Below are 115,343 nucleotides of genomic sequence, written 5' to 3' on the forward strand. Positions count from 1 at the left end.
AAAACAGCTTATTACCATTGCAAGGGCCATGGTTAAAAAAGCACCGTTGCTTATTTTAGATGAAGCTACTAGTTCCGTTGACACACGTACTGAAGCACTTATCCAAGAAGCGATGGATAAATTGATGGTGGGAAGAACATCATTTGTCATTGCCCATCGACTTTCAACAATTAAAAACGCCGACTTGATTTTAGTGATGAAAGACGGAGATATTATCGAAAGTGGCAATCATGAAGAACTGATTGCAGAAAAAGGATTTTATGCAGATCTATATAATAGTCAGTTTGAAGATGCATCTTAAATGCGCTCGTGGTTACAGTGTGTAGCTTAATAAAAAATGTTTGATGATAATCACCTCGATTCTTAGAGGTGATTTTTTAATTTTGACCTCTTGAAGCGATAAAGTTTAAAAGTTAGGCGATAAATAAACAGAGTTGAGATAAATTAAAGTTAGGCGATAACTTTAAAAATTGTTCCGATAAATCAAAAAAATGTTCCGATAAATTGATTTTGAGCTTTTTGTAAAAACGATTCAGTTTAGTGCGGTAAGTATTTATTTGGAACACCTTTCTCTGATGATTCTGGTTGTATCATTAGAGCAATCGCTTTTTCGCTAACAGAGCAGGATAGTTAAAGTACATTTAGGGTACGTTACTTTTAAAAAGGAGTAACCTAAATGAAAAAGCCATTTTTAATTTGTTTGTCTATGTTTATATGTTCGTTCAGTCTGTCCATGTTATTTGCAAATCCTGTTTATTCACAAACTACAGCTTCAAAAAAAAATGAATATTTACATCCTGCAAACAAGGAAAAAGTTTTTGATGAAACTGTCGATGAATTTTACCAGGCATTAAGAGACCTGAAGTATCCTGTACATCAGGAGGTTTATCTAAGATTTAAGCTGAGGTCAAAGGAACAGCAAAGACATTTGGATACTGCTCTTTTTAAAGAAATGCCTGATGCATCTGTAAATATTAGAAAAAAGTTATTGTTTAGTGAGGTAGAAAAATTAAATTATATAACTTTTGATGGAAATATTCTTCGTCCCTACCCTGATATAGATATTAACTACCATCAGACCGTTAGCCCTGATAGGCAAGTTTATTTCTTTTATTCCTTTAAAGACACAGAAAAAGAATTTAGTGGTAGATATGCAATATATGATGTTGAAACAAAAGAAACGGTAGCGGGCGGATATACTTATATGCCAAAGCTCAATCTTATAAAGAATACTTACGATAAAGAAGGATAAATTTAGAGCCAAGAAAATAGCAAAAAGGTTTCCCTGTTCAACAAACGGGGTGATTGGTTTCATGGGCAGCTCTTTTTTCTTTATTGAACTGTCGGAGCAATTTAGTAGAAAAAATACTTAAAAAAAGAGGCAGTTCTCAAAAGCACTGCCTCTTTTGTCTTAATACAAATACTTGGTACTTATTATTGTTTTGCTTTATAGATCCAGCCACCCACTGTAAAGGGAGGTAATACAGATTTCGACTCGTTATTTTTCTGGTTTAATATAAGGTACCATTTGTGCAGTGGCGCCTACTGAAGCTCCACGAACAAAACTTTGATTTTCTAAAGCTTTAAAATTTTGCGCTTGGCCCGTTAGCATTACCCCTAAGATTTCCACTTCATCCCATTTTTTATTTTTATTCGAATTTAAAAACTCTTGAATAGGTTCATTCCCACCTTTACCATCATATTTTTTGAGCGAATCTATAAATTCATTGTAAGCATCTTTTGGTGAAGAAGATGGATCAAATCCATAAATCGACACCCCTGAAGGTCCTTTACTTTCATCTGCAATTTGCGAGGCCATATACAACCATACAATGTTTAAATTATCGGGAATTTTTGCTTGTATTTCTTGTAATGTATACGGTTGATCAAAAGAAATAGCAACTTCCGCCACGTAGTTTTTCATTTGTGAAACTTCACTGAGTTCATTTTGTACACCATCAAAATATTTTTGAATAGAAGGATGATAAAATGTCGCCACTTTATTTTTTGTTTGTTTATCATACTCATAAAAATCTGTGTCAGACCAATAAAAGCCTGGTACTAATTCATTGGTGTCAATATGTGAGCGAAGCCAACCATATGAACTCGTAAGTGTGCTCCAAGGGACTACATAGCCATTAATATTTTTTGAACGATTCGAAATAATATTACCACCAAACATGGATGAATTAGCTGTTACTTGAGAATCGATTTGAATATTCGGCTCGGCAATTGCATTATGTAAGAAAAGCGAATCGTGAAGTCGGGTAGAACCTTTGGCTGCAAAATAGTTGCCTATTTTATAGAAGATTGGTATTAGAATTAGTACGACAATAATTGAAGAAATGATGATTTTTAGTAGTTGTTTTCGTTTAGCTTTTTTTAAAGCAGTTTTGATCGAAATATCCATTAACGTTTTCCTCCTATTTTTGAGTGAATAGATTTACGTGCACGATATAATTTTTGCTTTACGCTGTCTACTTGAATGTCCAAAATAGTTGCAATTTCTTCATAAGAAAATTCATAGTAATACTTTAAAAAGAAAATTTCCTTATATTCTGTTTTGACGTCTTTTAATAAATAGAAAATCTCATCATTATTTAAAATCGTATTTATTTCGCAGTCCATATGTTGAAGTTTTGAATAGATATCCTCGCTTAAGTAAATGTTCTGTTGCTCTTTTTTCCTTTTCAAATCAATATATTCATTAAGTGATACTCTAAAAAACCACGGACGTAAATTCCGTTCTGTTAAGTCGTCCAACAATAGATAAACTTTATAAAAGGTATTTTGTATGATATCTTCCGCATCCTCTTTCTTGGCTCCTTTCGCTAGTAATAGGCGGAACACTTCCTCTCCTAAATTAATAAGATAGGAGGCTAGTACGTCTTCTTTTTTCATGTTTCTCCTCCTTCTACTTATACAACGAATGAGCGTTTCTAAATGTATACACTTAAATTAATATTATATGAAAATACATTTATAAATTGGTTTAAAGGGACAATTCTCAAATATTCCTGACTTTAAAGTAAGCGTATCAGAACTTTGAAATTCTCTAGAAGAGCAATCGCTTTTTCACTAACGGAGAAGGCTAGCTTAACACTGGTTGTCTTTATAAACGTTGAGATATATTTCCATGGAATTGATTGACATGAAATGTGTATTAAGCATATAATACATTACGAAAGGTGTATTGCGAGCTTAATACACTTTTACATTTTTTTGAGGGTGGTGTATTAAGCTGTTAATACATCAAGATCGATTAGCGGGGTAATGGCTATATAATATTTTGGGTAGTTCTTTAAAAGTACTTAGCCCACCATTATGCTCAATCTGTATTAAGTGCTTAATACACGAAAATATAATTTTCTAGGAGTTGAGTTAATTGACTGTAAAGTTTAATAATCGGGATCCAGTGTACGTCCAGGTTATCCGGCATTTTAAAGAGCAAATCGCCAAAGGGTATTTTGAACCTGGCCAGGAGATTCCATCAAGAAGAGAGCTAGCCAACCAGCTGAAGATTAACCCAAATACTGCACAACGAGCTTATAAGGAAATGGGGGAACAAGGATTGATTTTTACTGAGGGGAATATGCCGAGCTGTATTACTAAAGATGAAGCGGTCCTTAAAAGTGTCCGTGAGGAATTGATTATCGAAGCGGTTGACTTATTTTTAGGTTCTATTAAATCCATTGATGTGCCGTTATCCGAAGTATTGGAGCTAGTTAAGAAAAAGCATGATGCTGAAAGCGGAGAAGCGGAGGAATCGAAATGATCGAAGTAAAAAATGTCGAGAAAAAATACGGCAGGAAACGGGTATTAAAAGGTCTTTCTTTTACTGCTGAAAAAGGTGAAATTACTTGTTTAATCGGTATTAACGGAGTAGGGAAGACGACGATCATGAAAGCTATTATGGCGCTCACTCCGATTAATAGCGGTGAAATTTTGATCGATGGGGAAAAAATCCGAAAAGAAAGCTTTGAAAAAGTTACCTTTATTCCAGATACGATTACGATGTTGCCGCAAATGAAGATTTGTGATGCCTTTGCGTTCATGGCCGATTTTTATAAAAACTGGGATCCAAAAAGGGCAGAAGAGTTGCTGCAATTTTTTAAGCTAGATCCTACTGAACGGATTGCCAATTTATCAAAGGGGAATATGGCTAAAGTCAATATGATATTAGGTTTAGCACTGAATGTGGATTACTTACTGATGGATGAACCATTCTCTGGTATTGATATTTTTTCTAGGGAGCAGATTGCCGAAGTGTTTACAAGCCATTTAATTGAAGATCGTGGTGTGATTATTACAACCCATGAAATTAGTGATATAGAACACTTGATTGATAGAGCAGTGCTTATTGATAACGGTGAAGTATTAAAGGAATTTAGCGTAGAGGAAGTGCGTGAAAAGGAAGGGAAATCAGTCGTTGATGTCATGAGAGAGGTGTATCGTGGATGAAAAACTATTTAAAACTTCTTAATTTCGAAGTAAATCGATTTTTCAAACTATACCTAACTTTAATAGGATTGATCATAGTAAGTCAATTCATTGGGGCTGTTGTCGTGTCAAAAGGATATATGAATGACGTGGATCAAGTGATGTATAAAAATCAATTATCAATGAGCCAATATACTGAAGAATACGGGTTATTTTCTTTTAATCAGTTCGTTGGTTCTGAATGGTTTCTGCTACCAATCTTTTTTAGCATAGCCATATTGATGATTTATGTTTTCTTTATTTGGTATCGGGACTGGTTTGGAAAAAATACATTTATTTATAGATTATTAATGTTGCCAACTGAAAGAATTACTATTTATTTCTCAAAATTAACGACAATTATGCTTTTAGTACTTGGTTTAGTTGCCTTGCAAATAGTATTAATCTCAATCGAAATGCAAATTGTTAATAGTATTATACCAACAGATTTACAATCGCATTTTTCATTTAATGATGGATATAGTTTAGAAAGGCTTTATCCGAATACCTTAACGGAATTTATCCTGATTTATGGAGTCGGGCTAATGTTTGTAGCAGTTCTCTTCACGGCCATTTTAATTGAACGAAGCTACGGTTTAAAAGGCATTTTTATCGCAATCGTTTATGGAATGCTATCGTTCGGAGTATTTATTGCGCCACTATTAGTAAATAGGTTATTAAATGGCTATTTTTACTCACTAGAAGTCTTCTTAATGGAACTGGTAATGGGCATTATCGTATTAGTCAGTGCCATTTGGATCGCAAATCATTTGCTAAAATGTAAAATCAGGGTTTAAGGGGGGATGACAATGAAAAAATATTGGAAAACGATATTGATTAGTTTAATCATAGTGACGACAATCGGTTCTTACTATATTCAACAGGTAATGGAAAATAATGTTTCTCTAAAAATTGAAACTACTAACGGAAATAAGGGAGAAATAGATAATCTTATCATTCATGCAATTTATCAAAGTCGTGATATTTATAGTAGGTTGGATATATCAAAGGATGGTACGAGTAATCAGAGTGGGTCTTTTATTGGAGAGTTGAAGGGACGATATTACCCTGGGATGTTTCAAAAATATATTCAAGAACACCGTAAGTTTATGCGTGGAAAAGAAGCAAATCCTGGTCAGTATTTTGAAGATGAAGACCGTTTAATTTACACGATTTTTTCAAATAAAGAGGGTCGAGATTCTTTCACTCTGCAAATCGATATACTTGATAAACATAAAAATGAAAGTTCTTCATTTGAAATCAATATGCCAGACCAAATAAGATATGACTGGATTAATGAGAGTGATGTCTATGTAGAAAATGGAAAAATAAAAATATTAGCAACAAGCAATCTCAATAATGAGGAAGAGCTGCACTTATATACAGTTGATGAAAACAAAAAGGAATTAGAACAAGACTCAATTATTGCAAAAATGGAGTCAGAAGAGAAAAGCAGGGCCAGCATCTATATATTTAATGAATATAATAAAGTACAAAATGAAAATTATATCTTATATATGGTTGAAAAATACAAATATTTAGAAGATGGTGAGCGTAAAACTATCTCTAGCCCAATGTATCTGTATAACTATCTGAATAATAAAGAGAAGGAGTGGACAATTCCGGCCGAATTAAAACCATATAAGCACTCGATCATTCTACAAGGAACATATATATTTATTCCTGTTCGTTCAACCAATGGGTTAGTACTGAACCGTTATAATATAGAGAAGAATCAGTGGGAAGAACCTTTCAGCTTTAAATATCCTAGCATTGCTAATGCTAAAGAAAAACCTTCTATACAGATTACAGATGGTAAGCTATATTTACTCGATCGTGTTTCGGATGGTCATTTGTTCCTTATCGGCGATTTACGTACAGGTGAATCATTATATGAAGGTAAAATTATTATTGAAAATAAAGAAAAACTAGATGCAGATTACTCACTTTATATCGAGCAAATAGCAAATATATAACAACATTCATTTTAATAAATAAGAGTAAGCAGCTTTGGCAGGTATGAATTCTATGATTCATATCTGCCGTTTTGTGTTCCTTCGGTGGATATTTGTGAAATACTAATGACAGTATACCGATAATGAAATTAGTCACAAGGGAAAGTTAAAAGCAACTTTTCTTATTAAGCTAACGGAGTAAGTTAGTTAAGGAATTAAAAACTTATGTCTTCAAAGGGAACATCTTTGACGCAAAAATTAAAGGTAAATTCATAGAAGGTTACAAAAAATTTCAAAATTTTGAACGAAATGAAACATCTCTCCGTCTAATGGAGGAAGGAGGCGAAAAGGATGGAATGTGAAATCGTGTAGCGTGCTATTCGTGGGGATCATCAAGCGATACTTTCACTTATTGAAATGGATGAAGAAATTTTATATCGCCTGGCTTTTACATATCTGAAAAATGAGCAAGACGCTTTAGACGTGATGCAGGACCTAGTTTATAAGGCACTGAGAAAAATGCATACCGTTAAACAGCACGAATATGCCAGAACATGGCTCGTGCGCGTCTTAATCAATTGTTGTAAAGACCATTTGCGAAAACGCCAACCAACCGTTTCAATTAAGGAGCATCACCAAGTTGAATGGGTTATCTACTCTGATATGGAGCGGTTATTGGAACATTTATCTTTGTCGGAGCAGCAACTCGTCTATATGAAATATTTTCAGCAACTAAAAAACAAAGAAATTGCTGAGCTCAATCAAATTCCGGAGGGGACTGTAAAGTCTAAGCTTCATTACATACTAAAGAAGCTTAGAAACTTCGCTGGAGAAAAGGAGGACTGGCTATGAGTAAACTACCGATTGACGTTCCAAAGGAGAAACTTCAACAAGTACGGATGGATATGTTTCGTAAAGTTCAACGAGAAAAAAGAACAAAGAAGCGCATTTCTTCGGTTGCAATAGCCTTTTTGCTGTGCCTAAGCCTTTTATTTTCAATTCGTGTTTCTCCAACGATTGCTAGCCATGTTGCAAAAATACCTGGCTTTCAAGTAATTGTATCTGCGGTTGTTAGAGATAAAGGGATAAAAGATATTGTGGACAATGACTATTATGAAGAAATCAATGAGACGCAGTCTAAAAATGGTCTATCGCTTACATTGCAAGGTGTGATTGCAGATAATACGGGATTAGTACTTTACTATGACGCCGATGCCTCATTTGATATGTCGGAATTACACTTGGAGGGAGTTCAATTGTACCAAGGGGATGAAGAAATTAAAGGCGGAGGTTCATTTACAAGCCATCAATCACATCAAACACGCATTTCTTCTTCGGTAGATTATAGTTTTTCAGAGCCTTTCGCTTATGCTTCAAAGGATTTTAAAGCGGTTTTTCATTTTTATGAAAAAGATAAGGGGAACATAGAAATATCGGTACCGTTTTCGCTACAAAATGAAATCGCTAAAGAGAAAACTATTACCGCAAATCGTACAGTAAATGTCAATGGTCAGAAATTTACGATTACAGAAATTCGCAGTTCACCATTAAGAATGGCACTCGATATTGAATTAGATGAAGCGAATACGATGCAAATTTTATCGCTTGAGAATATTGTGGTCGAGACGGAAGATGGGGAGCGAAGAGAAGAAAAAGTTAAAAATGGCTTGTCATTAGGCGGAAATAGTCCCGACGGCAAATTCACGCTAAATTTACAAAGTAATTATTTCCATGATTCAGATTCACTCAAACTATTAATTGGAGCTGTTCATGCCGTTCCAAAGGGCAAGGATTTTATCGAAGTTGATTTTGGCACAAAAGAAGTACTCACGAAGCCCGATTATTTGGATTGGGATATTTCTGTAACGCAAGAAGGTGTATCATTTGCCGCAAAGATATGGGATGATAGAAGGGCACATTCGTTTGTAAATAGTGCTGTAAAAGGAGATGGCACGACGTTAGAATATAAAGGTAGCACGTTCTCAGATGATGATGAGTACCTTTATGGGACGGAGAAATTTGAAGATTATGATGGCAAAGCCAAAATGTATATAAACTATTTCTTCAATCCTATTGGAAATAATATTGAAGTGAATATTCCATTGAAGTAAAGTAAAGATGTTCAAAAAGGCTCTCCTTTTTGAACATCTTTTTAATATTTCCATATTTGTGGTAATACCTCTTGAAACGTAAAGTCAAACAAAGACGTCTAATTGGTTAAATTTAACTACGTGGAGGGAATATGAGATTAATACTATTGATAATAATGATGTCTATATCACTAACTACAATTATTCCAATTCAAAGCCATGCTTTGAGTTGTGTTGAATTAGAAGGACCAGCTATTAACCATTTTGATACTGCAATCGTTGGGACGGTTTTAGATGTGAAAAATGATAGTGTACGAGAAGGATTCACAGGACTAATAGAGACAAAAAAGTATGTCTCGATCGATATTGAGAAAAGTTGGAAAACAGAAGTGAATTCCCAATTAATTTTTGAAGCTGATTTTACATGGGCTTATAACTTTGAAAAGGGGAAAAACTACATTATTTATTTGAACGAAGAAAAAGGGAACTACTTTAATAGTCCTTGTAGTCCAGTTGTTTTAGTAGAATCAAATAATGATTATGAACATTTACTTGGGGAAGGTCTAAAACCGAAAAAAGAGGTTAATTTAGGCTATAAAATGTTGTTCAAGCATGATAAGGATTTAGATTTTGAACTTGTGATTTTAATAATAGCCATTTCGTTAATCTTATTTTGGAGATGGAACTCAAAGAGAGTCAAATCATCTAAGAAAGTAGATTAAACTTTGGGAAGGAAGATGGCTAATGATTAATAAATATTTATATACAGTGGTTGTATTTGGAACAATGCTATGATCAGCTTGTAGTATGGAAAAGTATATCTAATTCGTTATTACACTATCAAGTGCGATTGTTCAATTAGAGCAATCGCTTTTTTCACTAACAGTGTAGAATAGTGGAAGAACATAAAAAAGAGGTGAAAATTCTTGGATCAACTGCTTCAATATTTACAAAGAGTTGGCGTACATAATCTAAAAAGTGATACTGTAATTATTTTAGAAATTTTAGAGAATAGACTTCATCTTGCTTCTGAAATAGATGTGCTAATAAATGAACTTTTAGATAAAATACAAAGTAGTAGTTTGAAACAAGTTAAGTTAGAGTGTCCTAAAATTCTTTTAGATAACTTACATTGTACTAGGTCAAGAATGGAGATTGTTGGTGAAAGGGTTGTGTATAAGAGATCTTTAATGACACCATTAAATGTTTCATTACCAGAATTTGAAGTATGGTCATATTCTGACAATAACTCTATCGCTTTTTTATCTGAAGTGATGGGTACAAGTATTGTTGATGCAGAAAAGTTTTTAACTGGAATGAGCACCGAACTCCCATCGCAAGTAAAGGAAATATTTACAGTGTATAAAGTTAACAATGAACCTGTTGGTGTAGTTTTTCCTCATTAGAACCAAATACAGATAATGAAGGACGTATTTTTTGGATAGGTATACATCCAGAATTTCTCGGGTCAGGATTGGGAAGGGACTTACATTCCATAGGATTATGCAGATTGAAGAATGAATTTAAAGCAACGTCTTATTTAGGCATGACTCAAGTTGATAACATTCCAATGAGAAATATTATGGTTTCAAACGGATGCATTCAAAATAAAAATACAGTAATTTCTTTACAATATTCTGTTTAGGAATGAGTTATTTCGTTTAGTCATTCTCTCATGAAAGAGGGTAACTTGTCTGTTGTGTAGCGCTTGTTTTGCGCTATATGGTTGGCTAACGGGTATTTCTAGCATTGACTGGAACACATATTCATATAAAAGGAGGAAACGGCAAGTTGAAACTAATTTGTAAAGTATGTAATTTAGAAATTTCTGAGCCATTAACGGAATTAAAAGACCTGAATTTGATTAATGAAAACGATGGCCAAGATTATATTCCTAGAGGCTTCTATTTAATTCAAGAGGAAACAGCTTATGAAATATTAAAAGGATCTATCATTATAAACATCAAAGATTTAATCAATTCAAACCACCATTCAGACAGCAGTAGATTAAATCGTTGTTGTGGTCTTGACGGCTGTGATGGAATGAACAGGGTTTGCTTGCATGATCATGAAATTGGTACGGAATACTCTGATTGTTGGATGTTTCATAAAGTTGTATTAAATCAAGAGCTAGTTCAACTTATTTAAGATGTACACTAATACCTTTTGCAGGCCTAAGTACAAGCCGATATCGGATACAGTTATGTGGCGGCATAATAAAGCGAGAAAACCTAAAGATTGTGTAGTTATCTTCTTCATGCCAATGAGCATATACTTTAATTACGAAGATCGTTTTTTCTTCTTCAATTTAATGGCAGGTTCTTTATGCAGCTCTATGTACTGGGTGCACTACAATGTCCCTGGTGCTCCATTTTTATTAGACTAAAATATGGAGGCGGAAAATTGAATGATGATAATGAAGTTTTTGTAGATAAAGAAAAACGAAATGATTTAAAAATAAAAGAAGAACGGAAAGAGGGAGAACCGACTCAGGCCTTCAAAGGGGCTTCGTGGGCAGCGCTATTAGTAGGCGTTGCGTCTTATCTAATAGGTTTGTTTAACGCAACTATGCAATTGAACGAAAAAGGATTTTACTTTGCAGTATTAGTATTCGGACTTTATTCTGCGATATCTTTACAAAAAGCAGTTAGAGATAAAGATGAGGGAATACCAGTTACTACTATTTATTATGGTCTTAGCTGGTTCGCCCTGATTGTATCTATTTCATTAATGGCCATCGGTTTATACAATGCAGGAAGTGTTGTTTTAAGCGAAAAAGGATTTTTTGGGATGGCATTTGTTCTTAGTTTATTTGCAGCTATAACAGTTCAAAAGAATATAAGAGATACGCAGCGGGCAAGAGAAAAAGCTTGAGTTATATGGAAAGGAATGGAGGAAGTATTTTCCTTAGCATTTACCGTGACAAAAGCTTGTGAATATGTGGGGGAAATTAAAAAAATGAAAGAAAAGCCAACGTTTTGAAGGTACATTATTCAAAATGTTGGCTTTTTATATCTAATGAAATTACAAGCAATGGTGACGGTCTGAAATAATTTGTAATTTAATACCTTGTTAAAATTTGGTTTCGATGCTATCATATGAATATATTTTATGAATATTCATAAATAATATTCACGAAAGAAGGAGATCATCTATGGCAAGGGGGAAAAAAGTTTTTTCAGAGGAAGATAAAAGTCTGATTAAAAGTAAATTGAAAGATGAGTGCATGGCATTTTGGATTTCTCCGGGTTATAAAGAAACAAGCATTGGCGCTTTGTGTAAGAAAGCAGAAATATCAACAGGTACTTTTTATAATTTATATTCAAGTAAGGAAGAACTTTTTTTTGAAGTTATGTATGACATTCAAGATACTATTTATGAAAATTTCATTGAGCGAATTGAACAATGCCCCGAAAAGTCCGGCTTTGAAACTGCCATAATCCAGCTTTACTATGAATACGAAAGCAAACCATTTCTTTATGACGTGAAAACGACTGATTTCACTTCGTTTTATAGTAAACTTTCGGAGGAAATGAAAGAAAAACTAATATTTGATAGTAGTGAACTTTTTCGTACAGCAATCAAACGAGCAAATCTTAAACTAAAGGTTCCTGAAAATTTAGCCTTTTCTACCTTCACCGTTCTTCTTTCAAGCATTGCAAGTAAAGAAGGAATTTCAAAGAACTGTGATCATTTAGCTGCATTTCAATTTATGACGAAGCAGTTGGTAGCAAGCATTTTTGAGTAAAGGCTCTATTGCAAAAAATATAGGAGGAGATATCAATGGATTTATTTTGGCGTATTATAGACTTTCTAAAAGAAACAGCACCTTTCTTTATCGCAATGAATATAATTTTTGCAAGCTTCCTACTAATCTTAGGGTTAGTTTTAATGTCCAAGAAGAATAGAGAACAGAAGGCGAAAAAGATTGCAGGAATGGTTTGTTTATCATTTTCAATGTTGGCCTATCTAGGTGCAATGTCCAATGCATTTTTTTCTTTTATCGTATTTTAAAAATAGGAGGATACAAAGAATGTTAGACAAACTACAAAATATTATGGATGCAGCTTGTAAATGGGGAAATAAAAATTTAGGAACCTCTATTCAATTCCCTAAACCAACAAAAAGTTCTATGGTATCCAGTGCTTTTTCAAGTGGAATTATTGGTAGTGTAATGACCATCTATGGACTTCTTTTTAAGAATATATGGGTTTTGTTATTTGGTATGCTTGGCATAATAAGCAGTGTTTTCATATTCGGGAAAGTGAAAAAAACGATTAGATAATAGTTTTACAATCTTTTTTTGCCGGTAACAGCCTAATTAATGAAAACTTATCCCTATCAAATAGACAGACTTTTGCAGCCATCTGGTCTCGAGATTCAATCGAGGTGGATGGTTGTTTTATTTTGGAATGGATGACAATTAAATAAAACATAGTTGACTTATTGGTTTTATATGTTTAAAATCGTATTAATTGTTCGAATATATCGAATGATTAATCAATACGAGGAGGGTTAAGAATTGACTATTGAAATACTATCAAAAGAGTTGAGCCGCTTATTTGAAGAAATAGTAGAAAATCGTCGTTATTTACATCAAAACCCAGAGCTTTCTTTTCAAGAAGAAAAAACATCCCGCTTTATCGCGGATACATTAAAAAGCTATGGAATCTCTGTGCAAGAAAATGTTGGTGATAAAGGTGTAGTTGGAATTGTTCAAGGAAGTGAATATGGAAAAACGATTGCATTTCGCGCAGATTTTGATGCATTACCTATCGAGGATCAAAAAGAAGTTACATATAAATCCACAGTGCCTGGCGTTATGCATGCCTGTGGTCACGATGGACATACGGCTGCTTTACTCGCGGTGGCAAAAGTTCTTCAAAAACATAGGGACAGTATTCATGGAACAGCTAAATTTATTTTCCAACCAGCAGAAGAAAAACCACCAGGTGGGGCGAAGTTTATGATTGAAGAAGGGGTTTTAGATGGAGTGGATTATGTATTTGGTGCACATTTGGCGACAGACCTTCCAGTTGGCAAGCTGTCAACTGCTTCAGGTGCAACAATGGCCTCAGTTGATGCTTTTACGATTCAAATTTTCGGTAAAGGCGGGCATGGAGCTCGACCTCATGAAACGAAAGACTCCATTATTGCCGCAACACAACTAGTTCAACACCTACAACAAATCGTTAGTCGTCGTATTAACCCAACAGAAGCTGCCGTTGTCACAGTAGGAAGTATACATGCTGGAAATGCCTTCAATGTAATTGCAGATTCAGCTGTTTTAGAAGGAACCGTTCGTGCATTAAATAAAGATGTTCGTGCTCAGATAGAAAAGGAAATCCGAGCAATTCTAGAAGGGTTAAAGATTACAAATTATATAGATTTTGAATTAGATTACTTACATGGTTACCCAGTACTAGTTAATCCGGTGGAAGAAGCTAAAATTGTGGAGCAATTCATTAAAGAACAGTTTGGAGATAGTGCTTTTATTCAAAAAGAACCGGTGTTAGGAGCGGAAGACTTTGCTTACTATTTACAAGAAAAACCCGGAAATTTCTTTTATGTAGGCGCTCATAATGAGGAACCAAATACACAATATCCTCACCATCATCCAAAATTTGATTTTGATGAACGAGCACTACTCAATACAGGGGAAATATTCTTGAAAATAGCTAATCATTTCTTGATTGATTAAAAATGAAAATCAATAGAATGGAGCGCATATTCTCTGTTTAGTGGCAAATTAATCTGGAGGAATGAATACCATGATTGTCTTTAAACATATCGTAAAAGAATTTTATCAAAAGAAAAAGAAAGTAGTCGCTTTAAATGATGTTTCTCTAGAAGTTCAAAAAGGTGATATATATGGAATTATTGGCTATAGTGGAGCGGGTAAAAGTACATTAATTCGGATGGTAAATGGCTTAGAAAATCCGACTTCTGGACAAATCATCGTAGACGGAAAGGATATTCAAATATTAAGTCCAAATGAGAAAATTTTAAATAAGAAAAAAATTAGTATGATTTTTCAACATTTTAATTTACTTGAGTCTAAAAATGTTTTTGACAATGTCGCTTTGCCATTAAAACTCCGTAATGAAAGTAAAGAAGCAATTGAAAGAAAAGTGAAAGAAATGCTTTCCTTTGTAGGGTTAGAAGATAAAGATAAAAACTATCCGAACCAGCTTTCTGGAGGTCAGAAGCAACGTGTTGGGATAGCGCGTGCGCTGGTTACAAATCCTGAAATTTTATTATGCGATGAGGCAACTTCTGCACTCGATCCTAAAACGACAAAATCAATTTTAAAATTGTTAAAACGAGTCAATGAACAGTTTAATATAACGATTTTATTAATTACACATGAGATGGAAGTGATTCGTGACCTTTGTAATAAAGTAGCTGTGATCGAAAATGGTCAATTAATAGAATCAGGAAATGTTATTCAAGTATTCGGTCAACCGAAAGAACAAACTACTAAAGATTTTGTAGAAACGGTTATTCCTAATAAAATTCCAAAAGACTTATTGGACTTTTATCAAAAAAATCAACAGTCGTATACTTTATTACGGTTAAAGTTTTTAGGAGAAAATACGGCTAGCTCGTTATTATATCAACTAAATAAACGTTTCAATCATGTAGAAAGCAATATTGTCTTTGCCAATGTTACAGAACTAGAGGGAACTACTTTAGGCATCTTTACTATCGCATTTTCTGCAAATGAGTCAATCATTCAAGAAATTAAAGCATTTATTAAAGAGTTTAATGTCATTGTAGAGGATGTGAAAATATGAATCGGATTTCCCCGGATATAATTTGGCAGGCTATGACCGAAACTGTTTATATGGTTTCTGTTTCGTTATTAATTGGAACGTTATTAGGGCTACCACTTGCACTGTTTTTAGTACTCACAAGGCCAAATGGTATTAAAGAAAATAAAATTGTTTATTTCATTTTAAATTCAATCATTAATATTATTCGTTCGTTACCGTTTATTATTTTGCTCGTAGCGATCGTTCCGTTCACACGTTTAATCGTCGGAAAAACATATGGTACGGAGGCAGCGATCGTTCCGCTTATTATTTACATTGCTCCATTTATTGCACGATTAGTGGAAACATCTCTATTAGAAGTGAATCCTGGAATTATCGAATTAGCAAAATCTTTCGGCGCGAAGCCTTTACAAATTGTACGACATTTTTTAATTCCTGAGGCACTTGCTTCTATTATATTAACGTTAACAACCGCAACAATTGGATTGATTGGAGCAACGGCGATGGCTGGTACAGTTGGGGGCGGTGGAATAGGTAATTTAGCCATATCACACGGTTATCAACGCTTTAATACATTTGTCATTATTTTAACTGTCGTTATTCTAATTATTATTGTGCAACTTATCCAAACGCTAGGCAGTTATTTAGCGAAAAAAATTAGACATCAATAAAAAAGGGGTCTTACGTTTATGAAAAAATATATTTCAGCATTTCTTATAGTATCGCTTGCTATTTTTTTAGTAGCCTGCGGGAATTCAGATTCTGACTCAAGCTCATCAGATGAGAAGAAAACAATTAAAGTTGGTACTTCACCAGGACCTTATAGTGAATTATTTTTAAAAGCCGTAAAGCCGATTCTTGAAGATGAAGGATATAAAGTGGAAGACACGGAATTTACAGATTTACGACAAGCGGATGTTGCTTTAGCGGATGGTGGTATTGATTTAAACGTGGACCAACATACAGCTTACATGAACAATTTCAATAAGGAAAGTGGCTCAACTCTTGTTGCTGTAACAGCTGTGCCAACAGTTCCAGCTGCTTTATTCCCTGGTATAAAGAAATCAGTAGATGAGGTTAAAAAAGGCGACGTAATTGGTATTCCTCAAGATCCATCAAATGCAGCACGTGCATATGCAATTTTACAAAAAGCAGGTTGGATTAAAATTAAAGACGGTGTAGATCCAATTCAAGCAACAGCAGAGGATATCGTTGAAAATAAATATGAGTTAGAAATTAAAGAAATGGAATCGGCTCAAATCCCACGTACATTAGAAGACTTGGACTATGGTGTAATCCCAGGAAGTATCGTGTATTCTTCAGGAATTGATGCAAAAATTGCATTATTGCAAGAAGATGTTGTGAAAAATTACGAGTTAGTGGCAGTAGTGGATGAAAAAAATAAAGATACCGATTGGGCAAAAGCTGTAAAAGACGCCTATAATTCTCCAGAGTTTAAAAAATACATGGATGAAAATAATCAAGATAACTATTGGTTCATCCCTAAAAATGATTAATCCTAGTGAAATCTGTATTTATTGCTAGAAGGTCTCTAGGGGTAAATGATTTTGAATAACAAAAATGGATTTGTTCATCGTTTCTTTTATTGTATTGAAGGAATCTATTTTGATTGATTATTGTCAAAATGGATTCTTTTTTTGTATGTTAAAATAAACGATTTTTTGATACCTTAATATTTCCATAAATCACATTAGTTGTTACTAGTTTTTGTATTAACTATACTTACGTTGTAGTTATATAGAAAGGGTGATTGGATGAGTAAGAACTTTATTATATTTGGAGCGAGCCAAGGATTAGGTGATGCATTTGTAAAGGGGTTACCAACAAAAGGGGATACAGTATGGATGGTTTCTCGAACACGACCAAGTAGTTTAGATATAAATGATGGGGTAAATCGGAAATGGCTCCCTATTGATTTATCTAGTCAACAACATATTCCTGCTTTAAAGGAAAGTTTGCAAGGCGTTGCTATTGATGTTTGTATTTATAATGTTGGAGTATGGGAAAAGCGTGGTTTTGAAGATGACTATACGTTTGATAATGATGAGATTGGGGATATTGCAAACTTAATTAATATTAATTTAACTTCCACGATTACATATATTCAGGCGCTATTACCTAATTTAAGACAGGCCGAAAGTGGAAAAATAATTTTAATAGGATCGACAGCAGGTTTAGATCATACGAATAATGCGCAAGTTTCGTTTGTGACATCTAAATTTGGCTTGCGAGGTATTACAAATGCTTTACGCGAGCATGTGAGAAAAGATAAGATCGCTGTAACGTGTATTAATCCAGGAGAACTGGCTGCTGAAGTACCTTTTGAAGAAGGGGCTGAAAAAGCAATTAAATTGTACGAAGGTACACGTATTCCTGTACAAGATATTGTAGCCATTGTCCAATGTGTGATTAATTTATCACCAGTTTCATGTGTGAAAGAGATAAATATTCCTGCTATTACAGATATGAATGTATAATTCAGTATAAAAAACGGCTCACATGTTGAACGATTGTGTTCAATATGTGAGCCGTTATCATTATGAATGATGGAGCCCGTAAAGTTGTTTAGTACGAGCAAAATTCCTTGTCTACTGCAATAACAGCTTTCGAAATCCTTGGCTCCGGATGAACAGATATAACATTTTCTAGCGTGTAGTTACTATTCTAATAAATTTTACCTTCATCTTTTTCGGGAATCAGAACTTCTAACTCAAGAATATTACTATTAGTAAAAATGCCACTTGAGAGCTCCATTATATAGATAGGGGTACTATTTTTGTCGATAATGGATGCTATTTGTTCCTCAATTTCATCATCTGTTTCACCTACAATAAATATTGAACTATATTTACCTTCATTCATGATGAAATCAGCTTTCCGTTCTGTTTCTGTACATATATGGTATTCCTCTTCTTCAAAAACATAAATAATATCATTATAAAAAAATTGTTTTGATAATTGAAATTTAAACATATCCTTGGCTGATAAAGTTTCATTTGTTTTTAAAGTGATTATTTTTTCTAAATGTTTATTGTTTAAGTATTTTGTTGAATTTACTTTTTGGTTTGTAATATTTACATAATGGTGATCAATTACCTTTTTTATTTTTTGTAGTTTGTTTATTTCATCGGAAACTTCTATTGATTTTTCTTTTAATAACTTCAAATAATCACTTTTTTCATACGAAGTTAAAACCTCTTTAATTTGTGCGATTGAAAGATTTAAGTTTCTCAACATTAATATTTGAGCAAGTTGATAAATTTCCTTCAGCGAATATTTTCGATATCTATTATTATCCGTGTAGGATGGGAATAAGAGCCCTTTTTCTTCGTAATATCGTATTTGATGATGACTGATACCAAATATTTTAGCCAATTGATTTATTGTAATTGTTTCATCCATAATATCCCTCTTCTCTAAATAAATATAAACTCTAGGGCTAGCCTAATGTCAACCAATAAACCTAAGATAAAACCTCTTACAGTTATCAATGAGAATGAAAGAAAGATTAATTCCATGCGATAAACCTAACGTATTTTTTGGGGAAATGAATTGAGTGGTGGACAAACAAAAGTTGGTTTGACATTAGGTCAACCCTATAGTTTAGAGTGATGGTGTATTAACAGAAGGAGGAACAGTTATGACAGAACCGTTACAATCTAAACGGATTGAGGGGCTAGACTTCGCTCGAGCCTTGGCTATGTTTGGGATGCTTATCGTCAATTTTAAAATCATTATGGGAGCGGCAGGGAGAGGGCCAGATTGGCTTTTATGGTTTACTGGACTTTTCGATGGAAGAACGTCTGCCACTTTTGTTACGTTGGCTGGTATCGGAGTTGCCTTGATGACAAGAAAAGCTAGAATTAGCGTTGAGCTTTCTACTATTAAAGAGAATAGGATGAAATTATGGAAACGTTCCGCTTTTCTCTTTATTCTAGGTTTACTTTTATATGTTGCTGATTGGACTGGAGATATTCTCCATTATTATGGTGTTTATATGTTGATGGCATCCTTCCTTATCGTAGCTTCTACAAAAATCATGGTCATCCTATCTAGTCTTTTTTTAATCACCTCGCAAGCCTTACAAGGGACAATGAATTATTTGAAGGGATGGCATCCAGAACAACCGTTTATGGAATATCTTGATTTTTGGACGATCGAAGGTTTTCTAAGAAATCTCTTGTTTAATGGATATCACCCATTATTCCCTTGGCTCTGTTTCTTTTTGCTTGGAATGATCCTTGGCAGACTTGATTTAATGAAGAAAGCTGTAAGAAACAAAATGTTGTTTATTTCTATAATTCTACTAATAACAATAGAGGTACTTTCAAAACTATTAATGCGACTATCGCTATCGGTGTTAGATGTAAAAAGTGCTGAATTTTTGTTTCAAACAGGGCCAATTCCTCCAAATATTTTATATATCTTATCAAATTCCGCATCTTCGATCTTTGTCATTGTCGCTTCTGTTTATATCGTAGAAAGGTTTGCTGGACAATGGTTGATAAAATCACTTATTCAAACAGGCCAATTAACATTAACGCATTATGTAAGCCATGTATTCATCGGTGTGGGTATATTGGCGTTATTCAATAGGTTAGAAAACCAAACGTTAGCATTTTCATTAGTATTTACAATATTATTTTTCGTAGCAAGTATTTTCTTTTCTGTTTTATGGAGCAAAAAATATAAAAGAGGACCGATTGAGTGGGTGATGAGAAAAATGACAGATTAGTAGTGGAAGCAGATTAAAAAGGGAGATTAGAAAGCGTTCCTCTAACGAGCCGGATCGCTTTCTAGCCGCTAAATGAAGATTCAAATTAACGGACAGACCAATGCCATTTAATAGCATCTTTTTCAACACTTTTAATAAAATCGTCTTTCCCATTACAATACCCATCACTATCATTTGGATACTGCTTGGCAAGTTGGCTCTTTATTTCTCCATACTGCCTGCAAACTTCGGGATGCTCTCGGAGATAATCTCTAAATGCTAAATGTCTTTCTATTTCTTCCATGTTGTCATATTGAAAAGCGTGGATTTGGTGTGTACGACGATCGCCACCTTTACGGAAATATCTTCTTCCAGTTATCCTGAATTCGCCCTTAACTTCGTATCCAATCTCTTGAAATCGCTTGGAAAGTGAATCCAATTTATGAATATCATTGACTACTAGTAACATATCTATAATTGGCTTCGCTTTCAGACCTGGAACTGACGTGCTTCCAATATGAAAACTATTCACCAATTCATCTTGAAGGATCGCTCTAATAGAACGTTCCTCTTTTTGATAGTCGCTGCTCCAATTGTGGTTGGTTATAATCTACAACTTTTATATTCCTCATTCAGTACACCCCAGTCTTTGGCTTTGTATTACCTGACAAATTTTATGCATTATTACAGATTGAAAAAATCTAATGCATTGTCAATGATGCTGTTTGAAAATAACTACAAAGTAGATGACTTTTTTTTCATAGTGTAAAAATGAGCGATGAAGAGTTTGGGTTGCAACTCTTCACCACTCTAAAGGGGAGAGGGGTAAGCATGCTCATTCTTTAATTTGCGTTGCTTTAATTAATTCTAAATATTGAGAATCCCCTAAACCATATTGAGGGAAGAGGTGTAGTAGGTTTTGTACAATTTCATCGTGAGGTAGATATTGATGTGTTTGGATATATTTTGTGATGTCGTTGTCGCTTTTCAATAGTTCTAAATATAATTTGATTCCTTGATACATAACAGGCATCAGTTCTACATCTGGCATACAGTGGTCTATTAACACTGCTTCATATAGATTGTAATAGCTACCTAATGTTATGTCAGTTTCTTGCACATCATATGTTTGTTCTCTCACCGCATGATAGTAAATCGTTCCTTTAAATGCTATTTGTTCTAAATACGCTAACATGGTTATTAAGTTCATCTGACAAAACATATCTTCATCAAACCAAAGAACGATACATTGATATTTTTTTGAAAATAAGGTCTTTTCAAGTGGGACAACTGTAATGTCTTCGTAATGCTCAAGTGAGACTTGATGCCCTGCAGCTCGAACCTGTTTGAAGGAGTCGCTAAAAATTGTTTTAACGGTGTCGTGTACACACATCGCCTCATTAAATGGTGCGTAATCGCTTTTTCCCATTAATTGTTGAGAGCTGAATTCTTCATACATCATTTGTCCATTTAAAATATGTAATATTTCATAATCAAAATGTTCATCCACATGTTTTTGTAAATCTTCAATTCTTAATTTTTTTGAAATATCCATATAATAACCCCTCGCTTCATTCATAGTGAGCTTTACATAAGATTGCAATGGTTCAGGACATAAACGAAAGGCGTTGGGGGGAACGCCGAATATTTCCTTGAAAGCTCGGGAAAATGCTTCTTGCGATGAATAGCCATGTTTAATCGCTATTTCAATGATCCTTTCATCTGTTTCACTAAGACTGATTGAAGAAAGGTAGGTTTTTCTAAGGGTCATATAGCGTTTAATGCTTATGCCTGTGATTTGATGAAATTTAAAGGAACAGTAATAAGAAGAATAGCCCATTGCTTCACTTAGTTTCATCAGGGAAAACCCCTCAAACAGATGCTCCTCAATCCAATCAATCATATCCTGAATCATGTTGTTCATCATGCATCACTCCTATAGATAATTATAGTGAAGAATTAAAAGGGGTTTTGATATTCGTTGTGTTTTTTGAATGAGACGAACTAGATTTTACGTAAAGGTTGATGTGATGTAATAGCAAGTGTTTTTTGTGCGAAAGCGAAGCGTCAGCAACAAGTGTTTTTTGTGCGAAAGCGAAGCGTCAGAACACAAAAACTACTTAAATGAATTAACATAATGATTGTTGGAAGCATTCTTTAATGCTTGCAACAGCTTTATGGATGGAATGGGTATTTAACACATAATTGGCAGCTTCACTTAGTGGGATAACGATTAGCAGAACCCCGTTATAGAGAGCTTCATTGGTGCTATTCATGCCGCCATGTGTGATAAATAATTTAGTGTATTGAAGCAAATCTGTTTGTGGTACATAATTTTTCACTATGAGGTTTTCAGGAATTTCTCCTAATGCATCAAGTGGGGTTTGTTCCCCAATCGACATGACAACGGCATGCTCAGTATTCCCGAATGCCTTTAAACATAGATTATAGAAATCAATGGCTTGAATTAAGACCGTACAGAAGGATATATAAATAGGACGTTTTGTGAAAGATGTTCTAATGTTTGATCGAATGATAGTTTGGTTTCCGCAAAAGAAGTACACGAATTGATTGCCGGCAGCTTCAGGATTTTGGCAAGTAAATGCCCACAACCAAGCATAGAATCGTGGATGATGTAATCAAAATGTTCTCCATTCTGTTCAAGTACGCTAGGGATGACGATATCTGCAGTAAGTAAAAGTCCATTGACCCTTTCGAGCAAATGAGTTCTTCCGCCTGAGATAAAGGCTTTAATAAATTTTTGGCCATCAAACGTGCGCACAGTCGCTCCTGTCTTCTCAATACGCTCCCGAAAAGCTTCTATCGTAAAGAACACTACCTCTTCTCCTCGCGAAATGAGCTCCTCGGGGATTATATAGCCCATTCTTCTTTGTTATGCACGGATACCGCTACCAATTATAAAAAATTTGCAGCAGCAAAAAATCTTAAACACGAAACAGTTAATCTTAATCAAAATCAACGAGTAAAAAAAGGGATATTCCATATACAACACGTTAATAACTTCCATCGCCATTTGAAAGGATGGATGGAACGATTTCAGGGCGTTGGTACGTATTATTTGGATAGTTACCTTTACTGGTATCGTTGGCTTGAGTTACATAAAAACTTGGCATTTGAAAATCGGGTAGAGCAAATGCTTATTTCAACTTGTCAAAAATCTAACTATTTCACAATTGAAGTAATAAGAAAAGGAAAAGAGCACCATTTATCAGATGCTTTTTAAGCGGATTCAGTGGTTTACTGTTATTCAATTAGCGAAGCAAAAGAGGTTTTCGTTGAATTAATATGGTTAATTTGATAAAAGTTGGAATTTTTTATTATTTCTCCTTAATATACAATATATAATTTTAATACTACTAGATTTTTTGTAAGTAAAAGTGTGGGGTGGTTAATTGAATTTTATTACTTGGTCAATTATTGCAGCAGAAATTGGTTTTTGGATTGTTATAATACTCGGTCTAACTTTACGTTATGTATATAACTTTAAAAAAATGGGATCGTTCTTTTTACTTCTAACACCCGTGATTGATTTGTTTCTGTTAATCGTAACTGCTATAGATCTATTAAAGGGTGGAAATGCAACTAAGTCTCACGCAATTGCTGCTATCTATTTAGGTGTGTCGATTGCTTTTGGAAAGAGTATCGTTCGTTGGGCTGATGAAAAGTTCTTATACTACATTAAAAAAGAGGGAACAAAACCTGAAAAAAAGACTGGTTTCGCATATGCTCGTAATTCTTTGAAAGGGTCTTTTCAGCATTTATTTGCATATATCATCGGAGCAGGATTTTTATTAATATTGATATACCTAGTAAATGATGCGGACCGTAGCTCTATACTTTTTGATACACTAAAAGTATGGTCTTTAGTACTGGGAATTGATTTTATCATATCTATTGCATATTTCATTTGGCCACGAGGAAAATAGTTATTTTACATAGAAGTAAGTAAAATATTTTAAAAATAATGAATGTTTTTCTTCAACTAATTAGAGCTTTCGTTAAATTTTCGATTCACGAAATATCAAACCGAAAAGACAGATTTATCCTACACATTTTGTAGATTAAATCTGTCTTTTAGTTTTAACAGCAACAATCTTTTGGAAAACAGCCTAAATAAAACACGCGCCAATTTTACCACTCCTTAGATAAAGGTATAGTCAAGATGGTGTAAGAGTAAGAGATACTTTCCCTTATCATTGCTTAACCATGGTAAAACAGAGTGAGATTTTTTAGCAAGTTTGATCGTGTATCTTTTTAGTTGAATAGCCTATGTTTACATTAAAGGGCAGTAATTTATTTGTACCGTAAACGAAGCGTTAGGTACCAGATTCTTACCTTAAAATTTGGCGAAAGCAAAGAAGATAGGTGGGAGATGAACTGCCAGTAAAAGTCCGATTGGTGAAGACTAATAATCAGTGGGGAAGAAGCAAACCCCACACTGATTAAAGTTTTACTTTATTATTGTAAGTGAAAAAATTATGGAGAAGGGCATTATCTACTTCTCTGTTATTAGAATACGTAAAGTTAATCATCCCAACTGCAAAAATTGTTTCAGATAGTTGTCTATCACAAGGGAATCAAGTTCGTTCTGTCCGATTCCAAAGCAATGTCCCCATTTGGATTCGATTAGCTGATATATAGCATTAGGCATATGTTTCACTTCATATGCATTATCCTCAGGAGGGAAGAACAGATCAGTCGATCCTGGCATAACAAGAGCATGAGCAGTGATTTTGTTTAATGCCTGTTCAAAATTTCTGTAGTCTTCGGTGTTAGCGCTAATATCTCCGGTGATTCCAGTACGGAGCATAGCAATCAAATCGTTGGCATCAAAAGAAAGAAACACTTGATCCCAATAGTCTTTCAGATATGCATTTAACGTCGAATATCCCTCTGACTCATAGAGTTGCTCTAAATAATAAGCTTGAGAAAACCCCCAAGGAGCATAGGCGCGTCCCATCGCAGCAAGCCCTACTACAGGCTGATAATCATAGAAGCCTTCCTTCCAATTGGAGTCTGCTTGCAATGCTGCAATAAGCCCCTCAAAAACAACTTGAGCATGTGGTCTAGTTTTTGCTGTTCCGCCAAATGGTGCAATCCGCTCGACCATCTCAGGATAACTAGTTCCCCATTGAAAGGTTTGCAGCGCCCCCAGTGACCAGCCAACGACTAGAGCAATTTTAGAAATACCAAATTTCTTTGTTACGAGCTGATGTTGTAGTCGGACATTGTCATAAATCGTTATGAGCGGAAAATTCGCTCTGTCAAAAGGGGCTGGTGTATTGCTTGGGGAGGAAGATAACCCATTTCCAAACATATTAGGCACAATGATGAAATATTTGTCAGGATCGAGTGCTTTACCGGGGCCAATAAGCCACTCATTATCGGTATGTTGGCCAGCAAACCAGGTAGGATAGACAATTACATTGGACTTTGCAGAATTTAAAGTACCATACGTTTTATAGGCAAGAAAGGCTTGAGGTAGCTTTTGACCTGATTGCAGTATGACATCTCCTAGTGAATAAATTTCGTAATCTTTCATGATTCGAATCTCCTTTGTTATACAAGATTTGGTATTGAAGCTTGATTTTTACTCTACGACACTGCTACCATCAAATCAACGAAACGTTTTTGATTGTAACATTCAATGTTTTTGAACTTAAGAGGTGTTGTCAATGGAAATCCGCCAACTTAAAACATTTTGGACGCTTGCTTCCACATGCAGTTTTAGCCGCACTGCCGAAGTATTGAACTATGTTCCGTCTACTGTAACCATGCAAATCAAGGCTTTAGAGGAAGAATTGGGCGTTAAGCTATTGGATCGCTGGGGCAAGAGTGTTGTATTAACAGATGCAGGCCACCAGTTGTTGCCCTATGCCAATAAAATTTTAAATGATGTTGAGGAGGCTCGGTATGTTTCAAGTCAGAGCGAAGAATTAACTGGTACGGTGATAATCGGTGCAGACGAAGTGCTCTGTACATATCGGTTACCCGCCTTGCTCCGGCTTTTTCGTGAACGATATCCGCACGTTCGTCTTTTATTTAGGCCCTTGTCTAGTGATAATTTGAAACAAAGTTTGAGAGAAGGAAATGTTGATGTGGTCTTTATGCTGGATGAACCTGTCATATCTACAGATCTTCATACAGAGCTTTTATTGGGTGAACCATTTTTTATGGTAGTTTCACCTGACCATCCATTAGCTACACGCTCTACATTAGGCATAGAAGATTTTAATAGAGAGCAAATTTTATTAAGTGAAAAAGGCTGCTCTTATCGAGCTTTCTTCTATCGAACGTTACTGAGAAAGGGTGCCGATAGCTTGACCGAGCTGGAGTTTAATAGTGTAGAAGCCATAAAACAATGCACGATGGTTGGGCTCGGCATTGCCTTACTACCTGAAATGGCGATAAAGGGAGAGTTGGAGCGGGGAGAACTGATTGCTTTACCTTGGGATTTATCGGAAATACGATTCGCTACTCAAATGCTGTGGCATCAAGAAAAATGGATTTCACCATCGATGAGGGCCTTTATCGAATCGGCAAGAAATGTATTAAAATAGAGTCTAGAAAATAGCAAATGAAATATCCTGAATGTACGTTCGCGAACGATTTATTTCTCCGCACCATAGCTAAATCACATATAAGAGGGAAAGGTAGATTTCAGAAGTTCATTTAAAACCCTAAACTAATTTTGAAATCGTGCTCGCTCAATACCGAGATTGGTTTAGGGTAATACTTGAGAAATTGTAGGGGGGTATAAGTATGCATTTATTTTCACCGACGATAACTGACTATTGGAAATCGCAATTTTTAAACGGAGACATTATCTATAACGATGGAAAATTTACGATTACTATCAACTCAGATCTAAGTGAAGATAGTAGACTCATGGTGCTGGAAACGACTGACGGCCGGTTTTGGGCAGTCTTGACGCCTGGGATGGCCGATAAATTAGACCTTTCTAAAGGACGAAAACTGTCTGATCTGGTCTTCCGTCAGAAATTAAAGGAAGCGGGCGTCACACTACATGGTGCAGATTATATTTTCTATTTTTCAGAAGCTGAAAAGACCGTTTTGCTGCAAGAAAGTTTGGAAGGGTCATTGCGCCAATTAACAGAGCAAGATGATGCAGTTTTCTCTGAGTTCGAGTCATCCGCGTCGGAACAAGATTTGGATGATGCTTATGTGGAATTGGATCATTGGGCGGTATACGGTTCTTTTGAGCATAATCGATTAGTTTGTGCTGCTAGCATGTATCCTTGGGAAGAAGATACTCAAATTGCAGACCTCGGCGTACTGACTTTGACATCTTTTAGAGGAAAAGGTCATGCTCGCAAAGTAGTGCGTTCAATTAGTAAGTACGCCTTTGAGCAGGGTTACGAAACACAGTACAGATGCCAACTCGATAACGAGGCTTCAACGTTCCTAGCTAAAACGGCAGGTTTGACGCTGTTTGGAAAGTGGGATGTCATTTCTCCTGAGTGTACTGTCGGAAAGTCTCGGTAGGATAGAATCTATAGAAATTTCCTTGGAGAATAACAGTTGCCTATTTTTCCTTTGATAGGAAAAATAGGTATATCGATTATAGAAATTGTATTGTTAAAGGGTGAGAAAATGTACACAATTGGGCAAGTAGCTAATTTTTTAGGTGTATCTAGAGATACCTTGAAATTTTACGAGGAAAAGGATTTAGTAAAGCCAAAGCAAAATAGTGAGAATGGGTATAGAAAATATAGTCAATTTGATATTTATGACATTACAACAGTAAATTTCTATCGAGAAATTGATATTGAAATTAAAAAAATTCAGGAATTAAGAAAGAGTAAGAGTATCGATGGAATTCAATCATTACTAGAAGAAAAAGAACAAGAGGTTTTACTGGAAATAGAATATAAAAAACTTCTATTGAAAAAGATTCAAATAGTAAAAGAAGATTGTAAGAAAATCAAACAATTTTCAGGAGAATACATAGTTAAGGAAATGAAACCTTTAGCGATAAAGGGGGAAATTGAACATTTTACTGCGTATGAAGAATATGACACTTTAAAAAAGAATGCAGACAACTTAAAAAAAGCAGTTACGCTTACATCTTTAAGAAGAGTCATCCAATTCAACGAAGAAGGTATTATAGAAGATAAGTATATAATTATACGAAAAGTGGAAGACCTAGATGAAGAAATAGAAGGTGAAATTCTATCTCATCCAAAATGTATTTATACAATTATTGAAGATGGAAGATGGTCAACTGGTGGAAAAAGTATTGATCAACCCGTGGAAGCGAATTTAAGAAAGTTTGCAATAGAAGAAGGGTATGAACTATTGGGGCGAGTTTATATAAATCTATTACTGACCACTTATGAAGATGGACTGGAACGGGTATTTTTAGAGATTTATGCACCTATCAAGTGATCATTATTGTTTCACGCTCCTTAGCTAAAGAGGCGTACGTTATTCAACTTAAATTCACGAAGGAAGAGCCATTTATTTATAGGTTCTTCCTTTTTTTTGAATTTAATACTTGAAAACTCAACAGTCATAGTGTACTATTCAACTAGTACACCGTGAAGCGAAGCAAACCCTTTTTAGATTAATTCATTTATAGACGATTCGAGATGTTCGAATAAGGGGGCTAGCAATAATAGCTTTACTATACAAGAAATATTTAATAAATTGAAAAGGAGATTAAGATGAAAAGAATTTTTTTATATTTATTAATGGCATTCTCAATTGTGGTCATGTATGGTTGTTCACAAGATACAATGCCTAAAGAAGAAAGCAAAAAAGAAAGTAAGGAAAATTCAGCTAGCAATGTGCCTGTTAAAATTCCAGACGATCTATTTGTTTCTAATAAAAAGAATGAAACTATTAGTGAAGATGAAATGAAAGCAAGTATAAAAAAGTATATGGATTATAGTCATGTAATCGATGAAGAAATGCAAACAATCGTTTATAAAGATGAGGATGCTACTGAATCAGATTGGGAAAAATTAAAAAAATTAATGGATGAAGGAAAAAAGAATGATGCGAATTTCAAAGATTTTTTAAGTAATAATACTATCCCTGATGATTATAAAGAACCTTCAAAGACAATTTACGAATTTGTATCTTCCATCAGGGAAACTTTAACACAATTTGAAGAGGAGATTGTTGGTGCGGTTGAAAATGGTAGTTTGACAGAAATATCAGATTTTGCTTCAGAGCATTTTTCTAAAGCGAATGGAAGGCAGCAATTAAAAATTGAAAAGTTTTTAGACGAGAAAAATATAAAAACTACATATTTTGATGAATAGAAAGAATATATTTTTTACCCTTCATTGTTTTTGAAGGGTATTTTTTCGTCGAATTATTTGGTGGGAAAAGTATTGACCTGTGAGCAACCCCTAGGTTTAGGCTAAAGGTATTCGTAAATATATTTATGAAATACTAGTTTGAAGCGGGGAATATGCATGAGTAAAGAAAAGAAACTAAAAAAACCAGTAGCCAATTTTATTCTACTAACCAATATCATTTTTTTGCCACTTTTTTGTGTTGTAGGAGTCATCAGCATGTTAGGATTTCCTGCGTGGGTTATTGATGTAATGTTTTGCATATCAGCATGGTCTTCAACCTTTGCATTTGCAATTCTATTTAAAAAAATCTATCCAGGGCAAAGTTTTATCCAATTTGTAAAAGATAAATTCAACAATAAACTTAAATTTTCTGTGATTCTTAATGCGATTTGGATTCAAACCTTCATATTTTTGATGGTTTTGTTTCTCGTATCCAAAAATAATGAAGTAGACTCTATTTTTACTGTTTCTTCCTGGGGAATGCTGTTTTACTTCTTTTTTAAAAACCTTCTTTCTGGACCATTAGGAGAGGAACTAGGGTGGAGAGGTTTCGCTCAACTTGAGCTTCAAAAGAAGAATTCACCATTAAAAGCGTCGATCATCATTGGATTTTGGTGGGGTATGTGGCATCTGCCCATATGGTTTACTACAAGGCTTGTGGGCATTGAATTAATCAAATATATTCTATTCTTTATGATAGCAATCATGTCTATTAAAATCGTCATGACAGCATTTTATAACTTAAATAAAAATCTAGTCATCCCAATCATTATCCATCAATTATTTAATTTTTTTATAGGGCTAATAAACGGAAACTTACTCGATTTAATCATGTATAACGCCATTTTTTATTTTGTTGCAGCGGTTATATTCATCATTATCAATCCAAAGAATGTACTGTATGGACAGAAAGATACAAATTTGAGACTTCAACCCCTAAAGGGACAAGCTGACTAATGGCAGTGGGCTTCCTGAGTTACTTCGGCACGAGAGGTCACCTTCAAATCGAGAGCGAAGGTGGCTTTTCTCATGTTATATGCGGTAGTTGTGGCATTGAGTTGGAGAGGTAGCTGACCGATAAAGTTTATATAATCAAAATTTTCTGTTGATTTATAGTGAAGGGTTATGGCACACTATAGAAGTGAATCGTATTCCAGGTTTTTCCTGTGGAAGGGGATGTTATTAATGACAACTTATATCATATTGGTGGTTTTAATTTAACCGAATATCGGGCATAGTGAATTCCAATCTTTTATTATAGCTTGGCATAAGAGCAAGCGGGAATATCACTCTTGTTTTTTTGCTATGCCGTAAACAGTAACCTTTCGTGAATACTGCTGATAGCGGATACGATGAAAGTCGTATTCCTTTTTAATTATAGTCGACTTTTGGCTATTCTCCGCGAAACAGCAGCTTCTTAGGAGGCTGCTTGTTTGCGGTATTTTTATGCCCAAATACAACTTTAATTTTTGGGAGAGGGTCGGTTCAATGATTGATTTGAGACAATACGGCTATATCGCAGCCGAAACACCGCCGATAGGTTTAATACCTGGAAGGGTTACAGAACTACAGCGAGAGCAATATACCGTCATCACCGAACAAGGAGAAGTGACGGCTGTATTGAAGGGCGCTTTCTACCACACTGCGGTATCTCGGGAGGATTTTCCTTGCGTTGGTGATTTTGTATTTCTGCAATACAACGAAAATGGTGCTTCCCGCATTGCCAATTTGCTACCTCGCCGCTCGAAATTTTCCCGTGCTAACTATTCGGGACATTCAGCAGGGTATGTCAAAACTATATTGGAGCAAGTAGTAGCAACGAATTTTGATTACGTATTTATCGTGTCGTCCTTAAACAGGGATTTCAATGTCAGCCGCATCATGCGCTACCTGACACAGGCACGACAGAGCAACAGCCAGCCAGTCGTTATCTTAACAAAAGCTGACTTGGTCCCGGATTTCAGCATACCGTTAGCTAAAGTTAAAAAAGCCGCTCCTGATGTGCCAGTACATGCAGTTTCCAGCCACAACGGGAATGGTTTAGACGAGTTGAGTGAATATTTGCAACCAGGAAAAACCGTTGTATTACTCGGCATGTCCGGTGTGGGAAAATCCTCGTTGCTAAACGCTTTAATGAATCAGGAAGTGATGACTGTCAAGGCTATCCGAGAGGCCGACAGTCGGGGACGGCACACAACAACGCATCGTCAGCTTTTTATGCTTCCGTCCGGTGCGATGGTTATTGATACGCCTGGTATGCGTGAACTTGGACTGTTCGGTGCGGACGACGGGATCAGTGCGGGATTTAACGATGTGGAGGAATTATTCACACAGTGTCGTTTTAATGATTGCCGCCATCATTCAGAGCCGGGCTGCGCTGTTCTTGCTGCCCTTGCTGATGGATCATTGGCACCAGAGCAATGGGAGCGTTACCTTGTACAGAAGCGGGAAAGCAGGTTTGTAGATGATAAATCGAAGTATCTCATCGATAAACAGGCGAGACAAAAGTCTATTGACATGCGACATAAGGGTAAAAAGGGAGGATACAAAAAATGAACAAATATGATGAAAAGGTTGTAAAACCCGAAATACTGACGCTTGTTTTGAGTAAAATGCTCGACAAGACGATAATCCGCGCAGATTATCAACTTAAAGAGTTGCAAGGAGGGACAATAGGAATTGTTCGGCTTGTAACAGGCATGGCTGAAACTTCTGATGGTGAAAATCTGCCGTATAAGATGATTTGGAAAACACAGAAAAAATTTGAGCGTTATGGTGATCCGGAATCATGGCGTAGGGAATTCGACCTCTATACATCGGATTTCAAAAAGGTTTTCTCCGATTCGTTCCGGTGGCCGGAATGTTATCACACCGAAATAAATGGCGATGAGATTCAACTGTGGATGGAATATATTGATGGTGTGTCAGGCTTAAATCTAACCTCGGAAATGTATGAACGTATAGCAGAGGAATTGGGGCGATTTCAAGGAAGGTTGTACACTGAAAGGCCAGAAGTGTTACAGAATTTGTCCAATTTAAGCAATGTTGAGTATATGAAAAATTCCTATCTGCATTATCGGTCATGGAATGTTTTGTATGATTATATACGCTCAGATGACTGTGAAATCCCGAAGCATCTGTGTAAAATGCTCATAGACATTGATAACAATGCGGACGAAATATTAAGTCGAATCGAAAAGTTACCAATAGTGCTTTGCCACAGAGATTTTTGGGTGGCAAACATATTCTATTCGGATAATGAAATCGTACTTATCGATTGGGATACCGCCGGATGGGGGTACATGGGTGAGGATATCGCGAGTTTAATAACTGATGAAGCGGACGTCTGTCATATGATTGAATACTACCAAAATTGCATCCCTGCATATTACAGAGGTTTTTCGGAATACGCGGATATGTCCAATGTATCTGAACATTGTATCTATGAACTAATCCTTGTTATGTTCGGGTACAGGCTTGTGGAGTGGTATAAATTCGCTACGTCTCCCGAAGATAAATCAATGCACCTTAGTACTTTGCAAAAAATCTATGAGATGAGAAATATGTAGAAAATTTAACTAATGTGTATTCGATGTATACAACTGGATGAAAGTCTGTGAATTGAGATTTTAGTTCAATTTACGGAGGTATTCGTATTATATAGTTCAGTCAGATCTTTCTGGTTGAACTTTTTTTATTTAGATTCAATCAGTAGCCCAGGTTAGAACCTATGGGGGCGTGGACATTGATCCTATAAAAAGGCTTTATTGTGAGCTAAGAGGGAAAGAGTAGGGTCTAATCATAATAATAAGCATATTATAACTTCAAGATTTTTATTTTCATAAAGGAGGAAAAGAAGGATGTCAATTGTTCAAGTAACAACAAAGGAAGAATTAAGAGAACACTTAAAAACTAAAAAGATCGTGTTAATAAATTTTTGGGCTGAGTGGTGTGGCCCGTGTAAAATGTTCAAAGGGGTGCTTAAAGAACTGAATGAAGAATTCAGTGGTAAGGTGAAAATTATAAGGGTGAATGTGGAGAAAAGCCCGGATATTGCAGCAGAATATAAGGTAATGGGAATTCCTCATTCTCGATTGATTATTCATCATAAATTACGTGAACCAATTATTGGATATGTGCCTTTTGAACAACTAAAGCAAATGATTGGAATATGATTCGTTAAACAGCTGTACAACCATTTTGGGTGAACATCTAAAACGGTGCTCTATTTAAAGAAAGCCGTCTGTATACAAAATTAGTGAGGTGAATGTTTCACGATAATAATCATCAAGCCAGACAAGCAAAAAAGATTACTCTTCTTGCTTGTTTGACTTGATTTCTAAATATAATGAGAAACTAATTGCAACGAACATTATCGTAGAAAGTATAATCGAAAACGTGGCAGTATAGTAGATGGATGTAATCAATAGGATAAGAGAACTAATGATCATGACAACCCGTAGAAATATATCTGTTTTTGTTTTTTCACTTAGATTAAAAAAATCTTGAAGAATAGCAAATAAATAATATACACCGAAAAATAAAATATATTCATAAACAAAAATAGGCTTCACAAAATCTGGAATTCCGAAATAAATTAATTGGAAAGTTAACAAGAGCGATAGTATATAATGTATAAATTTGCTAAAGGAATTCATCAAAATATCACTCCTTTTTTATTAATATAATACCACATATTGTAAAAGGTGAATGATTCGGTGGAGTAAATGTGCATTCCAAGAACGTGTGTTAAATCATTTCGAGACTAAGCTTGTAACATTAGAAGTACCGTCATAATTAAAACAAGGGGATGTATCCTGCATCATAAAAGTAGTAGACCTTTTATACGTAAATGTTTGTAGTAGGATGTTAGTCAAATATGATTTTTCAATCAGTTTTGATTATATACCAGCTCGTGTTATAATGAGTAACTTAAGGTAATAAAGACGTTCCTTATAACTGAACGGATGCCATGAAAGCCTCCGCATAGAGATAAAATATAGAGGTGTAAAAGATTGAATAAAAAATGGACGATTGAAAAAATTAAAGAATTTGTTGAAACTAATTCGGAAAGTAAGTTGCTAACGACTGAATATCACGGTTTTTCTCAAAAGTTATTATTAAAATGTGCGTGTGGTAGCAAGTTTGAAAAAACATTTACAAAGTTTAAAAATAAACATCAACGTAAATGTGACGTTTGCCAACCGCCAAAAGAATCACGCTAATTAATGATAAACGAAGTGTTTAAATGAACTAGATAATGTTTACAGCTGCAAAGAATATTTTAAAAGTGAGTAGGAGAACAAACATGATAGAGATCAAAACATCTCCATTAAGTGATGGAGAATTCAATAGAGGGGTATTTGCAACGTGTGATATTAAAAAAGGTCAGCTTTTACACGAAGCCCCTGTCATTTCATACCCAAATGAACAACATGAACACATTGAGCAAACATTACTTGCTGATTACGCATTTGAGTACGGGATCGGCCAATCTGCTATCCTTCTTGGTTATGGTATGTTGTTTAACCATTCTTATGAACCTAATGCAACTTATGAGATTAATTTTAGAAACCAAACTTTTGATTTTTTTGCTTATACGGATATTAAAGCCGGAGATGAAATTCTAATCAATTATAATGGCGACGTTGATGATAAAGAGCTACTGTGGTTTGATCAGGAAAAAGAGGATTAAAATAAATGGGGGCGTTGATCCAACAAGGATTGGCGCTTTTTTTGTTGAAGTTATTGAGTTTATTAGCCCATCAGGTATGTTTGCTGCGAAATTCCTTTTTGTGCTGAAGAGGCCGAATACTTGAAGAAGAAAGTAGTATATTGATAGTGACACTTTCTTAAAGATCATTGAGTTGCATAGGCAGCTCTTTTTTCTTATTGAACAGAGCAGTTTACTTAAGTAATGAACATATATTCCGTTTTGGTTGAGTTATCAAAATTCGATGTTCAGTAATTTAATTAAAGTCTAAGAATATGTTAATGAGGTAGTCAAAACAAAGATGAAAATAGTACCTCTTAAGCCTTGCGGGTGTGTTAGTTAAAGATTTATGAACTTCCTTGTATAATTTGATTTTTGTTAAGAGCGGTATAGAATCCCTATAAAAGTAATTGGATAGTGTAGTTTTCTTCAATGCTAATGAAAGGAGAAATTATATGGAAAACGACTGGGACAAAGCTATAGGTTCTCTTTCTAAAATTAAAGTTTTTTCAAATCCAAATAACGAACCAGTAACCATAAGTGGGGAAGCTGATGATTTGAAGTGTATAGGTGTCGGGACAGATGCGGCTGTTTTTCAATCTCTTTCCGCACCAGCTTATGCATTTAAAATATATGCCAAGGACAAAGTACACAAAGTAAAAGTCGAAGCAAATGTTTATCAAATATTAGAAGATTCACCTTACTTTTCAAGATGTTTTGCTTCATACGACGAATACCTCGTTCTAAGTTACGAAGAAGGAAAAACACTCTTTGACTGCATTCTACAAGGTATTCACATTCCAGAACAGGTTGTAAATGAAGTGGAGGATGCAAGAGAATATGTTCGGAATAAGGGCCTTAACCCGCGTGATATCCATTTGAAAAATATTTTACTACAAAACGGAAGAGCAAAAATAATTGATGTCTCTGAATACACACTACAAGGTAATGATTTTCGATGGGAGCATTTTAAAAAAGGATATGAACAATACTATCATTTAATAGATGGAAATTCTGTGCCGTTTTGGTTAGTAGAAATGATTCGAAAGTGGTATAACCAGTGGGGAAAGAATTCTTCATATGAAGAGATTTCAAAAAAAATTTTAAAACTTCTGTATAAAAAAACGTTGAACTAACTGGGACATTAATTGAACAGAGAAACTTTTATTATGGTGTTTCTCTGTAGTAATTAAACTAAAAGTACTTCTGAAATAATTCCTTCCTAAGCTTTCCGAGTAGTTTTACTTTTTTCTGCTCCATTAAACTTTGAATTACTTCAATGGGTGCGCATATCTTTATTATTTTATCTCCTTTACCTTTAACAATAGCAGAGCGTTCTGACCAATTAATACGATTCATTTCTAGTGAAACAATTTCTCCAATTCTACATCCCGTTGAAAATATAAACTCAAGCTTATTCCATGGGGGTATTTCATGCTCAAGTAAATGTTCAATTTCTCTTTTAGTTAAAAACTAGAAATAAGTTTTCCGACTTTTGGTTCTTTTATTTTAGCCACTAAATTTTATAGGTTCTTCATGCGACCAACGGGATAATGATTATGTCTTGAAGGTTTAAGATACACATTTGATTTTGCTAGTACTCTTTTAGTTGAACAGTCGTAAATAATTAATCCATTATAGATGAAAAGGAGAGAGAGCTTTAACTGATTTTCCAGCTTCTCTAATTTCTGTTTTTCATGTAGCGTTCTTCCTAGTTGTGCCTTGTTTAGATTGATACAAAACAAAACCGTGAGATAAAATTGTCATGGTTCAGAGACTTTTTGGAAAATATACCGCTATCATTTTTCAACTAGTTTTAGTCACTCGATATGAAAAAGACTACTATTCATTCAAATAGAGTGGGCTTTTTTGTCCATTGTGGTGGCTTGAATTTCTACGCGAAAAAGGAGTTATTCTTAAAATATAGTATATTCTGAGAGTAACTAGATAGAGGTTTTATGGGCGATTGGTAATCAAATTTCCACCTATTTTCTTTAAGTCCTTGAAGGGAAAGGACTTGATGCCAATTTGAAGCAATGATGGTTTATGTGACTATAAGTAAGGGCAGTAGTTAACGTTATCTAAGTTAGCTTACTGTTCATTTTTTAATTGTTAATAAGGAGCGATTGTTCAATAAGAGCAATCGCTTCTTGTGTTAATGTAGCAGGTTAATGTAATACATTAGAGGTTTTTCTTATAGCAATCTTGAATGACTCTATATAAATTCTAAGCGTTGTGGAGGTATAAATGGAGATATATAATTTTAGTAAAAATATTGGTAAGAAGATTACTAAATTTGATTCAGACTTTGTTATATCCCGTATTATCCAGACTGGAGAAATGCAAACAAATGTAGGTTGTATGTACTTAGAAGAAAACGGAATTATTGGCTTTCATCAAGCAGTAGTACCTCAACTTCTTTTAGTTTTGAATGGAGAAGGATATGTTCGAGGTGAAAAAGAAGAATATGCCAAAGTTCAATCAGGTGATGCTGTCTTTTGGGAGAAAGATGAATGGCATGAAACCAAAACTGACACAGGATTAACCGCTATTGTTATTGAAAGTGAACAATTAAATCCATCATCATTTATGCCTTTAAAGAAATAGTGAACGTTCAAGTAAAGGGTGCTTTACGTAAGGTTCATTGAGCTGTTTAGACAGCTCTTTTTTCTTATTGTACTAACAGTGCAGATATATTCATGTTCAATAAAAACTTGTAGTTTTTAATCCAATCTAATAGTTCTTAAAAGCATACTCTATAAGAAATAGTGGGGTGAAATTATGTCTGAAAAAAAGAAAATTACTTGCATAAAACCTAACGGATGTTGTCCTCCGGTTAAATACACAGCGCTTAATAGTCATTGTCCTTCAGTCCCTGTATCTTCATGTCTTTGTGACTGTTGTGTTTCTCCACTTCAGTCCGTCTTACAACAACTTGTTGGGCGAACTGTAATTCTTGGTACTATTGCAGATGAACCTAATGTACCTCCTCTCCTTTTTATGTTCACTATTGTAGAGGTGAATGATTTTTTAGTTACTGTTACAAATGGAACTACAACCTATGTTGTAAATATTTCTGATGTAATAGGGGTAGGTTTTTTACCACTAGAACCTACTATCAATTTGTTGTCACCTGTTGAATCAGGATGTGAATGCAATTGTCGTGAACGACCAATTAGACAATTGCTGAATACACTTATTGGTTCAACAGTAAATCTTTTGGTAAGTAATGGATCTACTGCAGTAGATTTTACCGTGGAACAAACAGGTCTTGGTATTGTGTTAGGTACTCTACCAATTAGTCCTAACCAACCAATCTTTAGATTTGCAATTTCAACATGCAAAATTGTAGCTGTAGGGCAGACCAATTGAATAAAGAATGATGTTAAAAACAAATATTTAATGAGTCAGTATTTGTATTCTTGAACTAATGGAGCATTAATTAAACAGAGAAACATTTATTATGGTGTTTCTCTGTTTTAAATAAACTAAAAATATTTCTGATAAAATTCCTTCCTACGCTTTCCACTTAGTTGTGCAAGAATTCGGGGAGCAAGACTAGAGGATTTAAGATTCACACTAGATTTTGCTAAGTACTCTTTTAGTTGAACAGTCGTAAGTGTCTCAATATCAACATCTACAAAATAGCGAGTTATAATGTCGCCTGAAGATGATATACTTTTAAAGTTTGTAAGGAAAAACTTAATAGTTTTACAACTATATTTTTAACCCTGTTCTAAATTTAGAACGGGGTTATGCTAGTATCTCCTGCATGTGTAATCTTTCACATCCTGCATTTTATGTTATAAATCGCTATGTTTTTTTTATGCCGCAGAGAGTCCCATAGCTGCATTCGGTTTTTTCTTAATACAGTATTATCAATACATAAAAAATGAAAAAGCAAAATGGAGGGAAAAACATGAAAAAGAACGAAATAAAAATGTATTGGAATTACACAAAAAATGGATGAATAGCGAAGATGGAGGTCAGTTACGTTCAGCTCTGGCTACTCCTATAATAAAACCATATAATACGAAGGGGTGCTATAGTTAAATTTTCGGTTCACGAAATATCAAACCAATCTTTGAGAAAACAACAAAAATAAAATAAAAATACTTCCCTAATAAGTTTACTTTATCGTTACTTAGTATTTATATATAGTTTTAAAAAAAAGTCTTGATAATATGGTTACTATAAGTTTTTCATCGCTTATAGTTTCAGTAATTGCATTGTCGTTTACTTTTACACAAAAAAAGTAAACCGCCTCCGCCGCGCAACTTGGGAGTAGGTTTACTTTCTTCTCATTGCAAATCGCGTTTGAAGCGATTCGTCTTATATATTAGATATACATCTTCAATATAATGTTTTTATTCACATAATAAAATTTGACGTAAAAATGATTGCTTTTTAGCAACGCATCGATCAGATATAACAAAACCTGCATCTTCTATCAAGTCATCGATTGTTTCAATTGTAACGACAACTACTTTATCGGCAATGCGTCGAGCATGTTGTAGAATACTAAATTGATCTTCGGTTGATATATGTGTAAATAAGTTATAGGGTAAATCAATGATCGCGACGTCATAATGTTCCTTAACCTCGGAGATTGGACCTAATGTAATGTTGCCTGTTAACCCAAAATAAGAGATGTTTTTTCTGGAACCTTGACAAACGTTGTAATTTATATCTCGCCCTTCTATATTAATCCCCATGGAAAGGGCTTCAATTACTACTGTCCCTATACCACAACAAGGATCAATCGCACGGATATTTTGAGGCTGTGGAACTGCGATATTTGCAACAGTACGAGCTACTCTAGTACTTAGTGCCGTTGAATAACTGTGTGGCTTGTGTAAATGATTATGCCAAATGGATTCACTCTTCATATGCTTTCCAAAATACCATATTCCATCTATTAAAATAAGACCAAATACAACTTCAGGCTCATTTAGTTCTGGTTCGCCATCGATGCACAATCCTACCTCGCGTTCTATCATTCGACGCTCTGGCAGATGAATTTTCTTCTCTTCACCTATATCCATACTATTTAAACAAACTACTTTATAAGTTGCTTCCTTTACTTTTAAATCCTTCACCAATGTCTTGATGTTTTCTATACTATTATCTTCAAATAGCACTTCAAGTCTGTCCTGCATAAAAGGGCTACGGCTTGGATCAATTTTAATAGGGCTTATTATATAGTTTGATTGGGAATCAAGATTAAAAAATGAACGCATCTCCATTCTGCACAGATCATATTCATCAACATGATGTACATATGTGTATATAAATTTACTGTTATTTTGTTCGTTACTCAATTGATTATCATCCTTTTAAGTTGTTGTTCACTTGAATTCACTAATGTTCATAAAAAACAAATGAAGTTGTTATTTGGTAATCGTATCATAGGTGTCTCTATCAAGCCACTCTATATCAATATCGATTCACAATTATGTCGAGGTGAAATTTATTAGAGGGAATAGTGGAAATATTTTGTAAGAAAAAATAATATTAAAATAGACATTTATTTTGAATAGGTCGGATTTAATAACCATTATTACAGGAGGGTGTTAAATGATTGTAAAAGAAGACGTTTTAAATAGAAAGGGAGCTAGAAAGGCTAGTGATATTCCTAGTGAAGTTTTAATGTTGTTAAATCAAGGGAAAATAGAGAGTGTTAATTTAACAGAATGGCAAGCTGTTCACCATATTACTTTAGTAAAAAATGTGCTACCGTCAATAGGGCTAGAAGAAAAGTTAGACTTTATATTAACAGAGATAGAGAAGCAAAAAGTAGAAACGGGAATGAAGGCTATACGATTAATAGGTAGTTTATTAGATACAGTCATGATGAATGAAAGTGATACAAAAAAAGAGGAGTTAATCAAAAAATGTTCCACTCATGTATCTGATAGCGTCCGATGTTGGGCAGCGTTTATGAATAAAAACAACGATCATTCTTTAGAAGAAGCATTGTTGTATATCCGATCTTTCGCAGCAGATCATCATTTTGGTGTCCGAGAAATTGCTTGGATGTCAATTAGGGAGAAACTTTCAGCTAATATTGAGAGTAGTGTCGATTTGTTAACGGAATGGGCGAAAAGTGAAGATGAAAACATCCGTAGGTTTAGTTTAGAATCAATCCGTCCTCGCGGGGTATGGACAAAGCATATTGAAAGATTAAAAGAAGAGCCACAAATCGCACTTCCGATTCTACAGTTACTAAAATCAGATCCATCAAAGTATGTTCAAGATTCTGTCGGCAACTGGTTAAATGATGCTAGTAAAACTCAACCAGAGTGGGTCATAAACCTGTGTGATGAATGGCAAAAAGCATCACCAACTAAAGCGACTGAGAGAATCATTAAAAAGGCTCAAAGAACAATCGTAAAAGGTTAAATAATTGAGGAGAAAACGACGATAAAGCCAACAAACCACCCTAGGCCCATGTTTGTAATTTGATGTTGAGCAATAGCCAAACATTATGAATTATATTTATTGATTGAGGAGGTTGATCCAAAATGGATTGATCTCTTTTTATTGTAGTTAATTACTTAGAGGAGCAGAATAGTTTTCATTTAAAAACATTTCTTCATAAATGAAAAATGGTATTTTTTACTATTGATGAGGATTGAATAATAGGTTTTCAATAAAAAAATAATGAATTTAGATATTTTTTTATTGAAAAACGATAAATGGTGTTTTAAAATCAAACGTAGATTAATTAAGTGAGGTGCTTTTTATGAAACGAGGTTCAACACTCTTTTTAAAAATAGCTGTTTTTCTTATGGGAACTCCCGTTTTAGCTTTCTGTATATTTGGCTTATTTTGGTTAGCTAATAATCTAGCAAATCCAGATTACTGGTATATACTATATCCTGGTATAATTATTATGTATGTATCAGTAATACCGTATTTCATTGCGTTATATCAGGCTTTCCTACTTCTAAGCTACATTGATAAGAACAAAGCGTTCTCTAATCTTTCTGTAAGAGCTTTAAAGAAAATAAAATACTGTGCAATCACAATTAGTATCTTGTATGTGTTAATGATGCCATTTGTTTTTCTTGCAGCAGAGACAGATGATGCTCCAGGTCTCATAATTTTCGGAATGGTCCCTATCTTTGCTTCAATGATAATCGCAGTCTTTTCTGCTGTTCTTCAAAAGCTTTTAAAAGAAGCCATCGATCTAAAATTAGAAAATGATTTAATGATTTGAGGTGTTCAATTTGTCAATAATAATCAATATTGATGTGATGTTGGCCAAAAGGAAAATGAGTGTGACAGAACTTTCGGAGAGAGTTGGAATAACAATGGCTAATCTTTCTATATTGAAGAATGGAAAGGCAAAAGCGATTCGATTCTCAACTTTAGAGGCGATTTGTAAGGCTTTAGAATGTCAACCTGGAGATATTTTAGAATACAAAAGTGACAAAGACATTGAAGAATAATAGACAAACAAATTCTTTACAAATAAGTGTTTAAACATTCAGCGGCTGTTACAACCGAGCCAGCTTCAATAGGCTTTAACTTTAATAATTAGCTATAAGAGGGCGCAACTTTGGTGGAAAGCTTTTCTTTATCTCATAAAGATTAATTAGGATTTGAAGAAAAAATTGAGTTCGTATTGGTTTTTAAATTGGGGGATACTAATACGAAATAGCACTTATAATATGGAGCCATGTTTCGTGTCCAATTTATCCTTTATTTCCCCAATAAGCAGTGAAAAATTAGGACTTACCAATTTTGGTAAGTCCTAATGTCATTCCTTGCGATAGTGGAGCTACCTCCTGTAGAGTTGGATGTAGCTTTATAGTAAAGTTTGGTTAAATGATATTAACCTGGGTATGAGATCAAAAATTTAGACTCTTAGCGAGCCACGGAAGCCCCTTGCTGCATAGTAAGAATCTGCACCATTGTGGTACACAAAAACAGTGTCGTAGCGATAATCACAAAAGATGGCCCCGCTGAGTTTTCTAATATTAGCAGGTGTTTGCACCCAGCTCGATGTTTTCATATCGAAATTGTCAAGTTTCTGCAGCTCTCGGTATTGTTCTTCCGTTAAAAGTTCAATGCCCATGGCAGTTGCCATATCAATAGCGTTATTTTCTGGTTTGTGCTTTTTCCTTGACTCCAGTGCCTCACGGTCGTAACAAACACTTCTGCGACCTTTAGGACTTTCCGCTGAACAATCATAAAAAATGAATTCGCCCGTCTTTTCATCATGGCCAACAACATCTGGTTCACCGCCAGTTCCTTCCATTTCATTAAGCGACCACAGTTTTTCAATATTAGCTTCTAGCTTAGCTTGTACATCAGTCCATTCAAGATCTTTATGGCGGTTCATATTTTTCTCAAAACGGGCTTTCAAAGTTCTGAGTAGTTCCTCACGTTGTTCTAGTGACAACTCTTTATTTTTCTTTGTCATATAGTTTCCCCCTTATTGTTAATACTCATAATTGGACAGAATTGCTCAGTTAGTTCAATAAAAATATTATTTATCACTTATGATAGAGTTCTACATTTATTATGGAGTATTTTGCTTGTCATAAAATACGAATCATTTCCTTTATTTCATCCCTAGTTTGAATAATTGTATCGTTTTCGTTGGGGAAAATCGATACGGCACCACTGTCATTTTCAATATCAACAATTAAATCGTCTAGAAAAATGGAAAGTGGTATGTTGAATGCTTCAAATGTCTCGTCTAAATTAGCAGCCATCATTTCAGCAAAGCTTCTTGTTGGCCAGACAGGAAGTACAAATGGATAGCCGTCTTCGTCTTCGAATAATAACATATCGCCATTTCCGTCACGTAGTAACCACACTTGTTCATCCGTTGCTACCATACCATAAAAATAGGCAAGTCGCTTTTCTGCAGGACGGTTTAAAATAAATCGTTTAATTAGTTTCATATTGGCCATTCCTTTATAGTATCATCCTAAAAAGATATCAAAAAAAACATAAAATTACTATATAGTTTTTTCTGTATTGTTGTTAATTGTACATTCCACTAGCAAGCAATTCTTGAGAAAACACCTATAAATAAAGAATAGGAACTCTTTTTTAAACTATTCTACTGCTATATAATGAACTGCCTCGCTTGCTAACATTTACACGACATATTTAAAATGAAGATGGTTTTTCCTATGAAGTTGTTAGCATAAAATCACTTTATTTTCCAAAAGGATTGTCAACATAAGGGCCCACCATTGTAATACGCATGAGCTGAGTAGCCATATAGTTTGATGAATAATGCATATCGTTTTCTAACCACCAAACAATCACCTCGAGAAAGGCAGCAGCAAAATATCTGACAGCCATTTCACGTGGCACTGTAAGCCTCTTATCATCAGGTTGTGTAAAATTGATCCCATTTGAGATAAAATCGATGATGATTTCCTTCAAGCCTGAAGAAAAATAAGGAATATCTTTTTCAGTTAAAAACACTTTATATAATTTGCTATTTAAAGAAATTTGCTCGAATAAATGCATAAATGTATCGTGTGGCTCATCTGCATCTTTTGAAAAATCAAATTCTAGCTTGTCATCGAATGTATCGTTAAGACTGCTCACTAAATCATTTAATATTTCCTTTGTGCTTTGATAGAGAAGATCGAGCTTATCGCTATAATGTAGATAAAAGGTAGCACGGTTTAAGGTCGCTCGCTCTGTAATATCTTGTACAGTAATCTTTTCGAAGCCTCTTTCTTCAATTAATTCCACAAGTGCGTCTCTTAGTAGTTGGCGCGTCCTCATAACCCGAGGGTCCATTTTCTGTTTCTTATTCGACATTTTTAAGCTCCTTGTCTTATTTTTTCTATTATTACAACACTGGCTATAAGTTCGTTGCTAAAGCGTCGAATCTATGAATTGTGTTGTTTGCCCTTTTTATGAGTATTGATATACTTATATTAACGACACGGTGTCGAGAATACAACTAGTTGTTAATATGTTCATGAATTAGTCGTTTTATTTCATTTAGAAAGGAAGTTTTAATATGGGTCGTTTAAATGGAAAAGTAGCCATCATTACTGGGGCAGCAATGGGGATGGGTGCTTCTGAAGCAAAATTATTTGCTCAAGAAGGGGCAAAAGTTATCGCTACAGATGTTCAAATCGAACCATTGAACCAATTAGTAAGAGAAATTAAAGAAAGTGGCGGTGATGCTATAGGGGTCCAGCATGATGTGACATCTGAAGATGCTTGGAAGTCCGTCATTGCCGAAGCAATGAAGACATATGGTAAGGTCGATGTACTCGTTAACAATGCTGGTGTTTCTTCACCGAAAACGATTGCCAACATGGAAATGGACGAATGGAATAAAATAATGGACATTAACTTAAATGGCTGCATTATTGGGATGAAATATGTGATTCCTGAAATGCAAAAAGCAGGCGGGGGCTCTATTATTAATATTTCTTCCATTGGCGGTATTGTTGGTATGGCAGGTACAAGTCCATACACAGCGGCTAAAGGGGCACTGCGCGTACTATCAAAATCAGCTGCAGTTGAATATGGAAAAGATAAAATCCGTGTAAATTCCGTACATCCTGGTATCATCGTTACACCAATGACAGCACCAACAATGGAAGAAGGAGGAGCTCTTCCTTTCTATAAAACGTATACGCAGCTTCCGTACTTTGGTGAACCAGAGGATGTTGCCTATGGCGTTGTATTTTTAGCATCTGACGAATCACGCTTTATGACAGGTGCAGAATTAGTTATTGATGGCGGTTGGACAGCTATTTAATAAAGAGCAATTAAACTTGAGATAAAAAACTAGGTTTCACATAGAATGTGAGCCTAGTTTTTTTGTTGTTAAATACAGAGGTAGAAAATTTCATTGAAAAGGGTAGTGAATACCCGTTTGCGAAGAGAAGTAGATTCGGGTATGAAATAGAAAAATACGTAAACTAAAGAAATGACTATGTAGAGAAATAGTTAGGGTAGCGGAACTTGATATTTATGGTAGGATAAAGATAAAAATGGGTTTTACCCCATTTTATTGATAGTCTGAGAAAACGACGCCTGGATTGTATTAAAATCGTTGAAATACTATTATCAGTGCAGTATTGGAGGTATTGAAATTTTGATACAAATTTTTCATCCAGTTCATCTTTAATGACAAACCAGCTCTTATAAGTAATTCTGTCCTTTTTTTCCTGAATTCCAAAATTACCCCTATCGATGTTTAATAAGGGTATTCATTCAAAAGTAATATTTTGAATTTTTATAGCAAAAAGTAAGAGGATAATACATAAAAATTCAAAAAATTAATTGACTCTTTTTTTTATGTGTGATAAAAATGATAGTATCAATTCGGAAAATTAATATTTGGGCAATGATAGGATTAAGTAGTGAAAATCTCCCTATTTCAGAGAGCTGATGGTTGGTGCGAATCAGTATATAGATGATCATGAATTTCGACCTGGAGCATCTTTCATAAATCACATGTTGTGAGGAAGTGGAAGACGGTAGTGAATACCGTTATCAAATAAAGTGGTGAAGAATTTTTCACAACTAGGGTGGTACCGCGATATATATCGTCCCTACGTACTTACGTAGGGACGTTTTTTATTTAGGTCTTATTCTTGTTGTATTTTCATAACTAGGGTGGTACCGCGATATTACATCGTCCCTACGTATTTCGTAGGGGCGTTTTTTAACTCTTTTACCGGGTGTCTAACACCCGCTAAAAGAAGTTAAAGTCTCCGGCCGATTCCGGACGCAATTATGCCGAGGCATAATTGATTAAGGTTTTACTCTTGTTATAACTTCATAACTAGGGTGGTACCGCGATATTATATCGTCCCTACGTAATTGCGTAGGGGCGTTTTTTATTAAGGTTTTCATCTAGTTATAACTTCATAACTAGGGTGGTACCGCGATATTTTTATCGTCCCTACGTTTTCGTAGGGACGATTTTTATTTGAAAAGCAGTGGTTGTATGAGAAAGGAGTACGATAGACCAATATGAATAAAGACCGAATTGTAATAAACGACGAAGAAATAGAAAAAGAGAGGAGATAAAGAGATGAATTCACAGCAATGGACATCGAAATTAGGTTTCATTTTAGCTGCAGCGGGCTCAGCGATAGGTCTTGGTGCGATTTGGAAGTTCCCGTATATGGCCGGTATTGGAGGTGGCGGTGCGTTCTTCCTTATTTTTATCGGTTTTACCTTATTAATTGGTTTACCGTTATTATTGGCGGAATTTGTTATTGGAAGAAGTACACAAAAAGAGGCTGTTGAAGCATATAGAACTATTGCTCCGAAAACGCAATGGCCGTGGGTAGGTAAATTAGGGATTGTCACTTGTTTCATATTGCTTTCATTCTACAGTGTTGTTGGAGGATGGATTTTATTATATTTATGGAATGCGATTACAGGTAGACTGTGGGAAGGCAATGGCTCTTACGAAGCAACTTTTACTGAAATCATTGCTAATCCATTTTTAGCAGTTGGATCACAGCTATTATTTATTCTTATGACTATTTTTATCGTAAGTAAAGGTGTACAAAATGGTGTTGAAAAAGTAAATAAGTATTTCATGCCAGCACTATTTGTTTTATTCTTTGTATTAATTATTCGTGCTCTTACACTAGATGGAGCAGGAGAAGGGGTTCGTTTCTTCTTACAGCCTGATTTCTCAAATGTTACATCTGAAATTATTTTATATGCGATGGGGCAATCATTCTTCTCGTTATCTGTCGGCGTAGGCGTAATGGTAACGTATAGCTCATATTTACCGAAAGAAGAAAGTTTACCACGTTCCGCATTTTCTATTGTCGGTTTAACACTTGTCATTACATTGCTTGCAGGGCTTGCAATTTTCCCGGTAGTATTCGCATTTGGAATGGAACCGTCTCAAGGACCAGGTCTATTATTTATTGTCTTGCCAGCGATTTTCAGTAAAATGGCATTTGGAAAAGTGTTCTTCATTATTTTCTTGTTACTATTTTTCTTTGCAACGATTACATCAGCCATTTCCATGTTGGAAATTAGCGTGGCCTCTTTAACGACAAAGGGTAAAGGGAAACGCGAAAAAATGGCATTGATTGTAGGATTACTAATCTTTGTTGTAGGGATTCCATCAGCTTTATCATATGGCGTATTAAGTGATTTTACATTATTTGAAAAAAATATCTTTGATTTAGCAGACTATACAGTAAGTAATATTCTTATGCCGCTCGGTGTATTATTAGTTGCGATCTTCGTACCGTTTAAAATGAAGAAAGATGTATTAATGAGTGAACTGGGTGTAAGTAAAAATAAAGGCTATAAATTATTTGTATTATGGCTATTCTTACTTCGCTATATAGCACCGATTGCAATTATTATCGTATTTTTAAATGTAATTGGCGTGATTTAACATACAGAAGGCCCTAGCATATCGTTGTGTTAGGGCCTTTTCGTTATAAAATCAGGTCACCTAAAGAACTGCTCCGATCCTTACGAATACAGCCCTCCACAGAATAAAAGCACAAACTTACTCAAATCAAAGCAATCCCCGTTTAAAACAGATAAAAAAACAACAAAAGAATAGCTTGACATCACTCATAAATAGCACAAACATCACAATTTTTTCAGCATATCATAATGGAGAAAGCGTTTTCTTCAATTAATATAGAAGAAAGTCACTACAATTCAATCAAGTTTGCTGCAAAATACTTTGTTACGAATGTTAAATATAAGTAAGTATAAAAGAGTTCTTGATTGAGATACTTTTCGTCACTTGATTTTATTACGATGCTGGAAAAAAATGTCTTTAAATAAAGAAGTCATATTCGAAGAGTTTAGACCTATCGTTGTAATAAATCAACATCCTGCTGTTGAAGTGATACAACTTATACAATTAAAATTGTTCATCTTGATATCCATATAAATTTGTAAAGACGTGGTTCGTTTTGACATGTCAGATACACCATTGAAAATTCTATAAATTAGATGAATTCAGCTAGTTCAGACAAATATTTGTACGAATATTGGAATTTTACGAAAAAATTTCGCAAAAACCTTAACTATTTCATACGAAATCCGTATAATAAATCAAACAGTGTGAAAATTGTCCATTTTCCATCGATTAATTGCGTGAATTTTTTAAATTGTATTGACGTAGGGAATGATAATTTGTACACTGTGTACAATCAATTGTTTTTTGGAGGAATACATTTAATTTAAAAAGTTAGGATTTGATGGTTATGATCGTATGTAAATTTGGTGGAACATCTGTAGCAAGTGCAGAACAAATTCAAAAAGTAGCAAACATTGTAAAATCTAATCCGGCACGTAAAATCGTAGCCGTTTCTGCACCAGGGAAGCGTTCTGGTGACGATATAAAGGTAACTGATTTATTAATTAACTTAGCAATGGCAGCATTAAAAAATGAAGATATTGAGAAAGAATTGCAAATCGTTGTAAATCGCTTTATGGCGATTGCGGATGATTTGGAGTTAGATTATACAATTTGTGATGTGATCGCTGAAGATTTACGTGAACGTGTACAGGGTGATAAATCGAATGAGGAATTATTTATCGATAGCATCAAAGCGGCAGGGGAAGACAATAACGCGAAGTTAATCGCAGCTTATTTTAATTCCATCGGTATGACGGCACGCTATGTAAGTCCAAAAGAAGGTTTGGTCGTCAATGATTTACCTGAACGCACGTATGCATTACCAGAGGCCTATGCTAATTTAGCGCCACTAAAAAATACCAAGGAAATTATTGTATTCCCTGGTTTCTTCGGTTACACTAAAGCGGGCATACTACGAACATTTGATCGGGGTGGCTCTGATATTACAGGCTCTATTTTAGCAGCTGCTGTTGAAGCAGAGCTTTATGAAAACTTTACGGATGTGGACTGCGTGTTCTCCGCGAACCCGAAAGTTGTGAATGATCCAGTGGAAATTAAAGAAATTACGTATCGCGAAATGCGCGAATTATCCTATGCAGGCTTTTCAGTTTTCCATGATGAAGCGTTAATGCCTGTCTACAAGATTGGGGTGCCCGTTAACATAAAAAATACAAATAATCCATCGGCCCCAGGTACTCGTATCGTACCAAGACGCTCTGTTACAGGACGTCCAGTTACAGGTATCTCGGCAGACAGTGGCTTTTCAACTTTATATGTGTCAAAATATTTGATGAATCGTGAAGTAGGCTTTGGACGTAAGCTTCTTCAAATTTTGGAAGATGAAAATATTTCTTATGAACATACACCGTCTGGTTTAGACGATATTTCTGTCATTATGCGTTCAAACCAAATTACACTAGAAAATGAAGAACGAATTCTTTCTCGTGTGAAAAATGAGTTACATGCAGATGATGTGCAAATGCGTCATGGTTTCTCGATGATTGTTATCGTAGGCGAAGGTATGCGTAATAATACAGGTTTAGCGGCACGTGCTGCAACTGCGATTTCTAAAACAGGTGCAAATATAGAGATGATTAATCAAGGTTCATCTGAAGTTAGTCTAGTATTCGGAGTGCTACAAGAGTTTGAAAACCAAATTTTACAAGCGCTTTATGAGGAATTTTTTGCACATGTGCGAGTGTAAGGATATATAGTGAAACTTTTAAAAGTGGGGAGTTTTTTATCCCCACTTGTTAATTAGTGTTCACGGGCAGTTTGCCTTTGCCTTTGCTTGATTAATGGATAGAGGTGGGACAGAAAAAATACTGCTTGTTAATGCGGGGGGATAAACGCTAATCCTTGAAACGGATTAGTGTTTTCTTTTTGACGAGAATACGGTAAAATCGAGGGCGTACACAGATTGGAGGTTTTTCTTTTGAAAAAATTATCGATTGGTATGCTTCTATCAATGATTGGCATACTATTTGTTTGTTTAACGATCATGGATATTTTACCGTCCTCGACAAAAACAATGAAAATTGTCTATGTCGGTATTGGTTGGGTATTTATTATTGCAGGATCCGTCATTCGTTTTAAAACTTTAAAACAAAGACAATAACGAAATATCGCGAAATTGAATTGTGGCAACCTGTGAATTTATGATACAATTTCAAAAAAAATAAATAATTTGAGTATTATGAAGTTGCGATGCTGTGCGAAAATTCAAAAGCTTTAAATTGGGGAAAGATGATTAATTTAAGATCAACAGTACAAATTCTTCTTTGTAAGAATTTGTTTTTTTATTTTCTGAATAGGAGGCGAGATTATGTCAGTACTTCGCAAGGGCGATATTCATATTTCTGACCATTATGTTGCCGTCCAAACAGATTCACCGATGAAGGTAGTATCCTCAGCCGTACATAATCCGGGTTTTGGCTTTTATACTCATTTGATGAATCGTTCAGTGCCCTATACGTATGATGAGCGAAAACCACAGCTAGAATTGCAACGGTTTTTACAGTCTGAGGGCTTTCCCATTGACAATACGGTGGCGATGATGACGGCAGTCTATGCTCGGTATGCGACAGTTCGTGAATTTACATATGAAGGAATTCATCTTGTCATCATGATTACTGCTGGTCTTGGCAATGCCGTCGATATTACGCGAGCTTTTCATCGTCAGGAGCAGTATCATGCGGGGACTATTAATACGTGGGTACTAATAAATGGGAGATTGTCGGATGAAGCATTATTTCAAGCGATGATTTCTACGACAGAGGCAAAGGTTAAGGCACTTATTGATGAGGGCATCACTGATCCAACAACGGGTACACAAGCTACAGGTACTTCAACAGATAGCTTGTTGATTGCTTCAACAGAGGAAGGTGACTATCATCAATATGCTGGGCCGATTACGATGCTTGGCAAAATCATTGGCCATGGTGTTTATGAAACGATGCGCGATGCCATTCAAAAATATAAAAAAGATAAGGAGGAGAATCCGTTATGATGGCACTGGTGATTGCCTGTATCATTGGGCTTGTTTTTGATTTAATAGTGGGTGATCCTCCTAAAATGCCTCATCCAGTACGCTGGATTGGAAAACTCATTCAATCTCAAACAGAGTTATGGAATAAAGGAAGAATGAGAAAACTCCGTGGCATGGTGATGGCGCTTGCTGTAGTTGGTACAACGATGTTTGTTGTGACGGCCATTATGCTACTAAGCTATAAGGTGAGCCTGCTATTTGGCATAGTGATTGAGGGCTTACTTATTGGGATTGGACTAGCACAGCGTAGCTTGAAGGAAGCGGCGATGGCTGTCTATGAACCGCTCGTCAAAGGCGATTTTGCTGAAGCTCGTGTGAAGCTATCCTGGATAGTCGGCCGTGATACGGAGAAACTTGACGAGGATGAAATTGTTCGTGGTGTTGTGGAAACAGTCTCAGAAAATACGAGTGATGGCGTAACAGCTCCATTATTTTATGCCTTTTTATTTGGCGCTATAGGGTTATGGGGCTATAAAGCTGTTAATACGTTAGACTCTATGATTGGCTATAAAAACGAACAATATAAAGACTTTGGTATGTTTGCAGCAAAGCTAGACGATGTACTTAATTTTATTCCAAGCCGATTAACAGGTTTACTTATGGTGCTTGGGACGAAAAATGAAACGAATGTATCTCTCGGGAAGCGCTTAAAACGGTGGGCACAAGATGCGAAAAAGCATCCAAGTCCTAACAGTGGTTATTTAGAAGCAGCTACAGCTGTTCAATTAGGTGTTCAGCTTGGTGGAAAAAATACATATAAGGGTGTCGTTTCTTATCGAGCAATAATGGGAGAGAAATTGGTCCCATTAACAAAAGAGCATATTGCAACGTCAGTGATTCATATGCGCATCGCGACCTTGCTCTTTACGCTAGTAATGTTATCAGTGGAGGTGTTAATTTTTGCAATTACCTAATCACGGAGCGAATCCGCAAAATGTTTATCATCAGCTAGGACTTAATATGCCGGAAAAGGTGTATGATTTTAGCGAAAATGTGAATTCGGCAGGGCCACCACCGTTTGTCGAGGCACGTTGGCGGACATTTTATCCGCTAATTCAACGTTATCCAGATCCAGACGGTGAGCCGTTTTTATCAAAGGTGGCAGCTTTTCATGCTGTGCCAAAAGATTCTATATTACTAGGTAATGGTGCATCTGAGCTATTTAGTGTTTTAGTTAGACGCTACAGCAATAAGCGTGTTATTATCGTACATCCAACTTTTTCAGAATATGAACGAACATTAACAGCTGCAGGCGCTGAAATTGTGCCAATTATTGTAGAGGATATTGTTCACTATACATTGCCAATGGAGCATCTGAAGCGTGAAATGGTGAACGCGGATGCTTTATATATTTGTACACCGAACAATCCAACAGGTGTGCTTCCAAAGAAAGAGGAGCTGCTCGAATTAATCTCTCACGGTGCAAAGGTCAATTGTGAGCTTGTCATTGATGAGGCATTTATTGACTGGGTAGATGAAGCTTATTCATTAATCCAGTATGTGGCAGAAAATCCTCATTTGATTGTCGTTCGTTCGATGACAAAAATGTATGCGATTCCAGGATTACGCCTAGGCTATTTAGTGGCGAACCCGGTAGTTGTTACTGAGCTAAAGTATATTCTACCGCATTGGAACTTGAATGCCTTTGCCCTAGTTATTGGGACAGGCTGTTTAGATGAACGCACATATTGTGAGCAAGCCATTGCCTATGCGAAAAATCAACGACAATCGCTACAGAGCTATTTACAGGAACATGGTTGCCAGGTGACAAATAGTGTAACGAATTATGTATGTTTTGCATTACCGAAAAATCAGCAAGCAGATACATTTTTTACATATTGTTTATCAAAGGGCGTCGTACTGCGTCATACAAAAAACTTTATGGGCTTAAATGGCGAATGGTTCCGTATTGGGATTAAAGATATTGTAGCCATGACGTATTTACAGAATTGTTTGCAGGCGTGGTTTAACTTCATTCAGCAGAAGTCTTCCACCTCTATAGATGGTGATATGAATACAGATTTAAGCTACTATTCAACGGGTATTTAAACACCTGTACCTGTCGCTACAGCGCCACGTTCTGTGGTAACGATTGAGTGACCAACATCGCGTGGCCCAAAGCCTCCGGCGGATGTCACAGAATTGGAAAGGAGTCCTTAGGGGATGTTAGCCTAAAACCATCGCATCTATGCGATAACGGCTAAATGACCTGCATCGGTAAACACGCCACGTCCTGTGGCATTACCGAAATGACCGACATCGTGCAGGCCTAAGCACAAAGCCGATTCCGGACGTAATTATGCCGAGGCATAATTGATTGCAAATAAGGAGTGAGAAAGCTGACGACTTTTTATTTAGTAAGACATGGCGAAACAATGTGGAATAAAGAACAACGGCTACAAGGATGGTTAGATTCGCCGTTATCTGTAAATGGTATTTTACATGCAGAAAAACTTCGTGATCATTTGAAAAATATTAATTTTACAGCGGCATATAGCAGTTCAAGTGGTCGTGCGAAGGAAACGATGCAAATTCTTCTAGCTGATCGACAGCTTCCAGTCTATGATGAGGAAAATTTACGGGAGATTTTTTTAGGGGATTGGCAAGGGAAAAAAGTCAAGGACATCGTGATTGCTCATCCGGATTATGAATTATATACTGATTATCCTGGACAATTCGTTGCAACCCATACGGAAAGCTTTGGTATGGTAACTGAACGAGCGATGTTTACGTTAAAGAAAATAGCAGAAAAATATCCCGAGAATACTGTTTTAATTGTGTCACACGCGGTAACGATTAAGTGTATCATTAACGCTATTTTAGGGCGAAGGGTCGATCAGCTATGGACAGAGCCATTTATTAATGGTACAAGTGTAACGATTATTGAACAAGTCGATCAACAATGGCACGTTCAAGAGATCGGTAACATTCAACATTTACTATAGGAGGGGAAACCATTGCCACTGATTTTCATTACGGGGGGAGTACGCAGTGGTAAATCCCACTTTGCTGAAAAAGAGGCAGTTACTCACTATCAAACAGAGTCTATGCAAGCACAGCGGCTTATTTATATTGCTTCCGGCGTAGCGTTGGATCGTGAAATGGAGAAGCGGATCATTCGACATCAGGCAGACAGACAGGCGCAAAATATCGAGTGGCTGACGATAGAAGCACCTTATGAAATCGCAAATACTTTGCATAAACTGACTGATGGAGATATCGTGTTATGGGACTGTGTTACGACGTGGTTAACAAATGCGTTTTACGAAGGTTTTGACGCGGGAGCTCCCTGTGTGGAACAACCTGGATGTTTAGAAAAGAAACTTGAGGTTTTAAAAGAGGCGGTAGAGACGTTACTTGAGAAAAGGGTGACGTTTTTTATCGTCTCAAACGAATTATTTGATGAGCCACCCTATACGAACGAGGAAGTAGAGTTATACCGGCAAATGCTTGGGGAATTACATCAATGGTTCGTGTCTAAAGCGGATGAGGCGTATGAAATCAATTATGGTGTCGTTAAGAAATGGAAATAATGAATGATGCTTTGAAAATAAAAGAAGGTAGGCAAGACGATGAAAAATATCTGGCATAGCATACAACTTGCGTTTCAATTTTTTACAGTTTTGCCAGTACATAAAGAAATTCCTTTAACGAAGGCAACAATTACAGGGATGTTCGCCTTTTTGCCATGGATAGGGGCACTCATGGGTACGGCAGTGGCTGCGGTGATCTATGGTTTAACGGAATGGACGGCTAGTAGCGAGGTCTTACTTGCCTTTGTGATTATCGGATTATTTGCCATATTTACTGGTGGACTACATTTAGACGGTTTTATTGATATGGGGGATGCTTATTTTTCCTATCGAGATCGAGAGAAGCGGCTTGAAATTTTAGATGATCCACGTGTTGGTGCATTTGGTGTGCTTTCAGTGCTATTTTTAGTGCTTGGTAAATTTGTCATACTTCACGAATTATTCGTACAGCAAAAGTTTGAACTGTGGATGCTTGTATTTATTCCGTTATGTACACGAGTAGGTATGAGCTTTTATTTTATGTCGCTTAATTGCTCAAAGGAAAAGGGGCTTGCCTACTTTTTTAAAACACATATTAAGCCGGGTTTACTAATCTGCTGTATGCTTTTAACATTAGTTGTAGCATACAGTAGCTTGTTGTTTGTAACGGGCTTCACAATTGTTCCGTTCGTGTTGATGGCAGTACTAGCGATTGCTTTTTTAGTCTTTCGGCAATTTACAGTGCGTAACTTTGGCGGTGTTTCTGGGGATTTACTCGGTGCATCAATTGAAGGAATGGAGGTTGTACTGTGGGTGACGTTGTTACTGTGCGCTTAATGAGACATGCACCAACAAAGGAAAATTTAGAAAAGCGTTATATCGGCTGGACAGATTCTTCATTAGCTGATGCATCTTTAATCTCTATTGTTGATCAAGAGGTCACCAAGGTGTATGGGAGTGATTTACTACGCTGTAGGGAAACCGCTGTCCGATATTTTCCGAATGCAACTTACGTGTCTGATCGGAGATTTCGAGAGTCGAATTTCGGAGAATTTGAAGGGCTCACATATGAAGACTTACAATCAGATCATCGTTATTGTGCATGGTTAGATGATCCTGTAAAGTCTCCACCTCCAAGGGGAGAAGGCTTTGATATGTTTTGTGCACGTGTTTTGGCAGGGTTCACTGCATTACCAAAAGGGGAAGATGTGTATCATCTCGTTGTCCATGGCGGGGTTATTCGAGCGCTACTCGTAGCCTTTGCTCCAACTGAGCAACCTTTTTGGTCCTATCAAACACCGCATGATAAAATGTTTTCTTTAACGTTTTCAAGAAAGGCTTGGGAGGAGGGAGCAAGATGCATGTCTTTATCGGAGGAGCCTATAGTGGAAAAACCGACTATGTCATGAAATTACTTACAGGTCAAAACGTTGAGCTAGTGGATGGCACTCTACCTGATGGCGCTCCTACTTGTGATGTACTAGTAATTAAAAACATAGAGAAATGGCTCGTAACACAAGACCTTGAGGATGATGAACCTCTTGTCAGAACTATTTTGACAAGACTAAAGACCCTTGAAGAAAATTGTGCCTTGTATATAATTGTGACCGACATGGGGCGTGGTGTTGTGCCGATGGACAAACAGGCACGATTATTACGTGATACATGTGGGCGTTTGTACCAAGCATTGTTTGCTGAAGCCGAACAAGTCGTACGCATTTGGTACGGTATTGGGGAACAAATCAAATGATATAGTGACTTGCTTGCAGAGTTTGTAAAACACTTCACAAAAGTGGGATGACATTTGCAAAGTCGCATGCTTTGTATATAAGTTGATTGGAGTGGAGGCTGGTCGACTCCTTGGGGATCAGCGATATTGAGGAATGAAGGCTAAAACCATCACATCCTGTGATAACGCCTTCGTGACTAACATCATGCTGTTGCTGTCGCTGCGCTTTCGCACAATCAAAACCCCTCTGCTGTCGCTACGTTAGCACTACGATTTCGCGAAAAAACATCCTGTTGCCCCGACGCCCCCAGGAAGCTCTGCGCGAAAGCGAAGGGTCAGCGATAAAGCGCACAGCCGGAACGGAAATCAACCCCACGCTTTGAAAAAATTTAACGGAAAGAGGGAATGGAATGGATCGACAAAAATTGATGAAATTGACGCTCACTGCCATGGTAGCGGCAATTTGTGCAGTAGGTGCAGTCATTAAAATTCCAACATTTATTACAACTGCTGCGCTTGACTCTGCACCGGCATTTTTGAGCGTTGTATTTTTATCGCCAGTATTAGCTGGTGTTGCGGGAGTCATTGGGCATTTTATTTCAGCCCTAACTACTGGCTTTCCTTTTGGACCACTACATATAATTATCGCAGTGGAAATGTTTATCGTTGTATGGATCTTTGGGGTTATGCATAAAAAAGGCATGCATTTCTGGAAATGGCCTGTAGCACTTATTTTAAATGGTGTCGTGGCACCTATACCATTTTACTTTATTATTAGTCCGGCGTTTTACTGGACGTCATTGACTAGTCTTCCACTGGCAACACTCATTAATCTAGTGATCGTTGCGGTGGCGATGCCAGTTCTGTCGAAGGTGTTTGTGCGTAAGGAAGGTCGAGTACATTGAGAAATGCAATAAAAATAGGTGAGCTCATTGCGACAACCGATAATGCCGCTGCAATTGGCGAAAAGCTACAAGATGTTGTGTCTGCTCCAGATCAGCTTACAGCATATTTTACTGCACGTGTTACATTTTTAGAGCAGCTTGCTGCAAATGCTTTACCAAAGCATATTTTACTTGCTAATTTTTCAGGGGATGCTGCATGGTCTCGTTATGTTGCAGGCATTCACCAGGTTTTTGAGGAGGCTGGTCTTTTTTGTCCGCAAATAGACGGTAGTTCAGAGACTAATATGCCAACTTTACAATCAGGCTTGTCAATAACGATGCTTGGGGAGCAGCAGAAACGTACAGCAACTAAGCATGAGCAACTAAGTTGGTACACATATGGTTTACCACTTGTAGGAAATGAAATCCTTGCACAACCTGAAGATGTCGCACAGCTGCAACCTATTTTTCAAGCGTGGAAAGAGGGAATTGTGCAGCAAGTATGGCCAGTTGGATCAAAAGGTTTACAAGCAGAATTTAGCCGGCTTTTTGGCGAACGACAGGTCAAAAGTGCATTAGATATTGAGAAAACAGCTGGTCCATGTGCAGTAGTTTTACTAGGAATTAATCCAGAAAAAGAGCAGCTAGTACAAAAATATTTTCCTAGAAATTTTGAAAAACTACGTAAAACTGCATTGTAATCGGGCTTGCTTCGAGAAAAAGTAGCACTTTAAAAAATTCAAGGGGCAAAACGCCTATTGCAACTATAAACACTATATGTTAGATTTGTTTAGGAGTTAAAACACAATATATAGTATTTTGGACGAGCGGTACCAAATATGGTTTAAAAGGGAATTCGGAAAAGAGTCATCTTAGGCCGAAGCTGTCCCCGCAACTGTAAGTGCTGACAAATGATGAATAGGCCACTGTAAAGAACGGGAAGGCCATCATTTGGAGGAAGCATGAGCCAGGAGACCTGCCGATTTGTTCAAGACAGCAACACATTCTTCGGGGATTGAGAAGTGGAGGCGAGAGATTTGTCCACTTCTTAGTGTGCATGTCCTTCATTTCCATTTCCGATTTTACTGCGATCACGTAACCGATAAGTGTTGCGTGATCGCTTTTTGTGTTGCTGGAGAAAGAAAGGGAGAGAATGTATACATGACAATTCAAATCGAACAGCAAATTGCTAAGCTTAAGAAAAGTTATACGGAGGATGAACTCGAAAGTTTTGTAAGATTATCGGATCGATGGCTACGAAAAAACGACAATGCGACATTTGAAGCATGGGCGGATGCGATGATTTTACAAACGCTTAGCCTGATTGATGAGGAGGAGCCATACTGGACATTCGTCGCAGCTCAAATTTATTTAGAAAAACTATATGATCAATTTGCAATGCGCCGTGGCGTTTCAGTGCAAGATGTTTATAAATGTTTCCCGGAACAATTAGCACGCTATACAGAAGCTGGTTTGTATCATGAAAGTTTAACAACAAAATATAGTGAGCAGGATCTTCAAGAACTCGCTTCCTATTTAGAATCAAGTCAAGATGAATTGTTTACGTATATTGGCTTAAAAACATTAATGGACCGCTATGTAGTCCGTGATTACACGAAATCACCAGTAGAGCTACCACAGGAACGATGGATGGTCATTGCGATGACCCTTATGCAGGATGAAACAGAAAATCGTTTAGAAAAAGTACGTGAATCTTACTGGGCAATGAGTAATTTATATATGACAGTGGCAACACCTACATTATCGAATGCAGGTAAAACACATGGCCAGCTATCTAGTTGCTTTATCGATACAGTAGATGATAGTTTACAAAGTATTTATGACACGAATACAGATGTTGCAACATTATCGAAATACGGTGGTGGTATTGGTGTTTATATGGGCAAAATTCGTAGCCGTGGCTCATCAATTAAAGGCTTTAAAGGCGCATCTAGTGGTGTTTTACCATGGATTAAACAGCTTAATAATACGGCGGTTTCAGTCGATCAGCTAGGTCAACGACAAGGAGCTATTGCTGTTTATTTAGATGTTTGGCACAAAGACGTCTTTACGTTTTTAGATTTACGCTTAAACAATGGGGATGAGCGTTTACGTGCCCATGATATTTTCACAGGGCTATGCTTACCGGATTTATTTATGGAAACGGTTGAAGAGCGCGGGGAATGGCATTTATTTGATCCACATGAAGTACGAGAAGTTATGGGCTTTTCACTAGAGGATTTCTACGATGAGAAAAAAGGTGATGGCACTTTCCGTACTAAATATGCAGAATGTATTGCGAATCCATTATTAAGTCGTGAGGTCGTACCAGCTATTGATATTATGAAACGTATTATGCGCTCGCAGCTTGAAACAGGCGTGCCGTTTATGTTCTATCGAGATGAAGTAAATCGCATGAATCCGAATAAGCATGAGGGAATGGTTTATAGCTCGAACCTGTGCACAGAAATATTCCAAAACATGTCAGCGACTGAATTTGAGTCTATTACTCTAGAAGATGATGTCATCGTAACACGTCGCAAGCCTGGCGATTTCGTTGTATGTAACTTATCATCTATTAATTTAGGCAGAGCTGTACCGGCTGGAGTTTTAGAAAAATTAATTCCGATTCAAGTACGTATGTTAGATAATGTTATTGCGTTAAATACAATTCCAGTAAAACAAGCAGAGCGTACGAACTTACGCTACCGAGGCATTGGACTTGGAACATTTGGCTGGCATCATTTATTAGCATTGAAAGAAATTCAATGGGAGTCTGAGGAAGCTGTAGAATTTGCGGACAAGCTATATGAAGAAATTGCGTATTTAACGATTCGCGCTTCTAACGATTTGGCAAGTGAAAAAGGAGCCTACCCATTATTTGAAGGCTCAGATTGGCATACTGGTGCGTATTTTGAAAAACGTGGCTACGACAGCAATAAATGGAATGCGTTACGCGCCGCGGTTGCTGAAAAAGGAATGCGTAACGGCTATGTTATGGCGGTTGCACCGAACTCATCAACATCCATTTTAGCGGGTAGTACGGCTACGATTGATCCTATTTTCCAAAAGAGTTATTCAGAAGAGAAGAAGGATTACAAAATTCCAGTAACGGTACCGGATCTATCACCTGTGACAACTTGGTATTATAAATCTGCTTATTTCATCGATCAAAATTGGACAATCAAGCAAAATGCTGCTCGAGCACGTCATATCGACCAAGGCATTTCACTTAATTTATACGTTCAAAATACGATTAAGGCAAAAGATTTACTAGCATTGCATATGAATGCTTGGGCGAGCGGTGTGAAAACGACATATTATGTACGCTCAACGTCTGTAGAATTACTAGAATGTGAGTCTTGCGCGAGCTAGGAGGAAGTAACAATGACAACTATTACAAAACGACAAATTATGGATAAAGAAGCACCAAACCGTTCAACAGGTATTGTGAACGGACGCTCTTCTAACATTTTAAACTGGGACGATGTGCGTTTTAACTGGGCATATCCTAAATATAAAAAAATGCTAGGTAACTTCTGGACTCCGTTTGAAATTAATATGAGCAATGATGTTAAGCAGTTTCCACAGCTATCAGCTAATGAGCAGGAATCCTTTTTAAAAATCATTGGCTTACTAGCACTATTAGACAGTGTGCAAACTGATTTTGCAGGGAAAGTAGCGGATTATTTAACAGATTCAAGCTTAAATGCATTAATGATTATTTTAGCGCAACAAGAGGTAATTCATAATCACTCTTATTCTTATGTGCTATCAAGTATTGTGAACAAAGACGAGCAGGATCGTACGTTTGACTTTTGGCGTACAGAGCCAGTATTAGAGCGACGTAATGACTTCGTAATTAAAGGCTACCATGCATTTTCAGAGGAGCCATCTGTTGGAAATATGCTAGAAGCGATTGTCTATGATGTGATTTTAGAAGGTTTATTCTTCTATTCTGGCTTCGCTTTCTTCTATCATTTAGCACGCAATCAAAAAATGGTGGCATCGTCAACGATGATTAATTATATTAATCGCGATGAGCAGCTTCATGTCGATTTATTTGTGAAAATTTATCAGGAGCTTTTAGAGGAATATCCTGAATACGATACACCAGAACGAGCGGCTCGTGTACAGGAAATCTTCCGTGAAGCGGTACAGCTAGAAATCGATTGGGCTAATGAAGTGATTGGTGATAAAATTGAAGGCCTTGATGTGGAAGATGTGCATGATTATGTACACTTCTATGCGAACGTACGCTGTAATCAGCTTGGCGTAGAGCGTCCATTTGAAGGTTATCGCAAAAATCCATTGAAGTGGGTTAAAGCGTATGAGGATGTTGACTTAGGAAAAACAGATTTCTTCGAGCAGCGTTCTCGCCAATATGTGAAGGTCAATGTAGAAGATAACGGATTTGATGATTTGTAAGATGGAACCACGCAAGCGAAAAGCTTGCGTGGTTTTTTAGATTAAGGAAAAACAAAGTTGATGTTGACGAGGTGTATACTTTTGTATACACTTGTATGCGATGAGGGTGAACTACAAAACAAGAAAGAAGTTTTCGATATACTGAAGGTTAGATTGTAAAACATGATGGTAGCAGTAGGGTTAAGGATTGATTGTCAAGCTACAACAATATCAAGATATTACGTGTCTCGAAAAACTTCATCGCAATTGGGAATGATTTTCAGTTATAATTAATAATGAATGTGAATTAAAGAACGGAGTCGAAGGAATGCAGGCAATAAAACAGTTAGGAGGGTTTTTAGGGCCCTATAAATTTTTTACCTTATTTGCACCATTATTAATGGTACTAGAGGTAACGATGGATTTACTTCAGCCGACGATTATGCAGCATATGATTGATACGGGTATTACGAATGGTGATGATCCGTATGTGCTGAAAATGTTCGTCTGGATGCTGATCAGTGCGGTATTCGGACTTGTTGGTGGGATAGGCTGTTCCTATTATAGTTCGAAGGCAGCAATCCATTTTGCATCGGATGTTCGTCAGTCACTTTATGAAAAAATGATGACGTATTCGGCAAAGGAACGAGACACTTTTACAACAGGGAAACTTATTACGATTTTAACGAGTGATGTAGAAAGTGTTCAGCGCGCGTTTATGATGACGTTGCGTATTTTTGTGCGTGGTCCTTTATTATTTATTGGAGCGGTTATCATTGTTTTTGTGACGGCACGTGAGTTATTTTCGATACTCCTTATTATCGTGCCGCTATTAATTATTGCGATGTACTTTTTCACAAAGTATTCGGGTGTCCTGTATCGCCGAGTGCAGGAGGCAATTGATCGTGTTAATACGAAGCTACAGGAGAACTTAGCGGGGATTCGTGTTGTGAAGGCGTTCCGTCGTGAAACGCAACAGATTGAACAGTTTGGCGCTCTAAATGATACGCTAACGAAGCGCTTTATTACAGCCGAGCAAATTGTTGGCGTGCTCGTGCCGTTTACGATGTTCGTTGTCAATCTAGGGATTGTAGCAGCACTTTGGCTTGGGGCCATTAAGGTAGAAGCCGGTACTTTAAAGGTTGGAGTAATTCTAGCTTTTATTAACTATTTAACGATTATATTAAATGGATTGATGACTTCTAGTATGGTATTGATGCAAATTGCACGTGCGATTCCTTCAGGGGAGCGAATCGTGGACGTCTTAAATAAAGAAGTAGCGGTTAAGGAAGCGGAAAATCCACATACAGCACCAATTCAAGGGGCGATTGACTTTCAAAATGTAAGCTATCGTTATTATGAATCGGCTGAGGATGTCCTGAAAAACATTACATTTTCGGTAAAGCCGGGGCAAACGGTAGGTTTGATCGAAAAAACAGGAAGTGGAAAATCAACGCTAGTGAAGCTATTACCACGTTTATTTGATCCGACGAGTGGAGAAATCCTCTTGGACGGAAAGCCTCTAAAGGATTATGCATTATCCACTTTACGCAAACATATTGGTTTTACTTCTCAAAAAGCATTATTGTTTTCAGGTGCAATCGACCATAATATCCGTCTTGGTAAGGAAGATGCAACGTCAGTGGAATTACAGCAAGCTCTAGATGCAGCATGTGCTACTGAATTTGTAAGTCGACTGGATAAAGGTTTAGCGCATGAACTTTCACAGGGGGCGACCAATCTTTCTGGCGGTCAAAAACAGCGATTAGCGTTAACACGTGCACTCGTAAGACAGCCTGCTATTTTAGTGCTGGATGATACAACATCTGCTCTGGATAGTGCCTCTGAAAAACATGTCCAGGAAGCTATTAGCCATCAATATAATGATACAACTACGTTTATCGTGGCGTCTAAAATAGCCTCTATTCAACAGGCAGACCTAATTTTAGTTGTAGATGACGGCGAAATTGTTGGTCAAGGCACACATCAACAATTATTACAGAATAATAAATTCTACCAAGCAATTTACGCTTCACAGCAAAAGGCTGGTGTACAACAATGAGTCAAAGTCAACCAAAGCAAATGAATTTTGGACGCGGACCACGTATGGCTGGACCAGCTGAAAAGGCTAAAAATCAAAAAGCTACGATTAATCGTGTGTGGCATTATGTGAAGCAGCAAAAAATAGGGCTTTATTTCTCTATATTTTTTGTAATAGCTTCTACATTTTTAAGTTTAGCAGGACCGTACTTAATTGGGCATATCGTCGATGAATATATTATGAAAAAAGATATTGCCGGTACGATTCGTCTTGGTATTGTGCTAGCAGTTATTTATACAGCTGCATCAATTTTTACGTGGCTTCAAACATATGTCATGATCCATGTGGCGATGAAAACAATTCGCACATTACGGCTTGAACTGTTTAAAAAGTTACAAACATTAACACTGAGATTTTTCGATCAGCGAGCACTTGGTGATCTAATGAGCCGTGTGACAAATGATATCGATAATTTAAATACAGCACTTGTACAAAGTGTGACACAAATCGTGTCGTCGGTCTTAACGGTAATCGGTGTTAGTATTGCTATGTCCTCTTTAAGTTGGCAGCTAGCAATCGTGACGCTGACTATTATTCCTTTAATTGTTTTTACAACGAAGCAAATTGTTAAACGTAGTAGTAAAAACTATGCGGCCCGCCAGCGTGATTTAGGTAAGCTGAACGGTTATATTGAGGAAATGATTACGGGTGCAGAGGTTGTGACGCTTTTTGGAACAGAACAGCAAACAATTGAGACGTTCCATAAGCAAAATGAAAATCTTCGTAACTCGGCACAGAGAGCAGAAATTACTTCAGGTCTACTTGGGCCCATTAATAATTTTATGAATAACTTAGGCTTAGCTGTTGTTATTGGCACAGGAGCATTTTTATCGTTAAAAGGGATCGTTTCAGTTGGGGTAATCGCCGCATTTGTCACGTATACACGTCAATTTTTCCGTCCGTTGAATCAGTTATCTAATCTATTGAATACTTTCCAATCGGCGGTTGCAGGGGCAGAACGAGTCTTCGAAATTTTAGATGAACCTTCGGAAGTAGCGGATAAAAAGCATGCCATTGATTGCCAAAGCCTCAAAGGAGATGTGGCATTTCGCAATGTTTCCTTCAGCTATTTGCCAGAGAAGCCAGTACTAAAAAATATTAGCTTCCAAGCGAAGAAGGGTGAAACGATTGCTCTTGTTGGTCCAACGGGATCAGGGAAAACAACGATTATCAATTTATTAACTCGTTTTTATGATGTAGATGAAGGTGAAATTTTGATTGATGGTCATAATATCGAGGATTATAAAATGGCAACAATCCGTCAAAGAGTGGGTGTTGTCTTACAGGATACGTATTTATTCTCAGGAACGATTCGTGAAAATATTCGTTTCGGTAAACTTGAAGCTACAGATAAAGAGGTTGAAGAAGCGGCGAAAATCGCGAATGCCCATAATTTTATTAAACATTTACCAGCCCAATATGATACACCTGTACAGGCAGGTGGGGCAAACTTAAGTCAAGGTCAACGTCAATTACTAGCTATTGCCCGGGAAATTCTTGAAAATTCAGATATTTTAATTTTGGATGAAGCTACATCCAGTGTGGATACGCAAACAGAGGTTGATATTCAAAAAGGTCTCCAGCATTTAATGCAGGGGCGCACAAGCTTTGTTATTGCACACCGCCTAAAAACAATCGAAAATGCCGACCAAATCCTTGTTATTCAACAAGGTGAAATTGTGGAGCAGGGCAATCACCAACAGCTTATGCAAAAACAAGGCATTTATAGTAATCTCCAGCAAAAACTTTTACTGGAGCAAGTGGAATAAGAGGAGGGCTGTCTCGTAAGTATGAAAAAACTTATGAGACAGCTTTGTTTTTACTATTGTGGAAAGCATTTGGAAATGTTATGATGCATCAAAATTCAATTTTAGAAGGTGAGGCTTAAAAATGTACGAATTAAAAACAAAAGAAACGGATGAGAGTGTTATTGAATTTATTGAAAACGTGGATCATCCAAAAAAGCGTGAAGATGCTTACCGACTATTGGATATATTTGCTGAAGTCACAGGGTATGAAGCGAAAATGTGGGGCCAAGTATAATAGGATTTGGCAAATATCATTATAAATATAAATCAGGACATGAAGGCGATGCACCTTTAGTTGGATTCTCTCCCCGAAAAGCTAAAATCAGTTTATATTTTGCACCAGGTGACAGTGAGCGAGACAATTTATTAAAGGTTTTTGGTAAACATACAACAGGAAAAGCTTGTGTTTATATAAATAAACTAGCGGATATTGATGTGGAAATATTAAAGTCGCTCATCCAACGATCTGTATCATTTTTAAAAGAGACCTATCCCGATCAATAATTAAGCGCTGTCTAAGTGGAGTAAACACATTTAGACAGCTTTTTTTAGCTTATCACCGAAAAATTAATTAGAAATTTATTTTTATTGTTTATCCTTTCATTATCAACTGAAAGGAGCATTTTATGAAAAAACTTTTAAAGAAAATAGTTATCTACTTTATAGCGGTCATGCTTATTGGACTAGTGGGCATATTCAGTTATCATCGTTATCAGCTAAGTATAGAATCGAAACTTTTAGGCAATAAAGGGACGCTTATTGAAGTGGATCATCAAAAAATCAATGTTTATACGGAGGGGGATGGTCAAGATACTTACGTTTTCATGGCAGGTTCAGGGGTTGCGGCACCCATTTATGAAATGAAAGGGCTGTACAGTAAATTTTCGCAACAACATAAGATTGCTGTTATAGAAAGAGCAGGGTATGGGTATAGCGGTGTCTCGAAGGACGAACGAGATATAGATACAATTTTAACGCAAACGAGAGAAGCGCTCTTGAAAAGTGGAAATAAGCCTCCTTATATATTAGTACCGCATTCTATTTCGGGGGTTGAAGCTATTTATTGGGCACAAAAATATCCTGAAGAAATTAAGGGAATCATTGCGCTTGATATTGGCTTGCCAAGTCAATATGTAGAGCATGAAATGGGGACAGTCGACTACTGGACTGTTAAAGGTATGAATTTGCTAACGAAATTGGGCGTACATCGATTAACACCTTCGAAAGTGTATAATCCAGAAGTAATGAAGCAATCGTTTTTATCTATGGAAGAAAAAGAAATTTATAAAGCACTATCCAATAAAAATACTTTTAATGATGATATGAAAAATGAGTTACTACAAGTGTACGAAAATAGTTTAAAATCAGAAGAGCTTCCGAAACCAAAAGACACACCGATATTATTAATAGATGCGATTGCTGAACAAAATAAAGGTTCCCAATATACGAAGTACAATAGCCAGAAATATGCGGAATTTGCCGAGCAAATTAACATAGCGGATGTGAAAGTATTAAGTGGCACTCATAGTATCTATTTATATAAACCGGATGAGATTTATCAGCTTGCTATAGATTTTATGAAAACTAAAGTTGACAACAAAGAAAGGTCGAGGGAATGAAAGGATTTACGATTTTAATAGTAGAAGACGACCAAATGATTGGCGATTTGATGCAAAAAATATTACAACGTGAAGGCTATGACGTTGTATGGAAAACAGATGGTCGAGAAATGATGAACATGATTCATCAAATCGATTTAGTCATAATGGACATTATGCTCCCAGGGGAAGATGGCTATCAGCTGACAAAGAACATTAAAAGCCTAGGCTTGAATATCCCCATTATTTTTTTATCTGCTCGTAATGATATTGAAAGCAAGCTGCAAGGCTTAACCGTTGGGGAAGATTATATGACAAAACCATTTGATCCGAGAGAGCTTCTTTTAAGAATGAAGAAAATGCTAGAGCAGCAGTATGGTACATTTACACAAATCCAACATCTATTAATTGATAGCGAGCATCGTAAATTATTTAAAAATAATATACATGATGAAATAGCATTGACTGCAATCGAACGTAAAATCTTCTTTTATTTATATGAAAATAAGGATATGGTGTTAACGAAGGATCATTTTTTTGACTATTTATGGCCGCTTGAAGATCGCAATCAAAATATTATCAACGTCCATATCAAAAAGATTAGAACGAAAATGAATGATACTTCAGGTACCATCCTACAAAATATTTACGGAGAAGGGTATCGATTAAATACCTACATAAAGAAATGACATTAAAAACAAAATATCGATTATTATTATTTACAGCCATCATCAGTGTTCCAATAGTTTTGTTTGGGATTAGTGTGTCGATGTCTATTATTTATGACTTCGTTTTTAAAACTAGAAATAAAGGCACTCCATTCCACGAATCTTTCGCCTATCCAACGATGCTAATTGTGTTCTTTCTATCATTATGTTTGCTAGCGTTTTTATTTTCGAAATCGATCAATTCATTACTAACGAAAATTAATATGCTCAACAAAACGATTCGTGACTTAGCGAGCAATGAAAGAACACCGAGTACATTAGCTGTTGGCAGTGAGGATGAAATCGGACAGCTAATTCAGTCCGTTAACATACTAATTGAGCGAACTACTTACCGAGAATTAGAGCTTCAACAACAGCAGGAGCTGCAAAAAGAGCTATTACAAAAGTTAAGACACGACATAAATACACCGTTAACAGCGATCCGTTTACAATTATTTTATTTAGAAGATACGTTTAAGGAACAACCGAAATTAGTAGAATCCTTGAATGAGCAAATTCAATACATCGCTAGCTTAACAAATGAATTGAATTGGCAGTCCCTAGATACAATGGAGAATTCTTATATCGTCCAGGATGAAGTGCAACTCACGCTATTGTTTGAAACGATGATCAAAAAGTGGAGCTATTTATATCGAATGCAAAACATCGAATTAATCTATCATCTAGAGGATAGCCATGTAACATGGACGAGTAATGCACTATGGCTTCAACGAATGTTTGATAATGTGTTCCAAAACACATTGAAACATTCAAAAGCTACAAAGCTAGAAATCACCATTAAAGATCAAAAGGTTTTCATGACAGACAATGGTACTGGCTTTGACCAAAGCCGTGTAAGCGAAGGCCTTGGCTTGAATATCATTGATGACATCGCTAGAATTTTGCAAGTCAACTATACACTCAACTCGAACGAAGAAGGGACCGAATTTTGTTTTTTGACTAAAAAAATCTCTTGATTCTTTGATTTTATTGAGCGGTGGGCGATAATTTAAAAAAGCTGGTGATAAATAAAAAAGGATATTTTCTAAAGGCTGTTTTCGAAAAGAATGTTGCTATTCAACTCCCATGAAAGAACGTAATCATCTTTCATTTTCTGTGGTGTAGTGTTGATTTTAAGCGACATGGATGGCTAAAGGGAAAGGATAGTTGAACAAGAATATTGTTTTATCTAAGGCAAATACTACCTTTTAAAAAGGTAGGTGATTAGATGAAAAAGGTATCAGTAATATTTTTATTGTTACTAATTAGTTTAACAACTGTTTTATATGTAACTTGGAAAAGACCACAGATAGCAGAGAATGTCAGTGCCAAAGAAATACATTCCGATTTTTATGATGTATTATTGGTGTTATTAGACCCATATGCAAGGAAAGTGATTAATAAGGAATATCCAAGTCGTAGTTATGCACTTTGGGATGCAGAAATATTAGAAATTAAACGACTAACTGGTGGATATTCTCAGTATGATTTTACTGTAAAAGTAAAATATGATACGTATACAGGTCCTTTAAATCCACCTGAAGGTCCTATTACATTAACCTTTCATGTAACAACAGAAGGGGTTTCGGTAAAAAAAAATCAAAATTAAGTCCTTGGTTTAGTGCAACAGCATTTCAAAAACTTTTCCAAACGACGCTTTGAGAAGTTTTGTGCAATTATCAAATTTGATAAAATAGACAAATGACACACTTATAGGGGTGAAAATATGGATGATATTTTAAAACAACTAGCTGAAATTAAAACCGAATTAGAAAAGCCATTTCCTACTAGAGATATTAATAAAATATGTGAAGATATGCGAACAGAATTTTTGAATTTATCCGATGAGATGGATTTCTATGAAGATTTTCGTTATTACTGTGTGAACATAGCTGGAACGTTAAGTTATGTTTTAGGGGATAAGATAAATCAAATTCCACAAGGACAAATTGACATGCTATATAAGTCTTTTTTTGAATACTATAATCAATATGAATTTTTTGAAGGCCGAATAGCAAACTATAATCATTTCTTTCGGGAATATAAAACCTTTGAGCAAACAAGAAAATTGTTATTACAACTGTTGTCAAATAACTATTATCCATTTAATCGACAGAATCTATTCGCAAAAATAAATCTAACTTTTTAGAAATGAACTTGAAATTTATAAATTCAATAAAACATTTCCAATGAAAGTTTTGGGACGAAAAATAAAACACTTAAAACGTTGTCATACCAATGATGCTTTATCCATTTTAGATGAATTTCGACCTGCCACATTTAATGATTTTGAAATTCCAGATTTAATTTATGAAGAAGATGACCAGCTTGCAAACTATGTCTCTGCTACATATTTCTCTGATGATGCTGTTAAAGATGAACATAAAGAAATACTGCGTGAATTTGCACAAATGCTTACAGAACACCTAGCTTTGGCACATTGTGAAGTAATTATAAAGATTTATCAAGAGGACCCTGAAAAAGCTATAGAACAAATGATGTTAACGAAATATGGTTTTAAAGAATCAGATATGCCATTAGATAAATTATTGCATTTTAATCAAGAGTAGAGGCCTTTAGTTCTTATTCAACTAACGGGACAGGTTAGTTGAAGAGTGTTGTTTAACTTGTTGTTCAACAATCGCGCCATATTATTGAATAACAACCTCTTATGAAATGATACCAAACGAGGCTTTGAGAACTTTAAGTTTCTGCATTTTAACACGTGATTATGTTAAATTTTGGATTAATTATTATTTACACAGGGTATTTTATATACTAAAATGCACTTGAATTAACAAAAGGTTTATTGTTATCTTTGTAGAATCTAATTACTATAATAAATTGCGGTGAAATTCAATTATATAAAGGGAGTGTAAAGGTGGACCTATTACTTTGGATAACTATTGGTTTCATAATAATTGGATGTATTGTTCTCATTTCTATGAAAAAAGGTATGGAGAGTAAGGTCGCTTTTATAAAAGAAAATATGGAAGACGAGGAAAATTCATCAAAAGCTAAATCCGTAATTTGGTGGATATGGAGTACCACTGCTTGGGGGATAGTGAGTATTTTTCTTGTTGTTTGGTGTTTTCGTAATCACTTTGGATAAACTGTTGGCTTCAAATGTGCTTAAAAAAACAGGTACTTTTGTATTAATTGTCTGAAGTATTACTGTAATGTCTATTCTTGAATAATATATACTATATACATTATAAATTCAATAAATGTTCCCAAATGCAAGTTTGGGGACACTTGAAAAAGCCATGCACGTTGTGAGATCAACGTTTCTTGGCTTTTTGTATGCACATTCTTTATACAGCTTTTTATAGAAAGGTATATAAACAAAGCTACAATAAGACTTTTCGATAATTTACGGAAAATTCTGTGAACGTGCTATGTGAATAAAAACGTGCATATATAGAAAATTTATAAGGTGTAAATCAGTATTTTTTAATCGGTACTTAAACCAACAAGAACTTTAGTTGAAGAAGCGTCGCTGTTCTTATTAAACTCCCATGAAAGAACGTAATCATCTTTCATTTTCTGTGGTGTGGTGTTGATTTTAAGCGACACGGATGGCTAACGGGTGCGTTTCTTAAAAAAGGGATGCTCTTTTCGTATCTAATTAAAAAAAGTAATGGTTATTATTTTATTAAAGATGGTTGCTCTTCTATTATAGGTGGAGAAAGCTTTAATACGATAAATGCTACAATATTAAAAAAGGTAAACCTTTAAGGCACACCACTGCAATAAGACTTATAACGTATATCCAGTTAAGGACATATTATGAAACAGTTCTTTAATAAAGGAGTTGTATAAAATGGATGAAAAAAAAGATACAGAAATAAAACGCTCTTCAAAAGCAGAAAACATTCTATCTCAGATCAATAGTAAAACTAAACTAGGCGACTTACGAAAAATCGCGAAGGACATTAAAAAAGATCACGAACTAGCTATGGAACTTTGGTCAACCGAAGAGTTTTTGCCCAGACTATTAGCAATCTTAATTATGGACAAAAAACTTCTTTCACATGATGTGCTAAATAAGCTTGATAAGGATATGCAGACTCACACTTTTGATGAGCGAAATAACTTAATGGATTGGTTAATGGCTAATCAGCTCACTAAAGACAAGAAGAAGATTGCATTGATGGAGTCATGGGGAAATAGTCCTTCTGCTCTTCAAAGGCGAGCTTTCTGGTATTATCAAGGGCGATTGAGATGGACTGGACAAACACCGCCTGATAACACCGCAAACTTGCTATCAGCAATAGAAGCCAATATTACGCAGGAAGAACCGGAAGTTCAATGGGCTATGAATTTCACCGCAGGCTGGATAGGCGTTTATGATGAAAAGAATCGTGCACGTTGTATTAAACTTGGTGAGAAAACGGGTCTTTACAAAGATGAAAGAGTAGCCAAAGGATGTACTCCCAGCTATTTGCCGGAGTTCATTACGATTGAAGTTAACAAACGATATAATAATTAGTTACCTCTGAAAAATTTATTGGGGTTTAATGTAAAAATAAAGGAATTCAAAGCCTCAATATGCAAATTGTAATAAGTTTGGACCGAAAAAAACGCGTTATGGCAGCTAGTTAGTGAAATAATGCAAGGAAGATGTAAAGGATAAACCCACTATCTCTTTTTGATCTGTAGGGCCCTTATATTTTAGAAAAACAACTTTCCAGCTGCGCAGTACAACGATACTATTCAATAGAAAAAGATCTTCCACAATGGGGCGCAATTCTTGAAAAAGAATAGGCGCCAATTTTTTATTTAAGAGCACTTTAATTTAATAGGGAAAGAAGATATTATACCTGCAAAATAAACATCTATATTTTTATTTATTTTTTTCTAGGATATTTTTTAATGGCTTTTGAAGTACGTCCATCATGGCAGCGATGATAGCTGTTGCTAATATCCCTATTAGTCCAAGTGCTATTGGACCTGCTGGGTCATCACCCGTGAACATGGCATACACCCTTAAGTAAACTATTGCTAATAAAATTAAGATAATAATTGTAAAAGCGCATTTTTTTATCACCTTCAAGGATTTAAGGGATAACTCGGAAAAAGTGTTGTTACTATCGATATAACTCAATAGTTTATATGCTTGATACAAAGCTACAGAAAATGTAATGCATACTCCATACGCGCATATTAACAACGGATATATCGAGTAATCTCCTGGACGCACTATAGCATCCCTTCTGGCTGCTTCTGGCAACAAAAATATACACACGGCAAGTACCGCAATTCCAATAAGAAAAGCAACAACCTTTAAGAAAAAAGTTGAACCTAGTTTACCATTCATTTAAAACACCTCACTGATTTAATGATTCTATGATTTTAATATAATTTTTATCGATTATCAATAAATTTATTTTGTTTTTTATTATATTTTTATTGTTTTAAATATTGATTTGATTGTTATGTGGGAATCATACTTGAATTATTGTAAATTTTATTATGAAGTAACCTAACAATCGTGTGCAATTCTGCAGCAAGAATTGTGCTTTTTCTATTTGAAAAGGTTAGATTGGAAATCGAAAAAGGTTTCTGATAAATAGAAGGAGAAATATACATAGATGGCTTGCAAAACCAATGCCTTATTAAATTAGCGAGGCAAAATGAAGCCGAAGAATGTTTTTTGGAAGCATTGAATCTGTTAAATGAATTAGAGTGGAAAGCCTCTAGTGAAAATCCTGAGGTATAAGAATAAAAGAAGAGTATAGGTTTATTCAACAATCGGGCGCATTTCTTTAATAAGGAGTGTGTCTTTTTCCATTTATGGGTCAAATTGTAGAGGAACGCAGTCTATCTAAAGGGATTAAACACAGCATTAAACTATTAGGATAAATTAGTTCTATTACCTATAAGAATACGCTTTTTCAAAAAAACACTTTACAAAGTATATGGATAGTGTAAAAATACACTAAATGTAACTTGTTAAGATAAATGGAGTGGGATTATGAAGAAGACGATTGTTTTAAGTATATTGGTTGTTAGTTTATCGGTAAATGTGTAACGGAGCTTTCCGAAAGGGTTGGAATTACTATGGCGAATCTTTCTATTCTGAAAAATGGGAAAGCAAAAGCGGTTCGTTTTGCAACATTAGAAGCGATATGTAAGACTTTGGATTGTCAGCCAGGTGATGTTTTGGAGTACAAAGTTGAAGAAGACACTCAATAAAAAGTAAAACAAAAACCCTTGGGTCTTACTCTTACCATAAATAATGGTGAGGTGCTGAAATTGGATGAAAGTATTTAAAAGATCTTATTGTAATTGAAAAAGAAAAGATTTTTGCCTTTTTAAATAAAATTGTAAATCTTGAAGTTGTTCCGATAAAACTCGAAATGATTCCGATAAATTGTTTTAGAGCCAATCAAACGAACTAGCTTCGTTCGATTGGGTCTTCTAGTAAGGACTCGATAACATGTTTTAATTGAAAAATAGGAGATTGTTGACTTTCGTTCTTCTTGTAAATAAAGACAGTTTCGATGATTTTGTTTAGCTGTGGCAAATTGTAATAGTGAATGTTGGAATAGTTATATAGGTCAATTAGTTTCGTATTTAACACAGCTATCGTGTTGTCTATTTGTAGGAAATCAAGGATACTACTTACCGATTTTATTTCTTTCATTGTAAATGGCACTTGATTCTTATTTAGCCACTCCACCATTGCACGCGTATACATACAGCCTCTGCTCAACACCAGTAATGTAATAGGTGAACCTTTCTCAAAACTAATAATATGTGAGTTGTTCGAAATGACTTCGAATGTTTCTAATGCAATCCTGTCATAATTTAAATCAGGGTAGTGTTTAATAGGATTACTCGTTAGTGCACAATCCGCTTCAGCATTATGTATTTTTTTATTTAAGGAAGTGCTTGATTCCACAGTGAAATCGACATCTAACGGAATATTATTGATCTGTAAGGCATTCATAATGGAAGCGCCATAAATTTTAATCGTTGTATGGGAAGTGCCGAAGTTAATTTTTGAATTTGTTTGTGCCGAACCGATTTCTTGTAAAAATTCATCGTATTCCTGTGTCATTAACTTTAAAAATTTTAAATATTGTGTCCCTACATTCGTAATCTTCAAGCCTTGCGGTGTACGCTTAAACACTTCCTGACCAATTTCTGTCTCCATTTTCTTCACTTTAGAGGTTAAGGCGGATTGCGTATAATTCGTTATTTCAGCGGATTTACTAAGGTTTTGCCTCTCCAAAATCTCGATTTTTAATGCTATTTCTTCTATGTTCATGTTTGTTTGTCACACACCTATTAAATTTTTTGATAGCCACTATCACTTTCCTCCATTTTACGCATTCATAGGGGAGGCGTAAACTCAAATATGTAATCAGTGTAAGAGCATTGGAGGAATTTTTATGAATACATATTTTAAATGGGTCATCGTTTTAGTAGCTACGTTGTCTCAAACTGCGGCAACTTTTGTGACGTACGGCATGGGGCCAATCGCTACATTTTATCAAATAGAATGGAATTTATCCTCGCTACAAACAGGCTTTATCGTTTCTGCGGTTAATATTGGGCCAATCTTCTCGATGATTCTGTTCGGCTATTTTATGGATAAAAAAGGGGAGAAACAAATCATCGCTTGGGGTTCGATATTATTAGGACTCTCGGCTTTACTACTCATGTTGGTCAATAATTATGTGGTGTTATTATTTTTATTATTAATCGTAGGGGTATGGTACGGCAGTGCGCAAACCGGGGGGAGCACTGCCATCGTGAAATGGTTTCCAGACAAACATCGTGGGTTGGCGATCGGCATTCGACAAACAGGTATTCCAATCGGAGGAGCGCTAGCATCAGTCATTCTCACATATATGTACCATCATTATAGCCTGTCATCGGTTCATCTTGTGCAAGGATTCGTAGCAATTGCTGGTGGATTACTCTTTTTACTAATTTATCAGGAGCCTAAAGAACGTGTAGCAGTAGCTACAACGTCTGTTACTTTTAAAGAGAAGCTCATGGCTATTAAAAATAATAAAGTTTTATATCCAATCTATATTGTAGGAATCGTGATGATGACTTTACAAATGATCCTCGTTGCCCATTTTATGAGTTATTTACATCAAGAGGGAGGTTATTCCTTAACGGAAGCGGGGCAATATTTAAGCCTTATTTTAATCGGTGGGATGATTGGCAGGATAGCTATTGCTTGGATTAGTGATCAATTTTTTGCACAGAAGCGGGAATATTTTTTAATGATCGTAATGGTTAGTGCAGTTATTCTTACAGTCATATTGCCGTATATGATACATGCGAAATTGTTGATGCTATTATTTAGTTTTATTTTAGGATTCATAGCACTTGGCTGGTATTCATTATTTATCGCCTGCGTGACCGAGCAATCGAATCCACAATATGTGGGTCTAACTGTGAGTGCTGCTTTGACGCTAAATCAATTTTTTATCGTCATTGCTCCTACATTATTTGGATTCATGGTCACTTTTTTCTCAAGTTATCAATTGGCCTTGGATATTGTCGCAGCTTTTGTAGCGCTAGGTGCAATTAATTTACATAGGTCAACTAAAACTACAAAGATCCGTCCAGAAATCCTGTAACAAATAAAATGAGTGACGTAGATTATTCGGTTCACATTCAGTTCATAAACTTGTTGTATTATCCGTTTATAGACAAATTTCTATAAAACTGATGGTAATGAATGAGGGAGGAATAGTATTGGGGAATGTGAATAGAATGAAAAGCCCGTTAGAGAATAGTGAGTGGGCTATTGAAGCACGTGGCCTAGTCAAACATTTTGGAGAAAATCGGGCTGTTGATGGTGTCGATCTAAACGTCCGCGCTGGCACTATCTATGGTGTACTTGGTCCTAATGGAGCGGGAAAGACAACGACTATTAGAATGCTAGCGACTCTTCTAAAAGCAGATGCTGGTTCGGCACAAATATTCGGTTATGACATAGTGAAAGAGCCACATATTGTACGTCAATTAATTGGCGCCACTGGTCAGTATGCTTCAGTTGACGAGTCACTTAGTGCAACGGAAAATTTAATTATTTTCTCTCGTTTGCTAGGATTGGGACGTACTGAGGCCCGAAATAAGGCAGCTGAATTACTGGAAGAGTTCGGATTATCAGAGGCAGCTAAACGGCCTTTGAAAAATTTCTCGGGAGGTATGCGTCGTCGTCTGGATTTGGCAGCCAGTCTGATCGCACAGCCACCCTTAATTTTCTTAGATGAGCCGACGACTGGGCTAGATCCACGTACACGTAATCAAATGTGGGATACGATTCGTCGTTTAGTAGATACAGGGTCAACTGTATTGTTAACGACACAGTATTTGCAAGAGGTAGATGAGCTGGCAGATCGGCTTGCGGTTATAGATCATGGGCGCGTTGTTGCGGAAGGGACAGTCGATGAGCTAAAAGCATCTGTTGGTACTTCATCCTTACATTTGAGCATTCAAAATACACAGGAAATGTTGGCTGCTCGTGAAACAGTAGAACACATTCTTCAAGTCAAACCAACCATTTCACAGGATATCGGGAAAATTACTGCCCCAATGGCAGATGTTGATCTAGTTACGGATTTACTGATTGCCCTTCGTCAAAAAGGAATTCAACTTGACGAGTTCAGTGTACAGAAACCGACCTTAGATGAAGTATTTTTAACAATCACCGGTAACAGTGTGAATGAAAATGGTCCTCAACTAGAGGAGGAAAGAGTATGAAAAGTAATACGATAAAACCACTAGTTGGACGTAGATTGTTACGCAAGCCGAGTATCAACCAATCGATAAGAAATTCGCTTACGATGGCCTACCGAGGTGTCCTGAAAATTCGCCGTACGCCAGAGCAGTTGTTTGATGTAACGCTTCAGCCGATCATTTTCACGCTGATGTTCACCTACATATTTGGGGGAGCCATTTCGGGAAATGTACAAAACTATTTGCCAGTCATTATTCCAGGAATTCTCGTGCAGACTGTCATCACTACCTCAATCGTTACAGGTGTTCAATTACGGGAAGATATGGATAAAGGAGTGTTCGACCGATTTAAATCATTACCGATCGCACGCATTGCGCCATTGGCAGGGGCATTATTGGCCGATACCATTCGTTATACAATTGCAACGGTACTTACTTTTACTATGGGATATATTATGGGGTATCGACCAGAAGGTGGATTGGAACACGTAGTACTTGCAGGGCTTTTAGTCATTGTCTGTGCCTGGGCCATTAGCTGGATATTTGCCTTCTTTGGTGTAATTGCTCGAACAGCTTCAAGTGTACAGGGAATTTCGATGCTTGTATTGTTTCCACTAACATTTCTTTCAAATGCTTTTGTTCCAGCAGAAACTTTGCCAGATTTCCTACAATGGTTTGTGAAAATTAATCCTATTTCGCATCTCGTGACGGCTGTCAGAGAACTGACGAATTCAGGAACAATAGGCTGGGATTTATCGGCCTCACTTATTGGTGCTGCTGTGGTTGTCGCCATCTTTGCACCACTAACAGTGAAAGCGTATATGCGTAGAACATAAAAAAACTTTAATGAGTGTGTTTTGAGCAATTAATTGTCAAAAACACACTTTTTTATTTCTTAGGAGCTAAAGTTATAAGTGTTATTGATTCCAATAATAGGATAAAATGAAGGGAAAAGGAATAAGTTCAACAAACGGAGGAATGCAATGATGGATAATGAAAAAAGTTCGATTTGGATTGACGCAAGTATTGCTACAGTATGGCGGGCTGTTACAGAGGAGGCGCAATTGTCACAATGGTACGCTCCGAATTCAACTTGGGAAATCCCTAAATTAGAGCCTGGAGAAGAGATTGTTTTCACGTTACTGCCGAATGAACAGAATCAGCTTGCAGAGAAATTGCCAATGGTGTTAACGATCAAACATGTAACGCCAAATCGAGAATTTTCATTTTACTTAGGTATAGAAGAATCACTGATCTCTATTTTATTAGAGGAAAAACAAAATAGCACCAAGGTCACCTTTAATACGAGCGGTTACGAGGATTCTCTTGCTAACTTAAAAGCTTTAGTGGAGAGTGATATCCTTTAACATATAAGTTTCATGAAGAAATTGATTTTTTCATGAAACTTTTTTATTGTTCAGCAGTCTAACAGTAAATGCTTTTATGGGGGCGAGCAACATGTTAAAAGAACAGAAGGACGCTCACTTATCTAGAGCTATGACAATGTACGGAGATTATTTACTGCGAGTATGCTATACATATGTTCAAGATTGGACAGTGGCTGAGGATTTGGTTCAAGACACATTTGTTAACTATTATGAGAAGATGGAGCAATTCCGTGAAGAAGCTTCCGTCAAAACCTACTTATATCGCATTGCCATTAACAAGTGTCATAGTTATCTTTCAAGCTGGCGCTATAAAAAAATACAAGTCATTGATTACTGGAGCAAATTAAAGAGCCTATCCGATAATCCTGAAGAGGAAATATTGATGGGAGAGACGGATGCACTTCTAGTAGCATCGATTGAAAAACTTCCGACGAAATACAAAGATGTACTACTTCTATTTCACTTTGCAGAGTTTTCTTTAAAGGACGTTGCAGAACTGCTAAAGCTACCAGTAAATACGGTGAAAACACGATTAAGGCGAGCGCGTCAAATGGTTGGCTTCACGCTATTCGAGGAGGGTTTCGAATATGGATCAGATTCGTAATGCCATCAACAAAATGTATAAGGAAGGTAAATTCTCTGACGCAAGCCAAGTAAAAACGTTTCAAAAAATTAATCAAAAAACGAATAAGCGAACACCATTCATCCCGATTATCCTAACAGTAGTCGTAACAGCGTGTCTGATCATTGGCTTAAAAATGATGCTCTTCCAACATGATAGCCAACCAATGACGACGGTGATTACAGATTCAAATCTTTATCCAGAAAAGTCTGGAAGGGTGAAAGACTATAGCTCATTAGCACGACCGTGGATGGTAGTAGGATTAGTAAGTGCTGTCTTCTTATTTATTTTCGCAATATTTGCTTTCATGAAAAATTGGTTTTGGCGTGTATTACTATGTATCATCATTATTATTGCTATTTTAGGGAATATGTCTGAACGAATCGGTTATCGTGTTTACGTACAGAATGAAGCAGAAATTCAGAATACTATTAAATGGATACCATTTAGCTCTGATGGTGTGAAAATGAATGATACAATAACCATTCGTCAATATAGAATGGGTTATTTTTCAAAGGATCGCCTTCAAGGAATATCGATTTTCAAACATGATGGAAAAGGCTATGCACTGGATCACTATATCCAGAGTGAAGCGGATACAATAAGTCCTATTTATTTTAAAGACATACACCATCTTGTTATTCCATTACTGAACAATCATAACGTTGAAAAATTAATAATAGACACTGGAGACGAGCGTATTGAGAAAGCAGTCGATTCGAATGGTGCGCAATTAGTATCAGTCCCTCTTAAATCAGAACTAGCGGTGATACATGCATTGGATTATGAAGGAAATACGTATATTCTTTATAATGCTTCACAAATATTTACCTATCCTTATTCAAAATACTAGTGCACTTTTTTTGAAAGGTGACATATCCATTATATAAATACTCACTACGTCTTAGGTCTTAGAGTAATTTAAAGCGGAGGGTCGTTTTTATATATGACAGTTCCTATATAATGAATTTATTGGAATATTATATAGTAGGAGGAAATTACATTGAAAAAATTTATGGGACTTGGTTTGGTTATAAGCGCCTCATTAATTGCTTTATCGGGGTGTAACTCAGTCATACCAGGAAAAACCAAAGATGAAACGATCCTAGTGGAAAAGGATAAAGCGGAGAAGTTAGATGTTGATTTACAATTTGGTATTGGAGAAATAACAGTTAAAAAGGGTGCCGACGATTGGGTTGAAGGTACTGCTCAATACAATATCGATAAACTAGCACCGAAAGTAAAATATGATTTACGCGGCCAGACAGGAAAAGTAACGATTGAACATAAAAATTCTACTAACATGCGTTTAGGGAAAATAAAAAATATATGGGATATCGAACTGAATGATGATATTCCTATGAATCTTTCAATCGAAACAGGAGCATCGGATGCAGAGCTAGATTTACAAGGGTTGCAGCTGGAAAAACTAAATATTGAAACAGGCGTTGGCGATCTCGATGTGAATTTAGGAGGCGATTGGAAAAAAAGCTTCGAAGCGAATATTGAAACAGGTGTTGGGGACACTACTGTCATATTACCATCAAAAGTTGGGGTAAAGCTTACGACGGAAAAAGGTCTCGGTACATCCAATATAGAAGGTTTCATTTCCAAAGGCGAAGGGGTTTATGTAAACGAAGCGTATGATAAAGCAGATGTAAAAATAGAGGTCAACTCGGAAATCGGAGTTGGCGACATTACATTTAAATTGGATAAATAAAAAAAATTTTAGTAGGCTACTTTATATGAAGTAGTCTATTTTTTTTCGTAGATACATAGGTGACGGATAGAAAGATTAAAGAGCGAGATGGAAGTGTCAAGGTCGTGGATAGAAGAGGCAAGGTCGTGGATAGAAGAGGCAAGGTCGTGGATAGAAGAGGCAAGGTCGTGGATAGAACAGTCAAAGTCGTGGATAGAGCGATCAAAATCGTGGATAGAAGAGGCAAAGTCGTGGATAGAACAGTCAAGCTCGTGGATAGAGCGATCAAAATCGTGGATAGACAGTCAAAGTCGTGGATAGAGCAATCAAAATCGTGGATAGAACAGTCAAAGTCGTGGATAGAGCGATCAAAAACGTGGATAGAACCGTCAAGGTCGTGGATAGAGCAATCAAAAACGTGGATAGAACAGTCAAAGTCGTGGATAGAGCGATCAAAATCGTGGATAGAACAGTCAAAATCATGGATAGAGCGAATAAAATGCAACGATAGAAGAACCGAAGTGACGGCGCTCGCCCGGAGTCACTTATTTTATTTTTAAAAAGAATTTTATCAAAGTGAAACCTTTTCATAGAGTTATTGACTCTAAGTATTGAAAGGAGGGAACAGCGTGGAACATGACTTATCAATCGTCAAACAGGCTATTGCAGGGAATAAGGAGGCTTTTCAGCAGCTACTTATTCTAGAGGAAGAAAAATTATTTTATACTGCGCTTTCTTACGTTGGCCAAAAAGAGGATGCTATGGATGCGATTCAAGAAGCAGCGTGTAAAGCCTTTCTAACCGTTCATCAGCTAAAGCATCCGGAATTTTTTTCTACATGGCTGTTTCGAATTTTAATACATGAGTGCTATCGGTTACTAAAAAAAGGGAATAAAATTTTCCCCTATGAAGAAAGTGAATTATTAAATCGTTTACAGGATCAAGAAAATGTTATTGCGAATCCAATCGATTTATCGGAATCCATACAGCAATTGAATCATTCTCAGCAAATGGCCATCATTTTATTTTATTATCACGATTTACCGATTAAAGAGATAGCAGAAGTAATGGAAAAGCCTGTTAGCACTATTAAAACGTATTTGCATCGTGGAAAAAAACAATTAAAGCGTGAATTAGAAAGGAGTGCAACGTTGAATGAAAAAGCTATTTAATGAAAACGGACCCCTTCCGGAATTCCCAAGAGATGAGGTACGAGCAGCAATTAGCAAAGGAATCCAACAAGCAGAGGAGCAAACAAATATGAGTCAAGCCCCTATTCAAATGAAAAGAAAAAGTAAACGTAAACCGTTATTATATGTAGCAAGTGCGGCAGCAGCATTTTGTATTATGGTAGGTTCAGCCGCTTATGTATCACCAACATTCGCAAGTACATTATCGCAGCTACCAATCGTCGGTTCAGTATTCAGTAACTCTGGCTTCCTTGGGCTAAAACAAGCAAGTGAACAAGGATTAACAAGCACGATTGGAGAAAAACAAACAATTAACGGTATTTCCGTAACGATTGATGAAGTCCTTTATGACGCGTCAAATATTACGGTAGGACTTACAATTGATTCTGAAAAGGAATTAAGTGATTATTACTTTGGGGCAGGACCAGACTTTACGATTAATGGTACAAACCCTGAAGTGAGTTCTGGTGGCTATGGTGAAAAAGTTATAAGTCCAACGGTCCGTACAGGCATCGCAACATTAGAAGTGAAGGAGGACATGCCGGATTCCTTTGAAATGGGCTTAACATTAGAAGGTAAAGAAGGGGAAAAGTTGGAATTTTTAGTTCCTGTTAAAAAGATTACGAATACTATTTATGTTCCTGTCAATCATCAGCAACAAGCAGAGGGCATTCACCTAGATGTGTCCAAAATTTCATTCAGCCCATCAGGTATAGCACTTGACTTTAAAGCTACTGAAAAGGGCACAATTGATAATGCTCAAGTAGGTGCATCGTTTATAGAATTCCGTATTACCGATCAGAATGGCAAGGAGATTACATCGCATTCAGGTGGGGGAGAAGGTCATTTCGATAAAGGAGTATGGAACTTTAGTAGCACCAAGTCCTTTGACCCGATTTCAGAGGATGTTCAAAAATTAATAATTACACCGTATTTAATGCTTCCTTCTGGTGGAGGCGGTGTACAATTTGATAAGAATGGCGCAGAAACAAAGATACCATTCGATCCGTCATCACTAAAAGAAGTAAAGTTCCAACCATTTACCGTAGAAGTACCAAAGCAAACTAAATAAACAGTCAAGCGCCAAATGCAACCTTTGTATTTGGCGTTTATTTTATGTTAGGTTATAGGGAGCAAGTGTAATGAAGGAGCGAATATATTGAAGATTTTTACATACAAACAACCAGCGGCAATTGAATCGACAGAGTTAGTAGCAATCGTTAATGAAGCGGGGGAAGTATTGTCTACTGTTCAACGTGTTTATTCAAACGGATTGAAAAAGGCGTTTGACCGCACGATGGACTATCGTTATTTTGTACGTTTTGATGTGAGCGATGTCGCTGGTCAGGCTCTTTTTACATGTAAGAAGATGTCGCGACGTGGGCGAGTGCATTTTCGAGGGAAGGATTTCGTTACAGGCAAAGACTATATGATTGCCTATGATGGCTGGCAAATTATGATTCCTGATTTAATCATCACGGATGGCGCCCAACAAATAAAACTGAACAAGGAAATGGAGGACTGGTCAGTATTTTCTCTTGATGATCAACCGATTGCTCGTTGGCAGGCAGTTTTTTGTGAGACGCATTTTGAGATTACGCTGCAAATTGAAGATAACAGCCCTATACAGCATGAAGCCTTTTTTATTGCAATCGGACAGGCCGTATTGTTTGTAGGAGCGTAATTGTTGGCAGATGTCGATAAATTTGAAAAAGTGTCCGATAAACTGAAATAGTTGGGTGATAAAATGAGAAAGTTGGGCGATAAATCTAAAAAGTTAGGCGATAAAACTAAATTATAATGCGATAAATGAAAGCAGACCCTCTACTATTTTAGAGGGTCTGTTGTCATTCAAATATCAATCATTTCATTCGCTAATTTCTTACGACTAATCCAGTATCCTTGCAGTGTAAAGACAATGAGTGTCGCGGCTAAAAAGACGATACTCGTCATACTTAATATGAAGAAGTCATAGTACGTCGGAGCTCCTTCGTCAATAAAGCTCAACATTCTCGTTAACGCTAATCCAAGAATTGTTCCAACTACTAGCCCGTATAATACAAATGATAACACCTGCGTTAAAATCAGCTTGATTAATCCGCTAGGGGAAAGACCAATTAGTCGTTGAATCGCATAATCGCCACGTTTTGAATAAATGGAGTGAAGCAATGTTTGCAATACACCAAGGCAAGTAGCGATAATCAAAATAACGAAGACGCCAACAAAAAGGCTCCAACGCTGGAAGATCATTTCATCGTTTTGCTCGATAAATGTCTCTTTATCTGTAATTTTTAAAGCTGGCCAGCGTTCCTGTAAGAAAGTAAGGTCTGCTAATGCCTGCTCTGTATTATCTGCTTCCACCATGATGTCTGTAATTATAGTTGAATCTGATACTATAAAAGAGGACCAATCGACAAACAAATCTATATATTCTTTATAAGAATCAAGGGCTATATCAACGACCAGTAATTCACCAATTGGCACTTCATGCTGTAGTGTTTCATCAAATGTCCCCGCCATTATATGATCACCAACAGCTAATTGATGTTTTTTGGCAAGTCGTTCTGTAATGATCACCCCATTTTTTAAATCTCCTTTAAAAGCATCAAGCTTTTCTAATTGGACGTATTTTTCAACGTCAATGGCCTCGAAATTACTACCTTCCCAGCCATTGTCACCTTCAAGCACTATATAAGGTGCGTTACTTCGTTCATAGGCATAGGACACGCTCGGCAATGCCTCAATTTCTTTAATCAAAGCTGGTGTAATAGTTGGATCTTCTAATTCATTATCAATTTTTATAGATGTTTCATATTGAGAGTTTATATATCTATATGAGTTTTGCTGATTCGTTTTAAATAAAGAGCTACCGAATATTAAAATGACCATTAATCCAACAATACTAAGCACAATGGGCATATTTTTTCGCACCTGTGGCATGAGCTGCTGACACGCTAAGTATGCTTCTTTGCCAAGTACAGCACGAATGGGCTTCAAGGAAATTTTGAATAGTTCTGTAAAGAGATATGGCATGATATAGAGTAAAATCCCACAGACGAGTAATGTGCCGATTAAAATCATGAGTGCCCCTTTGCCACTACTTGTCCCGACTTGATAAGCATTCGCAAATAAGAATAGGGATATGAATGCAACGATCCCCATAACAATCGTTTTCCATTTTGTCCAGCGTAAATTTAAATTTTCATTTTCTATGGCGATTTGTAAAGGTAATAGACTAGCGCTTTTATGAACTTGCCATTGTGTGATTAGTTGCAGTAATAAAAAACTTGCAATAGCAACCACGATAACAAAGATCATCGGTAAGTCAGTTTTTGCGTCTGGCATTTTCATCAACGTAATTAGCTTTGGTAGCCAACTTTTTATTACTAATAAACTGACCGATGTCCCTAGCAATACGCCAAAGCCAATGATGATAGATAATTGCAATTGTACTATGCGTCTTATTTGCTTAGTGGATGCGCCAAGTGCACGTAATACCATAAGCTGTTCTTTAATTTTGTAAAATAATAGCTGGAAGGTTGACAGTAGTAAGACACTAGAAATAAGTAAGATAAAGAATGACAATACAATTATAAAAATTATTAATGCTTGTAAATTTCTTTTAATTTCATCGTAGTCGTTCATGATATCGACACGTAATGTGTCATCAAGCTGTTTCAAATCCGCACCAACTGAAGTAGCAACATTGTCGTTTTCCGTTTTAATGAGTGCAAACATCCCTGCAGTTTCGGCATCACTATTATCCATCCACGTTTTCAACACATCATTTTGGATCAGGATTATATTAGGACTATCTGTGCCCTTTAGAGGTGGAAGGATTTCTTGGATTGTAAAGGTACCTGTTTTTGCTTCAGCGGAGTTTCCGACTGTTTTATTGAACGTAACGTTTAATGTATCTCCGACATCCTTGTGGAAGAGACGGGCCATATTTTCAGTAATTACAACATCTTTCGGCTCAAGATTAACATTAAAATGATAGCGGCTTTTCACTAAGTCATCGTTTTCAACACCAACAGTATAAAATGATGTGTTTTTTTCATTTTCAACATTTGTATGAGCTAAGGACACACTAGAAACTTTTGTAATTCCAGGCATTGATTCGAAATTTTTGATTTGCTGTGAAGTTAACAGCCTATGTTGATCAGGATTATAACCGACCAGCAAATCCATTTCGCCATATAATGCTTGTATTTCTTCCTTCATTTGACTATTGGCATTCAATATGTAAACACTCATTGTCATGACAAGGCAAATAGAAATGGTAATAATACTTATACTCGTTAATACATTTGCCCACGCTGCACGGAATAGCTTTAGAGCAATGGTACGCATCGTAAACATTACACATCACCTCTAGTAATCAGCTTGAACTTTGATAAAATGCAATCTAAATCCTCTACTGTTTGCTTATTTTGATAGGAATCCACAATGGCGCCATCATGGAAGAAAAATACACGGTTTGCATAAGTAGCAACATAAGGGTCATGTGTCACGAGTAAAATGGTTTGATTCATATTGTTTTGCAAGTTTACTAACAGCTCTAAAATTTCATCTGTCGTATTCACATCTAATGCACCAGTCGGTTCATCGGCCAGTAAAATTGGCGGGTTTGCTATAATGGCGCGTGCTATAGCTACTCGTTGTTTTTGACCACCAGAAAGCTCATTAGGTCGATGCTTCGCCCATGCGGCAATATTGAGTTTTTCCATCATTTGCTGTACACGCACTTTAATCTCTTTACTTGGCACATCATTAAGGATAAGGGGGAGCGCAATATTATCTTCAACTGATAAATCCTTCAACAGGTGGAATGATTGAAAGATAAAGCCGATATTCTCTTTACGGAATTTCGATGCTTTTGGCTCTTTATAAATATCATGCGCTTCCTGTCCAAATAAGAATAATGCACCTTCAGTCGGTTCATCGATGGCACTAATCATATTTAGTAGTGTACTTTTACCAGAACCGCTTGTCCCCATAATGGCCACCATTTCACCTTGATAAATCGTACAATGGATATTTTTCAATGCATTGACTGTATGATGCTTTTGTTGAAAGATTTTTGACATCCCTTCAATACGTAACACTTCTGTTAAACGTCCTTCAGGGATTGGAATCGCATTAATAACTCCTTTCAACGGATTGAACCCATTCATCTATATATGCCCCCTTTAATTGTTGTCGTAAAGCTTGTAAGCCTCTGCGAATATGAGTTTTCACTGTGCCCTCAGGACATTGTAAAATCACAGCAATAACCTTTACCGAGTAGTCTTGATAAAAACGTAATAGTAAAACCGTTTTATATTTTTCCTCTAGCTTGCAGAGTGCATGCCATAAATCTAGTTCTTCTTCGATATATGTAGGTGATGTACTATTGAGATCCTCTAATGTATGTGGTTCGACAAGCTGTACAGAGTTTTTCTTGGCAAGATAAGTTTTACTGCAATTAATAATAATGCGCGTTAGCCAGGTTGAAAAATAGTGAGGATCCTTTAATTGAGGTAGGCCCTCATACGCACGGATAATGGTCTGTTGAAAAACTTCTACGGCGTCATTTTCATTTTGGACATAAACATAAGCCATTCGATATAGCTTATGTTGCTCTTGTTCAATAAGCTGATAGAAAGCTTGCTCATCTCCGTTTTGTGCTAACTGTACTAATGATTGTTGCTTTGTAGTAATGAAAATCGCCTCCTTCCGACTATTAGACTTGGCAAACCATCATTTCGATTCAAGTTTTTTTATTTTATTGGAAATTTAGTAGGTTATCACCATAACGTAGGGTTGATTTCCGTTCCTCTAATGCTAATCTCCAAGTGTTGAACGAATATCAACTTATATACATAGCATAAGTTTTAACCAATTAGTACCTAAATTTTGATGTTGTTCTAATTTTTAGATAATGTCCAATTTATGGTTATTAGTTTATTGCTATAATACCATTTATAGGTGGAAGTGATGGACGTTTAAAAAGAAAAACTAACTAGAAGCATTTTAGAATTAAGGTGCAAAATGAAAAAAATTGCTGTACATAAGATACGTATTTTCGATCTACTCTGTTTAGCAACAAGAAATTAGATACTTATAGAAGGAATTTACCTACCTTTACTAGAAGGTCTTATATAAACAATCATAAAGGGGTGATTCGTTGCGATTAACGAAAGGGATTTCAGGTTTTGATGCAGAGCATCTAATCGAACAGGATATGCGTACTTTCCAGTCGATGGTTTATCATTTAGTGACAAGCGAACAAGGAGCAAAAGCATTGCAATTTATCGATCAGCCTCATTTTGTTTATATGCAAGCGGTGATTCAACTGGAGGATGAGCGTTTGACAATTCTCCATCATAGGCTGATGCCTTATATTGCATTTGCTAAGTTTGATGAAGAACTAAGCTTTCAATTTTTAACAAAAACTCACTTACACAAATATTTTCCGATGCGTAAATGCCTTACAACTGATACATTAAACACATTGTTGACGCAAGATAAGGATTTGCACAGTTTATCTGAGGTGGAGTGGACCTATATTTCACACTTTGACAGTAAAACTATAGGGGATGTTATTTTTAACTATTGGGATTAATTTTTAAATAGAAGGAACAGCTTGTTTTTTAATGCTGTTCCTTTTTATGTGTGTTAAAAGTACTAATTTTGGTGTTAAAGTAGTCCATCTGCTTTATTTTCGGATACTATAATCTGCTATAAATTACATAAAAATTAACTAGTTATTTCATTTAATATATAAAAAATTCCTGATTCATCCAACTTCGTCTTTAAAGTGGTAGATTACTAATGGTATTCAAATTATGATAAAGCACAATTTGCATTGTAAAATAAGGAGAATTTGAAATGAATTTTAAGTCTATTAGTAAAAGAATCGTTTTTTCTTTCAGCATTGTTATAGCAATCGTCATTTTATACATTGTTTACAATAACTTTGCAATACAACAAAGCAATAACGCAACGGAAAAAATCGTTGATGAAGAATTGCAATTACTAATTGCAGATTATGAGCAAGCTCAAACGATATCACTAAGAATTGCTGCAGCTAGAGGGTATGTACTTTCTGGCGAAGAAAAGTATAAGAAGATTTTTGAAGATACTGTAAAGCATGCTGTTGAGAACGAACAGAAGCGTTTAGAAATTACAGAGTCAGGAGATTTCGGCAAAATTGCGGAAATGGCGAAGGAATGGAATAGCTATGTAGAAAAAGAGGTATTTGATGTTTATGATCGAGGTCAGAAGGAACTAGCGACGAAAAATTTAGCTTCTATGAGTGATAAGGCGACGGAAATACGTGAAGGCTATGAAGGATTAGCTGAGCATCGTAAGCAATCGATTAATGCGGCTGGCGCAGACATTATCAGTGCAGGAGAGACTAAGCAGCTGACGGGTAGTATCGTAGGAATTGTCATTGTGATCGTTACTATTGTGATTGCATTGTTAAGTGCTCGACTGATTTCAAGACCAATCATCGCTTTGACAAATCGTATGCAACGAATTACTGAAGGTGACTTAAGTGAACCTGCACTTGCTGTGAAATCCCAAGATGAGATAGGGCAGCTTACAGAAGCGACTAATAAGATGTCCGATATTTTGAATCGATTATTAAAGCAAATTCAAACAGTATCTAATGACGTAGCTGCGCATAGTGAAGAGCTTATGCAATCATCGACAGAAGTGAAAACGGGTACGGAACAAATTGTCGATACAGTTACTGAAATTGCAAGTGGTACAGAAGTGCAGGCGAGCAATGCTTCAGATGTAGCGACAACAATGACAGAATTCACCTTAAAGGTGACAGACGTCAACAATAGTAGTACAGATGTTCAGCAATATTCCCAACATGTTATGGCTTTAACGAAAGAGGGCCAAAGTTTAATGGATGCATCAACTGCGCAAATGACATCCATTCATCATATTGTGAAGGATTCTGTTTATAAAGTGGATGAACTTAGTAAACAAACCCAGGAAATTTCAAAAATCGTAGCTGTCATACAGGATATTGCTTCACAAACGAATTTACTTGCTCTTAATGCAGCAATCGAAGCGGCTCGCGCAGGGGAGCATGGTAAAGGGTTTGCGGTCGTTGCAGACGAAGTTCGTAAACTCGCCGAACAAGTATCTGTCTCCGTGGACGATATAACGGGGATCGTTCAAAAAATTCAACAAGATTCTAACACGGTAACTTCCTCACTGGAAACTGGCTATCATGAGGTCGAAAAAGGTACGGCTCAAATCGCATCTACAAATGAAACATTCAACCAGATTGCAGAGGCCGTTTACGCCATGTCAACGAATATTGATGGCGTGATGACAAAGCTAGAAGAGGTAGTACAAAATACCGTTACGATTAATAAATCAGTGGACGAAATTGCCGCCGTATCAGAACAATCCGCTGCAGGCATCCAAGAAACTTCAGCAACAATCGAACAAGCAGCAAGTTCCATGGACGAAATCAAAAATAGCTCAGCGAATTTAGCGGGCATGGCAGAAAATTTAAATGACCTTGTTAGGAAATTTAAATTGTAATTACATGTATTGTGTTTTGTAGCAATTGAATTATGTAAATCGGTTAAACCAGCAATCGACGAGAAAATCGTGTGATTGCTGGTTTTATTTTATTATGTGGTTTAGAAAGTAGGTTGAAATCAACAGAGTAAATACCTTTATCAAATATAGTTTTGTCGCTCTAAATAAAAGCTGGTTGTAAATTATTTATCCAAAACTTGAATAACAGGAAGTTCAATGAGGCTATAAATAAAATAAAACCGACAATTAATTTCATGTTTTCATGAATAAGCTTCGATAAGGAGTGTGGAGATGGCGACACTTGTTGTAAAGAGAGGTATTATGTACAAATACCAAAGCATTGGGCAGGCGATTCAAGAGGCAAAGCCAGGAGATTTTATTGAAATCCGGGAAGGAATGTATGAAGAAAGCTTTGAAATTTCCCAAAGGCTTACATTGTATGGAGTAGGAAACGTAATCATTAAAGGTGGCGTGTTTATACGCTATCAAACACTTGTGAATATGCGAAATTTGCGTTTTACGCAAGGGCAAGGTATTTATGTAAAGGGAGATTTACAGCTAGAAAACTGTGTTATTGAGCAGCAAATGGTGCAAACACAAGTAACTGTAAGCTTCGGAAGTTTAATGATGAAAAATGTTGATATTTTAGCGAGTCCTATCAATCATGTTGGCTTACGTATTGATAATGGTTCGAGTGTTATTCTTGTAGATACGACTATCCAGCATCATAAGAAGGCTCAAATGATGGTGCAAAATAGTGAAATCACTTTGACGAATTGCATGCTGTTGGAAGGGCGAGCGAATGGCATTTATGCAATACGAAATGTGAAAATGGAGATGGTGGATTGTGAAATTCATGGGCATCAAAAGGCACAAATTGTTGCAGCCTCCAGTTCAATTTCAATGATGAATACACTTATTCACCAAGGGCAAAGTATAGGGATTCAAGTTTTCGAGAACACGAAGCTATCGATGGATGGCTGTGAAATCAAGCAACATCAAGACACGCACTTAGTTGTTCATCAAAGTGAGATGTTCGTGACGGATTCTATCTTTTCTGATGGAGTGGGAAATGGCCTTTTTCTTGGCGAGAAATCGAAGGCGATAGTGTACGATTGTAAGTTTCATCGTAATGTGAAATCACAGTTGTTAATTGAAAATAGTAAAGGTGAGTTTCGTACATGTAGAATAGAAAAAGGAGAGGCGACGGGAGTAACGGCTGTTAATGAAGCGGATGTATCGATGACAGAATGTAATATCCAAGAACACCCGCAATTTCAAATGATTGTTGACGCCAGCGGGCTAATGCTCAATCAGTGCATGATTCAAATTGGGCAGGCAGGTGGTATTTATGGCAATGATCACGCTAAGATTACGCTCCAGAATACCATAATTCGAGAGCTCGAAAGTCACCATATTTATATTAATAACGCTCGGCTCTTTACTGATAATTGTACTTTCGATCATATTCGTGCGAATGCGATTACTTGTATTGATGCTATTTTTGAAATAGCAAATAGTAAATTTAAAAACTGTTATGAAGGGCCGTATGCAATCGTTTGGTCTGATCAGTCAATGGGCCGTTTTAAGCATTGTGCGATTGATGAAGCGGATCGTCCATTTTTAGCGGTGTCCAATCAATCTTTACTTGAGATGGTGTATACAGATCTAGTTTCTGTAAAAATCCCCTCTATTGTACAGGGGAAAAGTCAATTATTTATCGAAGGGTTTACAAAAAAGGCATTGTGGAAGAGTGATTCATCGTCGAGAATAATTTATTTGCAAGACAATAATAAAACAAAGCACTGTGTAATAAATCAAGCAGAAGCAGCCGACATGCAAATACTGGACGAAAGGTTACGAATACAAGTTGAAAATTTACAAAAACTTAACATTATAGCCTCAACGAATAATGTTAATAAAACAGTATAGGTACCGAATAAATAAGTAGGATAAGTAGTTTCAATTATTTTGAAATTACTTTTTTTATGGGGTAAAAGTACTGTAATAACGGTGTAAATAAATATGATGGATATGTAAAAAGACACTTCTTCATTGTTCATAGCCATTTATATTTGTATGTAAACGGTTTCTTTATAATGATATTTACACAGTAGCGTCGAATTCTAAAATTCGACAAAAGCACTTGTTATTTTTATAATAGAGTTAGTGAATAACAAGTATCGATTTAGGCACTGTATTAAAATTATTATTAAATAACAATGTTTTTTTTGCAGAGGTTAAAATTTTATTACATTTAAGTAGATTTTGGATTGTTTAATTTGTATATGTTATCCTGTAATCAAAGAAAAAAGTTCATGAAATGCTTTACTAGTTCGTTGTTTTAGTAATATGAAAAATGATTGTAAAATAATAATTGGATGAAGTAGAGGTGAAAAAGGAATGTTTGGGCTGACAAAAGAAGAAATTATGTTAATGCTTGAGAAGGCAGGATTAGAGGAGATACAAAAAAATGCAATTGCGGACATCCTGCATCTTAACAATTTGCGAATCGAGCAACAACTTGCATTTATTATCCATCTAGTAATGGACGAGCGCGAAAGAAGTATTGCGAACAATACATATTTAAATTAGAAAATATTGTAGGATAAGTAGCTATCTTTTTGACATATTCCATATGGTTTGTAATTGATGACAACCAGTGTGAAAAATAATAAACCTTTATTACGATTATATTATCCTACTTATAGATGAATAAAATCACAAGTGCTATTTCCTAAAGGCACTTGTGATTTTTTTTGAACATAAACATCCCTTGTAAATGGTAAAATTTGAAACTTTTTTATTTTTCAGAACGTAAAGAGATAAGATAGAAAAAAAGGGGAGGGGGAGTAGTTTGAAGCAAGCGCTAATGATACTTGATATTCAAAATGATTACTTTAGTGATCAAGCGAGAATGCCTGTAGCAAAGCATCAAATTGAGCCAACTTTAAATAGCATAAATGACCTTATAAAAAGCGCTGTAAAATCAAATGTTCCAATCATCTATATGAGGAATGAGTTTGAGCGAACGCAGATCCTTTCGAATTTTTTACGAAAATTCACAGCTTTAAAAGGAAGTAAGGGTGCTGAATTGGATGAACGATTATTAAGAATGGATGGTGTGTTTTTTTCAAAAAATAAACCGGATGCATTTAATAATCCCAACTTAGTAACGTATTTAAAAAATAATGACATAAACGAGTTAATAGTAACAGGTGCATTTATAGAAGGTTGTGTCACAGCAACTGTGAAAGGGGCTCTAGCTAGAAGTTTTGCTGTAACAGTTGTGAGAGATGCAGTTGCAGGTGCTACAGATCAAAGTAAGGAAACCGCCTTAACAAAGCTAGCTACACAAGACCTCTCAATCTATATTTCTCAGCAGGTTTTTAAAAGCGACAATGACAAGGGGGAATTTTAAAATGACACTTTTACAACGATTAATCGAACAAGCTAAACAACCACGAGGATTCGTAGGCTCATTGATGTTGCGAATTATGAATAAGGCACATAGCGGTATGAATACTTGGCTCATGAAACAGGAAGCTGTAAATGATGGTGATATTGTGTTAGATATTGGATGTGGAGGTGGAAAAACGCTTCAATCCTTATCGGAAATGAATCCAAGTGGTAAAATCTATGGTATAGACTTTTCTGCGCAGGCGGTTAAAGATTCTACGAAAACCAATCTAATGGATGTGACAAATGGAAAAGTGATCGTAACGCAAGCAAGTGTTTCAAGCATTCCGTACAAGGATAAGTTTTTCGATACGATTACAGCATTCCAAACGCATTATTTTTGGCCAGATTTAGCAAATGATGTGAAGGAAGTATTTAGAGTGTTGAAGGACGATGGGAAGTTTATCATCATTTCGGAGCTCTATAAAATTAATTATCATATGAAAGCTTATAAAACTAAGCCTGAAATCAAGCAGTTATTTGAAAGTGTTGGGTTTCAAACTGTTACGATACGAGAAAACACGCAAAAAGGTTGGCTTTGTATTACAGGAATTAAATGAATCATAGTAAATGGAGGATATATCAATGAAAAGATGTGAATGGGTCAAGCAAGATGAGCCTTTATATGTTGAATACCATGATAAAGAATGGGGTATCCCAGTCCATGATGATCAGCATTTATTTGAAATGCTTTGTTTAGAAGGAGCACAGGCTGGTCTTAGCTGGTGGACGATTTTACAAAAGAGAGAGGGCTACCGGGCAGCTTTCGACCAATTTGATGCTTCGAAAATTATTCTCTATACGGAGGACAAGCTACAGGAGCTTAGACAGGATTCTCGCATTGTAAGAAATAAGCTTAAAATTGCTAGTGTTGTAACGAATGCTCAAGCCTTTCTACGTATACAGGAGCAGTATGGATCCTTCTCTCAATATATTTGGGGCTTTGTAGACCATCAGCCGATCATCAATGAATGGTCGTCCATTGCAGACGTACCTGTTACAACAGAAATTAGTGAACGTATGAGCAAGCAATTAAAAAAAGACGGCTTTAAATTTGTTGGTAGTACGATTTGCTATTCATTTATGCAGGCAACAGGAATGGTAAATGACCATGTCGTCGATTGTATTTGTCGCGGTAAAGAGGTAGCTGATGAAAGTTGATGATATTAAGGCTCAATTAGTAAGGCAAGCAACGATTTTTGAAACGGGTGGTATTAGACCTACATATAACCTGCTAGAAAGCTGGATAGGCTTTGTAGGATGGTCATTACCTGCAGAGGAGTGTCCACAAGGGTTTCAGCCACTTGCTTCATTATTCTTAAAGGAGCTTCCTTTTGTACCCACATCGCTTCAACATATTGAGCTGCTAACGTTATTTATGAATGAAGAAATATTTGATCACCTCATAGATGATGATCTTAGCCGTTTTTTTGAAATAAGAGCATATACTTCTTTAGAAGGTTTAGTCCAGCAAAATTGGCAGCATGACCGAATTCGAGCTTTCCCACTTATTCCGAAATGGATTGACAATGATTATCCGACATGGGATGGGGGAGGGATTCCGTCTGATGTGGAAGATGAAATTTTGAGGCTAGAGCTCGAGGAGGATGTTGAGTACTTCGATGATATCGTTGAAGAAATATACGCCGTGCATAAAATTGGTGGCTATCCAGCTTTTTGCCAAAGTGGTCGTGATTATGGTGAGGAATTTCCGTTTGTACTCCAAATTGCCTCAGACGGGAAGGCATATTTTAATATCGTCGATAATGGGAATTTCTATTTCTTTTTTAATCGTGAGCTAAACGAGTGGCGTGTAGATTGCGATTTTTATTAGCGATAAAATCATTTTTACATTCAAACAGCAATGTTACAATGATGGCATGATGAGGAGGAATGAAGATGAGGAGACATACTTCGGAAGCTAGAAAAGTAAAGAAGGTGAGAAAAATGGAAAACAAAACAGTCATTAAGAGTGGTATTAGTTTTGGCTCGGTATTGGCGATTACTATTTCTTGGAGTGTCAATCATTCGATCATCTGGGCGATCATACATGGTTGTTTAAGCTGGTTATATGTCATTTATTACGCAATATTTAGATAGAATCCAATTAAAGAAGCGCAAATACGGAACCTGACACTGTGCAATTGTTTAGCGGTACATTGCATCGTATACATACAATAACGAATGTGTACTTCGTTCATAACTTTTGAGCATTTAGCATAAATAACTAAGTGCTCTTTTTTTGATGAAAAGCTCATATTCAGAAAGATTACTAACATCTTTCCATGTATCGTAGTAGAAAGGTTGATAGGATGACACATCAAGTAACCGGCAAAAACAATTTTGATTTTAATGCTTCAGGCGTTGATGAAATATTACAAAATGTAGCGTATATATTATCTACTTTCGTAATTTCTTGCCCTTTGTACAGAGATTTTGGTTTTAGACTAGACACTCTTCCACCTTTCCAGCTTGCCAAAAGACGAAATACTGCACGTCTTTTAGAAAGCATTCAACGTTTCGTGCCACAAGTTATAGTTATAGATGTAGATTATCTTGGTGATGCATATGTAGGAAAATTAGAACCTGTTGTGAAAGTTATCGTTAATAAATAAATTTTTAGGTGATTTTTGTCCTTTACAACAAATTTGCCAGGTGAATTAAATGGTAGCCTGGCAACTTGATAAAAATCATTTCGATCATTGCTGTACATTACGGGAAAATGGGATAAATTCATGATTTAAAAAGAGAAGCGTATTCTATTAAAAAGATGGAATGGAGAGAATATATGAGAGGGTTCATTAAAAGCCTTTTTATTTTATTTTCCGTGATCGTAATAGCTGCTGCCTTGATTAAGTATAATCAACCTTCAAATGAAAGATCCGTTCAAAAAAATCCCGATACAAATTATAATGAAGAAATTGGAGAAAAATTACAAAATACGAATTTTACAAAAAAAATTATAGTAGCGTTACGAGCAGCAGGCTATTATCCAGATAGTACGATCGGCTACTTAATTGAATCTCCAAACAATCAAGTAATCACTATACCATTACATAATTTAGATAAATTAGAAAAAAGTACAGAAAGCGAAATCCAAAATATCGTCAATAGTATCGCGGAAACAAATGATCTTCAACTGTTTATCGTTAATGTCAGACTTATTGATGCATTCACAACAAGTAAGAATGGTTAAAGACCTCTAACAAGTTAACGAAAATTTGTGTGCTATAATCAAGAAAAGAGGTGATTATTCTGAGAATTTTAGTTTTAGGCGCCACTGGACGCGTTGGAAGCCACATAGTTTCACTAGCTTTACGAGATGAACATAGCGTTACAGCGTTAGTTCGTACCCAAAATAAGCTAAACCTAAATGATGAAAATTTACAGATTGTACAAGGAAATGTATTAAAAAAACAAGATATAGAAAATGTCATGGTGAATGTTGATATTGTGATCAGTGCATTAAACACGGACGGCACCAATACATTAACCAAGAGTATGCCGCTAATTCTTGAAGCAATGGAAAAACAGCATGTGAAGAGAATTATATCGATTGGAACGGCGGGAATTCTACAAAGTCGTCTGACACCAAATGTATTGCGTTACCAATCGAGTGAGTCCAAAAGAAAAACAACCTTTGCGGCAGAAGAGCATCATAAAGTCTATCAGTTATTGAAGAAATCGGACTCTGATTGGACAATCGTCTGTCCTACATACTTACCTGACGGTGAATACACGGGTACCTATCGCATTGAACAAGACTTTTTACCGGATGGTGGGGGAGAAATATCTGTAGCAGATACGGCAGAGTTTGCCTATCAACAAATTCAGAGTAAGGAATATGTGAAATCGCGAGTAGGTATTGCATATTAGATTTCTAAATAAGAATAAGAATCGGACAAAACGAGGCAGAAAAAAGACTGCGGGTAGTGGAAGCTTGGCAAATCTTGTTCAATTAAAGGGAGCGTTAATCAAAGAATGATTAACGCTTTTTTTGTTGAAGTGACTTTAAAAAAAGTTTTAAGTTTCGGTAAGTCAAAATAAACTTAATATAACTCTCATTTGTTGAGGTTATATTAAGTGTTCTATATTACACTTAATAATATAAACGCTATAATACCCCCAATTAGTAATCCTAAAATAGCTGGGATAATTATTTTTGTTTTAATAATAAAATCACCCCTTTATTGTCTCTCTACGTCAAAGCCCTTTAAATAAAGTTTGATTTAAAAAATACTACAATTAGAATGATGATAATGAGAATTATCCACCAACTAGCTCCAGAAGCAGAAAGTAAATAAATAAATCCTATTAAACATGAAAGAAGAAATATAGATAATAAAATATTAATAAGATACTTATATTTCATTTGTTTCATTTCTCCTTTCAGTTATATATCATATCGAGATAATATTAGGCACCACAAGCTACAACACATAAAGCTAAACATGATAGAAATGCTGGTGGATTACCAACTAGTCCAACACAAACTGTAGAACACGTAATACATAGAATACGAGGAGTAATCTCTTCTAGTAAAGAATAATTCATATTTACTTCACCGTCATTAACATCAATAACATTAGTTAATCCTAGAGAATTATAGAGCACAATTTGATACGCATCTTGAGATTTACTTAGCATTATAGCTACGTTTACTTGAGACTCTTGATTTTCAGGGAAAATCTTTTTTACTTGAATACTTTTCTCCTCTAAAAAGTAACCTTGTTCCTCGGCAGATTCAATAACAGCTTGTACCCTTTTAGCATTAAGCGCTTCTTCAATATAACTCTCTCTATCAGAACCATTGACATCTTTAGATTGTATTTCATCCTTTTCCAACGTACATTTATTGTCATTCTCACAGTTTAAAAAATCTAGTTATATGAGAACCATATCATTTGCTATAAAAAAATGAAAATCAGATTTTTCTGTTAATTGAACAAATATTGATAAACATAAAGCTTGACATTCTTGAAAGAGGGGTAAAAATAAATTTTGAGCTTTTAAATGTGAAGAGGAACTAAATGTATCCTCGTGTAATATTTTATGTAATTTACAATTTAAAGCTATATCTCGTAAAATAAAGTTCTATACTATGTGAAGATATGATTCAAACAGTAAAGGCCTCCTGACTTCTTTTTCTTTTCGCCCACTGACTAAAAAAATTCAGGTCACCATCAACAATAGAAAGGTGACCTAAAAGAATGGAAAGGTTAGATTTGCATTAGATGGTGAATCATACATTTTTATTTGCCATTTGGGTTAAATGTTGATAAATAATATCTCGATAGTTTGTGTTTCGCAATAATGTAATAACATCTAATTCGGCTAGCTCTTGAAGACAGTTTTGTATTAATTCGTATGAGATAAAATAGGCTAAGCGATTAAAACCAAATCGTTTACCTCCATTAATAGAGAACCATTCAAGAAACACTGATCTTGCATTTAGCGAGGTTAAATCGCTTAAAAACTCTTTCATAATAGTTTGTTTATTATTCATTGCAAATGTTAGCCACTCTAAGTCTTCTTGAAATGCAAAGTATTCATCTTTCCTCGCACTTACTACTTTTGTAGAAAAATACGTTGCAATACCTTCCTGTAAAAGCCAAGTGTATGGGCTCTACCAGTCAATCATCTCCCAATTAATACCTCTTTCTTCGGATAATAAATGGTGTAAAGCGTGCCCAAACTCATGAGCAATAATAATTTGTAAATGGTGGTCTTGAGGGGAAAGCTTCTCTAAGCAAAATGCAATTTCTGGTATGATTTGTCGGTAAGTAAAAGCGTTACTGCCAAATAAACCTACAATTAGATGTACATCCTTTGTAAATGTGATACCATACATCTGTTCATAGTCACTTACAATATCAATAATAAGCTTGGGCATTTTATCTTTCATTTCAATTAATGCTGACATCTTTTCCTGGTGCTTTGGAATAGACGTTTTCAATTTTTTATCTACATTTTGGCAATGATATAGAAAGTATTCTTCAAAATGGCTTGCATGCTTTTCATAATATTTCTTTAAATAATTAATAGTAGGCAGATAGTTTTCGGTGAAATCGGTTACAATATCGTGAATGAACATGATGCATCTCCTTTTCAGTAAATCAGCCCTCAGATAGAACTAAATACCGTTTTACAACATCATCATATTTCACGATTAAAATATCATCACGCTCTTTTGTTGAATAAATCTTTGCGCCAATCGGTAAATGGTTAGCTGTACCATTTTTAAATTCCTCAGCTTTAGTGGCATTAAATTTTATGTCACCAATATATTTATCTTCATGGAGATCAAGTTCATCTAGCCATTCTATGTTGGTCTTTAAAATATTACCTTCCCATTGAAAAATGTCTGCGTGGTTGTTCAATCTTAATGCTTCTGCTGCATCAGGTTTTTCAGAAGTAAAAGTATCTCCTGTGCCTGTTTCATTACATCCAACTAAAAATAAACTAAACAATACTACAAATAATAAACAATATTTCTTCTTCAATATATCACCCACTTAATTCAGTCAGAGGAAACCACAACATTATGCGAAATTACTCATACAATCAATTATTTGATGTGACATGCAAAGGTGTAATTTAATGAAAGAAGATCTCTTTCTACAATGGGTTCTCCACCTGCTTTTAGACACCTTTCACTTGCCAAATTAATTTCCTGTTGATTAAAAAATGATTGCACCCCAGTTAAAAACACTACGCCAAAAACAAGTAATAGACCAATTTTTAAAAATGGCCTTTTCATTTTATCGCTCCTTCTTTTGAACATGAAGTTCTCTACTTCAATACCAATGAATCCTTTACTCCTAGAAGTCACACAACTATTAATTACCGTTTTATGGTGATGGCTATTATTTACAGGTTAATGGAAGAACAGAGGGAAGTACATATAACATAATTCCTTAAACGTTTAATGTTTCTGTTGTTAAAGTATGAAATTAGGAAACGGGAAATGAATAGAGAAGGTTAATTGACAAATTGTATACATTTGTATACACTGTAAATGCAATCGATATTGTATACAAATGTATACAACGAGAGGAGAATGAAAATGAGAAGTGAAAAAATGAAGGAATTTAGAGAAGAAGGACATCATCGAGGGGGACGTCATAGAGGAAGAGATGGTTCTCATCAACGCGGACCTAAAACTTTCCGTCGAGGAAGAGCAATCGCTTTTTTAGAGATGATGAATTTAAAGCGTGCAACGATTAAGCAACAATTAGAGCAACCAGAGTTCCAATCGATTCAGCCAATATTAGTAGGTGAATTAAAAGCTATTGATATGGTCATCAATGAATTCATTCAATTATTTGAAATACATGAAAGTGAAACGCTGGATACACCCGACAATCAACAGGATGAAAAATCTATAAACCATGATGGAGAAGGGGATAACTTAAATGAAAATAATTAATACTTACATTGATTCTGTGTTTCATACGCAAGACTCTATTTTAGAGGAGGTTATTACGTCCATTCAAGAAAACGGGATGCCCGCCATTTCTGTTTCTGCTTCTTCTGGAAAACTTTTAACAATGCTTGTCTCGATGACTGGTGCTAAAAACATTCTTGAAGTAGGGGCTCTTGGGGGTTATAGTGGCATTTGTCTAGCTAGAGGGTTCGGAAGTGATGGGAAATTAACTTCGCTAGAATTAGAGGAAAAATACGCGCAGCTAGCTTACAGTAATTTAACGAAAGCAGGTTTTGCTGAACAAGTAAGCTATATGACGGGACCTGCATTGCAAAGCCTCGAAAAGCTGGAGCAGGGCAATGAGCGATTCGATTTTTTCTTCATCGATGCTGATAAGGATAATTATGAAAACTATTTAAATTACTGTGTGAAGTTAGCAAAACCTGATGCGATGATCGTTACGGATAATGTCCTTGCTAATGGGAGTGTGGCAGACTCAAATGCCCAACCAAAACGTTATACGGAATTAATGAAGAAATTCAATATTGCAGTAGCAAACCACCCTCAATTAGAGTCGATTATTATTCCAATTGGTGATGGTATGACACTTTCAAAAGTGAAGAAGTAAGTACTATTTTGTTTCGAAGGCGCTGACGTACAACATGTTAGTGCTTTTTTGTTTTACAATTTTGCTAGTCTACAAGTATAAGTAATTAAGTATCCATCCGGCAATCCCAGCAATAATTCCAACAATAATTAAAATAAGCCCATGCTTTTTCTCATAATAATCACTTCTTAAAACAATGCCCATACAAATGGCCATAATACCAAAAAACAATTGAAAAAAGACAAGTGCAAAGGAAGCGTTTAACCAACCAATTAGTAGTAGTAGGGATTTATAGTTCTTTTCAGAGTTCATACACATTCCTCTTTTCATGTTATGTATATATATCATTTTATTGGAATGTTTTATTGAAAATACATGATTCAAATTGGATATTAACAGAAGTGTAAAAAAAGGGGAGCCACGAATAAGATAGGGTTTCATTAAAAAAGACTGCAATCAAACATATGCTTGGTTGCAGCCTAATGTCAAATTAAATTATTTTGATAAAAGTAGAGGGGGGCCTCTCTTATTTATTTCAATCTTAAATGTACTATTGGATAAGGGCGACCTGAACTATCTGTTGGATCTTCGCTGACAATTGTGAAACCATTGTTCAAATAAAACATCTTTGCGTTTTCATTGTCTTTATTAACATCAACAGACCTTACATTAAAATCTCTAATAAGTTGTTGTATTATTTGTTTTCCATAACCTTTTCCAATTTCAGCAGGTTCTAAAAATAGCATTTCTAAATGCTGATGATTCGTACCTGAAAAACCTATCAATTCATTTTCCACGAACCAAAGTCTCACATCAAGATGTGGGAAATACATGGGGATTTCCTTTTTAATGTCTTCCTTATCTTTTAAACTTAAAAAATCATGGGTTTTGGAAACGGATCTATTCCAAAGATTTATAATAGTTTCATAGTCATTAGTTGTTGCTTGTCTGTTTTTCACAATGTTCTCTCCTTTTTCTCTTCATGTATCACGCTCCTTTTCATTTTTTATTTGAAGATTTTAACGATATAGCACCAATCTATATAAAATTTCATTTTTTAATTTCCTTTCAAATTAGGAATTTGTTCTTACAATTTTAAGTAACGAAAATTGTAACATATGGCAATGGATGAAACAAAAAGGGCCACCACACAATAGTAGTGACCCTTAGTATCAAGTCAGGAGGTGTAAGGCTAAATTAGCTTTACACTACTATTTATATGATGGTGAAGCAATTAAAGTTAGTTTTGTGCCTTCAAACTAGATTTATTTTTAAACTTATTACAGCAGGTGTCCAAACACCCGTTAAAATAGAGGAACACAGTCAAAGTGTGGCAATACCGAAATCGTATCGGCCTAGCACAAAGACGATTCCGGATGCAATTGTGTGATTTATTGATAGGATACCACTATCACAAAATCCTCGACTTAACTAATTTTAGTTCCGTTTGGTACAGGTTGGTCAGGCGCTAATAAAATCACATCTCCTTCTATCGGAACGCCACCAATCACTAAAACTTCTGATTTAAAGCCTGCTACACGACGGGGAGGGAAATTAACGATTGCTACTACTTGCTTATGAATAATTCCTTCAGGTGTATAGTGTTTAGTAATTTGAGCAGAAGATTGCTTGTGTCCGATTTCTTCCCCAAAATCTATTTTCATTTTAATGGCAGGAACCTTTGCTTTCGGAAGTACCTCAGCCTGGATCACAGTACCAATTCTAATATCAAGATTCATGAAGTCTTCTATAGTGGCCATAAAATAACTCCTTTATTTAATTTTCAATTTGTATAAATTCTTGTAAATTCTTTTCGATGAAATTATTTATTTTTTCTATAGTAGTTGGATAAATATTTTCGAACATTACATAAATCGATTCAAATGATGCATGGAGCTCTTTGTTATGATTTAATTCATCGCGAGTGATTGAAAAATTCTCTAACGTACTAGGGTGATTATGTCGTTTTAGTTCTTGCTCTATTTTCTCAAGGAGTAAAAGAAAGGATTCATCATTAAAATAATTTAAACATGCTTTGATAGCTGCCCAACTTTTAGGTTGAGCCATAAAATAAGCACTCCACCAATAAAATTCGATAAGAGATTCACTAATATGGGTATAATAAACATTAAACATAAATAATGCTTTTTGGCCTTCCGAAAGTTCCTCATAAAAACGTTCTTTCACACAGATATTCGTTTCTTCGGACATTCTTACCTTATATATTTTAATTAGTGGTTCAAAGCACCTTTGATGTAGACTGGGGCCATTAAAATCAAAATCTTCTTCTCTTACCTTTATTATCAAAATAATCACACTCCTTCCCAATAATATAACATTATGGCTTGGAATGTGCAGCGTTATTTGCTTACATTTTGGACTGTTATTTGTTTTGTATACAACTAAAAATTAAAGCATTAGTTTAAACCTCAACTAATAATTCATTGTAAGAAAATGGATTAAATAGTATTGGCGTTGTATAATTAAGTTCAGTATTTTTAAAAAACTAAAATAGAACGGAAGTGGGAAGAGATGAAACAAATTATCGCATTAGGAGGAGGAGGCTTTTCTATGGAGCCGCATAATCCTTTATTAGATACATATATTTTACAGCAGTCTAACAAAGTTAATCCTAAGATCTGCTTTGTTCCTACTGCAAGCGGAGACTCAGAAAACTATATTGCAAGATTTTATTCATTTTTTAACTCACAACAATGCACACCGTCCCACTTATCACTTTTTTCACCTCCAACGCGAGATTTAGAAAGTTTTATTATGGAAAAGGATATCATTTATGTCGGGGGAGGAAATACTAAAAACCTTTTGGCTTTATGGAAGGAATGGTCGTTAGATTGCATTTTAAAAACTGCTTGGCATGAGGGAATCCTATTAACAGGCATTAGTGCTGGATCAATTTGTTGGTTTGAGGAAGGAATAACAGATTCATTCGGGGGAGAGTTAGAGCCGATAAAATGTTTAGGGTTTCTTCCAGGTAGTAATTGCCCTCATTATGATGGAGAAATCAATCGAAGACCAGCATATCATAATTTGGTGAAAGCTAATAAACTGTCATCTGGAATTGCCGCTGACGATGGAGTAGCCGTCCATTTTATCGATCAAGAAATTCATAAAATCATTAGTTCAAAACCAAATGGTAAAGCCTATAAGGTCTCGTTGGATAAGGATATCAAGGAAGAAGAGCTAGTTGTGGAATATTTAGGGGATGAATAAATAATTACGAACGAAGCTTTAAGTAAGCCACTCATGCCTTCTCCTGACTTGGATAGGCTTATTCATTGAGAAGAAATAAATCGTCACTACTAGCCGTTCATATATAGAATAAAAAAACACGTAACCTCTTAGTATCTTGTACTAATGAGGGGTTACGTGTTTTTATATGTTAATGAAGCAATAGGAATGTCTAATTTTTATGAATAAGAGATTTTACGCCCTTTACCAAAAGGAATACATAATGGTGTGCCAAAAATAGGATCATTCGTCATTTGACAATCTAGATCAAAAACATGCTTTACCAACGTCGTCGTCATGATTTCTTCAGGTCTTCCTTGCTGGAATACACCTTGGTCGCGAACCGTTATGATGTGGTCAGCATATCGACATGCTAAGTTAATATCGTGTAAAACCATAATAATTGTTCGTTTTTGCTGTTGATTTAATTCAAATAATAAATCTAAAATTTCTATTTGATGTGTTAAATCTAAGTAAGTAGTTGGTTCGTCTAAGAGGATAATATCTGTATCCTGTGCAAGTGTCATGGCAATCCAGGCACGTTGACGTTGACCGCCTGAAAGCTCGTCCACCGGTTTATCTTGTAAATGATCAACACCTGTTGCTTTTAAGGCGTTTAACACTATTTGTTCATCTTTTTCTGTCCATTGCTTGCGCCAGCTTTGATGTGGGTAACGACCTTGCTTAACAAGCTGTAGTACTGTTAATCCCTCTGGTGCTACTGGTGATTGAGGAAGAATAGAAAGTTTTTTAGCTACTTGTTTAGTCGATAATTTAAAAATATCTTGACCATCTAATAATACAGAGCCGTTTTTAGGCTTTAATAATCGAGCAATGGATCGTAAAAGTGTAGATTTTCCGCAACCATTGGCGCCAATTAGCACAGTAATTTCATTCATTGGAATAGATAAATTCAGATTTTCAATGATATTGGAATCACCATAATTTAATGTAAGTGATTTAGTTTCTAAAGTTGTAGTCATGAAATTTGACTCCTTTATTTTCTAGGGTTTCTAAATAATAAATAGATGAAATAAGGAGCACCAATGGCAGCCGTAAACACACCCGCTGGTACTTCTAAAGGACTAAATGCTGTTCGTCCGATAATGTCTGCAACCATTACAAGTAATGCGCCAATTGCAGCAGATGTAGGAATTAATACACCGAATGAAGGCCCTACAATGCGTCTCGCAATATGTGGTGCCATTAAGCCGACAAATCCGATCGCTCCTGCAAACGCAATCGCACTAGCAACTAGACTTGAACTCAAAATTATTAGAAAGAGTCTTGCCTTTTGTACAGACTGTCCTAAACTAGCTGCTGTATCATCGCCCAATTCTTGGACATTTAACTGTCGGGTAATAAAAAATGTGATAAGTAGTAGAACTAGTATTAAGGGAACTACAATTTGAACTTGATTCCAATCAGCACTTTTGACGCTCCCTGTAATCCACTTATTGGCTTCACTAGCTTGATAGATGGGACCAATAATCATTAACATCGTCGTAATGGCCTGCATAAATGCAGAGACTCCGATACCAATTAACACAAGACGGGTTGGTGTCACACCATCTTTCCAAGCAAATACGTAAACAATAAGTCCAACAATGGTTGCTCCGATAAAACCTGCGAGGGGTAACCATTCAATACTAACTGTTAAAGAATGATTGGAATCACTAAACATTGCTAAAAAACCAACGACTGCCGCTCCGCCACCTGCAGAAATACCGATAATATCAGGGGAGGCTAGTGGGTTTTTAATAATTCCTTGTAATATAGCGCCAGCCACTGCTAAAGCCATTCCAGCAAAAGCAGCAAGAAAAATTCTAGGCATTCTGAAATCAACAATAATTAATTGATCGAACTCAGAACCGTAGCCGGACAATGTTTGGATCACCGTAAAAGGATTTATAAACGAATCACCAAATGAGGCACTAAAGAAAAAAACGGCTAGTGTCATGATGCTAATAAACGTAAGTTTTTTAGAAGCTTTAACATCAAGTAAAAACGAGATTTTATTTTGTAGTAAACGTACTGTTTTTAACTGTTTCATTATTTTTTTCCACCTTTTCGCGCAAGGTAAATAAAGAATGGGGTACCAATCATCGCTGTCATTACTCCTACTGGTACTTCTTGAGGCATAATGATATAGCGGGCTGCCACATCGGCTAATAGTAAAAGAATACCACCTAATAGGGCAGCCATTGGAATAAGCCAACGATGATCTGTGCCAACAAACTTCCGCGCAAAATGGGGTACCACAATTCCGACAAACCCTATAGGACCAGCTATCGCAACTGAACCACCTGCTAATAAAATGACAATAATACCTACCATCAACTTCATCAATCCTAAAGGTAATCCGAGGCCTCTCGCTACATCATCCCCAAGAGCAAGTATATTCATTTTAGATGAGATTAATAGAGCACCAATCCATCCAATCACTAAATAAGGGAATACAGATAATAGAATTTCAAGCTTTCTGCCTTGCACGGAACCAGCTAACCAAAACAATACTTGTTCGAGTGCTGCTTCGTTTGTTGCAAGTAATCCTTGCGTAAAAGAAGCAAATAATGCACTAATAGCGGCACCTGCTAACGTTATTTTGACTGGCGTTACCGCGTCTCGTCCAGTCGAGCTAATAGCATAAACAGATAGAGCGGCTATTGCAGCACCTAAAAATGCAATCCATGCAAAGGCTTGTAAACTTGACACATGGAAGAAAATCATAGTAAATACGACCGCAAAGCCAGCTCCAGCATTAATTCCTAATATTCCTGGTGATGCTAAAGGGTTTTTCGTCAACGTCTGCATGAGCACGCCTGTAATAGCTAAGGAAGCACCTACACAAGTAGCGATAAGAGCTCTTGGAATACGGACATTTTGAATAATAATATGCTCGTTTGAATGATTAAACTGTGTAAAAGAGTCAATAGTCGTTTGGATGGACGTATTTGCATAGCCGTATACGATACTTATTCCGATACAAAGAAGTAGGAGTAATGTTCCTACAATTAAAGCAATTGTTTTTGAAAAATTATTTTTTAAAATCATATAAAGTTGTACTCTTCTTTCAATAGAATGTGCTTGCATATTAGTAAAAAAATTATTGACAATGATAGATTCTTACAATATGCTTAATTTCGTTCTCAAGTAGATGAAAGTGATTCTCATTATCGTTAAATCTGCTTAAACATTCTATCATATACATTGGGGGAAGAAAAGATGCAAAAGGCATTTCAAAAACTACTAGTTTTGCTTGCTGTTGTCGCTGTATTTGTTTTAGCTGCATGTGGCAATAACAAGGAAAACACGAAAGAAGAAAGTTCAACTAAGAGTAATGCTTACAGTGTCGAACATGCAATGGGGACAACTGAAGTTAAAGACACACCAAAACGAGTTGTCGTTTTAACAAACGAAGGGACAGAAGCACTTCTTGCTCTAGGTATTAAACCAGTAGGTGCTGTACAAGCATTTTCAGGTAATCCTTGGTATGACCATTTAAAGGATCAGTTGGAAGGCGTAGAAGTTGTTGGGGTTGAGAGTGAAGTTAACATTGAAAAAATTGCTTCTTTAAAACCAGATTTAATCATTGGAAATAAAATAAGACAAGAGAAAGACTATGCAAAATTAAGCAAAATTGCTCCGACAGTCTTCGCAGAGACATTACGCGGTGATTGGCAAGACAACTTTAAACTTTATTCAAAAGCGGTAAATCAAGAAGCTAAAGGCGAAGAAGTTTTAAAAGCATATAATGATAAAGTTCAAGCTGTCAAAGAAAAGCTTGGCGATAAAACGAATCAAGAGGTGTCATTCGTACGCTTTATGGCTGATAAATCTCGAATCTACTATACAGATTCATTCTCAGGCGTTATTTTTGATTCATTAGGATTTAAACGTGTACCAGAGCAAGCGGAACTATTTAAAGATAATGCGAAATTAGGAAAATTAGCTGTTGAGGTAGGAAAAGAAGTAATTCCTAAAATGGACGGAGATGTACTTTTCTACTTTACTTACATGCCAACAGGTGATGATACAGCATTAGCTACTGAAAAAGAATGGACAGAAGATCCACTTTGGAAAAACTTAAGTGCAGTACAAAAAGGGAATGTCCATAAAGTTGATGATGTAATTTGGAACACAGCTGGCGGCATCCTTGCAGCAGAAATTATGCTAGACCAAATTGAAGAAATTTTTGTTAAATAACAAAGATAACCTATATTATAAAACGCTATACTTTCATCGACGATGATGATTGTATAGTGTTTTTTATATACTCAATTCCAATGAGGTAACAGGCTCTACCCAAATTTGCAAGTCGCTATATGTTCTCGAATTATACATAGACCCTAGTTCAATAAAAAATTCACCTTATAGAGAAACAAAAGAGAGGAACTATGCGTAAAATAAAGGTAGGGGGGATTTAGGGTGAAATATTTGGCAATTGGTGTTTTCTTATCACTATGTAGTGTTTTCCTATCGAAGATTTTGTTGGGAATGGAAAAGATTTATGTAGTCCCAGGAGCAGTTGGCTGTATTTTTATTGTCATTTCAATGGTTTTTTCAGGTTCCATGGCCAGTGGGGATCGGATGAGGGCAAACTTTGCTACCGAAACTACAGAACATCGGGACGAACGGCATAAAATCACGATAAATTCCTTATACATTGCTTTACCAAATATTATTGTTGCGGTTTTATTTTATTATGTAAATAAATGATTTAGAATTTTGAGTACCTTACGTATAATGAAAAAACCTTCTAATGAAGTTGAAATCAATAATAAAAGGTCACTCGGACAAAAGTGACCTTTTTTGATTTAACTGTAGTATGTTAGGCTGGTAAGTTATCCTACTATTACTATTGATGTTATTTAGCAATAGAGAGTATGGAATGATTGAATGTAACAATGATAATTAGCATTAACTTTTATTATTAAAAATCTGAATAGTAGTAAAAGACTTCATTAATAATTCATGAATGTTGCTCCGACAATAATTAAAAGAATAAAGAGGACAACAATTAGGGCGAATGCTGAGCCGCCGCCGTAACCACCGCCGCCACCGCAGCCGTAACCGCCGTAACCACCGTAACCACCGCCGCCATATCCTCCGTAACAGCCACAGTTACCATAATTTCCACCTTGGTAGTATCCCATAAAATATCCCTCCCTTCTACAATCTATAATATGTTCATGTGTAGAAAGGAGGGGAGGTATTCATCTAGATTTTACTCAATTTCGTTTGAAAAATAGGAAAATTGATCATGAGGAATTACTCCAGAAAAAGGAACACCAACGCTAAAGATTCCTCGGATTTTTGAGTTTTTTTAGAAAGTAGAGCACGTTACTTAGGATATTTCGAGAAAAAATCATTTTTATAGAATAATAAAATTGAAACCATTACAAATTTCAACCGTATATAATAAGTAAGATTTTCGGAGGTGAATGTACTATGCCATTTATCGGATGGGCCATACTTACTTTTTCAATTGTATGTTACTTACCTTTTTTTATATGGCTTTCTGCTAGTTATCTTAGAAATGGGGATCAATCAAAAAGAAAAAATAACTATTGGTTATTCTTAATGATAGCTGGATTATTAAATTCATTGAATTTATTTTTGTTTAAGATGAAAGATACATATTTCTTGGCAGTAATAGTCATTATCATTTTATTATCGAGCTTATACATGTTCTTCATCGTTCGGCAAGATAAAAGAAAAGCGATGGAATGACTAATTAAACATTGGGAAAATTTGTGCTGCAGTACATAAAAAAGTATCCCCTTGAATGTAGACTAATTCAAGGGGATACTTAAAAAATCTAGAAAGTTCTTCGCTATCTAGAGGATTCGAATTTACCTCTGCTTTTTAAAATTGCTTCTGTTTTAATACCCGCGTTGAAAACGGACACTATCATAATAAAGAAAAATAGAATTTGAATGAACCTATCTGCTGTCCAATAGCCCAAATAATTCATAAATACAAAGATGACAAATAAAATAGCGGTAACAATGGGCGAACAAAGGCGTAATTTACGAGACATTACATATCCTCCTTTTTATGTAATAAACCATATTCTAAGGTTAACATAAAAAGAGCCTAAGAAAGACTCTTTTTAAAGTGGTTTATTCATTATTTGTTTCAGGACCAAAGTTGCTACTGTGCCTAGACATATACAAACGACATAAATAATACCACTAATGATACCAAAAAAATCTAAACCAAAAGGTAAAAGAAAAGTAGAAATACCTACTATGTATGAGAATAGCCCAAATAGCTTAGCTAGTTTATCTTTATCCCCAAAAAAACTTTCTTCTTGGTAACCCGCAATAAGCCACAGTTTCTTTTTTATATGGGTAAGATAACCCATGAAAACAAAGATTAAAGCAAGAACTATACATATAATATAGCCAGCAATCATTTTCGCCACCTCACTTATTTTAGGACTAATAAACATACGAATAAAACAAAAATGAGTTTTCCAAATTATTACTGAACGTAATCTATTCGAAGGTATTTCATCATAATAAACTATGAAGACTCTCACTAAATTTGAAAATGCTTATATATTTATCAGTATAAGTATAAAAATATTAGGGGAATTAAAATAACAATGAAAGAGAAGTAAAAAAGGGTCACTCGAACCAAAGTGACCCTAAACCACAAACTAGGAGGGCAAAGCTAAGTTAGCTTTATACTACTATTAATATGATTTGGTAGCTATGTTTGTATAGTGAAATGCCTCTGAATTAGATTAAAAAATTAAGTCTATAGATGATGTTTAAAAATTGTGTTTTCATCACTTTTTTCTACATGATTTCCTTATTAATTTTAAGGCGATACAAGTAATAAGCATAGCAGGTAAAATAAAGAGCTATAAGACTGAAAAAAGAAACCTCGTTCATATAACCAAACATCGCTAGTGCTAGAAGACTAAAGCCGAATAAATTAATCATCAAATCAAATGCTTTTGATTTGGCATTTTGACTTAATTCAATATTTCTTTCATCTTTTTCCTCAAGAAGCTGTTCCTTTGTTTTATTCTTTTCATCTACCAATTTATTGAAGCCCACACCTAATAGCATGACTCCGCAAAATCCAACAGTTGATAGATGAGGTATTTAAAGAGGGGGCCCTTCTTCTAACAAAACATTTGAAGACATAAAAAAGGCTCCCAATCAAAATATTTCGACCGGGAGTGAGCCATTTCACACAAAACTATTTTTACATATAAGAAGGTTTGCTACTTAAAGCCGCTTGTAAAACTACATTTGAAAACTCATGGTCATGGATAACATAAGGTACTTCGTCCGGCTCAACCCAAATGCGCGAAATCGTTTCATGTTCTCGCAGAAACGGGAGACAGTCTTGAACTTCCATACAATAAAACATTTGATAACCGATTAACGGGTACTTTCCATCAGCTTTGAATAAAGGATTCTCCTCGTGGCTGACTTCAATTGCTCCTATATAGTTGATAGGACCCTTTACATAGCCTTCTTCAAATGCCTCTCTCTGAAATGCTTCTTCAGGTGATTCTCCATTTTCTATATGACCGCCAGGAAAGTTAAATCCTCGCCCGTCTACATGAACTAACAAAACATACCCATTATAAAAACAAACTCCGTGTACACTTGTTACTTTGCTGTAATCGTGAATATTTTTATTTGGGTACCACGTCAGTTTAAGATAATGTCCGCCCCAGTCCACGTAGGTTTGATTGTTCATATGTTGCCTCCTTTTTATTTAGGAACTCATTATATTTCCATTTTAGTTAATGAAAATATATATGTATAATCCTTTAATAAAAAAAACACAAGTTTTAAGGGGCCAATCTGGAAATAAAGCACAAAAGCTGGCGAGTAATGCTGGGGGTTCATTAACTAAACAAAATACAAAAAGAGTCACATTTAACTAGGTGTGGCTTTTTCTTATGCATCTAATAGCTATAAAAAGAAACAATGGAAGTCATCTTAATGCCAGATCACTAAGGTGCAGCGATATTTGACATCAACTATACGCAATGAAAGAGGTGGTACTATGCAAATAACAAATGGTAAATGGATTTTTGATTCTGAAGTGATCGATGAAGTTGCGAACAAAATACAACGAGATGAGCAGGAGCGAGAGATGGTAAATGCTTTTGCTCGCTATGCCTACCTTCGATACAAGCAGATTCGAGATAGTGTAAATCCTCGTAAATGTAGATATATGAGGATTGATCAAGTGCGTGAACAATTAAAATCACCAGCGAAGCTACGAATAGTGAGCAGTCGATTTTCTATTTCAGAAGAAGAAGTTGTTTATATCGTTGATTTTGTGAAAAAGTATTTGAAGTATGTTAAATAAATCAAAATCTCCCGGTCATAAAAATTAACCCGGGAGATTTTCTTTGTTTGTTGATTTTGATTTTGTAGCCTCTTAGGTTTGTTAAAAAGCTCGAAAGGATATCATTTCTCATCTCTCCACACTATATAGTATGATAAAGTGTAGAATTAAGGAGCGTGAGAATATGAGATTCATTAAATTCCTTCTAGTTATTGTCATTGTCCTGGGTGCCATCGGTTATGGGGTTTATCATTATGGTGTGAAGTTTGCATCCGAAAAAGTCGTTGATACAATTTCTTCAGAATTAGAGGAAAGTGGTCAAATGGATGAAATTAAAACTACGATTGAAAGCGA

General features: G+C 35.9%; 127 protein-coding genes, 4 pseudogenes, 1 riboswitch and 1 other annotated feature (2 of these 133 cut by a window edge). Of the genes and pseudogenes, 97 read left to right on the forward strand and 34 right to left on the reverse strand.

Going from position 1 to position 115,343, the window contains the following annotated elements; genetic code table 11:
* Both ACVYAD_RS10945 and ACVYAD_RS10950 read left to right on the forward strand, forming a co-directional pair.
* A protein-coding gene (locus ACVYAD_RS10945) for an ABC transporter ATP-binding protein (RefSeq protein WP_476426418.1) crosses the window boundary here: on the forward strand, window positions 1–301 show its final stretch. Its footprint begins 1,526 nt before the window's first position; the window shows 301 of its 1,827 coding nt (coding positions 1,527–1,827); the start codon falls outside the window, past its left edge; its stop codon occupies window positions 299–301.
* Between the two features lie 375 nt (window positions 302–676).
* Window positions 677–1,252 (forward strand): hypothetical protein, encoded by a 576-nt coding sequence (locus ACVYAD_RS10950; protein WP_476426420.1) that lies wholly within the window; start codon window positions 677–679, stop codon window positions 1,250–1,252.
* Window positions 1,253–1,498: 246 nt separating this feature from the next.
* Here ACVYAD_RS10950 and ACVYAD_RS10955 read toward each other — a convergent pair whose 3' ends face one another.
* Window positions 1,499–2,410 carry a sigma factor regulator N-terminal domain-containing protein gene (locus tag ACVYAD_RS10955; RefSeq protein ID WP_476426421.1) on the reverse strand — a complete coding sequence of 304 codons (912 nt, stop codon included), beginning with the start codon at window positions 2,408–2,410 and terminating at the stop codon, window positions 1,499–1,501.
* On the reverse strand, window positions 2,410–2,901 hold the full coding sequence (locus ACVYAD_RS10960) for an RNA polymerase sigma factor (protein ID WP_476426423.1): 492 nt from the start codon (window positions 2,899–2,901) through the stop codon (window positions 2,410–2,412). Before ACVYAD_RS10960 ends, ACVYAD_RS10955 begins: the two co-directional genes overlap by 1 nt.
* Window positions 2,902–3,385: 484 nt before the next feature.
* Here ACVYAD_RS10960 and ACVYAD_RS10965 point away from each other — a divergent pair, with 484 nt between their 5' ends.
* The 18 genes from ACVYAD_RS10965 to ACVYAD_RS11050 all read left to right on the forward strand — a co-directional run bounded on the left by ACVYAD_RS10965 (window position 3,386) and on the right by ACVYAD_RS11050 (window position 17,798).
* Window positions 3,386–3,775, forward strand: a complete 390-nt coding sequence (locus tag ACVYAD_RS10965; RefSeq protein ID WP_374966927.1) for a GntR family transcriptional regulator — start codon at window positions 3,386–3,388, stop codon at window positions 3,773–3,775.
* Entirely contained in the window at window positions 3,772–4,461 is a 690-nt protein-coding gene (locus tag ACVYAD_RS10970; RefSeq protein WP_476426425.1) for an ABC transporter ATP-binding protein, read from the forward strand. Before ACVYAD_RS10965 ends, ACVYAD_RS10970 begins: the two co-directional genes overlap by 4 nt.
* Entirely contained in the window at window positions 4,458–5,276 is an 819-nt protein-coding gene (locus ACVYAD_RS10975) for a hypothetical protein (protein ID WP_476426427.1), read from the forward strand. The genes ACVYAD_RS10970 and ACVYAD_RS10975 overlap by 4 nt, the downstream gene beginning before the upstream one ends.
* Before the next feature lie 12 nt (window positions 5,277–5,288).
* Window positions 5,289–6,455, forward strand: coding sequence for a hypothetical protein (locus ACVYAD_RS10980; RefSeq protein WP_476426429.1), 1,167 nt, complete (start codon window positions 5,289–5,291; stop codon window positions 6,453–6,455).
* 396 nt (window positions 6,456–6,851) lie between these two features.
* Window positions 6,852–7,286, forward strand: coding sequence for a sigma-70 family RNA polymerase sigma factor (locus ACVYAD_RS10985; RefSeq protein WP_476426430.1), 435 nt, complete (start codon window positions 6,852–6,854; stop codon window positions 7,284–7,286).
* The gene (locus ACVYAD_RS10990) at window positions 7,283–8,545 is read left to right on the forward strand and encodes a DUF4179 domain-containing protein (protein ID WP_476426432.1); all 1,263 of its coding nucleotides are present in this window, start codon (window positions 7,283–7,285) and stop codon (window positions 8,543–8,545) included. Before ACVYAD_RS10985 ends, ACVYAD_RS10990 begins: the two co-directional genes overlap by 4 nt.
* A 131-nt stretch (window positions 8,546–8,676) precedes the next feature.
* The gene (locus tag ACVYAD_RS10995) at window positions 8,677–9,246 is read left to right on the forward strand and encodes a hypothetical protein (RefSeq protein WP_476426434.1); all 570 of its coding nucleotides are present in this window, start codon (window positions 8,677–8,679) and stop codon (window positions 9,244–9,246) included.
* A 204-nt stretch (window positions 9,247–9,450) separates the two neighbouring features.
* Complete coding sequence (locus tag ACVYAD_RS11000; RefSeq protein WP_476426436.1) at window positions 9,451–9,930, forward strand: hypothetical protein; 480 nt, start codon at window positions 9,451–9,453, stop codon at window positions 9,928–9,930.
* Window positions 9,931–10,315: 385 nt separating this feature from the next.
* The gene (locus tag ACVYAD_RS11005; RefSeq protein WP_476426438.1) at window positions 10,316–10,672 is read left to right on the forward strand and encodes a hypothetical protein; all 357 of its coding nucleotides are present in this window, start codon (window positions 10,316–10,318) and stop codon (window positions 10,670–10,672) included.
* 255 nt (window positions 10,673–10,927) lie between these two features.
* A complete protein-coding gene (gene yiaA / locus ACVYAD_RS11010) occupies window positions 10,928–11,398 on the forward strand; it encodes an inner membrane protein YiaA (RefSeq protein ID WP_476426440.1) in 471 nt (156 codons plus the stop codon).
* Window positions 11,399–11,678: 280 nt separating this feature from the next.
* Window positions 11,679–12,272 carry a TetR/AcrR family transcriptional regulator gene (locus ACVYAD_RS11015; RefSeq protein ID WP_476426441.1) on the forward strand — a complete coding sequence of 198 codons (594 nt, stop codon included), beginning with the start codon at window positions 11,679–11,681 and terminating at the stop codon, window positions 12,270–12,272.
* A gap of 35 nt (window positions 12,273–12,307) precedes the next feature.
* Entirely contained in the window at window positions 12,308–12,538 is a 231-nt protein-coding gene (locus ACVYAD_RS11020) for a hypothetical protein (protein WP_476426443.1), read from the forward strand.
* A gap of 19 nt (window positions 12,539–12,557) precedes the next feature.
* The gene (locus ACVYAD_RS11025; protein WP_476426445.1) at window positions 12,558–12,809 is read left to right on the forward strand and encodes a hypothetical protein; all 252 of its coding nucleotides are present in this window, start codon (window positions 12,558–12,560) and stop codon (window positions 12,807–12,809) included.
* A 237-nt stretch (window positions 12,810–13,046) separates the two neighbouring features.
* The gene (locus ACVYAD_RS11030; protein ID WP_476426447.1) at window positions 13,047–14,225 is read left to right on the forward strand and encodes a M20 metallopeptidase family protein; all 1,179 of its coding nucleotides are present in this window, start codon (window positions 13,047–13,049) and stop codon (window positions 14,223–14,225) included.
* 61 nt (window positions 14,226–14,286) lie between these two features.
* Window positions 14,287–15,321, forward strand: coding sequence for a methionine ABC transporter ATP-binding protein (locus tag ACVYAD_RS11035; protein WP_476426449.1), 1,035 nt, complete (start codon window positions 14,287–14,289; stop codon window positions 15,319–15,321).
* Window positions 15,318–15,971, forward strand: a complete 654-nt coding sequence (locus ACVYAD_RS11040) for a methionine ABC transporter permease (protein ID WP_349658421.1) — start codon at window positions 15,318–15,320, stop codon at window positions 15,969–15,971. The genes ACVYAD_RS11035 and ACVYAD_RS11040 overlap by 4 nt, the downstream gene beginning before the upstream one ends.
* Window positions 15,972–15,989: 18 nt before the next feature.
* A complete protein-coding gene (locus tag ACVYAD_RS11045) occupies window positions 15,990–16,817 on the forward strand; it encodes a MetQ/NlpA family ABC transporter substrate-binding protein (RefSeq protein ID WP_476426451.1) in 828 nt (275 codons plus the stop codon).
* Between the two features lie 258 nt (window positions 16,818–17,075).
* Window positions 17,076–17,798 (forward strand): SDR family NAD(P)-dependent oxidoreductase, encoded by a 723-nt coding sequence (locus ACVYAD_RS11050; RefSeq protein ID WP_476426453.1) that lies wholly within the window; start codon window positions 17,076–17,078, stop codon window positions 17,796–17,798.
* A gap of 187 nt (window positions 17,799–17,985) precedes the next feature.
* Here ACVYAD_RS11050 and ACVYAD_RS11055 read toward each other — a convergent pair whose 3' ends face one another.
* Window positions 17,986–18,723 carry a helix-turn-helix domain-containing protein gene (locus ACVYAD_RS11055; protein WP_476426455.1) on the reverse strand — a complete coding sequence of 246 codons (738 nt, stop codon included), beginning with the start codon at window positions 18,721–18,723 and terminating at the stop codon, window positions 17,986–17,988.
* Window positions 18,724–18,961: 238 nt separating this feature from the next.
* Between ACVYAD_RS11055 and ACVYAD_RS11060 the strand changes: the two genes are divergently transcribed.
* Complete coding sequence (locus ACVYAD_RS11060; RefSeq protein WP_476426457.1) at window positions 18,962–20,056, forward strand: DUF418 domain-containing protein; 1,095 nt, start codon at window positions 18,962–18,964, stop codon at window positions 20,054–20,056.
* 85 nt (window positions 20,057–20,141) lie between these two features.
* On the opposite strand, the gene ACVYAD_RS11065 is transcribed toward ACVYAD_RS11060, so the two are convergent.
* From ACVYAD_RS11065 to ACVYAD_RS11075, 3 genes and pseudogenes are all read right to left on the reverse strand, one after another.
* Complete coding sequence (locus ACVYAD_RS11065; RefSeq protein WP_476426590.1) at window positions 20,142–20,645, reverse strand: GrpB family protein; 504 nt, start codon at window positions 20,643–20,645, stop codon at window positions 20,142–20,144.
* Between the two features lie 225 nt (window positions 20,646–20,870).
* Entirely contained in the window at window positions 20,871–21,959 is a 1,089-nt protein-coding gene (locus tag ACVYAD_RS11070; RefSeq protein ID WP_476426591.1) for a helix-turn-helix transcriptional regulator, read from the reverse strand.
* Window positions 21,960–22,164: 205 nt separating this feature from the next.
* Window positions 22,165–22,919 (reverse strand): annotated as a pseudogene (locus ACVYAD_RS11075) (nucleotide disphospho-sugar-binding domain-containing protein).
* On the opposite strand from ACVYAD_RS11075, the pseudogene ACVYAD_RS11080 reads away from it, so the two are divergent.
* Together ACVYAD_RS11080 and ACVYAD_RS11085 are read left to right on the forward strand one after the other, a co-directional pair.
* A pseudogene (locus ACVYAD_RS11080) lies at window positions 22,896–23,279 on the forward strand (IS1595 family transposase); the annotation flags it as partial. The pseudogenes ACVYAD_RS11075 and ACVYAD_RS11080 overlap by 24 nt on opposite strands.
* Before the next feature lie 169 nt (window positions 23,280–23,448).
* On the forward strand, window positions 23,449–23,982 hold the full coding sequence (locus ACVYAD_RS11085; protein WP_476426459.1) for a hypothetical protein: 534 nt from the start codon (window positions 23,449–23,451) through the stop codon (window positions 23,980–23,982).
* A gap of 602 nt (window positions 23,983–24,584) precedes the next feature.
* On the opposite strand, the gene ACVYAD_RS11090 is transcribed toward ACVYAD_RS11085, so the two are convergent.
* Window positions 24,585–25,598 carry an alpha/beta fold hydrolase gene (locus ACVYAD_RS11090; RefSeq protein ID WP_476426461.1) on the reverse strand — a complete coding sequence of 338 codons (1,014 nt, stop codon included), beginning with the start codon at window positions 25,596–25,598 and terminating at the stop codon, window positions 24,585–24,587.
* Between the two features lie 133 nt (window positions 25,599–25,731).
* On the opposite strand from ACVYAD_RS11090, the gene ACVYAD_RS11095 reads away from it, so the two are divergent.
* The 11 genes from ACVYAD_RS11095 to ACVYAD_RS11145 all read left to right on the forward strand — a co-directional run bounded on the left by ACVYAD_RS11095 (window position 25,732) and on the right by ACVYAD_RS11145 (window position 36,234).
* Window positions 25,732–26,616: a LysR family transcriptional regulator gene (locus ACVYAD_RS11095; protein WP_476426463.1), complete on the forward strand. Its 885-nt coding sequence runs from the start codon at window positions 25,732–25,734 to the stop codon at window positions 26,614–26,616.
* A 202-nt stretch (window positions 26,617–26,818) separates the two neighbouring features.
* On the forward strand, window positions 26,819–27,562 hold the full coding sequence (locus tag ACVYAD_RS11100) for a GNAT family N-acetyltransferase (RefSeq protein WP_476426465.1): 744 nt from the start codon (window positions 26,819–26,821) through the stop codon (window positions 27,560–27,562).
* 108 nt (window positions 27,563–27,670) lie between these two features.
* Window positions 27,671–28,465: a MerR family transcriptional regulator gene (locus ACVYAD_RS11105; RefSeq protein WP_476426592.1), complete on the forward strand. Its 795-nt coding sequence runs from the start codon at window positions 27,671–27,673 to the stop codon at window positions 28,463–28,465.
* A 278-nt stretch (window positions 28,466–28,743) separates the two neighbouring features.
* The gene (locus ACVYAD_RS11110; protein WP_476426467.1) at window positions 28,744–29,346 is read left to right on the forward strand and encodes an NDxxF motif lipoprotein; all 603 of its coding nucleotides are present in this window, start codon (window positions 28,744–28,746) and stop codon (window positions 29,344–29,346) included.
* Between the two features lie 156 nt (window positions 29,347–29,502).
* On the forward strand, window positions 29,503–30,342 hold the full coding sequence (locus tag ACVYAD_RS11115) for a lysostaphin resistance A-like protein (protein WP_476426468.1): 840 nt from the start codon (window positions 29,503–29,505) through the stop codon (window positions 30,340–30,342).
* Window positions 30,343–30,873: 531 nt separating this feature from the next.
* Entirely contained in the window at window positions 30,874–31,941 is a 1,068-nt protein-coding gene (gene rsgA, locus ACVYAD_RS11120) for a ribosome small subunit-dependent GTPase A (protein ID WP_476426470.1), read from the forward strand.
* The gene (locus tag ACVYAD_RS11125; protein WP_476426472.1) at window positions 31,938–32,954 is read left to right on the forward strand and encodes an aminoglycoside phosphotransferase family protein; all 1,017 of its coding nucleotides are present in this window, start codon (window positions 31,938–31,940) and stop codon (window positions 32,952–32,954) included. Before rsgA ends, ACVYAD_RS11125 begins: the two co-directional genes overlap by 4 nt.
* A gap of 291 nt (window positions 32,955–33,245) precedes the next feature.
* Window positions 33,246–33,560, forward strand: coding sequence for a thioredoxin family protein (locus ACVYAD_RS11130; protein ID WP_349658406.1), 315 nt, complete (start codon window positions 33,246–33,248; stop codon window positions 33,558–33,560).
* A gap of 840 nt (window positions 33,561–34,400) precedes the next feature.
* Window positions 34,401–34,610 carry a hypothetical protein gene (locus ACVYAD_RS11135; protein ID WP_197143105.1) on the forward strand — a complete coding sequence of 70 codons (210 nt, stop codon included), beginning with the start codon at window positions 34,401–34,403 and terminating at the stop codon, window positions 34,608–34,610.
* Window positions 34,611–34,693: 83 nt separating this feature from the next.
* Complete coding sequence (locus tag ACVYAD_RS11140) at window positions 34,694–35,080, forward strand: SET domain-containing protein (RefSeq protein WP_349658404.1); 387 nt, start codon at window positions 34,694–34,696, stop codon at window positions 35,078–35,080.
* 473 nt (window positions 35,081–35,553) lie between these two features.
* Window positions 35,554–36,234: a serine/threonine protein kinase gene (locus tag ACVYAD_RS11145; RefSeq protein ID WP_476426475.1), complete on the forward strand. Its 681-nt coding sequence runs from the start codon at window positions 35,554–35,556 to the stop codon at window positions 36,232–36,234.
* A 58-nt stretch (window positions 36,235–36,292) separates the two neighbouring features.
* Here the strand turns inward: ACVYAD_RS11145 and ACVYAD_RS11150 are convergent, their stop codons facing one another.
* Entirely contained in the window at window positions 36,293–36,553 is a 261-nt protein-coding gene (locus ACVYAD_RS11150) for a tyrosine-type recombinase/integrase (protein ID WP_476426593.1), read from the reverse strand.
* Window positions 36,554–37,345: 792 nt separating this feature from the next.
* Here ACVYAD_RS11150 and ACVYAD_RS11155 point away from each other — a divergent pair.
* Together ACVYAD_RS11155 and ACVYAD_RS11160 are read left to right on the forward strand one after the other, a co-directional pair.
* Window positions 37,346–37,705, forward strand: coding sequence for a cupin domain-containing protein (locus tag ACVYAD_RS11155; protein WP_476426477.1), 360 nt, complete (start codon window positions 37,346–37,348; stop codon window positions 37,703–37,705).
* Window positions 37,706–37,981: 276 nt separating this feature from the next.
* Window positions 37,982–38,470, forward strand: a pseudogene (locus ACVYAD_RS11160) (bclA protein); the annotation flags it as partial.
* A gap of 995 nt (window positions 38,471–39,465) precedes the next feature.
* Here ACVYAD_RS11160 and ACVYAD_RS11165 read toward each other — a convergent pair.
* Window positions 39,466–40,419: a TRM11 family SAM-dependent methyltransferase gene (locus ACVYAD_RS11165; RefSeq protein WP_476426479.1), complete on the reverse strand. Its 954-nt coding sequence runs from the start codon at window positions 40,417–40,419 to the stop codon at window positions 39,466–39,468.
* A gap of 256 nt (window positions 40,420–40,675) precedes the next feature.
* Here ACVYAD_RS11165 and ACVYAD_RS11170 point away from each other — a divergent pair, with 256 nt between their 5' ends.
* From ACVYAD_RS11170 to ACVYAD_RS11180, 3 genes are all read left to right on the forward strand, one after another.
* Entirely contained in the window at window positions 40,676–41,500 is an 825-nt protein-coding gene (locus tag ACVYAD_RS11170) for a DNA alkylation repair protein (RefSeq protein ID WP_476426481.1), read from the forward strand.
* Between the two features lie 343 nt (window positions 41,501–41,843).
* Window positions 41,844–42,320, forward strand: a complete 477-nt coding sequence (locus ACVYAD_RS11175) for a DUF2975 domain-containing protein (RefSeq protein WP_349658398.1) — start codon at window positions 41,844–41,846, stop codon at window positions 42,318–42,320.
* Between the two features lie 10 nt (window positions 42,321–42,330).
* Window positions 42,331–42,552, forward strand: a complete 222-nt coding sequence (locus ACVYAD_RS11180) for a helix-turn-helix domain-containing protein (protein WP_349658397.1) — start codon at window positions 42,331–42,333, stop codon at window positions 42,550–42,552.
* A gap of 410 nt (window positions 42,553–42,962) precedes the next feature.
* On the opposite strand, the gene ACVYAD_RS11185 is transcribed toward ACVYAD_RS11180, so the two are convergent.
* The 3 genes from ACVYAD_RS11185 to ACVYAD_RS11195 all read right to left on the reverse strand — a co-directional run bounded on the left by ACVYAD_RS11185 (window position 42,963) and on the right by ACVYAD_RS11195 (window position 44,896).
* On the reverse strand, window positions 42,963–43,529 hold the full coding sequence (locus ACVYAD_RS11185) for a DUF4256 domain-containing protein (protein WP_476426483.1): 567 nt from the start codon (window positions 43,527–43,529) through the stop codon (window positions 42,963–42,965).
* A gap of 118 nt (window positions 43,530–43,647) precedes the next feature.
* Window positions 43,648–44,016, reverse strand: a complete 369-nt coding sequence (locus tag ACVYAD_RS11190; RefSeq protein ID WP_476426485.1) for a DUF2750 domain-containing protein — start codon at window positions 44,014–44,016, stop codon at window positions 43,648–43,650.
* A 259-nt stretch (window positions 44,017–44,275) separates the two neighbouring features.
* Window positions 44,276–44,896 (reverse strand): TetR/AcrR family transcriptional regulator, encoded by a 621-nt coding sequence (locus ACVYAD_RS11195; RefSeq protein WP_476426487.1) that lies wholly within the window; start codon window positions 44,894–44,896, stop codon window positions 44,276–44,278.
* Window positions 44,897–45,101: 205 nt separating this feature from the next.
* On the opposite strand from ACVYAD_RS11195, the gene ACVYAD_RS11200 reads away from it, so the two are divergent.
* The 27 genes and pseudogenes from ACVYAD_RS11200 (at window position 45,102) to ACVYAD_RS11330 (ending at window position 73,246) form a co-directional block, all read left to right on the forward strand.
* The gene (locus tag ACVYAD_RS11200) at window positions 45,102–45,854 is read left to right on the forward strand and encodes a glucose 1-dehydrogenase (protein WP_476426489.1); all 753 of its coding nucleotides are present in this window, start codon (window positions 45,102–45,104) and stop codon (window positions 45,852–45,854) included.
* Between the two features lie 582 nt (window positions 45,855–46,436).
* Window positions 46,437–46,658: a binding site (T-box leader), on the forward strand.
* Window positions 46,659–47,138: 480 nt separating this feature from the next.
* Window positions 47,139–48,476 carry a sodium-dependent transporter gene (locus ACVYAD_RS11205; protein WP_476426490.1) on the forward strand — a complete coding sequence of 446 codons (1,338 nt, stop codon included), beginning with the start codon at window positions 47,139–47,141 and terminating at the stop codon, window positions 48,474–48,476.
* Window positions 48,477–49,305: 829 nt separating this feature from the next.
* Window positions 49,306–50,664, forward strand: a complete 1,359-nt coding sequence (locus tag ACVYAD_RS11210) for an aspartate kinase (RefSeq protein WP_476426491.1) — start codon at window positions 49,306–49,308, stop codon at window positions 50,662–50,664.
* A gap of 231 nt (window positions 50,665–50,895) precedes the next feature.
* A complete protein-coding gene (locus ACVYAD_RS11215; RefSeq protein WP_349658391.1) occupies window positions 50,896–51,078 on the forward strand; it encodes a hypothetical protein in 183 nt (60 codons plus the stop codon).
* 207 nt (window positions 51,079–51,285) lie between these two features.
* Window positions 51,286–51,969, forward strand: a complete 684-nt coding sequence (locus ACVYAD_RS11220; protein WP_476426492.1) for an adenosylcobinamide amidohydrolase — start codon at window positions 51,286–51,288, stop codon at window positions 51,967–51,969.
* Entirely contained in the window at window positions 51,966–52,922 is a 957-nt protein-coding gene (gene cbiB, locus ACVYAD_RS11225) for an adenosylcobinamide-phosphate synthase CbiB (RefSeq protein WP_476426493.1), read from the forward strand. Before ACVYAD_RS11220 ends, cbiB begins: the two co-directional genes overlap by 4 nt.
* Window positions 52,909–54,057 (forward strand): pyridoxal phosphate-dependent aminotransferase, encoded by a 1,149-nt coding sequence (locus ACVYAD_RS11230; RefSeq protein ID WP_476426494.1) that lies wholly within the window; start codon window positions 52,909–52,911, stop codon window positions 54,055–54,057. The genes cbiB and ACVYAD_RS11230 overlap by 14 nt, the downstream gene beginning before the upstream one ends.
* A 281-nt stretch (window positions 54,058–54,338) precedes the next feature.
* On the forward strand, window positions 54,339–54,953 hold the full coding sequence (locus tag ACVYAD_RS11235) for a histidine phosphatase family protein (protein WP_476426495.1): 615 nt from the start codon (window positions 54,339–54,341) through the stop codon (window positions 54,951–54,953).
* Between the two features lie 12 nt (window positions 54,954–54,965).
* Window positions 54,966–55,541, forward strand: a complete 576-nt coding sequence (locus tag ACVYAD_RS11240) for a bifunctional adenosylcobinamide kinase/adenosylcobinamide-phosphate guanylyltransferase (RefSeq protein WP_476426496.1) — start codon at window positions 54,966–54,968, stop codon at window positions 55,539–55,541.
* Between the two features lie 39 nt (window positions 55,542–55,580).
* Window positions 55,581–56,357 carry an adenosylcobinamide-GDP ribazoletransferase gene (gene cobS / locus ACVYAD_RS11245; protein WP_476426497.1) on the forward strand — a complete coding sequence of 259 codons (777 nt, stop codon included), beginning with the start codon at window positions 55,581–55,583 and terminating at the stop codon, window positions 56,355–56,357.
* Window positions 56,330–56,929, forward strand: a complete 600-nt coding sequence (locus ACVYAD_RS11250; RefSeq protein ID WP_476426498.1) for a histidine phosphatase family protein — start codon at window positions 56,330–56,332, stop codon at window positions 56,927–56,929. The genes cobS and ACVYAD_RS11250 overlap by 28 nt, the downstream gene beginning before the upstream one ends.
* On the forward strand, window positions 56,878–57,270 hold the full coding sequence (locus tag ACVYAD_RS11255) for a bifunctional adenosylcobinamide kinase/adenosylcobinamide-phosphate guanylyltransferase (RefSeq protein WP_476426499.1): 393 nt from the start codon (window positions 56,878–56,880) through the stop codon (window positions 57,268–57,270). The genes ACVYAD_RS11250 and ACVYAD_RS11255 overlap by 52 nt, the downstream gene beginning before the upstream one ends.
* 389 nt (window positions 57,271–57,659) lie before the next feature.
* Complete coding sequence (locus ACVYAD_RS11260; RefSeq protein ID WP_386830096.1) at window positions 57,660–58,154, forward strand: ECF transporter S component; 495 nt, start codon at window positions 57,660–57,662, stop codon at window positions 58,152–58,154.
* The gene (locus ACVYAD_RS11265) at window positions 58,151–58,834 is read left to right on the forward strand and encodes a hypothetical protein (RefSeq protein WP_476426500.1); all 684 of its coding nucleotides are present in this window, start codon (window positions 58,151–58,153) and stop codon (window positions 58,832–58,834) included. Before ACVYAD_RS11260 ends, ACVYAD_RS11265 begins: the two co-directional genes overlap by 4 nt.
* 110 nt (window positions 58,835–58,944) lie before the next feature.
* Window positions 58,945–59,132, forward strand: a riboswitch (cobalamin riboswitch).
* A 162-nt stretch (window positions 59,133–59,294) separates the two neighbouring features.
* Window positions 59,295–61,508: a ribonucleoside-diphosphate reductase subunit alpha gene (locus ACVYAD_RS11270; RefSeq protein WP_476426501.1), complete on the forward strand. Its 2,214-nt coding sequence runs from the start codon at window positions 59,295–59,297 to the stop codon at window positions 61,506–61,508.
* Between the two features lie 12 nt (window positions 61,509–61,520).
* Window positions 61,521–62,561 (forward strand): ribonucleotide-diphosphate reductase subunit beta, encoded by a 1,041-nt coding sequence (locus ACVYAD_RS11275; protein ID WP_476426502.1) that lies wholly within the window; start codon window positions 61,521–61,523, stop codon window positions 62,559–62,561.
* A gap of 307 nt (window positions 62,562–62,868) precedes the next feature.
* Entirely contained in the window at window positions 62,869–64,602 is a 1,734-nt protein-coding gene (locus tag ACVYAD_RS11280; RefSeq protein WP_476426503.1) for an ABC transporter ATP-binding protein, read from the forward strand.
* Window positions 64,599–66,410: an ABC transporter ATP-binding protein gene (locus tag ACVYAD_RS11285; RefSeq protein WP_476426504.1), complete on the forward strand. Its 1,812-nt coding sequence runs from the start codon at window positions 64,599–64,601 to the stop codon at window positions 66,408–66,410. Before ACVYAD_RS11280 ends, ACVYAD_RS11285 begins: the two co-directional genes overlap by 4 nt.
* Window positions 66,411–66,531: 121 nt before the next feature.
* Window positions 66,532–66,953: pseudogene (locus ACVYAD_RS11290) on the forward strand (DUF1801 domain-containing protein).
* Between the two features lie 122 nt (window positions 66,954–67,075).
* Window positions 67,076–68,068 carry an alpha/beta hydrolase gene (locus ACVYAD_RS11295; RefSeq protein WP_476426505.1) on the forward strand — a complete coding sequence of 331 codons (993 nt, stop codon included), beginning with the start codon at window positions 67,076–67,078 and terminating at the stop codon, window positions 68,066–68,068.
* On the forward strand, window positions 68,065–68,736 hold the full coding sequence (locus ACVYAD_RS11300; RefSeq protein ID WP_476426506.1) for a response regulator transcription factor: 672 nt from the start codon (window positions 68,065–68,067) through the stop codon (window positions 68,734–68,736). The genes ACVYAD_RS11295 and ACVYAD_RS11300 overlap by 4 nt, the downstream gene beginning before the upstream one ends.
* Window positions 68,733–69,731 carry a sensor histidine kinase gene (locus ACVYAD_RS11305; RefSeq protein ID WP_476426507.1) on the forward strand — a complete coding sequence of 333 codons (999 nt, stop codon included), beginning with the start codon at window positions 68,733–68,735 and terminating at the stop codon, window positions 69,729–69,731. The genes ACVYAD_RS11300 and ACVYAD_RS11305 overlap by 4 nt, the downstream gene beginning before the upstream one ends.
* A 251-nt stretch (window positions 69,732–69,982) precedes the next feature.
* Entirely contained in the window at window positions 69,983–70,363 is a 381-nt protein-coding gene (locus tag ACVYAD_RS11310) for a DUF3888 domain-containing protein (RefSeq protein WP_476426508.1), read from the forward strand.
* Between the two features lie 117 nt (window positions 70,364–70,480).
* Window positions 70,481–70,903, forward strand: coding sequence for a YxiJ family protein (locus ACVYAD_RS11315; protein ID WP_476426509.1), 423 nt, complete (start codon window positions 70,481–70,483; stop codon window positions 70,901–70,903).
* A 49-nt stretch (window positions 70,904–70,952) separates the two neighbouring features.
* Window positions 70,953–71,324, forward strand: a complete 372-nt coding sequence (locus tag ACVYAD_RS11320) for a hypothetical protein (protein ID WP_476426510.1) — start codon at window positions 70,953–70,955, stop codon at window positions 71,322–71,324.
* Window positions 71,325–71,635: 311 nt separating this feature from the next.
* Window positions 71,636–71,866, forward strand: coding sequence for a hypothetical protein (locus tag ACVYAD_RS11325; RefSeq protein ID WP_476426511.1), 231 nt, complete (start codon window positions 71,636–71,638; stop codon window positions 71,864–71,866).
* A gap of 711 nt (window positions 71,867–72,577) precedes the next feature.
* Window positions 72,578–73,246 (forward strand): DNA alkylation repair protein, encoded by a 669-nt coding sequence (locus ACVYAD_RS11330; RefSeq protein WP_476426512.1) that lies wholly within the window; start codon window positions 72,578–72,580, stop codon window positions 73,244–73,246.
* A gap of 354 nt (window positions 73,247–73,600) precedes the next feature.
* Here the strand turns inward: ACVYAD_RS11330 and ACVYAD_RS11335 are convergent, their stop codons facing one another.
* Window positions 73,601–74,074 (reverse strand): DUF2975 domain-containing protein, encoded by a 474-nt coding sequence (locus ACVYAD_RS11335; RefSeq protein ID WP_476426513.1) that lies wholly within the window; start codon window positions 74,072–74,074, stop codon window positions 73,601–73,603.
* 698 nt (window positions 74,075–74,772) lie between these two features.
* Here ACVYAD_RS11335 and ACVYAD_RS11340 point away from each other — a divergent pair.
* Entirely contained in the window at window positions 74,773–74,952 is a 180-nt protein-coding gene (locus ACVYAD_RS11340; RefSeq protein WP_476426594.1) for a helix-turn-helix domain-containing protein, read from the forward strand.
* Window positions 74,953–75,154: 202 nt separating this feature from the next.
* On the opposite strand, the gene ACVYAD_RS11345 is transcribed toward ACVYAD_RS11340, so the two are convergent.
* Window positions 75,155–76,030 carry a LysR family transcriptional regulator gene (locus ACVYAD_RS11345; protein ID WP_476426514.1) on the reverse strand — a complete coding sequence of 292 codons (876 nt, stop codon included), beginning with the start codon at window positions 76,028–76,030 and terminating at the stop codon, window positions 75,155–75,157.
* 124 nt (window positions 76,031–76,154) lie between these two features.
* On the opposite strand from ACVYAD_RS11345, the gene ACVYAD_RS11350 reads away from it, so the two are divergent.
* The 11 genes from ACVYAD_RS11350 to ACVYAD_RS11400 all read left to right on the forward strand — a co-directional run bounded on the left by ACVYAD_RS11350 (window position 76,155) and on the right by ACVYAD_RS11400 (window position 85,048).
* On the forward strand, window positions 76,155–77,360 hold the full coding sequence (locus ACVYAD_RS11350; protein WP_476426515.1) for an MFS transporter: 1,206 nt from the start codon (window positions 76,155–76,157) through the stop codon (window positions 77,358–77,360).
* A gap of 136 nt (window positions 77,361–77,496) precedes the next feature.
* A complete protein-coding gene (locus tag ACVYAD_RS11355; RefSeq protein ID WP_476426595.1) occupies window positions 77,497–78,489 on the forward strand; it encodes an ATP-binding cassette domain-containing protein in 993 nt (330 codons plus the stop codon).
* Window positions 78,486–79,301, forward strand: coding sequence for an ABC transporter permease (locus ACVYAD_RS11360; RefSeq protein WP_349658366.1), 816 nt, complete (start codon window positions 78,486–78,488; stop codon window positions 79,299–79,301). Before ACVYAD_RS11355 ends, ACVYAD_RS11360 begins: the two co-directional genes overlap by 4 nt.
* Window positions 79,302–79,448: 147 nt before the next feature.
* Window positions 79,449–79,832, forward strand: coding sequence for an SRPBCC family protein (locus ACVYAD_RS11365; protein ID WP_476426516.1), 384 nt, complete (start codon window positions 79,449–79,451; stop codon window positions 79,830–79,832).
* Window positions 79,833–79,923: 91 nt separating this feature from the next.
* Window positions 79,924–80,457 carry a sigma-70 family RNA polymerase sigma factor gene (locus tag ACVYAD_RS11370; protein ID WP_476426517.1) on the forward strand — a complete coding sequence of 178 codons (534 nt, stop codon included), beginning with the start codon at window positions 79,924–79,926 and terminating at the stop codon, window positions 80,455–80,457.
* On the forward strand, window positions 80,441–81,328 hold the full coding sequence (locus tag ACVYAD_RS11375; RefSeq protein ID WP_476426518.1) for a hypothetical protein: 888 nt from the start codon (window positions 80,441–80,443) through the stop codon (window positions 81,326–81,328). Before ACVYAD_RS11370 ends, ACVYAD_RS11375 begins: the two co-directional genes overlap by 17 nt.
* A gap of 150 nt (window positions 81,329–81,478) precedes the next feature.
* Window positions 81,479–82,195 carry a toast rack family protein gene (locus ACVYAD_RS11380; protein WP_476426519.1) on the forward strand — a complete coding sequence of 239 codons (717 nt, stop codon included), beginning with the start codon at window positions 81,479–81,481 and terminating at the stop codon, window positions 82,193–82,195.
* Window positions 82,196–82,288: 93 nt separating this feature from the next.
* The gene (locus ACVYAD_RS11385; protein ID WP_476426520.1) at window positions 82,289–82,495 is read left to right on the forward strand and encodes a hypothetical protein; all 207 of its coding nucleotides are present in this window, start codon (window positions 82,289–82,291) and stop codon (window positions 82,493–82,495) included.
* Window positions 82,496–82,803: 308 nt separating this feature from the next.
* On the forward strand, window positions 82,804–83,346 hold the full coding sequence (locus ACVYAD_RS11390; RefSeq protein WP_476426521.1) for a sigma-70 family RNA polymerase sigma factor: 543 nt from the start codon (window positions 82,804–82,806) through the stop codon (window positions 83,344–83,346).
* On the forward strand, window positions 83,330–84,436 hold the full coding sequence (locus ACVYAD_RS11395; RefSeq protein ID WP_476426522.1) for a DUF4179 domain-containing protein: 1,107 nt from the start codon (window positions 83,330–83,332) through the stop codon (window positions 84,434–84,436). Before ACVYAD_RS11390 ends, ACVYAD_RS11395 begins: the two co-directional genes overlap by 17 nt.
* A gap of 87 nt (window positions 84,437–84,523) precedes the next feature.
* Window positions 84,524–85,048 (forward strand): tubby C-terminal domain-like protein, encoded by a 525-nt coding sequence (locus ACVYAD_RS11400; RefSeq protein WP_476426523.1) that lies wholly within the window; start codon window positions 84,524–84,526, stop codon window positions 85,046–85,048.
* A gap of 167 nt (window positions 85,049–85,215) precedes the next feature.
* Here the strand turns inward: ACVYAD_RS11400 and ACVYAD_RS11405 are convergent, their stop codons facing one another.
* From ACVYAD_RS11405 to ACVYAD_RS11415, 3 genes are read right to left on the reverse strand one after another with little or no spacing between them, the layout of a single operon-like run.
* Window positions 85,216–87,726: an ABC transporter permease gene (locus ACVYAD_RS11405; RefSeq protein WP_476426524.1), complete on the reverse strand. Its 2,511-nt coding sequence runs from the start codon at window positions 87,724–87,726 to the stop codon at window positions 85,216–85,218.
* Window positions 87,726–88,454, reverse strand: coding sequence for an ABC transporter ATP-binding protein (locus ACVYAD_RS11410; RefSeq protein WP_476426596.1), 729 nt, complete (start codon window positions 88,452–88,454; stop codon window positions 87,726–87,728). The genes ACVYAD_RS11405 and ACVYAD_RS11410 overlap by 1 nt, the downstream gene beginning before the upstream one ends.
* Before the next feature lie 52 nt (window positions 88,455–88,506).
* The gene (locus ACVYAD_RS11415; RefSeq protein ID WP_476426525.1) at window positions 88,507–88,968 is read right to left on the reverse strand and encodes a sigma-70 family RNA polymerase sigma factor; all 462 of its coding nucleotides are present in this window, start codon (window positions 88,966–88,968) and stop codon (window positions 88,507–88,509) included.
* Window positions 88,969–89,533: 565 nt separating this feature from the next.
* On the opposite strand from ACVYAD_RS11415, the gene ACVYAD_RS11420 reads away from it, so the two are divergent.
* From ACVYAD_RS11420 to ACVYAD_RS11475, 12 genes are all read left to right on the forward strand, one after another.
* Window positions 89,534–89,971, forward strand: coding sequence for a hypothetical protein (locus ACVYAD_RS11420; protein WP_476426526.1), 438 nt, complete (start codon window positions 89,534–89,536; stop codon window positions 89,969–89,971).
* Between the two features lie 266 nt (window positions 89,972–90,237).
* On the forward strand, window positions 90,238–91,920 hold the full coding sequence (locus ACVYAD_RS11425) for a methyl-accepting chemotaxis protein (protein WP_476426527.1): 1,683 nt from the start codon (window positions 90,238–90,240) through the stop codon (window positions 91,918–91,920).
* Between the two features lie 291 nt (window positions 91,921–92,211).
* Window positions 92,212–93,852 (forward strand): right-handed parallel beta-helix repeat-containing protein, encoded by a 1,641-nt coding sequence (locus ACVYAD_RS11430; protein ID WP_476426528.1) that lies wholly within the window; start codon window positions 92,212–92,214, stop codon window positions 93,850–93,852.
* 471 nt (window positions 93,853–94,323) lie between these two features.
* On the forward strand, window positions 94,324–94,515 hold the full coding sequence (locus ACVYAD_RS11435) for a hypothetical protein (protein ID WP_079560942.1): 192 nt from the start codon (window positions 94,324–94,326) through the stop codon (window positions 94,513–94,515).
* A gap of 262 nt (window positions 94,516–94,777) precedes the next feature.
* On the forward strand, window positions 94,778–95,341 hold the full coding sequence (locus ACVYAD_RS11440) for a cysteine hydrolase family protein (RefSeq protein ID WP_476426529.1): 564 nt from the start codon (window positions 94,778–94,780) through the stop codon (window positions 95,339–95,341).
* Window position 95,342: 1 nt separating this feature from the next.
* On the forward strand, window positions 95,343–95,939 hold the full coding sequence (locus tag ACVYAD_RS11445; RefSeq protein WP_476426530.1) for a class I SAM-dependent methyltransferase: 597 nt from the start codon (window positions 95,343–95,345) through the stop codon (window positions 95,937–95,939).
* A 25-nt stretch (window positions 95,940–95,964) separates the two neighbouring features.
* Window positions 95,965–96,540: a DNA-3-methyladenine glycosylase I gene (locus tag ACVYAD_RS11450; protein ID WP_476426531.1), complete on the forward strand. Its 576-nt coding sequence runs from the start codon at window positions 95,965–95,967 to the stop codon at window positions 96,538–96,540.
* The gene (locus ACVYAD_RS11455) at window positions 96,530–97,213 is read left to right on the forward strand and encodes a DUF1963 domain-containing protein (protein ID WP_476426532.1); all 684 of its coding nucleotides are present in this window, start codon (window positions 96,530–96,532) and stop codon (window positions 97,211–97,213) included. The genes ACVYAD_RS11450 and ACVYAD_RS11455 overlap by 11 nt, the downstream gene beginning before the upstream one ends.
* A gap of 65 nt (window positions 97,214–97,278) precedes the next feature.
* Window positions 97,279–97,479 (forward strand): hypothetical protein, encoded by a 201-nt coding sequence (locus ACVYAD_RS11460; protein WP_349658347.1) that lies wholly within the window; start codon window positions 97,279–97,281, stop codon window positions 97,477–97,479.
* A gap of 212 nt (window positions 97,480–97,691) precedes the next feature.
* Window positions 97,692–97,994 carry a hypothetical protein gene (locus tag ACVYAD_RS11465; protein ID WP_349658346.1) on the forward strand — a complete coding sequence of 101 codons (303 nt, stop codon included), beginning with the start codon at window positions 97,692–97,694 and terminating at the stop codon, window positions 97,992–97,994.
* Window positions 97,995–98,167: 173 nt separating this feature from the next.
* Window positions 98,168–98,575 carry a hypothetical protein gene (locus ACVYAD_RS11470; RefSeq protein WP_476426533.1) on the forward strand — a complete coding sequence of 136 codons (408 nt, stop codon included), beginning with the start codon at window positions 98,168–98,170 and terminating at the stop codon, window positions 98,573–98,575.
* A gap of 59 nt (window positions 98,576–98,634) precedes the next feature.
* The gene (locus ACVYAD_RS11475; RefSeq protein ID WP_349658841.1) at window positions 98,635–99,255 is read left to right on the forward strand and encodes an NAD(P)-dependent oxidoreductase; all 621 of its coding nucleotides are present in this window, start codon (window positions 98,635–98,637) and stop codon (window positions 99,253–99,255) included.
* A 540-nt stretch (window positions 99,256–99,795) separates the two neighbouring features.
* Here the strand turns inward: ACVYAD_RS11475 and ACVYAD_RS11480 are convergent.
* The 5 genes from ACVYAD_RS11480 to ACVYAD_RS11500 all read right to left on the reverse strand — a co-directional run bounded on the left by ACVYAD_RS11480 (window position 99,796) and on the right by ACVYAD_RS11500 (window position 102,139).
* Complete coding sequence (locus tag ACVYAD_RS11480) at window positions 99,796–100,224, reverse strand: hypothetical protein (RefSeq protein WP_476426534.1); 429 nt, start codon at window positions 100,222–100,224, stop codon at window positions 99,796–99,798.
* A gap of 397 nt (window positions 100,225–100,621) precedes the next feature.
* On the reverse strand, window positions 100,622–100,885 hold the full coding sequence (locus ACVYAD_RS11485) for a hypothetical protein (protein WP_476426535.1): 264 nt from the start codon (window positions 100,883–100,885) through the stop codon (window positions 100,622–100,624).
* 120 nt (window positions 100,886–101,005) lie between these two features.
* Complete coding sequence (locus ACVYAD_RS11490) at window positions 101,006–101,473, reverse strand: hypothetical protein (RefSeq protein WP_476426536.1); 468 nt, start codon at window positions 101,471–101,473, stop codon at window positions 101,006–101,008.
* Between the two features lie 22 nt (window positions 101,474–101,495).
* Window positions 101,496–101,882: a hypothetical protein gene (locus tag ACVYAD_RS11495; RefSeq protein ID WP_476426537.1), complete on the reverse strand. Its 387-nt coding sequence runs from the start codon at window positions 101,880–101,882 to the stop codon at window positions 101,496–101,498.
* 65 nt (window positions 101,883–101,947) lie between these two features.
* Window positions 101,948–102,139, reverse strand: a complete 192-nt coding sequence (locus ACVYAD_RS11500) for a hypothetical protein (RefSeq protein WP_349658344.1) — start codon at window positions 102,137–102,139, stop codon at window positions 101,948–101,950.
* A 306-nt stretch (window positions 102,140–102,445) separates the two neighbouring features.
* Between ACVYAD_RS11500 and ACVYAD_RS11505 the strand changes: the two genes are divergently transcribed.
* Together ACVYAD_RS11505 and ACVYAD_RS11510 are read left to right on the forward strand one after the other, a co-directional pair.
* Window positions 102,446–102,808 carry a hypothetical protein gene (locus ACVYAD_RS11505; protein WP_476426538.1) on the forward strand — a complete coding sequence of 121 codons (363 nt, stop codon included), beginning with the start codon at window positions 102,446–102,448 and terminating at the stop codon, window positions 102,806–102,808.
* Window positions 102,795–103,433 carry an O-methyltransferase gene (locus tag ACVYAD_RS11510; RefSeq protein WP_349658342.1) on the forward strand — a complete coding sequence of 213 codons (639 nt, stop codon included), beginning with the start codon at window positions 102,795–102,797 and terminating at the stop codon, window positions 103,431–103,433. Before ACVYAD_RS11505 ends, ACVYAD_RS11510 begins: the two co-directional genes overlap by 14 nt.
* Window positions 103,434–103,502: 69 nt before the next feature.
* Here the strand turns inward: ACVYAD_RS11510 and ACVYAD_RS11515 are convergent, their stop codons facing one another.
* The 4 genes from ACVYAD_RS11515 to ACVYAD_RS11530 all read right to left on the reverse strand — a co-directional run bounded on the left by ACVYAD_RS11515 (window position 103,503) and on the right by ACVYAD_RS11530 (window position 105,719).
* On the reverse strand, window positions 103,503–103,724 hold the full coding sequence (locus ACVYAD_RS11515; protein WP_349658341.1) for a hypothetical protein: 222 nt from the start codon (window positions 103,722–103,724) through the stop codon (window positions 103,503–103,505).
* Window positions 103,725–103,942: 218 nt separating this feature from the next.
* Window positions 103,943–104,371, reverse strand: a complete 429-nt coding sequence (locus ACVYAD_RS11520) for a GNAT family N-acetyltransferase (protein ID WP_476426539.1) — start codon at window positions 104,369–104,371, stop codon at window positions 103,943–103,945.
* Window positions 104,372–104,839: 468 nt separating this feature from the next.
* On the reverse strand, window positions 104,840–105,172 hold the full coding sequence (gene csaA, locus ACVYAD_RS11525; protein WP_476426540.1) for a chaperone CsaA: 333 nt from the start codon (window positions 105,170–105,172) through the stop codon (window positions 104,840–104,842).
* A 16-nt stretch (window positions 105,173–105,188) separates the two neighbouring features.
* Complete coding sequence (locus ACVYAD_RS11530) at window positions 105,189–105,719, reverse strand: hypothetical protein (RefSeq protein ID WP_476426541.1); 531 nt, start codon at window positions 105,717–105,719, stop codon at window positions 105,189–105,191.
* A gap of 225 nt (window positions 105,720–105,944) precedes the next feature.
* On the opposite strand from ACVYAD_RS11530, the gene ACVYAD_RS11535 reads away from it, so the two are divergent.
* The gene (locus ACVYAD_RS11535) at window positions 105,945–106,643 is read left to right on the forward strand and encodes a Type 1 glutamine amidotransferase-like domain-containing protein (RefSeq protein WP_349658840.1); all 699 of its coding nucleotides are present in this window, start codon (window positions 105,945–105,947) and stop codon (window positions 106,641–106,643) included.
* A gap of 197 nt (window positions 106,644–106,840) precedes the next feature.
* Here ACVYAD_RS11535 and ACVYAD_RS11540 read toward each other — a convergent pair whose 3' ends face one another.
* Genes ACVYAD_RS11540 through ACVYAD_RS11550 form a run of 3 tightly spaced genes read right to left on the reverse strand, consistent with a single transcriptional unit; the run spans window position 106,841 to window position 109,715 of the window.
* Window positions 106,841–107,644 (reverse strand): ABC transporter ATP-binding protein, encoded by an 804-nt coding sequence (locus tag ACVYAD_RS11540; protein ID WP_349658337.1) that lies wholly within the window; start codon window positions 107,642–107,644, stop codon window positions 106,841–106,843.
* 14 nt (window positions 107,645–107,658) lie between these two features.
* A complete protein-coding gene (locus ACVYAD_RS11545; RefSeq protein ID WP_476426542.1) occupies window positions 107,659–108,714 on the reverse strand; it encodes a FecCD family ABC transporter permease in 1,056 nt (351 codons plus the stop codon).
* On the reverse strand, window positions 108,714–109,715 hold the full coding sequence (locus ACVYAD_RS11550; protein WP_476426543.1) for a FecCD family ABC transporter permease: 1,002 nt from the start codon (window positions 109,713–109,715) through the stop codon (window positions 108,714–108,716). Before ACVYAD_RS11550 ends, ACVYAD_RS11545 begins: the two co-directional genes overlap by 1 nt.
* 171 nt (window positions 109,716–109,886) lie before the next feature.
* Between ACVYAD_RS11550 and ACVYAD_RS11555 the strand changes: the two genes are divergently transcribed.
* Window positions 109,887–110,867, forward strand: a complete 981-nt coding sequence (locus tag ACVYAD_RS11555) for an ABC transporter substrate-binding protein (protein ID WP_349658334.1) — start codon at window positions 109,887–109,889, stop codon at window positions 110,865–110,867.
* Window positions 110,868–111,089: 222 nt separating this feature from the next.
* Window positions 111,090–111,380 carry a DUF5316 domain-containing protein gene (locus ACVYAD_RS11560; RefSeq protein ID WP_476426544.1) on the forward strand — a complete coding sequence of 97 codons (291 nt, stop codon included), beginning with the start codon at window positions 111,090–111,092 and terminating at the stop codon, window positions 111,378–111,380.
* 245 nt (window positions 111,381–111,625) lie between these two features.
* Here the strand turns inward: ACVYAD_RS11560 and ACVYAD_RS11565 are convergent, their stop codons facing one another.
* The 5 genes from ACVYAD_RS11565 to ACVYAD_RS11585 form a co-directional block, all read right to left on the reverse strand.
* Window positions 111,626–111,817: a YjcZ family sporulation protein gene (locus ACVYAD_RS11565; protein ID WP_349658332.1), complete on the reverse strand. Its 192-nt coding sequence runs from the start codon at window positions 111,815–111,817 to the stop codon at window positions 111,626–111,628.
* Window positions 111,818–112,497: 680 nt separating this feature from the next.
* Window positions 112,498–112,704: a hypothetical protein gene (locus tag ACVYAD_RS11570; protein WP_476426545.1), complete on the reverse strand. Its 207-nt coding sequence runs from the start codon at window positions 112,702–112,704 to the stop codon at window positions 112,498–112,500.
* Between the two features lie 72 nt (window positions 112,705–112,776).
* Window positions 112,777–113,082, reverse strand: a complete 306-nt coding sequence (locus ACVYAD_RS11575) for a DUF3784 domain-containing protein (RefSeq protein ID WP_476426546.1) — start codon at window positions 113,080–113,082, stop codon at window positions 112,777–112,779.
* Between the two features lie 388 nt (window positions 113,083–113,470).
* The gene (locus ACVYAD_RS11580; protein WP_476426547.1) at window positions 113,471–113,746 is read right to left on the reverse strand and encodes a hypothetical protein; all 276 of its coding nucleotides are present in this window, start codon (window positions 113,744–113,746) and stop codon (window positions 113,471–113,473) included.
* Between the two features lie 139 nt (window positions 113,747–113,885).
* Window positions 113,886–114,389 (reverse strand): NUDIX hydrolase, encoded by a 504-nt coding sequence (locus tag ACVYAD_RS11585; RefSeq protein ID WP_476426548.1) that lies wholly within the window; start codon window positions 114,387–114,389, stop codon window positions 113,886–113,888.
* A gap of 312 nt (window positions 114,390–114,701) precedes the next feature.
* Here ACVYAD_RS11585 and ACVYAD_RS11590 point away from each other — a divergent pair, with 312 nt between their 5' ends.
* Both ACVYAD_RS11590 and ACVYAD_RS11595 read left to right on the forward strand, forming a co-directional pair.
* On the forward strand, window positions 114,702–115,010 hold the full coding sequence (locus tag ACVYAD_RS11590) for a hypothetical protein (RefSeq protein ID WP_197142438.1): 309 nt from the start codon (window positions 114,702–114,704) through the stop codon (window positions 115,008–115,010).
* 163 nt (window positions 115,011–115,173) lie between these two features.
* On the forward strand, window positions 115,174–115,343 hold the start of the coding sequence (locus ACVYAD_RS11595; protein WP_386829073.1) for a hypothetical protein. The gene runs 250 nt beyond the window's last position; the window shows 170 of its 420 coding nt (coding positions 1–170); the start codon lies at window positions 115,174–115,176; its stop codon lies off the right edge, out of view.

It is taken from the genome of Lysinibacillus sp. G1-3, assembly GCF_056322905.1.

Excerpts from the sequence above, each read along its gene's own strand:
- ACVYAD_RS10950 (WP_476426420.1), top strand. The coding sequence starts at position 677 with ATGAAAAAGCCATTTTTAATTTGTTTGTCTATGTTTATATGTTCGTTC.
- ACVYAD_RS10955 (WP_476426421.1), bottom strand. The coding sequence starts at position 2,410 with ATGGATATTTCGATCAAAACTGCTTTAAAAAAAGCTAAACGAAAACAA.
- ACVYAD_RS10960 (WP_476426423.1), bottom strand. The coding sequence starts at position 2,901 with ATGAAAAAAGAAGACGTACTAGCCTCCTATCTTATTAATTTAGGAGAG.
- ACVYAD_RS10970 (WP_476426425.1), top strand. The coding sequence starts at position 3,772 with ATGATCGAAGTAAAAAATGTCGAGAAAAAATACGGCAGGAAACGGGTA.
- ACVYAD_RS10975 (WP_476426427.1), top strand. The coding sequence starts at position 4,458 with ATGAAAAACTATTTAAAACTTCTTAATTTCGAAGTAAATCGATTTTTC.
- ACVYAD_RS10980 (WP_476426429.1), top strand. The coding sequence starts at position 5,289 with ATGAAAAAATATTGGAAAACGATATTGATTAGTTTAATCATAGTGACG.
- ACVYAD_RS10985 (WP_476426430.1), top strand. The coding sequence starts at position 6,852 with ATGGATGAAGAAATTTTATATCGCCTGGCTTTTACATATCTGAAAAAT.
- ACVYAD_RS10990 (WP_476426432.1), top strand. The coding sequence starts at position 7,283 with ATGAGTAAACTACCGATTGACGTTCCAAAGGAGAAACTTCAACAAGTA.
- ACVYAD_RS10995 (WP_476426434.1), top strand. The coding sequence starts at position 8,677 with ATGAGATTAATACTATTGATAATAATGATGTCTATATCACTAACTACA.
- ACVYAD_RS11015 (WP_476426441.1), top strand. The coding sequence starts at position 11,679 with ATGGCAAGGGGGAAAAAAGTTTTTTCAGAGGAAGATAAAAGTCTGATT.
- ACVYAD_RS11020 (WP_476426443.1), top strand. The coding sequence starts at position 12,308 with ATGGATTTATTTTGGCGTATTATAGACTTTCTAAAAGAAACAGCACCT.
- ACVYAD_RS11025 (WP_476426445.1), top strand. The coding sequence starts at position 12,558 with ATGTTAGACAAACTACAAAATATTATGGATGCAGCTTGTAAATGGGGA.
- ACVYAD_RS11035 (WP_476426449.1), top strand. The coding sequence starts at position 14,287 with ATGAATACCATGATTGTCTTTAAACATATCGTAAAAGAATTTTATCAA.
- ACVYAD_RS11040 (WP_349658421.1), top strand. The coding sequence starts at position 15,318 with ATGAATCGGATTTCCCCGGATATAATTTGGCAGGCTATGACCGAAACT.
- ACVYAD_RS11045 (WP_476426451.1), top strand. The coding sequence starts at position 15,990 with ATGAAAAAATATATTTCAGCATTTCTTATAGTATCGCTTGCTATTTTT.
- ACVYAD_RS11050 (WP_476426453.1), top strand. The coding sequence starts at position 17,076 with ATGAGTAAGAACTTTATTATATTTGGAGCGAGCCAAGGATTAGGTGAT.
- ACVYAD_RS11055 (WP_476426455.1), bottom strand. The coding sequence starts at position 18,723 with ATGGATGAAACAATTACAATAAATCAATTGGCTAAAATATTTGGTATC.
- ACVYAD_RS11060 (WP_476426457.1), top strand. The coding sequence starts at position 18,962 with ATGACAGAACCGTTACAATCTAAACGGATTGAGGGGCTAGACTTCGCT.
- ACVYAD_RS11070 (WP_476426591.1), bottom strand. The coding sequence starts at position 21,959 with ATGAACAACATGATTCAGGATATGATTGATTGGATTGAGGAGCATCTG.
- ACVYAD_RS11090 (WP_476426461.1), bottom strand. The coding sequence starts at position 25,598 with ATGAAAGATTACGAAATTTATTCACTAGGAGATGTCATACTGCAATCA.
- ACVYAD_RS11095 (WP_476426463.1), top strand. The coding sequence starts at position 25,732 with ATGGAAATCCGCCAACTTAAAACATTTTGGACGCTTGCTTCCACATGC.
- ACVYAD_RS11100 (WP_476426465.1), top strand. The coding sequence starts at position 26,819 with ATGCATTTATTTTCACCGACGATAACTGACTATTGGAAATCGCAATTT.
- ACVYAD_RS11105 (WP_476426592.1), top strand. The coding sequence starts at position 27,671 with ATGTACACAATTGGGCAAGTAGCTAATTTTTTAGGTGTATCTAGAGAT.
- ACVYAD_RS11110 (WP_476426467.1), top strand. The coding sequence starts at position 28,744 with ATGAAAAGAATTTTTTTATATTTATTAATGGCATTCTCAATTGTGGTC.
- ACVYAD_RS11115 (WP_476426468.1), top strand. The coding sequence starts at position 29,503 with ATGAGTAAAGAAAAGAAACTAAAAAAACCAGTAGCCAATTTTATTCTA.
- rsgA (WP_476426470.1), top strand. The coding sequence starts at position 30,874 with ATGATTGATTTGAGACAATACGGCTATATCGCAGCCGAAACACCGCCG.
- ACVYAD_RS11125 (WP_476426472.1), top strand. The coding sequence starts at position 31,938 with ATGAACAAATATGATGAAAAGGTTGTAAAACCCGAAATACTGACGCTT.
- ACVYAD_RS11130 (WP_349658406.1), top strand. The coding sequence starts at position 33,246 with ATGTCAATTGTTCAAGTAACAACAAAGGAAGAATTAAGAGAACACTTA.
- ACVYAD_RS11140 (WP_349658404.1), top strand. The coding sequence starts at position 34,694 with ATGATAGAGATCAAAACATCTCCATTAAGTGATGGAGAATTCAATAGA.
- ACVYAD_RS11145 (WP_476426475.1), top strand. The coding sequence starts at position 35,554 with ATGGAAAACGACTGGGACAAAGCTATAGGTTCTCTTTCTAAAATTAAA.
- ACVYAD_RS11155 (WP_476426477.1), top strand. The coding sequence starts at position 37,346 with ATGGAGATATATAATTTTAGTAAAAATATTGGTAAGAAGATTACTAAA.
- ACVYAD_RS11170 (WP_476426481.1), top strand. The coding sequence starts at position 40,676 with ATGATTGTAAAAGAAGACGTTTTAAATAGAAAGGGAGCTAGAAAGGCT.
- ACVYAD_RS11175 (WP_349658398.1), top strand. The coding sequence starts at position 41,844 with ATGAAACGAGGTTCAACACTCTTTTTAAAAATAGCTGTTTTTCTTATG.
- ACVYAD_RS11185 (WP_476426483.1), bottom strand. The coding sequence starts at position 43,529 with ATGACAAAGAAAAATAAAGAGTTGTCACTAGAACAACGTGAGGAACTA.
- ACVYAD_RS11190 (WP_476426485.1), bottom strand. The coding sequence starts at position 44,016 with ATGAAACTAATTAAACGATTTATTTTAAACCGTCCTGCAGAAAAGCGA.
- ACVYAD_RS11195 (WP_476426487.1), bottom strand. The coding sequence starts at position 44,896 with ATGTCGAATAAGAAACAGAAAATGGACCCTCGGGTTATGAGGACGCGC.
- ACVYAD_RS11200 (WP_476426489.1), top strand. The coding sequence starts at position 45,102 with ATGGGTCGTTTAAATGGAAAAGTAGCCATCATTACTGGGGCAGCAATG.
- ACVYAD_RS11205 (WP_476426490.1), top strand. The coding sequence starts at position 47,139 with ATGAATTCACAGCAATGGACATCGAAATTAGGTTTCATTTTAGCTGCA.
- ACVYAD_RS11210 (WP_476426491.1), top strand. The coding sequence starts at position 49,306 with ATGATCGTATGTAAATTTGGTGGAACATCTGTAGCAAGTGCAGAACAA.
- ACVYAD_RS11220 (WP_476426492.1), top strand. The coding sequence starts at position 51,286 with ATGTCAGTACTTCGCAAGGGCGATATTCATATTTCTGACCATTATGTT.
- cbiB (WP_476426493.1), top strand. The coding sequence starts at position 51,966 with ATGATGGCACTGGTGATTGCCTGTATCATTGGGCTTGTTTTTGATTTA.
- cobS (WP_476426497.1), top strand. The coding sequence starts at position 55,581 with ATGAAAAATATCTGGCATAGCATACAACTTGCGTTTCAATTTTTTACA.
- ACVYAD_RS11255 (WP_476426499.1), top strand. The coding sequence starts at position 56,878 with ATGCATGTCTTTATCGGAGGAGCCTATAGTGGAAAAACCGACTATGTC.
- ACVYAD_RS11260 (WP_386830096.1), top strand. The coding sequence starts at position 57,660 with ATGGATCGACAAAAATTGATGAAATTGACGCTCACTGCCATGGTAGCG.
- ACVYAD_RS11270 (WP_476426501.1), top strand. The coding sequence starts at position 59,295 with ATGACAATTCAAATCGAACAGCAAATTGCTAAGCTTAAGAAAAGTTAT.
- ACVYAD_RS11275 (WP_476426502.1), top strand. The coding sequence starts at position 61,521 with ATGACAACTATTACAAAACGACAAATTATGGATAAAGAAGCACCAAAC.
- ACVYAD_RS11280 (WP_476426503.1), top strand. The coding sequence starts at position 62,869 with ATGCAGGCAATAAAACAGTTAGGAGGGTTTTTAGGGCCCTATAAATTT.
- ACVYAD_RS11285 (WP_476426504.1), top strand. The coding sequence starts at position 64,599 with ATGAGTCAAAGTCAACCAAAGCAAATGAATTTTGGACGCGGACCACGT.
- ACVYAD_RS11295 (WP_476426505.1), top strand. The coding sequence starts at position 67,076 with ATGAAAAAACTTTTAAAGAAAATAGTTATCTACTTTATAGCGGTCATG.
- ACVYAD_RS11300 (WP_476426506.1), top strand. The coding sequence starts at position 68,065 with ATGAAAGGATTTACGATTTTAATAGTAGAAGACGACCAAATGATTGGC.
- ACVYAD_RS11305 (WP_476426507.1), top strand. The coding sequence starts at position 68,733 with ATGACATTAAAAACAAAATATCGATTATTATTATTTACAGCCATCATC.
- ACVYAD_RS11310 (WP_476426508.1), top strand. The coding sequence starts at position 69,983 with ATGAAAAAGGTATCAGTAATATTTTTATTGTTACTAATTAGTTTAACA.
- ACVYAD_RS11315 (WP_476426509.1), top strand. The coding sequence starts at position 70,481 with ATGGATGATATTTTAAAACAACTAGCTGAAATTAAAACCGAATTAGAA.
- ACVYAD_RS11330 (WP_476426512.1), top strand. The coding sequence starts at position 72,578 with ATGGATGAAAAAAAAGATACAGAAATAAAACGCTCTTCAAAAGCAGAA.
- ACVYAD_RS11335 (WP_476426513.1), bottom strand. The coding sequence starts at position 74,074 with ATGAATGGTAAACTAGGTTCAACTTTTTTCTTAAAGGTTGTTGCTTTT.
- ACVYAD_RS11345 (WP_476426514.1), bottom strand. The coding sequence starts at position 76,030 with ATGAACATAGAAGAAATAGCATTAAAAATCGAGATTTTGGAGAGGCAA.
- ACVYAD_RS11350 (WP_476426515.1), top strand. The coding sequence starts at position 76,155 with ATGAATACATATTTTAAATGGGTCATCGTTTTAGTAGCTACGTTGTCT.
- ACVYAD_RS11355 (WP_476426595.1), top strand. The coding sequence starts at position 77,497 with ATGAAAAGCCCGTTAGAGAATAGTGAGTGGGCTATTGAAGCACGTGGC.
- ACVYAD_RS11360 (WP_349658366.1), top strand. The coding sequence starts at position 78,486 with ATGAAAAGTAATACGATAAAACCACTAGTTGGACGTAGATTGTTACGC.
- ACVYAD_RS11365 (WP_476426516.1), top strand. The coding sequence starts at position 79,449 with ATGATGGATAATGAAAAAAGTTCGATTTGGATTGACGCAAGTATTGCT.
- ACVYAD_RS11370 (WP_476426517.1), top strand. The coding sequence starts at position 79,924 with ATGTTAAAAGAACAGAAGGACGCTCACTTATCTAGAGCTATGACAATG.
- ACVYAD_RS11375 (WP_476426518.1), top strand. The coding sequence starts at position 80,441 with ATGGATCAGATTCGTAATGCCATCAACAAAATGTATAAGGAAGGTAAA.
- ACVYAD_RS11395 (WP_476426522.1), top strand. The coding sequence starts at position 83,330 with ATGAAAAAGCTATTTAATGAAAACGGACCCCTTCCGGAATTCCCAAGA.
- ACVYAD_RS11405 (WP_476426524.1), bottom strand. The coding sequence starts at position 87,726 with ATGTTTACGATGCGTACCATTGCTCTAAAGCTATTCCGTGCAGCGTGG.
- ACVYAD_RS11410 (WP_476426596.1), bottom strand. The coding sequence starts at position 88,454 with ATGTCAAAAATCTTTCAACAAAAGCATCATACAGTCAATGCATTGAAA.
- ACVYAD_RS11415 (WP_476426525.1), bottom strand. The coding sequence starts at position 88,968 with ATGGCTTATGTTTATGTCCAAAATGAAAATGACGCCGTAGAAGTTTTT.
- ACVYAD_RS11425 (WP_476426527.1), top strand. The coding sequence starts at position 90,238 with ATGAATTTTAAGTCTATTAGTAAAAGAATCGTTTTTTCTTTCAGCATT.
- ACVYAD_RS11430 (WP_476426528.1), top strand. The coding sequence starts at position 92,212 with ATGGCGACACTTGTTGTAAAGAGAGGTATTATGTACAAATACCAAAGC.
- ACVYAD_RS11435 (WP_079560942.1), top strand. The coding sequence starts at position 94,324 with ATGTTTGGGCTGACAAAAGAAGAAATTATGTTAATGCTTGAGAAGGCA.
- ACVYAD_RS11445 (WP_476426530.1), top strand. The coding sequence starts at position 95,343 with ATGACACTTTTACAACGATTAATCGAACAAGCTAAACAACCACGAGGA.
- ACVYAD_RS11450 (WP_476426531.1), top strand. The coding sequence starts at position 95,965 with ATGAAAAGATGTGAATGGGTCAAGCAAGATGAGCCTTTATATGTTGAA.
- ACVYAD_RS11455 (WP_476426532.1), top strand. The coding sequence starts at position 96,530 with ATGAAAGTTGATGATATTAAGGCTCAATTAGTAAGGCAAGCAACGATT.
- ACVYAD_RS11460 (WP_349658347.1), top strand. The coding sequence starts at position 97,279 with ATGAGGAGACATACTTCGGAAGCTAGAAAAGTAAAGAAGGTGAGAAAA.
- ACVYAD_RS11465 (WP_349658346.1), top strand. The coding sequence starts at position 97,692 with ATGACACATCAAGTAACCGGCAAAAACAATTTTGATTTTAATGCTTCA.
- ACVYAD_RS11470 (WP_476426533.1), top strand. The coding sequence starts at position 98,168 with ATGAGAGGGTTCATTAAAAGCCTTTTTATTTTATTTTCCGTGATCGTA.
- ACVYAD_RS11485 (WP_476426535.1), bottom strand. The coding sequence starts at position 100,885 with ATGAATAATAAACAAACTATTATGAAAGAGTTTTTAAGCGATTTAACC.
- ACVYAD_RS11490 (WP_476426536.1), bottom strand. The coding sequence starts at position 101,473 with ATGTTCATTCACGATATTGTAACCGATTTCACCGAAAACTATCTGCCT.
- ACVYAD_RS11500 (WP_349658344.1), bottom strand. The coding sequence starts at position 102,139 with ATGAAAAGGCCATTTTTAAAAATTGGTCTATTACTTGTTTTTGGCGTA.
- ACVYAD_RS11505 (WP_476426538.1), top strand. The coding sequence starts at position 102,446 with ATGAGAAGTGAAAAAATGAAGGAATTTAGAGAAGAAGGACATCATCGA.
- ACVYAD_RS11510 (WP_349658342.1), top strand. The coding sequence starts at position 102,795 with ATGAAAATAATTAATACTTACATTGATTCTGTGTTTCATACGCAAGAC.
- ACVYAD_RS11515 (WP_349658341.1), bottom strand. The coding sequence starts at position 103,724 with ATGAACTCTGAAAAGAACTATAAATCCCTACTACTACTAATTGGTTGG.
- csaA (WP_476426540.1), bottom strand. The coding sequence starts at position 105,172 with ATGGCCACTATAGAAGACTTCATGAATCTTGATATTAGAATTGGTACT.
- ACVYAD_RS11535 (WP_349658840.1), top strand. The coding sequence starts at position 105,945 with ATGAAACAAATTATCGCATTAGGAGGAGGAGGCTTTTCTATGGAGCCG.
- ACVYAD_RS11540 (WP_349658337.1), bottom strand. The coding sequence starts at position 107,644 with ATGACTACAACTTTAGAAACTAAATCACTTACATTAAATTATGGTGAT.
- ACVYAD_RS11545 (WP_476426542.1), bottom strand. The coding sequence starts at position 108,714 with ATGAAACAGTTAAAAACAGTACGTTTACTACAAAATAAAATCTCGTTT.
- ACVYAD_RS11550 (WP_476426543.1), bottom strand. The coding sequence starts at position 109,715 with ATGATTTTAAAAAATAATTTTTCAAAAACAATTGCTTTAATTGTAGGA.
- ACVYAD_RS11555 (WP_349658334.1), top strand. The coding sequence starts at position 109,887 with ATGCAAAAGGCATTTCAAAAACTACTAGTTTTGCTTGCTGTTGTCGCT.
- ACVYAD_RS11565 (WP_349658332.1), bottom strand. The coding sequence starts at position 111,817 with ATGGGATACTACCAAGGTGGAAATTATGGTAACTGTGGCTGTTACGGA.
- ACVYAD_RS11570 (WP_476426545.1), bottom strand. The coding sequence starts at position 112,704 with ATGTCTCGTAAATTACGCCTTTGTTCGCCCATTGTTACCGCTATTTTA.
- ACVYAD_RS11575 (WP_476426546.1), bottom strand. The coding sequence starts at position 113,082 with ATGATTGCTGGCTATATTATATGTATAGTTCTTGCTTTAATCTTTGTT.
- ACVYAD_RS11580 (WP_476426547.1), bottom strand. The coding sequence starts at position 113,746 with ATGCTATTAGGTGTGGGCTTCAATAAATTGGTAGATGAAAAGAATAAA.
- ACVYAD_RS11585 (WP_476426548.1), bottom strand. The coding sequence starts at position 114,389 with ATGAACAATCAAACCTACGTGGACTGGGGCGGACATTATCTTAAACTG.
- ACVYAD_RS11590 (WP_197142438.1), top strand. The coding sequence starts at position 114,702 with ATGCAAATAACAAATGGTAAATGGATTTTTGATTCTGAAGTGATCGAT.